General features: G+C 46.5%; 101 protein-coding genes and 1 tRNA gene (2 of these 102 only partly in view). 47 read left to right on the plus strand and 55 right to left on the minus strand.

What is annotated here, in order from left to right; translation table 11 throughout:
- From J0M30_05535 to J0M30_05565, 7 genes are all read left to right on the plus strand, one after another.
- Positions 1–180, plus strand: the 3' portion of a protein-coding gene (locus J0M30_05535) for an iron-sulfur cluster assembly accessory protein (protein MBN8666948.1). The gene continues 171 nt to the left of window position 1, outside the view; the window shows 180 of its 351 coding nt (coding positions 172–351); its start codon lies off the left edge, out of view; the stop codon is at positions 178–180.
- A gap of 139 nt (positions 181–319) precedes the next feature.
- Positions 320–1039: a gliding motility-associated ABC transporter permease subunit GldF gene (gene gldF, locus J0M30_05540; GenBank protein ID MBN8666949.1), complete on the plus strand. Its 720-nt coding sequence runs from the start codon at positions 320–322 to the stop codon at positions 1037–1039.
- A gap of 7 nt (positions 1040–1046) precedes the next feature.
- Positions 1047–2783: a gliding motility-associated ABC transporter substrate-binding protein GldG gene (gldG, locus tag J0M30_05545; protein MBN8666950.1), complete on the plus strand. Its 1737-nt coding sequence runs from the start codon at positions 1047–1049 to the stop codon at positions 2781–2783.
- 194 nt (positions 2784–2977) lie between these two features.
- The gene (locus J0M30_05550) at positions 2978–3922 is read left to right on the plus strand and encodes a TerC/Alx family metal homeostasis membrane protein (GenBank protein ID MBN8666951.1); all 945 of its coding nucleotides are present in this window, start codon (positions 2978–2980) and stop codon (positions 3920–3922) included.
- An 83-nt stretch (positions 3923–4005) separates the two neighbouring features.
- Complete coding sequence (gene alr / locus J0M30_05555; GenBank protein MBN8666952.1) at positions 4006–6549, plus strand: alanine racemase; 2544 nt, start codon at positions 4006–4008, stop codon at positions 6547–6549.
- Positions 6550–6686: 137 nt separating this feature from the next.
- Entirely contained in the window at positions 6687–7385 is a 699-nt protein-coding gene (locus J0M30_05560) for a lipoprotein signal peptidase (protein MBN8666953.1), read from the plus strand.
- Positions 7386–7421: 36 nt separating this feature from the next.
- On the plus strand, positions 7422–8795 hold the full coding sequence (locus J0M30_05565; GenBank protein MBN8666954.1) for a hypothetical protein: 1374 nt from the start codon (positions 7422–7424) through the stop codon (positions 8793–8795).
- Positions 8796–8865: 70 nt separating this feature from the next.
- On the opposite strand, the gene J0M30_05570 is transcribed toward J0M30_05565, so the two are convergent.
- The 4 genes from J0M30_05570 to J0M30_05585 all read right to left on the minus strand — a co-directional run bounded on the left by J0M30_05570 (position 8866) and on the right by J0M30_05585 (position 14454).
- Positions 8866–9120 (minus strand): Txe/YoeB family addiction module toxin, encoded by a 255-nt coding sequence (locus J0M30_05570; GenBank protein ID MBN8666955.1) that lies wholly within the window; start codon positions 9118–9120, stop codon positions 8866–8868.
- Positions 9117–9368 (minus strand): type II toxin-antitoxin system prevent-host-death family antitoxin, encoded by a 252-nt coding sequence (locus J0M30_05575; protein MBN8666956.1) that lies wholly within the window; start codon positions 9366–9368, stop codon positions 9117–9119. The genes J0M30_05570 and J0M30_05575 overlap by 4 nt, the downstream gene beginning before the upstream one ends.
- A gap of 115 nt (positions 9369–9483) precedes the next feature.
- Positions 9484–11886: a phosphoenolpyruvate synthase gene (gene ppsA / locus J0M30_05580; protein ID MBN8666957.1), complete on the minus strand. Its 2403-nt coding sequence runs from the start codon at positions 11884–11886 to the stop codon at positions 9484–9486.
- 264 nt (positions 11887–12150) lie between these two features.
- Positions 12151–14454, minus strand: a complete 2304-nt coding sequence (locus J0M30_05585) for a T9SS type A sorting domain-containing protein (GenBank protein MBN8666958.1) — start codon at positions 14452–14454, stop codon at positions 12151–12153.
- A 373-nt stretch (positions 14455–14827) separates the two neighbouring features.
- On the opposite strand from J0M30_05585, the gene J0M30_05590 reads away from it, so the two are divergent.
- Positions 14828–16510, plus strand: a complete 1683-nt coding sequence (locus tag J0M30_05590; GenBank protein ID MBN8666959.1) for a PQQ-dependent sugar dehydrogenase — start codon at positions 14828–14830, stop codon at positions 16508–16510.
- Positions 16511–16729: 219 nt separating this feature from the next.
- Here the strand turns inward: J0M30_05590 and fumC are convergent, their stop codons facing one another.
- Positions 16730–18127, minus strand: a complete 1398-nt coding sequence (fumC, locus tag J0M30_05595; protein ID MBN8666960.1) for a class II fumarate hydratase — start codon at positions 18125–18127, stop codon at positions 16730–16732.
- Positions 18128–18217: 90 nt separating this feature from the next.
- On the opposite strand from fumC, the gene J0M30_05600 reads away from it, so the two are divergent.
- From J0M30_05600 to J0M30_05615, 4 genes are read left to right on the plus strand one after another with little or no spacing between them, the layout of a single operon-like run.
- Complete coding sequence (locus tag J0M30_05600; GenBank protein ID MBN8666961.1) at positions 18218–20947, plus strand: DUF1553 domain-containing protein; 2730 nt, start codon at positions 18218–18220, stop codon at positions 20945–20947.
- A 9-nt stretch (positions 20948–20956) separates the two neighbouring features.
- Entirely contained in the window at positions 20957–22468 is a 1512-nt protein-coding gene (locus J0M30_05605) for a DUF1501 domain-containing protein (GenBank protein MBN8666962.1), read from the plus strand.
- Between the two features lie 16 nt (positions 22469–22484).
- Positions 22485–23897 (plus strand): hypothetical protein, encoded by a 1413-nt coding sequence (locus tag J0M30_05610; protein ID MBN8666963.1) that lies wholly within the window; start codon positions 22485–22487, stop codon positions 23895–23897.
- A 59-nt stretch (positions 23898–23956) separates the two neighbouring features.
- A complete protein-coding gene (locus J0M30_05615) occupies positions 23957–25243 on the plus strand; it encodes an alpha-L-fucosidase (GenBank protein ID MBN8666964.1) in 1287 nt (428 codons plus the stop codon).
- Between the two features lie 44 nt (positions 25244–25287).
- On the opposite strand, the gene J0M30_05620 is transcribed toward J0M30_05615, so the two are convergent.
- The 7 genes from J0M30_05620 to J0M30_05650 all read right to left on the minus strand — a co-directional run bounded on the left by J0M30_05620 (position 25288) and on the right by J0M30_05650 (position 31712).
- Positions 25288–26070 carry an enoyl-CoA hydratase/isomerase family protein gene (locus J0M30_05620; GenBank protein ID MBN8666965.1) on the minus strand — a complete coding sequence of 261 codons (783 nt, stop codon included), beginning with the start codon at positions 26068–26070 and terminating at the stop codon, positions 25288–25290.
- A gap of 59 nt (positions 26071–26129) precedes the next feature.
- Positions 26130–27092 carry a transglutaminase family protein gene (locus J0M30_05625; GenBank protein ID MBN8666966.1) on the minus strand — a complete coding sequence of 321 codons (963 nt, stop codon included), beginning with the start codon at positions 27090–27092 and terminating at the stop codon, positions 26130–26132.
- Positions 27093–27102: 10 nt separating this feature from the next.
- Positions 27103–28035, minus strand: coding sequence for an alpha-E domain-containing protein (locus J0M30_05630; GenBank protein ID MBN8666967.1), 933 nt, complete (start codon positions 28033–28035; stop codon positions 27103–27105).
- A gap of 24 nt (positions 28036–28059) precedes the next feature.
- Entirely contained in the window at positions 28060–28422 is a 363-nt protein-coding gene (locus J0M30_05635; GenBank protein MBN8666968.1) for a four helix bundle protein, read from the minus strand.
- A gap of 66 nt (positions 28423–28488) precedes the next feature.
- Complete coding sequence (locus J0M30_05640; GenBank protein MBN8666969.1) at positions 28489–29937, minus strand: circularly permuted type 2 ATP-grasp protein; 1449 nt, start codon at positions 29935–29937, stop codon at positions 28489–28491.
- Positions 29938–30013: 76 nt separating this feature from the next.
- Complete coding sequence (locus tag J0M30_05645; protein MBN8666970.1) at positions 30014–30430, minus strand: cobalamin B12-binding domain-containing protein; 417 nt, start codon at positions 30428–30430, stop codon at positions 30014–30016.
- A gap of 88 nt (positions 30431–30518) precedes the next feature.
- Complete coding sequence (locus tag J0M30_05650; GenBank protein MBN8666971.1) at positions 30519–31712, minus strand: ATP-binding protein; 1194 nt, start codon at positions 31710–31712, stop codon at positions 30519–30521.
- Between the two features lie 138 nt (positions 31713–31850).
- Between J0M30_05650 and J0M30_05655 the strand changes: the two genes are divergently transcribed.
- Together J0M30_05655 and J0M30_05660 are read left to right on the plus strand one after the other, a co-directional pair.
- Entirely contained in the window at positions 31851–32978 is a 1128-nt protein-coding gene (locus tag J0M30_05655; protein MBN8666972.1) for an ABC transporter ATP-binding protein, read from the plus strand.
- Positions 32979–32994: 16 nt separating this feature from the next.
- Positions 32995–34509 (plus strand): hypothetical protein, encoded by a 1515-nt coding sequence (locus J0M30_05660; GenBank protein ID MBN8666973.1) that lies wholly within the window; start codon positions 32995–32997, stop codon positions 34507–34509.
- Between the two features lie 55 nt (positions 34510–34564).
- On the opposite strand, the gene J0M30_05665 is transcribed toward J0M30_05660, so the two are convergent.
- Both J0M30_05665 and J0M30_05670 read right to left on the minus strand, forming a co-directional pair.
- A complete protein-coding gene (locus J0M30_05665; protein MBN8666974.1) occupies positions 34565–36085 on the minus strand; it encodes a glutamate--tRNA ligase in 1521 nt (506 codons plus the stop codon).
- Between the two features lie 138 nt (positions 36086–36223).
- Positions 36224–37069: a hypothetical protein gene (locus J0M30_05670; GenBank protein ID MBN8666975.1), complete on the minus strand. Its 846-nt coding sequence runs from the start codon at positions 37067–37069 to the stop codon at positions 36224–36226.
- 73 nt (positions 37070–37142) lie between these two features.
- Between J0M30_05670 and J0M30_05675 the strand changes: the two genes are divergently transcribed.
- Positions 37143–37769, plus strand: coding sequence for a polysaccharide deacetylase family protein (locus J0M30_05675; GenBank protein ID MBN8666976.1), 627 nt, complete (start codon positions 37143–37145; stop codon positions 37767–37769).
- Positions 37770–37902: 133 nt separating this feature from the next.
- On the opposite strand, the gene J0M30_05680 is transcribed toward J0M30_05675, so the two are convergent.
- The gene (locus J0M30_05680) at positions 37903–38853 is read right to left on the minus strand and encodes a hypothetical protein (GenBank protein ID MBN8666977.1); all 951 of its coding nucleotides are present in this window, start codon (positions 38851–38853) and stop codon (positions 37903–37905) included.
- Positions 38854–38953: 100 nt separating this feature from the next.
- Between J0M30_05680 and J0M30_05685 the strand changes: the two genes are divergently transcribed.
- A complete protein-coding gene (locus tag J0M30_05685) occupies positions 38954–39745 on the plus strand; it encodes a TatD family hydrolase (protein ID MBN8666978.1) in 792 nt (263 codons plus the stop codon).
- A 40-nt stretch (positions 39746–39785) separates the two neighbouring features.
- Positions 39786–39873, plus strand: a tRNA-Ser gene (locus J0M30_05690).
- Positions 39874–40022: 149 nt separating this feature from the next.
- Here the strand turns inward: J0M30_05690 and J0M30_05695 are convergent.
- On the minus strand, positions 40023–40391 hold the full coding sequence (locus J0M30_05695; protein ID MBN8666979.1) for a cupin domain-containing protein: 369 nt from the start codon (positions 40389–40391) through the stop codon (positions 40023–40025).
- Between the two features lie 94 nt (positions 40392–40485).
- Here J0M30_05695 and J0M30_05700 point away from each other — a divergent pair, with 94 nt between their 5' ends.
- Both J0M30_05700 and J0M30_05705 read left to right on the plus strand, forming a co-directional pair.
- Positions 40486–41415: a helix-turn-helix transcriptional regulator gene (locus J0M30_05700; protein ID MBN8666980.1), complete on the plus strand. Its 930-nt coding sequence runs from the start codon at positions 40486–40488 to the stop codon at positions 41413–41415.
- Positions 41416–41504: 89 nt separating this feature from the next.
- Positions 41505–42272 carry an SDR family oxidoreductase gene (locus J0M30_05705; GenBank protein MBN8666981.1) on the plus strand — a complete coding sequence of 256 codons (768 nt, stop codon included), beginning with the start codon at positions 41505–41507 and terminating at the stop codon, positions 42270–42272.
- Between the two features lie 17 nt (positions 42273–42289).
- Here J0M30_05705 and J0M30_05710 read toward each other — a convergent pair whose 3' ends face one another.
- Positions 42290–43204, minus strand: coding sequence for a hypothetical protein (locus J0M30_05710; GenBank protein MBN8666982.1), 915 nt, complete (start codon positions 43202–43204; stop codon positions 42290–42292).
- A gap of 37 nt (positions 43205–43241) precedes the next feature.
- Positions 43242–43670: a DM13 domain-containing protein gene (locus tag J0M30_05715; GenBank protein ID MBN8666983.1), complete on the minus strand. Its 429-nt coding sequence runs from the start codon at positions 43668–43670 to the stop codon at positions 43242–43244.
- 343 nt (positions 43671–44013) lie between these two features.
- Here J0M30_05715 and J0M30_05720 point away from each other — a divergent pair, with 343 nt between their 5' ends.
- From J0M30_05720 to J0M30_05750, 7 genes are read left to right on the plus strand one after another with little or no spacing between them, the layout of a single operon-like run.
- The gene (locus J0M30_05720; GenBank protein ID MBN8666984.1) at positions 44014–44805 is read left to right on the plus strand and encodes an SDR family oxidoreductase; all 792 of its coding nucleotides are present in this window, start codon (positions 44014–44016) and stop codon (positions 44803–44805) included.
- Positions 44806–44854: 49 nt separating this feature from the next.
- The gene (locus J0M30_05725) at positions 44855–45700 is read left to right on the plus strand and encodes a fumarylacetoacetate hydrolase family protein (protein MBN8666985.1); all 846 of its coding nucleotides are present in this window, start codon (positions 44855–44857) and stop codon (positions 45698–45700) included.
- A 3-nt stretch (positions 45701–45703) separates the two neighbouring features.
- Positions 45704–46960, plus strand: a complete 1257-nt coding sequence (gene fucP, locus J0M30_05730) for an L-fucose:H+ symporter permease (protein MBN8666986.1) — start codon at positions 45704–45706, stop codon at positions 46958–46960.
- 30 nt (positions 46961–46990) lie between these two features.
- Entirely contained in the window at positions 46991–48004 is a 1014-nt protein-coding gene (locus J0M30_05735) for a zinc-binding alcohol dehydrogenase family protein (GenBank protein MBN8666987.1), read from the plus strand.
- A gap of 23 nt (positions 48005–48027) precedes the next feature.
- Positions 48028–48363: an L-rhamnose mutarotase gene (locus J0M30_05740; GenBank protein MBN8666988.1), complete on the plus strand. Its 336-nt coding sequence runs from the start codon at positions 48028–48030 to the stop codon at positions 48361–48363.
- A gap of 7 nt (positions 48364–48370) precedes the next feature.
- A complete protein-coding gene (locus tag J0M30_05745) occupies positions 48371–49204 on the plus strand; it encodes an amidohydrolase family protein (protein MBN8666989.1) in 834 nt (277 codons plus the stop codon).
- Positions 49205–49216: 12 nt separating this feature from the next.
- Positions 49217–50005, plus strand: a complete 789-nt coding sequence (locus J0M30_05750; protein ID MBN8666990.1) for an SDR family oxidoreductase — start codon at positions 49217–49219, stop codon at positions 50003–50005.
- Between the two features lie 6 nt (positions 50006–50011).
- Here J0M30_05750 and J0M30_05755 read toward each other — a convergent pair whose 3' ends face one another.
- A complete protein-coding gene (locus J0M30_05755; GenBank protein ID MBN8666991.1) occupies positions 50012–50422 on the minus strand; it encodes a DUF983 domain-containing protein in 411 nt (136 codons plus the stop codon).
- A gap of 12 nt (positions 50423–50434) precedes the next feature.
- Positions 50435–50752, minus strand: a complete 318-nt coding sequence (trxA, locus tag J0M30_05760; GenBank protein ID MBN8666992.1) for a thioredoxin — start codon at positions 50750–50752, stop codon at positions 50435–50437.
- On the opposite strand from trxA (J0M30_05760), the gene J0M30_05765 reads away from it, so the two are divergent.
- Positions 50751–50933, plus strand: a complete 183-nt coding sequence (locus J0M30_05765; protein MBN8666993.1) for a hypothetical protein — start codon at positions 50751–50753, stop codon at positions 50931–50933. The genes trxA (J0M30_05760) and J0M30_05765 overlap by 2 nt on opposite strands.
- On the opposite strand, the gene J0M30_05770 is transcribed toward J0M30_05765, so the two are convergent.
- The 4 genes from J0M30_05770 to J0M30_05785 all read right to left on the minus strand — a co-directional run bounded on the left by J0M30_05770 (position 50926) and on the right by J0M30_05785 (position 53327).
- Positions 50926–51183: a hypothetical protein gene (locus J0M30_05770; GenBank protein ID MBN8666994.1), complete on the minus strand. Its 258-nt coding sequence runs from the start codon at positions 51181–51183 to the stop codon at positions 50926–50928. The two genes, J0M30_05765 and J0M30_05770, sit on opposite strands and share 8 nt — an antisense overlap.
- Before the next feature lie 4 nt (positions 51184–51187).
- Positions 51188–51469 carry a rhodanese-like domain-containing protein gene (locus J0M30_05775; protein ID MBN8666995.1) on the minus strand — a complete coding sequence of 94 codons (282 nt, stop codon included), beginning with the start codon at positions 51467–51469 and terminating at the stop codon, positions 51188–51190.
- A 112-nt stretch (positions 51470–51581) separates the two neighbouring features.
- Complete coding sequence (locus tag J0M30_05780) at positions 51582–51992, minus strand: DsrE family protein (GenBank protein MBN8666996.1); 411 nt, start codon at positions 51990–51992, stop codon at positions 51582–51584.
- A 138-nt stretch (positions 51993–52130) separates the two neighbouring features.
- Positions 52131–53327 (minus strand): NAD(P)/FAD-dependent oxidoreductase, encoded by a 1197-nt coding sequence (locus J0M30_05785; GenBank protein MBN8666997.1) that lies wholly within the window; start codon positions 53325–53327, stop codon positions 52131–52133.
- A 371-nt stretch (positions 53328–53698) separates the two neighbouring features.
- Here J0M30_05785 and J0M30_05790 point away from each other — a divergent pair, with 371 nt between their 5' ends.
- Together J0M30_05790 and trxA (J0M30_05795) are read left to right on the plus strand one after the other, a co-directional pair.
- Entirely contained in the window at positions 53699–55120 is a 1422-nt protein-coding gene (locus J0M30_05790) for an MBL fold metallo-hydrolase (protein MBN8666998.1), read from the plus strand.
- Between the two features lie 106 nt (positions 55121–55226).
- Positions 55227–55613, plus strand: a complete 387-nt coding sequence (gene trxA, locus J0M30_05795; protein ID MBN8666999.1) for a thioredoxin — start codon at positions 55227–55229, stop codon at positions 55611–55613.
- 65 nt (positions 55614–55678) lie between these two features.
- Here the strand turns inward: trxA (J0M30_05795) and J0M30_05800 are convergent, their stop codons facing one another.
- From J0M30_05800 to J0M30_05815, 4 genes are all read right to left on the minus strand, one after another.
- On the minus strand, positions 55679–56299 hold the full coding sequence (locus tag J0M30_05800; GenBank protein ID MBN8667000.1) for a Crp/Fnr family transcriptional regulator: 621 nt from the start codon (positions 56297–56299) through the stop codon (positions 55679–55681).
- A gap of 63 nt (positions 56300–56362) precedes the next feature.
- Entirely contained in the window at positions 56363–59437 is a 3075-nt protein-coding gene (locus J0M30_05805; GenBank protein MBN8667001.1) for a choice-of-anchor L domain-containing protein, read from the minus strand.
- A gap of 71 nt (positions 59438–59508) precedes the next feature.
- Complete coding sequence (gene murF / locus J0M30_05810; GenBank protein MBN8667002.1) at positions 59509–60786, minus strand: UDP-N-acetylmuramoyl-tripeptide--D-alanyl-D-alanine ligase; 1278 nt, start codon at positions 60784–60786, stop codon at positions 59509–59511.
- A 71-nt stretch (positions 60787–60857) separates the two neighbouring features.
- On the minus strand, positions 60858–62423 hold the full coding sequence (locus J0M30_05815) for an SUMF1/EgtB/PvdO family nonheme iron enzyme (GenBank protein ID MBN8667003.1): 1566 nt from the start codon (positions 62421–62423) through the stop codon (positions 60858–60860).
- A 201-nt stretch (positions 62424–62624) separates the two neighbouring features.
- Here J0M30_05815 and porU point away from each other — a divergent pair, with 201 nt between their 5' ends.
- The 6 genes from porU to J0M30_05845 all read left to right on the plus strand — a co-directional run bounded on the left by porU (position 62625) and on the right by J0M30_05845 (position 70746).
- The gene (porU, locus tag J0M30_05820; protein MBN8667004.1) at positions 62625–66008 is read left to right on the plus strand and encodes a type IX secretion system sortase PorU; all 3384 of its coding nucleotides are present in this window, start codon (positions 62625–62627) and stop codon (positions 66006–66008) included.
- A gap of 83 nt (positions 66009–66091) precedes the next feature.
- Entirely contained in the window at positions 66092–67240 is a 1149-nt protein-coding gene (porV, locus tag J0M30_05825; GenBank protein MBN8667005.1) for a type IX secretion system outer membrane channel protein PorV, read from the plus strand.
- A 173-nt stretch (positions 67241–67413) separates the two neighbouring features.
- Positions 67414–67893, plus strand: coding sequence for a 2-C-methyl-D-erythritol 2,4-cyclodiphosphate synthase (locus J0M30_05830; protein ID MBN8667006.1), 480 nt, complete (start codon positions 67414–67416; stop codon positions 67891–67893).
- 126 nt (positions 67894–68019) lie between these two features.
- Positions 68020–68454 carry a dUTP diphosphatase gene (dut, locus tag J0M30_05835; GenBank protein ID MBN8667007.1) on the plus strand — a complete coding sequence of 145 codons (435 nt, stop codon included), beginning with the start codon at positions 68020–68022 and terminating at the stop codon, positions 68452–68454.
- Between the two features lie 99 nt (positions 68455–68553).
- Positions 68554–69378, plus strand: a complete 825-nt coding sequence (locus J0M30_05840) for a DUF4292 domain-containing protein (protein MBN8667008.1) — start codon at positions 68554–68556, stop codon at positions 69376–69378.
- Positions 69379–69438: 60 nt separating this feature from the next.
- A complete protein-coding gene (locus J0M30_05845; GenBank protein ID MBN8667009.1) occupies positions 69439–70746 on the plus strand; it encodes a peptidoglycan DD-metalloendopeptidase family protein in 1308 nt (435 codons plus the stop codon).
- A 4-nt stretch (positions 70747–70750) separates the two neighbouring features.
- Here J0M30_05845 and bshA read toward each other — a convergent pair whose 3' ends face one another.
- Positions 70751–71869: an N-acetyl-alpha-D-glucosaminyl L-malate synthase BshA gene (gene bshA / locus J0M30_05850; GenBank protein ID MBN8667010.1), complete on the minus strand. Its 1119-nt coding sequence runs from the start codon at positions 71867–71869 to the stop codon at positions 70751–70753.
- A gap of 124 nt (positions 71870–71993) precedes the next feature.
- Between bshA and J0M30_05855 the strand changes: the two genes are divergently transcribed.
- Entirely contained in the window at positions 71994–73355 is a 1362-nt protein-coding gene (locus J0M30_05855; protein ID MBN8667011.1) for a M20/M25/M40 family metallo-hydrolase, read from the plus strand.
- A gap of 77 nt (positions 73356–73432) precedes the next feature.
- Here J0M30_05855 and argH read toward each other — a convergent pair whose 3' ends face one another.
- The 8 genes from argH to J0M30_05895 form a co-directional block, all read right to left on the minus strand.
- Positions 73433–74770: an argininosuccinate lyase gene (argH, locus tag J0M30_05860; GenBank protein ID MBN8667012.1), complete on the minus strand. Its 1338-nt coding sequence runs from the start codon at positions 74768–74770 to the stop codon at positions 73433–73435.
- A 100-nt stretch (positions 74771–74870) separates the two neighbouring features.
- Positions 74871–75944: a M20 family metallo-hydrolase gene (locus J0M30_05865; protein MBN8667013.1), complete on the minus strand. Its 1074-nt coding sequence runs from the start codon at positions 75942–75944 to the stop codon at positions 74871–74873.
- Positions 75937–76722, minus strand: coding sequence for an acetylglutamate kinase (gene argB / locus J0M30_05870; protein ID MBN8667014.1), 786 nt, complete (start codon positions 76720–76722; stop codon positions 75937–75939). The genes J0M30_05865 and argB overlap by 8 nt, the downstream gene beginning before the upstream one ends.
- A complete protein-coding gene (locus J0M30_05875; protein ID MBN8667015.1) occupies positions 76722–77687 on the minus strand; it encodes an acetylornithine carbamoyltransferase in 966 nt (321 codons plus the stop codon). The genes argB and J0M30_05875 overlap by 1 nt, the downstream gene beginning before the upstream one ends.
- Positions 77688–77728: 41 nt before the next feature.
- Positions 77729–78874, minus strand: coding sequence for an aspartate aminotransferase family protein (locus J0M30_05880; protein ID MBN8667016.1), 1146 nt, complete (start codon positions 78872–78874; stop codon positions 77729–77731).
- Positions 78875–78925: 51 nt separating this feature from the next.
- On the minus strand, positions 78926–79903 hold the full coding sequence (locus J0M30_05885) for an N-acetyl-gamma-glutamyl-phosphate reductase (GenBank protein ID MBN8667017.1): 978 nt from the start codon (positions 79901–79903) through the stop codon (positions 78926–78928).
- Positions 79896–81095, minus strand: a complete 1200-nt coding sequence (gene argG / locus J0M30_05890; protein ID MBN8667018.1) for an argininosuccinate synthase — start codon at positions 81093–81095, stop codon at positions 79896–79898. The genes J0M30_05885 and argG overlap by 8 nt, the downstream gene beginning before the upstream one ends.
- Positions 81096–81106: 11 nt before the next feature.
- Entirely contained in the window at positions 81107–81820 is a 714-nt protein-coding gene (locus tag J0M30_05895; protein ID MBN8667019.1) for a GNAT family N-acetyltransferase, read from the minus strand.
- A 265-nt stretch (positions 81821–82085) separates the two neighbouring features.
- Between J0M30_05895 and J0M30_05900 the strand changes: the two genes are divergently transcribed.
- Positions 82086–82505 carry a hypothetical protein gene (locus tag J0M30_05900; protein ID MBN8667020.1) on the plus strand — a complete coding sequence of 140 codons (420 nt, stop codon included), beginning with the start codon at positions 82086–82088 and terminating at the stop codon, positions 82503–82505.
- Between the two features lie 35 nt (positions 82506–82540).
- Here J0M30_05900 and J0M30_05905 read toward each other — a convergent pair whose 3' ends face one another.
- Complete coding sequence (locus J0M30_05905; GenBank protein MBN8667021.1) at positions 82541–83263, minus strand: SAM-dependent methyltransferase; 723 nt, start codon at positions 83261–83263, stop codon at positions 82541–82543.
- Positions 83260–84006, minus strand: a complete 747-nt coding sequence (locus J0M30_05910; protein ID MBN8667022.1) for an EI24 domain-containing protein — start codon at positions 84004–84006, stop codon at positions 83260–83262. Before J0M30_05910 ends, J0M30_05905 begins: the two co-directional genes overlap by 4 nt.
- 46 nt (positions 84007–84052) lie before the next feature.
- On the opposite strand from J0M30_05910, the gene J0M30_05915 reads away from it, so the two are divergent.
- On the plus strand, positions 84053–85471 hold the full coding sequence (locus tag J0M30_05915; GenBank protein ID MBN8667023.1) for a DASS family sodium-coupled anion symporter: 1419 nt from the start codon (positions 84053–84055) through the stop codon (positions 85469–85471).
- On the opposite strand, the gene J0M30_05920 is transcribed toward J0M30_05915, so the two are convergent.
- Positions 85468–86481 (minus strand): PorP/SprF family type IX secretion system membrane protein, encoded by a 1014-nt coding sequence (locus tag J0M30_05920; protein ID MBN8667024.1) that lies wholly within the window; start codon positions 86479–86481, stop codon positions 85468–85470. The genes J0M30_05915 and J0M30_05920 overlap by 4 nt on opposite strands.
- Positions 86482–86546: 65 nt before the next feature.
- A complete protein-coding gene (gene upp, locus J0M30_05925; protein ID MBN8667025.1) occupies positions 86547–87197 on the minus strand; it encodes a uracil phosphoribosyltransferase in 651 nt (216 codons plus the stop codon).
- A 66-nt stretch (positions 87198–87263) separates the two neighbouring features.
- Here upp and J0M30_05930 point away from each other — a divergent pair, with 66 nt between their 5' ends.
- Positions 87264–88355 (plus strand): anhydro-N-acetylmuramic acid kinase, encoded by a 1092-nt coding sequence (locus tag J0M30_05930; protein MBN8667026.1) that lies wholly within the window; start codon positions 87264–87266, stop codon positions 88353–88355.
- 118 nt (positions 88356–88473) lie between these two features.
- Here J0M30_05930 and J0M30_05935 read toward each other — a convergent pair whose 3' ends face one another.
- Entirely contained in the window at positions 88474–89298 is an 825-nt protein-coding gene (locus J0M30_05935; GenBank protein MBN8667027.1) for an FkbM family methyltransferase, read from the minus strand.
- A 70-nt stretch (positions 89299–89368) separates the two neighbouring features.
- On the opposite strand from J0M30_05935, the gene J0M30_05940 reads away from it, so the two are divergent.
- Positions 89369–90928: a hypothetical protein gene (locus J0M30_05940; GenBank protein MBN8667028.1), complete on the plus strand. Its 1560-nt coding sequence runs from the start codon at positions 89369–89371 to the stop codon at positions 90926–90928.
- A 24-nt stretch (positions 90929–90952) separates the two neighbouring features.
- Here the strand turns inward: J0M30_05940 and ade are convergent, their stop codons facing one another.
- On the minus strand, positions 90953–92617 hold the full coding sequence (gene ade, locus J0M30_05945) for an adenine deaminase (GenBank protein MBN8667029.1): 1665 nt from the start codon (positions 92615–92617) through the stop codon (positions 90953–90955).
- Between the two features lie 122 nt (positions 92618–92739).
- Here ade and J0M30_05950 point away from each other — a divergent pair, with 122 nt between their 5' ends.
- From J0M30_05950 to J0M30_05960, 3 genes are all read left to right on the plus strand, one after another.
- On the plus strand, positions 92740–93456 hold the full coding sequence (locus tag J0M30_05950; GenBank protein ID MBN8667030.1) for a hypothetical protein: 717 nt from the start codon (positions 92740–92742) through the stop codon (positions 93454–93456).
- 65 nt (positions 93457–93521) lie between these two features.
- On the plus strand, positions 93522–96584 hold the full coding sequence (locus J0M30_05955; GenBank protein MBN8667031.1) for a hypothetical protein: 3063 nt from the start codon (positions 93522–93524) through the stop codon (positions 96582–96584).
- A gap of 218 nt (positions 96585–96802) precedes the next feature.
- Positions 96803–99922, plus strand: coding sequence for a hypothetical protein (locus J0M30_05960; GenBank protein MBN8667032.1), 3120 nt, complete (start codon positions 96803–96805; stop codon positions 99920–99922).
- A 71-nt stretch (positions 99923–99993) separates the two neighbouring features.
- Here J0M30_05960 and J0M30_05965 read toward each other — a convergent pair whose 3' ends face one another.
- The 9 genes from J0M30_05965 to J0M30_06005 form a co-directional block, all read right to left on the minus strand.
- The gene (locus J0M30_05965) at positions 99994–101412 is read right to left on the minus strand and encodes a Gfo/Idh/MocA family oxidoreductase (protein MBN8667033.1); all 1419 of its coding nucleotides are present in this window, start codon (positions 101410–101412) and stop codon (positions 99994–99996) included.
- Between the two features lie 275 nt (positions 101413–101687).
- On the minus strand, positions 101688–102365 hold the full coding sequence (trmD, locus tag J0M30_05970; GenBank protein MBN8667034.1) for a tRNA (guanosine(37)-N1)-methyltransferase TrmD: 678 nt from the start codon (positions 102363–102365) through the stop codon (positions 101688–101690).
- Positions 102366–102530: 165 nt separating this feature from the next.
- Complete coding sequence (gene ric / locus J0M30_05975; protein ID MBN8667035.1) at positions 102531–103268, minus strand: iron-sulfur cluster repair di-iron protein; 738 nt, start codon at positions 103266–103268, stop codon at positions 102531–102533.
- 17 nt (positions 103269–103285) lie between these two features.
- Positions 103286–104053, minus strand: a complete 768-nt coding sequence (locus J0M30_05980) for an ABC transporter permease subunit (GenBank protein ID MBN8667036.1) — start codon at positions 104051–104053, stop codon at positions 103286–103288.
- Positions 104047–104787 carry an ABC transporter ATP-binding protein gene (locus J0M30_05985; GenBank protein MBN8667037.1) on the minus strand — a complete coding sequence of 247 codons (741 nt, stop codon included), beginning with the start codon at positions 104785–104787 and terminating at the stop codon, positions 104047–104049. Before J0M30_05985 ends, J0M30_05980 begins: the two co-directional genes overlap by 7 nt.
- A gap of 1 nt (position 104788) precedes the next feature.
- Positions 104789–106018 (minus strand): nitrous oxide reductase family maturation protein NosD, encoded by a 1230-nt coding sequence (locus J0M30_05990; protein ID MBN8667038.1) that lies wholly within the window; start codon positions 106016–106018, stop codon positions 104789–104791.
- Entirely contained in the window at positions 106015–107040 is a 1026-nt protein-coding gene (locus J0M30_05995) for a nitrous oxide reductase accessory protein NosL (GenBank protein MBN8667039.1), read from the minus strand. Before J0M30_05995 ends, J0M30_05990 begins: the two co-directional genes overlap by 4 nt.
- Before the next feature lie 6 nt (positions 107041–107046).
- Positions 107047–109011, minus strand: coding sequence for a Sec-dependent nitrous-oxide reductase (gene nosZ / locus J0M30_06000; protein MBN8667040.1), 1965 nt, complete (start codon positions 109009–109011; stop codon positions 107047–107049).
- A gap of 52 nt (positions 109012–109063) precedes the next feature.
- Complete coding sequence (locus J0M30_06005) at positions 109064–109540, minus strand: cytochrome c (GenBank protein MBN8667041.1); 477 nt, start codon at positions 109538–109540, stop codon at positions 109064–109066.
- A 161-nt stretch (positions 109541–109701) separates the two neighbouring features.
- Here J0M30_06005 and J0M30_06010 point away from each other — a divergent pair, with 161 nt between their 5' ends.
- The 4 genes from J0M30_06010 to J0M30_06025 all read left to right on the plus strand — a co-directional run bounded on the left by J0M30_06010 (position 109702) and on the right by J0M30_06025 (position 113686).
- Positions 109702–110148 carry an Rrf2 family transcriptional regulator gene (locus J0M30_06010; protein ID MBN8667042.1) on the plus strand — a complete coding sequence of 149 codons (447 nt, stop codon included), beginning with the start codon at positions 109702–109704 and terminating at the stop codon, positions 110146–110148.
- Positions 110149–110235: 87 nt separating this feature from the next.
- A complete protein-coding gene (locus J0M30_06015) occupies positions 110236–110994 on the plus strand; it encodes a DUF542 domain-containing protein (protein MBN8667043.1) in 759 nt (252 codons plus the stop codon).
- 379 nt (positions 110995–111373) lie between these two features.
- Complete coding sequence (locus J0M30_06020) at positions 111374–112594, plus strand: PAS domain-containing sensor histidine kinase (protein ID MBN8667044.1); 1221 nt, start codon at positions 111374–111376, stop codon at positions 112592–112594.
- Between the two features lie 36 nt (positions 112595–112630).
- On the plus strand, positions 112631–113686 hold the full coding sequence (locus J0M30_06025; GenBank protein MBN8667045.1) for a response regulator: 1056 nt from the start codon (positions 112631–112633) through the stop codon (positions 113684–113686).
- 65 nt (positions 113687–113751) lie between these two features.
- Here the strand turns inward: J0M30_06025 and J0M30_06030 are convergent, their stop codons facing one another.
- From J0M30_06030 to J0M30_06040, 3 genes are all read right to left on the minus strand, one after another.
- Positions 113752–114204, minus strand: coding sequence for an Hsp20/alpha crystallin family protein (locus J0M30_06030; GenBank protein MBN8667046.1), 453 nt, complete (start codon positions 114202–114204; stop codon positions 113752–113754).
- Positions 114205–114335: 131 nt separating this feature from the next.
- On the minus strand, positions 114336–114722 hold the full coding sequence (locus J0M30_06035) for an RNA-binding S4 domain-containing protein (protein MBN8667047.1): 387 nt from the start codon (positions 114720–114722) through the stop codon (positions 114336–114338).
- 95 nt (positions 114723–114817) lie between these two features.
- On the minus strand, positions 114818–115343 hold the 3' portion of the coding sequence (locus J0M30_06040; GenBank protein MBN8667048.1) for a dipeptidase. The gene runs 839 nt beyond the window's last position; the window shows 526 of its 1365 coding nt (coding positions 840–1365); its start codon lies off the right edge, out of view — the gene reads right to left on this strand; its stop codon occupies positions 114818–114820.

Consider the following 115343-nt stretch of genomic DNA (forward strand, 5'->3'; position numbering starts at 1 on the left):
AAACCCATGGACCAGGTGTTTGAGGATAATGGGGTGAAAGTGGTTACCGACCTCAAAAGCTTCCTTTACCTCGTAAATACTACCCTGGATTTTTCCGATGGGCTTAATGGGAAAGGATTTTACTTTACCAACCCCAATGCAAGCCGTACCTGCGGCTGTGGGGAAAGCTTCGCGGTATAAAATTTGGTCGGAGGTCCGAAGTCGAAGAACCGATTAAAGGTCTTGGTATTAATGTCGGTCTTCCGACTTCGGACATCGGTCCTGATTCCCACGATTTCCAGCGAATACATATCACCATTTTCCTGTAAATTGCCCCCTTATGTGGGCCGTTTGCAAAAAAGAACTTCGTCAATTTTTCAGCAGTCTTACCGGCTATATCGCCATTATTGTTTTTCTACTGGTAAATGGCCTTGTCCTCTTTGTTTTTAATAACAATATTCTGGATACGGGATATGCCACCCTGGAACGTTTTTTCCAACTGGCTCCCTGGGTATTGCTTTTGCTGATACCCGCCATCACCATGCGCAGTTTCTCCGATGAGTTCAAATCGGGTACCTGGGAACTGCTCCAAACCCGACCGCTCCGTCATCGCGACATCATTTTGGGAAAATACCTTGGCAGCCTCGTAGTTGTCTTAGTGGCCTTAGTACCAACCTTTGTCTACTTTGTGACCATCCAACAACTTTCCGGTCAGGAAGGACTTGATACGGGCGCCACTGCGGGTTCCTATATCGGACTGATTCTGCTTTCTGCTGTATTTACCGCTATCGGCATTTTTACCAGCAGTCTTACCACCAACTCAGTAGTGGCCTTTATCCTCAGCCTGATCGGATGTGCATTGCTCTACTATGGCTTTAACGCCATTAGTGCCCTGCCGGTCTTTTCCGGCAATGCCGATTATTATGTGGAAATGGCCGGTATCGACTTTCATTACCGCAGCATAAGCCGGGGAGTGGTGGATACCCGCGATCTGGTCTATTTCCTCAGTGTGGTCCTGCTCTTCCTGCTATTTACCAGCCGAAACCTGCTAAAACGATAAGCGAAACATGAAAGATCAAAAGACAAATTCCGGACGCTCCCGTTTTGGTTGGTGGATTTTCCTGCTGGCTTTAGTGGCCATTAATATCATAGCTGTATTTTTTCATCAGCGCATAGACCTTACCAGTGAGAAACGATATACTCTGAGCCAGCCTACCAAGAACCTGTTATTGTCCCTGGATGCTCCTACCCGGATCGATGTGTTTCTGAAAGGGGAATTTCCGGCGGGTTTTAAGAAACTTGCCAACAGCGTACAGGAATTTCTTCAGGAATGTCAGGAGTATGCCGGAGGTAATCTGGAGATCCGTTACCTGGAACCTTTCAAAGGACTGGATGATTCGGCGGCAGCCTATCTGGCCGATTCTCTCCAGTATTTTTATGGCCTTCAGGCTTCCACCCTTCAGGCTCCCGGAAAGGTAGGGGATGCCATCAGTTTCAAACAAGTGATACCCGGGGCACTCATCCATTACAAGGATACCACTGTTGGGGTCAACCTGCTCAAAGGAGTTCGTTCCTATGGAACGGAACCCGAACAACTGGCCGCACTTTACAATGATGTGGAAGCCACGCTTGAATACAAATTTGCTTCCGCTCTTCAAAAGGCCACTGCAGAAAAAAGACCGCTGGTCGGATATGTGGTGGGGAATGGTGAAAGCTGGGGGTATAATGTTGACGATGCCCTGCGTACCCTGATAAGGGAATACCGGTTTGATACGATCAACCTCCAAACCGATCGTTTCATTCCGTCTGTATTTGATGCGTTGGTGATGGTGAAACCAACCATCCCTTTTACCGAAGATCAAAAGCTAAAACTCGATCAATACCTCATGCGGGGCGGAAAGCTCTTTTGCATGATCGATAACCTGTACGATGGATTTGATAGCCTCTATAATAAAGATGGTTTTATAGCCTACGATCGCGGTCTGAATATTGAAGACATGCTGTTTCGCTATGGAGTGCGCATCAACCAGGCCCTGTTGCAGGATATGCAAAGTGATAAGCTTCCTCAGGTAAGCGGACAAGCCGGACAGCAACAGCAAACCCGCCTTGTGGATTGGCCCATCTTCCCGGTATTGAATGGGACAAAGCATCCCATCTCAAAGAATATTGACGGAGTGAGAATGATGTTCCCCTCCACCGTGGATACGGTAACTGCCGAAGGGGTGGACAAAACCATCCTGCTGCAATCCTCTGCCAATGCCAGAGTGATCCCTACGCCTGAAAGAGTGAGTTTTGATTTCTTCCAGATCGCGCCGGATATCAAAGAGTTTAATAAACAGTATGTACCCATGGCCGTACTGTTGGAGGGGAAATTTCGTTCCCTCTTTGCCAATCGTTTGCCCCGGGCCATGGCTGATACTTTGGCACGATTATACAATACTCCTTTCCGTGCGGAAGCTGAACCTGGCGCCAAACTGATTGTGGTGGGCGACGGGGACCTTCCCATGAGTCAGGTAAGTCAAACCGATGGCCCTCTTCCCATGGGAATGAACCTGTTTACCAGGGTGCCCTATGCCAACAAGGATTTTTATGAAAATGCATTGGACTATCTGGTTAACCCATCCGGTATTCTGGAAACAAGAGCCAAAGACTATACCCTTCGTCTGTTAGACCCTAAAAAAGTAGAAGCGAAAAAAGGCATGTGGCAAGCCATCAATGTCGCTATTCCGGTTTTATTGGTATTGGCTTTTGCCTTTATTTACCAGCGGGTAAGGAAGGGGAAGTATGGGAAGCGTGAGGCGTGAGAGGTGAGGCGTGAGACGTGAGAGGTGAGACGTGAGACGTGAGACGTGAGAGGTGTATGGTGAGTAGTGAATAGTGAATGGTGAATTTTCTGATTATAGATGACTCACGATTCACCTCTCACGACTCACGACTCACGATTCACGACTCACGACTGACGTCTCACGACAAAACAAATAACTTTAGTAATATAAATATGACCCACGAACAAATAACCTATCTCGTATTCGCCATCGTGCTTGTTGTAGCCGTGGTGCTCGATCTGGGTTTGCTGAGTAAGAAGAATGCGGTGATCAGCATTCAGCGCGCCTTATGGCAGACCCTGTTCTGGGTAGGTCTGGCGGTGGCCTTCTTTGGCTTTATGTGGGTGGAAAATGGGCAGAATAGTGCCGTGTTATACCTCAGTGCCTATCTCACCGAATGGAGCCTGAGTATCGATAATATTTTTGTCTTTATCCTCATTTTTGGATTTTTCAAGATCAAACCACAATATGTTTCCCGGGGGCTAATGATCGGTATCCTGCTGGCCATTGTATTGCGTATCGCCTTTATTGCGATCGGGGTAGAGCTGGTGGAAAAGGCCGGATGGATACTGTACATTTTTGGTGCCTTTCTGCTTTATACCGGGATCAAGATTTTTACGGTGAAGGAAGAAGATGAGTTTGACCCTGCCAATAATCCGGTCTACCGGTTTATGAACAAAGTTTTACCGATTGTGCCGGAGGACGGGAACGGAAAATTTGTGATCGTACGGGAAGGCCGGAAATATTATACCAATATGTTTGTGGTGATCGTATTGCTGGCTACCACCGATATCATTTTTGCCGTGGATAGTATTCCGGCTGTATTTGCCATTGTGCAGGATTCACCGGATAAAGAGTTGATCATTTATACCAGTAATATTTTTGCGGTGTTGGGTTTGCGTTCCTTGTATTTTTTGCTCAAAGGCGCAGCCAACAAATTCGCTTACCTGCAGCAGGGAATCGCCATTGTGCTGATTTTTATTGGGGTAAAAATGTTGATCTCTTATTTCCATATTCATATACCGGCCTACATTTCATTGATCGTGATCGCGGTGTGTATCTTTGGTTCGATCGGGTATTCGATGCAGGTCGCCTCTGAGAACAAGGAAAAAAAATAAACTGCAGCGACAGAGCGTATTATTGATTTTTAATAATCAATAATTCCCGGCATCTATGTAGTTTGAAATTTTAGTGCCTTATTATGAATTATACCCCGATAGAAATAGGCTCGCTGCTTAACGGCCAATGGCTTCGGAACCCTCCGGAGTTATCGATCGGGTATCTTACGTTTGACAGTCGAAAAGTTTTCTTTCCTTCTTCTTCGGTCTTCTTTGCCCTTACGGGTGAGCGGCGTAATGGGCAGCGCTATCTCCCTGAGTTATATCAAAAAGGGGTTCGGTTTTTTGTGGTGAGTGAGCCTGTGGATATATCCCTTTATCCCGAAGCAGGGATACTGCAGGTGACAGATACACTCACTGCCTTGCAACAACTCGCGGCCTGGCACCGTTCCCGGTTTGATATTCCAGTGATCGGTATTGCCGGAAGCAATGGCAAGACCATTGTAAAGGAATGGCTCTTTCATTTATTGAATGATCAGTTAAGGATCGCAAGAAGCCCGCGTAGTTATAATTCCCAGATCGGAGTACCTCTCAGCCTTTGGTCGCTGACTCCCGAACACCAACTCGGGATCTTTGAGGCTGGTATTTCCCAGCCCGGGGAGATGGAGAAGCTAGCCCGCATGATACGTCCCACCATTGGCCTGTTGACCAATATCGGTGATGCTCATGATGCCGGTTTTTCTAGCCGGGCAAGTAAACTGACAGAGAAGTGCAAACTTTTTGCCGATTGCAAAACAGTGATCTTTGAATATGACCTGCCCGCGCGGCATGGCCTGACTTTGGAAGATCTGTTTCCCGGTAACCCCCAACTATTCACCTGGAGCCGGGTATACCAGGAGGCCACACTCTTTGTTTCCTCGGTCGAAAAAACATCAAATGATACCGAGATCAGTTTCCAATACCAGGACAATCACTTTTCGCTTCGTATTCCTTTTACGGATCAGGCGGCCATAGAGAATGCAATTCATTGCACCGCGGTCATGTTGCATTTGGGATATTCAGCGGAAAAGATCAGGCAGGGTTTGGCAAAATTGACGCCGGTCAATATGCGGTTGGAAAGGAAGAAGGGGATCAATCATTGTACCATCATCAATGACAGTTATAGTGCCGACCTGCATTCCCTCCATATTGCCCTTCAATTTTTACAACAGCAGCATGGTCAGCAACCAGGTACCGTGATACTGTCAGATTTTTTACAAACGGGTATCGACAGCAAGGAGCTCTATGCACAAGTGGGGCGTGAGTTGGTACAGGCGCAGGTATCCAGGGTCATTGCCATTGGAGCGGAAATTTCCACTACACTTACCTTGCCCGAGTCCATCCGGCTGGAGATATACCCCGATACCGGGTCTTTTATGCGGGGATTTCGCTTTGCCCATTTTCACGAAGAGACCATATTGATAAAAGGCGCACGCGCTTTTGCCTTTGAACAGATCGTGCAACTGCTTGAAGCCAAGTCACATGAAACCGTGCTTGAGATCGATCTGAATGCGCTGGTCCACAATCTCAAAACCTACCAGAAATTATTAAAACCCAATGTGCGCACCATGGCCATGGTGAAAGCTCTGGCCTATGGGAGTGGCGGGGCTGAAGTAGCCAGCCTGCTTCAGTTTCATAAAGTGGATTATTTGGGAGTGGCCTATGTGGATGAAGGGGTAGAGCTTCGGGCAGCCGGAGTATCACTCCCCGTTATGGTACTCAATACGGAGGAAAGCAGTTATGAGGCCCTGACCTTGCATGGGCTGGAACCTGTATTGTATTCACCAGCATCGATGCTTTCTTTTGATCAGTACCTGAAAGACCAGGGTATCACGAATTACCCGGTTCACATTGAGCTCGAAACAGGAATGAACCGACTGGGTTTTTCAGAAGATGAATTGAGTACCTTACTTGGATTGGTTGAACAAGGCGCATCTTTTGCAATACAAACCGTATTCTCTCACCTGGCAGGAAGTGAAGACCCGGGATTGGATGATTTTACGATTCAACAAGCTGGTCGTTTTGATAAATTGTATGATATTATTGCTCGAAGTATAAGTTCTCGCAATGCTGATGATTCGGGACGCAAAGACCCTGGTGTCCCCAGGTCTCGGGAACAGGAAAAACAGACCTTGCTTAAACATCTCGCGAATTCCGCAGCCATTGTACGCCATCCAGATCTTCAGTATGACATGGTCAGGTTGGGCATTGGTCTTTACGGGGTTGCAGGAAAAGCGGAAGCAGACCTCGGCCTGCAGCCGGTGGCCACCCTTCGTTCGACGATCGCCCAATTAAAGCGCCTGCATCCTGGTGAAACGGTCAGCTATAACCGGCGTGGCGAGGTAAAACGTGAATCCCTGATCGCTACCGTGCGCATTGGCTATGCCGATGGATATTCCCGTAAGTTGGGACATGGTGCAGGGAAGATGTTGGTCAAAGGGCAACTGGTCCCCACCATCGGTACCATTTGTATGGATATGACGATGATCGATGTAACCGATATTCCGGGTATTGCCGAAGGCGATGAGGTGATCATATTTGGGAAAGAATTACCGATCCAGCAGGTGGCTGCCTGGGCGGGTACCATTCCCTACGAAGTGATGACCGGTATCTCAGGAAGGGTGAGGAGGGTGTATTTTGAGGAGTAGTCGGTCGGATGTTGGATGTTGGATGTTAGATGTTGGTAGTCTTCCGACTCCGGACTCCCGACATCAGCCTCCAACAACCAACATCTAACATCCAACATCCAACATCCTTATATTTGTATCTATAAATCAACCCAAAATTGAAGCTCCGTAACGTCATATTCTTTATCCTTCTCATTCTCCTGGCCGATCAGGGTTTGAAAATATGGATCAAGACCAGTTATCCCACCGGGGAAGTGACCCAGGTATTGGGAATGAATTGGTTTCAACTTTATTATATCGAAAACCCCGGGATGGCATGGGGTTGGAAACTGGGAAATGAAACTGGGAAAGTGGTGTTGACCTTGTTCCGTCTGGTGGCCGTATTGTTTGGTACCTGGTACCTGGGCCGGATCGTACGGCAGCGTCTTCATAAGGGGTTCATTATATGTGCCTCCCTGATCTATGCCGGTGCATTGGGCAATCTCATTGATTCCATGTTCTATGGGATGATCTTTGATAAAGGCCTGCATTTTGACCCGGCTATAAAGGATTACGTCACCTACCAGGGCGTGGCCAGTTTTTCGTCTACAGGTTATTCATCGTTCCTTCATGGGAGTGTGGTCGATATGTTATATTTCCCGTTGTTTGATTCCAAATTTCCTGAATGGTTTCCCTTTGTGGGGGGAGAAGATTTTACTTTTTTCAGCCCCATTTTCAATATAGCCGATGCATCTATCTCTATCGGAGTTATTACATTATTACTTTTTCAAAAGCGTTTTTTCAAGAAGAAAAAGGAAGAGGCGCCAGTTGCCCATGAGACCAATGCAGCGGTTAATGATGAGTTTCAGGTTTCTTAAAAAACCTTAAATTACACCCTCAACACGCACCACTTTATGAAAATGAGAACGGCTCTTTCTGCATTAACCCTGATCCTCATGATCCTGGTCTCCTGCCAACGAGAGGTCAGTTTTGAAAACAGTAACACCCCCTCTGATGGTGCGCTACAGGCGGATATTTCGGGCAATTGCCAGGGTATCGTTGTCACTGGCTCTTATAAGAAAGATACCACACTCAACACCACCAATTATGTAGATGTAACGGTTACCGTCGCCACCCCGGGCGCCTATAGAATTTATTCAGATACGGTCAATGGCTACCATTTTAATGCCACCGGTACGTTTACCGCAGCTGGTTCCTCTACCGTTCGCCTTCAGGCATCCGGTAAACCATTAACAGCAGGCACCAATAATTTTACCCTGAACTACGATAGTACCCAGTGTTTTTTCACGGTCACTGTTACCGAAGCCGGGTCAAGCTCAGGAACCTCCGTTTTTACATTTGACGGAAGCCCCAACGGATGTACCAATGCCGCTGTTCAGGGATCCTATACACAAAATGTGGCCCTTACTTCAGCCAATAAGGTGGTGATCTCTGTAAATGTAACCACCATAGGAAGTTATTCCATCACTACCTCTACCGCTAATGGCTTTGCCTTTATCGGCCTGGGTAACTTTACCACTACTGGTCCGCAAACCGTTGAGCTCACCGCCAGTGGATTACCCCTCCAGGCGGGCACATTTACTTTCAACCTTACCAATGGTTCAACCACCTGCACCTTCCCGGTGACCTGTGATGCACCACCCGCCCCAATTGACTATTTCCCACGTACAGCAAACAGCAATTGGAGTTATGAGTTTGATGATGTGGCTGCCGATTCATTGCTTATCCGGGCATTGGCGAATACGATTACAGCAGGGGGCAACACCTATACAATTTTCATGGGAACAGAGGATGCTTCCTTAGGCTTTGACAGTTCCGGCTACTATAGAAAAAATGCTGGTACTTATTATGAGTGGAGGGATATGGGTGGTTATTTTGGATTGGATAACCCACTCTGGATGGAGTTCATTTTCCTGAAAGATGATCAGGCTGTTGGACATAGCTGGACTACCTCCAATATTTCAGGAACGGTGACCGACATGAACAATAATGTCATTCCAGTAACCTTACGAATGAAATATGAGATCCTGCAAAAGGATGTGTCGCTTTCTGTCACAAGTTCCACAGGCACCGTCAACCATGCCAATGTGATCGTTGTGGAAGAAGACTACGAAATATTCAATGGAACTGCCTGGGTCCATATTACCGATTTTGGCACCGCAAAATATTATTATGCCCGTGGAAAGGGAATGATCAAAGTTGAATTCTTTGATGATGCCGGCACGTTGGATTTGCAGGCAGAGATACGGCGGTCGGTAGTGCTTTAGTGGGATACACTTCACCTGGCGAAAAGGAAAATGTGGATTCACATCATCCTGGCCCCAAGTACTCTACTTTCTAATAGTGATACCTGCACTGGAGAATGTAAAGAGCGTTTCCTTCTACTTTATAAACTAGTCTGTGTTCAAGGTTAATTCGTCGTGACCAAAATCCAGTGAGATTTTCTTTCAATGGCTCTGGCTTTCCAATACCTTCAAATGGTGTTCGTGTAATTTCTTTAATGAGCTGATTTACTTTTTTCAACATGGCTTTGTCGATCTGTTGCCAATGTAAGTAATCCTCCCAGGCCTCATCCATGAAAACGATCTTCATGGCTCTAGCAATTGATGTTCTTCTCCTTCGCCAGCTTTATACTGATCTAATGCGCTTATTAAACGTTCGGCGTTTTTAGGTGACTTAAGCAAATAGAAGGTTTCCATCAGACTTTCATAATCTGATTCGGATAGAACAACGAAATTTTCACCTTTGCTACGAGTAATGTGCAAGGGTGTATGGCTCGAAAAAACCATATCCAAATAGCTTTTTAGTTTTTGCCTGAAATCTGAATAGGTTGTTATCATGGCATAAAGATATATAATGTTTTTTGACTTGTACAATCTTTTGTACATATGAATTATATTATACATAATCAATAGGTTATGATTAAATTACTGCAGTATAGATAGCTCACTTTCTTTATTTTCCATTCAACACCCCAATCGTCTTCTTCACAGCATCCGGGGTTACTGAAATACTGTCTATTCCTTCGTCGACCAGGAATTGGGCAAAATCCGGAAAATCACTGGGCCCTTGTCCGCAAATACCAACTTTGACACCGGCCTCTTTGGCGGTTTGGATTAGGCTTCGGATCAACGACCTGACTGCTTCATTCCGCTCATCATACAAATGAGCGACCAACGATGAATCGCGGTCAAGGCCAAGTGTTAGCTGGGTCAGGTCATTGGATCCAATCGAAAATCCATCAATATGCCGGGCAAATTCTTTGGCGAGGATCACATTACTTGGCAATTCCGCCATCAGGTACACCTGAAGACCGTCCTTTCCTCTGGGTATATCAAATTCCTTCATGACCTCGTAAACACGATGCAACTCTTCTACTGTTCGGCAAAACGGGATCATGACCGCCACATTTTTTAACCCCCATTCCTCCCGCACTTTTCGGATGGCCTGACACTCCAGGCCAAAGGCCTCTTTGTATTGCGGGGAGTAATAGCGCGAAGCACCACGCCACCCGATCATGGGGTTTTCTTCAAGAGGTTCAAAGTATTTACCACCGATCAAATTACTGTATTCATTGCTTTTGAAATCAGAGAAACGTACGATCACCGTTTCAGGGTAGAATGCGGCCGCGATGCGGGCAATACCAAAGGCGAGTTTATGGATAAAAAAGTTGGCTTCAGATTCAAACCCACGAATGCGATCATTGATCAACTGACTTAAAGCAGGGTCATTCAGTTGCCGGTGGTTGAGCAGGGCCATCGGATGTATGCCAATATAATTGTTGATGATAAATTCCTCCCTGGCCAAACCCACACCCCGGTGGGGGAGATGACTATACGTAAAGGCGAGATCCGGACTGCCAATATTCAGCATCAGCCGGGTGGGTAGGTCGGGCAGTTTTTCTAGTTGCGTCTCTATCTTTTCAAAGGGCAGTTCACCCTCAAATACCAAACCTGTTTCTCCTTGCGAGCAACAGGCGGTTACCAACTGGTCATCTTTTAATCGTTCCGTAGCATGACCACATCCTACAATGGCCGGTACACCAAGTTCGCGGGCTACAATAGCGGCATGACAGGTACGCCCGCCTTTATTCGTAATGATCGCAGCCGCCATTTTCATGATAGGCTCCCAATCAGGATCGGTCATATCTGTTACGAGAATATCACCTGGCATGAACTCCCTTCCATCACCTACCCGTTTATCAAGGGAATGAAGGATACATATTTTTCCACTGGCCACTTTATCCCCCACAGCGATTCCTTTCAGTATCGCCTCTAATCCTTCTGTTTCCATTCGGTATTCGGTAAAAACCCCGGGGTCACGACGGGAATGGATCGTTTCAGGTCGCGCCTGTACAATGAACAATTGACCTGTCAATCCATCCAATGCCCATTCCACATCCATTGGGCACCAATGCCCTTTTAATTGCGTATAATAGGATTCGATCTGTACCACCCACCGGCTTAATTGTAAGACCTGTTCATCATTCAAACAGAACCTTGATTGAGTGGCCTTATCGGTAGAAATAACTTTTACTCTTTCATCCGGATTGTCACCATACACCATCATTTGCTCCTTGCTGCCCCGCTTTTTTTCAATGATAGCCGGAAAGCCTTGTTCCAATGTGGGTTTGAATACAAGAAATTCATCGGGTGATACAGCTCCTTGTACCAGTAATTCGCCCAGGCCATAAGACCCATTGATCAATACCACATCGCGAAAACCCGATTCGGTATCAAGCGAGAAGGCGACCCCTGCGGCCCCCAGGTCACTCCGTACCATTTTTTGAATACCCACCGATAACCCGATGGCAAAGGCATCAAACTGAAATGTATGCCGGTAACTGATGGCCCGGTCGGTAAATAAAGAAGCAAAACAATTGCGAACCGCATCGATCAATTCCGCCGGACCGCGAACATTCAGGTAGGTCTCCTGCTGACCGGCAAAACTGGCATCCGGAAGGTCCTCCGCTGTGGCACTGGAGCGTACCGCTACATCGGTCTGCGATTGGTCGTATTGAGAGGATAAGGCTGAATAGGCTTGTATAATGGCCTCTGCCAGATCCTTCGGAAAATGGGCATTACGGATCAGGGTACGGATCTGCAGGCCTGCCCTGCGCAACGTCTCCACCTTTTCATGATCCACGGTCTCCAGACATTCCCGGATCCTGGACTGTAATCCGGCCGACTCCAAAAAATATTCATACCCCGCTACCGTGATCACAAACCCGTCCGGGATATTTACCCCCAGGGGGGCCAAATGACGGAGCATTTCGCCCAGGGAAGCGTTTTTGCCGCCCACACGTGACAGATCGGCCAGGCCAACCCCGGATAAGGGTAGGATAAAGTCTTGTTGCATAATGTTTTGGATTATGCCACGCAAGGTAGTTTTGATGGGAAGGGGAAATTCAGAAAATACATGGATGAGCCCGGAGGGTACACCGAAATGGTTGATAGACCATTTTTGGGTAAGTAAAAACACTGAACAGATTCAGTTAAAAAACGGGGTCGGGGCGATTATTTTTTAATGCATCTTGAGACCGCCTTAATTGAACCGTTAACCCTTAACCTATCCCGGTGAATTTTCGTCAGCAGCCTGTGAGTTGAAAAGCTCACGGGCTTTTTAATTCCCTGCCTTTACAACTTTTCTGGATAAACTTTGCTCGTTGGTGATTACCTGGATAGTGTAAATGCCTTTGGGTAATGATTGGGTAATGGGAAGGTCAATTGAATTTCTTCCTGCGGTAAGGACTGTCTGCGTTTTAACCAGGATTCGACCGAGGGGATCGACTAATAGAATTTTCGCAATATTGTTTTCGGAACTATTGAGCTCCACCCGGAGGTTACCCGTAAAAGGATTAGGCATAGGTCCGAAGGATAGACCCGATGAAACGTTGTTGAACACTAATACTTTGCTGTATTTATGCCCGCCTGCTGTCTCCAGGCGTAAACGATAGTAGGCCGTGCCAGACAATGGCTGTGGGTCTGTAAAATTATACTCGTTGTTGCCGGATGTTTTCTGATGTCCGGGCTGAATATTAATGGATGTAAACCGGTTGCCATCCGTACTTCTTTCCACGGTATAGGTTACAGGTTCTTCTTCTGGTGTAGTGACCCAGTTCAGGGTAACTAATCCTTGTGCCAATTTTCCTGTAAAGCTGAGCAGCTCGATCGGAAGGATCATACAATCCTCCACGGTCAGTGTGATCACTACCGGATCGGAGAAGGCACAATCGTCATCCGACAGGTTGGAAGAAGTAGTTGCAATAACCAGGCGGTATTGATCTCCGCTATCAGATATGGCCCCTACAAAACTGGGGTAATTGACCGTGTATTCCCAGTTCGATCCATTCCATACCGGTGTTTCCGGACCGCCAGATATTCCTGTCTCCGCCCAGGAAGCACCATTATCCGTGCTCTTCTGCCATTTGTAATAGGTATAGTTGTTAAAGAAGCTATATACGGTCGCGCCGATATCTACCAGGTTATCCTGACAAATAAATGGGTTTGGAGAGGGGTTCAGCTGCAATTCGGGTGAACAGGTGGCTACGGTGATATCATCCAAAGCCCAGTCATTACCTCCTCCACCCGGGGCATTGTTGAAGAACTTCAGGTTGATACTTGTTTCTGACGGACCCGTGAGATAAGTAAACCCTTTTTTCACCCACTGACCTGAATAGGACAGGTTTCCGGTGGTATAATAATCCAGGCCGTTTACTTCAAACGTTATATTGGGGGCAACTCCTGAAGAGTCACCGGTTCCCGTAGGAATATAGAATACAGGCCCGGCCGAATTCGAAGCACCCTTCCCATTTGAGTCACAACCACACTTGGAACAAATATTACGCATCCAGCAGGAGATCTCGTAATAGGTATTTGGACAAAGTCCGGATATGGTTTGTTGAAAGGCCGAGTCGATGCGATAGGCAGCGTTCACGATCAGCATGTATCCTCCATTATTGTCGGCCACCGTATCAGTCGGGTTGTTGCCCAGGAAAGGATCGGCTGCACCCGTATGGTCACCAATAATATCCCATACCGAGAATACCCGATGGGTTGTCAATGGCCCGGCACCATCCGGATCAGGGTCGGGTTTATTCCAGGTATTGACCGTGGTATAACCAAATTCAGTAGAGGTATTATTAGCAATACCGTAGCTATAGTCGTTCGGGCTATTGGTTGTAAAGATGCGATAGGTATATCCAGGAGGAACATTTCCAGAGGTCCCTCGATTGCGTGTTGGACCAGAACCAAAAGATCCATTGAATTCTGTCCCTATCGCATTTACCCCAATTGCATTGGAGCAAACCCCATAGTTTGTATAGATAGCAAGGGTATTGGAAGGAAAGGTATAGGAAGTGAGAAGCCCCGGATTTGCCCGATAGGTAATCGTACCCCCTCCCGTACTGATTGTACCACCCAGACCAGCTGTTACTTGAACCTGATAGGAGGCGATCATGATACATGTATTTGAAAAAAAGGAGGGCTTATGGGTGTTGCGGATTCGGCCCCTCCGAAAGGCAGTGGCCGGAACATCCGTTGGATTATATCCCATATTGATGGTGATATTCGACCCTACGATCTGACCGGGATCATCCAAAGCACCATCGGTAAATTGCTTGTAAACCTTTCCCTCATTGGTCAGTACCCGTATAGTACCCGGTAAATAAACCGTGCCGGCGGGGATCACATCTGTAAAACGCATACTGTCGTAAGCACCAGAACGGACCACCACCGATGCCCTTATTTCAAGGGTATCACCGGGTTCAATGGTTCCTCCGTTCAATCCCTTTGTAACATTGATATAACTTTTACCAAAATCTATGTTCTGTGCAAACAAGGAACCCGCCTGCAGGGAGAAGATCCCTGCAAAAAGGATGGCCAGGTAGCCAAACCGTATGGATTCAATTCGTACAGTTTTCGTCATAGATACGGATTTCTTCAATTTTACTTTCAGTTGTTAGTTGTGAATCGTGAGACGTGAATCGTGAGTCATCTATACTCAGAAAATTCACTATTCACCTCTCACGCCTCACCTCTCACGCCTCACGTCTTACGCCTCACGCCTCACGCCTCACTTCTTACGCCTCACGTCTCACGCCTCACCTCTCACGCCTCACGCCTCACGCCTCTCTTCCTCCATTTCGAACGAAAAGGTATTAAATAGTTTAATCCCCCCTTAATGATAACTACTTAGGAAAAACGTGGGTTTTTTTCAGGTAGTCATATCAGGAAAAGCACTATTTCAGGAAACTAACTTTATGAGTAACTTAGAGTTAGCTACCTTAAAATTTTAATCCATGAGAATCATCCGAACCTGTCTGCCCATTTTACTTTTTCTAAGTGCCACAATTAAGGGTTTTCCCCAATCGGAACCCTTTTCTAAGAGAGTGGTAGCCAGTGCATTCAACTCCGCGTGGGAAGTTGTTTACGGACCCAATGATTCCCTATGGGTAACGGAAAATCGTACCTGGAAAGTATATCGGGTTGATATTGCTACGGGAACAAAAACCACTGTATTGGATCTGCGTTCGGGGCCTGGTGCTGATGCGACCATCAATTTTCCCACCGGATCAGGCACACAACCTCAGGGCGGCATGATGGGACTGGCACTTCACCCGAATTTATATTCCTCCGATCCGGCAGTTCGGGAAGCCAAACCCTGGGTCTATATGGCCTATGTTTATGAAAGAAATGCGTGCCCGGGTACAAATACATCCTGCGTTTTCACCACAAAGATTGTTCGGTATGATTATTTGTCAAATACATTAACCAACCCGGTTATTGTCCTGGATGATATTCCCGGTAGTAGCGATCATAATTCGGGTCGACTGGTGATTGGACCTACTATCGAAGCTGGTGCGGACGCCGCCCATACCCAGTATCGGCTTTATTATACCGTTGGAGATATGGGTGCAGGACAGTTTTTAAATACTACACGCACCAACAATGCCCTTGCGGTGGATGTGATGGAGGGTAAAGTCCTTCGCATCAACACCGAATCGGATGGGGATGCCGGACTTGATGCATGGGTGCCCAATGACAACCAGTTTTTTAATGCGTCTATAATTACTGCTCAGGATTATGTGTACAGCTATGGACATCGGAATGCCCAGGGGCTGGTATGGGGAAATGTGGGGGGTACAGATCGACTCTACAGCAACGAACAAATGGACCGTACAGATGATGAGGTAAATATCATTGAAAAAGGAAAGAGTTATGGCTGGGATGATGTGTCGGGATATTGTGATGATAATGTGAACGGGTATAAGATCGGACAAACACCGAGTGCGGATGAAAATGCCTATTGCAGTATAACCCCCGATCACCGTGAGCCCATCTTCACTTTGTTTACTACGAACGCTGCCGGGATGCCTGCCCTGATGGCACAATCAAATAACCAACTCTGGCCTACGGTAGCCCTGTCCAGTATCGACTTCTATGGGTACAATGTAATTCCCGGATGGAATGCCTCGCTGGTTATGACACCATTGAAAAAAGATTTTGTTTACCGGATAAAACTGAATGCTACCGGTGATGCGGTTACCGGTGATACGATCACCTATTTTCGGGGAGATGGAAACCGGATACGCCGTGTTACCGTCGCCCCGGATGGATTACGTTTTTATGTAGCCCGCGATGCAAGTGCCACCAGCAATGGGGGTACCATCATGGAGTATACCTATACCGGTACAACCCTGGCTTTACACGACGGCCCACGAAATGGACCACGTATTGTACGCGACCTGGTAAAGGTTTATCCCAACCCGGTTGCAGATATTGTATTTATTCGTGGATTGCGCGAAATGAAGAAACCCGTTCGTGCAGAGATCTATGATATTATGGGGCAATTGCGGATTACGCAGGTGTCGTCACGAAATGACTTTTCACTAGATCTTTCTTCTTTGAAAAAGGGAATTTATTTATTAAAGCTTTATAACGGGAATGAACAAGAGGTGCAGGTTGAAAAGCTGATTCGATAGCCTTTAAAGGATAGGCTTGGAAAAGCGGGGTTGATTTCACGGATTGTTTCATGTTACAAGGCTTTTTTACAGGATATGATAACGTTAAATTAGAGCGTTTCTTTTTGAAATCATAGAATTTTAACAAAAATAAACCACAGAGACACAGAGACCCGGAGGATATGAATTGATTATCAGCAATATATTCTCTGTTTCGCCGTGTCTCTGTGGTACGAAAACTCAAATTTTCCCTACCATCTTCGCCGGCACCACCCACTCATCAAACTCCGCCGGGGTCAGGTATCCGAGGCTCACGGCCATTTCCTTCAATGTTGTTCCCTGCTTGTGTGCTTTCTGCGCGATCTCCGCAGCTTTGTAATACCCGATCTTGGTATTTAAGGCAGTAACCAGCATCAATGAATTATCTACATGTTTTTTGATATTGGCAGCAATCGGCTCTATACCCACTGCACAACGATCATTAAAGCTTACACAACCATCACCGATCAACCGGGCACTGTGCAGGAAATTATAGATCATCACCGGTTTGAATACATTCAATTCAAAATGCCCCGTAGCTCCACCGATATTGATGGCTACATCATTTCCCATGACCTGAGCCGCGATCATCGTCAAAGCCTCACACTGGGTAGGGTTTACTTTTCCCGGCATGATGGAAGAACCGGGTTCGTTGTCGGGAATAAAGATCTCGCCGATCCCACTCCTGGGACCGCTTGACAACATCCGGATATCGTTGGCGATCTTCATCAGACTTACAGCCACCGTTTTCAATGCGCCATGTGCTTCCACTATGGCATCATGTGCCGCAAGGGCCTCAAATTTATTCTTGGCTGTGATAAAGGGTATTTTGGTCAAACGCGCAATGTGTTTGGCTACATTCACATCATAGTTGGGTGGTGTATTGATCCCTGTTCCCACCGCAGTACCCCCCAGGGCGAGTTCACTCAGGTGGGCCAATGAATTTTTAATGGCCTTCAATCCATGATCCAATTGAGATACGTACCCGCTAAATTCCTGTCCAAGCGTCAATGGTGTGGCATCCATAAAATGGGTACGACCGATCTTCACCACCTTCTTGAACTTCTTTGCTTTTTTGTCCAGGGTATTTCGCAGTTTTTCTATTCCCGGGATCGTGGTCTCCATTAAGATCTTATAGGCCGCAATATGCATGGCTGTCGGAAACGTATCATTCGATGACTGGGATTTATTTACATCATCATTCGGGTGCAGGTATTTGGTTTTATCATCCAGTTTTCCACCATTGAGTACATGCCCACGATAGGCCACCACTTCATTTACATTCATATTACTCTGGGTACCAGAGCCGGTTTGCCATACCACCAATGGGAAATAATCATCGAGTTTCCCTTCCAGGATCTCTTTGCACACTTTGCCGATCAGGTCTGCTTTTTTCTTGGGCAACACACCGGCTTCATAGTTGGTGATAGCAGCGGCATGTTTCAGGTAAGCAAATGCCCGAATGATCTCCTTGGGCATCCGGTTGATGTCCTGGGCAATTTTGAAATTATCAATGCTGCGTTGAGTTTGCGCGCCATAGTAGGCGTCCACGGGTACTTTCACTTCCCCCATGGTGTCTTTTTCTATACGGTATTCCATAAACGTAAGTTGAAATGTTGAGTAAGCGGGGCAAAGTTAACCAGGATTTTTGGGAGTTCAAGGTTAACCAAAAAGTTCTTAAATTACAAAATGCCTCTTGCCAGGAAGCCTCTAATTCTGCTTTTGCTTGTCGTACTAGTCACCGGGATGTCCTGTCTTCTGACCAGTTCGCCTAAGGTGGATTTCAATGCGGATATCCGTCCGATCTTCAATAAAAAATGCATCAGTTGCCATGGTGGGGTAAAGCAAAAAGGAGGTTTTAGTGTTTTATTCCGGGAAGAAGCCCTGGCAAATACCGAATCTGGCAAGCCCGCCATCATTCCAGGCAAGCCGGATGAAAGTGAGCTGATACGACGCCTGACGATTGATGACCCGGAAGAGCGGATGCCTTACAAACACGATGCACTCGCTAAAGAAGAAATCAAACTCCTTCGCCGCTGGATACAGCAAGGAGCGAAATGGGGTACCCATTGGGCCTATTTGCCCGTGGAGAAACAGCGGCTTCCTGCCGTGGAAGATAAATGGATCCGCAACGATATTGATGCCTATATACTGCACCGGTTACACCAGGAACACCTGAATCCTTCTGCTGAAGCGGATAAAGCCACGCTTCTTCGCAGGGCCAGTCTTGACCTCACCGGTCTTCCCCCTTCGGAGGCCATTGCCAACGCCTTTTTATCCGACAATTCTCCCTCTGCCTATGATAAACTCCTTGATCAATTACTTGCCTCGCCGGCCTATGGAGAAAAATGGGCTTCGCTCTGGCTCGACCTGGCCCGTTATGCCGATACCCGGGGTTATGAGGCTGATCGGGGACGCACCATTTGGCGCTACCGCGATTGGGTGATCAAAGCCTTTAACGAGGATAAACCGTATGACCGTTTTTTATTGGAACAATTCGCCGGCGACCTGTTACCCAATGCCGGAGAAGCGGAATATATCGCCACCGCTTTTCACCGGAATACCCTAACGAATGATGAAGGGGGTACAGAGAATGAGGAATTCCGTACCGCCGCCGTGATCGACCGGGTGAACACCAGTTGGAGTGCGGTGCTCGGAACCAGCTTTAATTGTGTTCAATGTCATGCCCATCCCTATGACCCTTTCCGCCATGATGATTATTATAAATTCCTGGCTTTTTTCAATAACACCCGCGATGAGGATACGGAATCGGAATATCCCCTATGGCGGCATTATAATTCTGCCGATAGCCAACGATTGGAGAAAGTAGTAAAATGGGTCAGGGAAAATGAATCGGAAAAAAAGGCGGCAGAACTTCGCCATTTTTTAAATACCTGGCAGCCCGCCATCAATTCCTTACAATGTGATGAGTATGTGGATGCGGCATTGGTGAGTAGCTGGCATGCCGGGTTGAGGAATAATGGGACCTGCCGGTTGCCCAATGTTCCATTGGAAGGCGCTACCGAACTTCTCTTTCGGTATGGCACCATGCGTCCTGGAGGGAAATGGACCGTGACACTCGATAGTTTAAAAGGACCTGTGGTAGCTAGCTATATTCTTCCCAATTCCAAAGGACAATGGAACCTGGGACGATTAAAGATTCCGGCCATCCCGGGCCGCCATCATTTGTATTTTCATTATTACCATCCCGGGATCAACAATAAAGAAGAAACCGGAGTATTGTTTGAATGGTTCCGGTTCACGGATCCTTTTCCCGGTAAAGGGAAACCCGGTTATGAAGAAAACCTGGCCTCTTTTATCGCACTCATGGAGGCAAAAGTTGAAACCACTCCGGTGATGGTCGAAAACCCGCCCTCACTCTTTCGTCGATCCTTTGTGTTTGAAAGAGGGAACTGGTTGGTCCCGGCCAATGAAGTTGAACCGGATGTGCCTTCTGTATTGAATCCTCTGCCCAAGGGAAGAAAAGACCGCCTGGGCCTTGCCGAATGGTTGATCGATAAGAAGAACCCGCTGACTTCCCGCACCCTGGTGAACAGGGTATGGGAGCAATTGTTTGGTACGGGTCTCGCTGAAACACTCGAAGACCTCGGCTCACAGGGATTGCCCCCTTCCCATCCTGAACTGCTCGATCACCTGGCCTATACGCTGATGAATGATCATCAATGGTCACTCAAGCGATTTTTAAAAACATTGATGAGTTCTGCTACCTATCGCCAGTCTTCGATTGTATTGGAAGAAGGCTTGCGTCGTGATCCACTAAATCGGTTTTATGCCCGCGGTCCACGTATTCGGTTAACCGCCGAACAATTGCGCGACCAGGCCCTGGCTGCCTCAGGTTTGCTGAGTTCAAAAATGTATGGCCCTTCCGTCATGCCTTATCAGCCGGAAGGAATCTGGCTCTCTCCCTATAATGGAGACAAATGGGTGATGAGTGAAGGTGAAGACCAATACCGCAGGAGCTTATATACCTATTGGAAACGCACCGCCCCTTATCCTTCCATGGTCACTTTTGATGCGGGCTCCAGAGAGGTTTGCCTGCCCCGACGCATTCGTACCAATACCCCGCTGCAGGCCCTTACAACGCTGAATGATTCGGCCTGGGTAGTGATGGCCCGGTCATTGGCTGCAAACATGAGTAAAAAGGGTGGTGCATCAATCGATGATAAATTAAAGTGGGGATACGAACACCTGATGTTTCGGAAACTGGATAAAGCCAGGGAAGAGGCCTTACAAATACTTTACAACGAAGCCTTACAACGTTTCCGGAAAGACCCGAGAGCAGGGCGGGAAATACTCGGGATAAAAGAAATTAACGGTAAAGAACAACCGGAGTTGGCGGCCCTGACGGTGGTGGCCAATGCCTTATTGAATCTGGATGAATGGCTGACTAAAAATTAAAGCGAACGCATGAAACCAAAGCACTGGGCCAATAAGCCCCTTAGCCGGGAAGCCGGACATCGGGTCTTACAGCATTTTACCCGGAGACATTTTATCCGGGAGAGTGCCATGGGGCTTGGTGCCCTTGCATTGGGAAGTATATTGCCTGGTTGTTTGGGAAAAAAGGAGGGTAGTTCCCTGGGTTTGGATTTTGACCCTGCACATCCCATGTTGCCGCGGGCCCCGCATTTCCCGGGTCGTGCCCGTTCGGTCATCTTTATTCATATGGCAGGCGCGCCTTCGCAGTTGGAACTTTTTTCTTACAAACCTGAACTCGCCAAACTTGATGGGCAGGATTGCCCGCCTTCCTTGTTGGAAGGAAAAAAGTTCGCCTTTATCCGCGGGGTACCCAAAATGCTGGGCCCTCAGGCAAAATTCTCGCAACATGGTGAAAGTGGATTATGGTTATCGGAGAACCTGCCGCATCTGTCTACGGTGGTAGATGATATGGCCTTGCTCAATGCGGTCACTACGGATCAATTTAATCATGCCCCTGCGCAATTGTTGATGCAGACGGGTACACCCCGACAAGGCCGGCCGAGTATCGGCGCCTGGGTGACGTATGGTTTGGGTACCGAGAATCAGAACCTTCCGGGTTTTGTGGTGCTCACTTCAGGAGGGAATAATCCCGATGCAGGTAAAAGTGTATGGGGCAGCGGCTTTCTTCCCAGTGTATACCAGGGGGTACAATGCCGCAGTGCGGGTGACCCGGTCTTGTTTATTAAAGATCCACAGGGAATGGACCGTGACCTCCGTCGCGCATCCATTGATGCCATCAATAAGATCAATCAGCAGGAATACGAAGAGTATAAAGATCCGGAGATATTATCCCGCATCGCGCAATATGAAATGGCCTATAAGATGCAGATATCCGTACCTGGCGTAATGGATATCGCCGATGAGCCGGCTTATATCCACGAAATGTATGGAACAGAGCCCGGCCAATCCAGTTTTGCCAATAATGTACTCCTTGCCCGAAAATTAGTGGAGAAGGGTGTTCGGTTTATTCAGTTATTTGACTGGGGCTGGGACACCCATGGCGATTCAGCTGGAAATGCGGTGGATGTGGGATTGATCAATAAATGCCGCAAGGTGGATAAACCCATAACGGCCTTGCTGCTCGATCTGAAACAGCGGGGATTACTTGATGAAACCCTGGTGGTATGGGGTTCAGAATTTGGCCGTACACCAATGCAGGAAAACCGCGAAGGTAAACAGATGCCCTTTAAAGGACGAGACCACCATGCCGAGGCCTTTAGCATCTGGATGGCAGGGGGAGGTATTAAAGGCGGTGTGACCTATGGAGAAACAGACGAGATCGGGTATAGCATTACCAGTGGTAAAACAGAAGTGTACGATATTCAGGCGACCATTCTGAACCGCCTGGGTTTCGATCATGAAAAACTAACCTATCCCTCCCAGGGCCGCGAATTCCGCCTGACGGACCTGAGTGGAAAAGTCATTCACCCTATACTTGCCTGATCACTAACCAAGACCCATGTTTCATTTTTTTACCCAAACCCTCGGCCGGCTACACCCACTATTGGTGCATTTGCCGATAGGCATACTGATACTGGCCATCCTTTTTTATTTCCTGTCCAGACGCGAAAGGTTTCATTCCCTTCAGCCGGCCGTCTCTGTATCCTTACTGATCGGATTTTTTGCTGCCCTGCTCTCCGTAATTACCGGTTATGGATTATCGTTAGGTGGCGACTATGCTGCCGCAGCCGTGGTCAAACACCAATGGGCAGGTATTGTAACGGTTATTCTGACGGGTGCCACCTGGTATTTGCACCATAAAAAGCATACATTGGAATTGGGAGGATGGGTGGCCATGCTCATCGGGTTGGTCCTGACAGGTCATTGGGGTGGATCGCTTACCCATGGTGAAGGATACCTGGCAGGCATGTTTTCCCCAGCCTCCGACAGCGACAAAGTGTATACCCCAAAACCTATTCCCGATATTGAAGAAGCCGTTGTATATACCGATATCATTCAACCTATACTGGAAGCCCGTTGTTATTCCTGTCATTCCTCCATTAAACAAAAAGGCAAACTCCGCCTCGATCAACCTGAGTTTATATTAAAAGGCGGGGAAGAAGGAAAGGTGCTCTCTCCCGGAAACCCTGAACAGAGTTCGCTTATTGAGCGATTGTTTCTTCAGGATAAAGATGAGGATCATATGCCCCCGATTGAGAAACCGCAACCGGGGCCTCAGGAATTAGCGCTGCTGCATTGGTGGGTTAAGACCGGTGGGTCTTTTACGATGAAAGTCAAAGAAGGACAAAAGGATGATAAAGTAATTCCTGCCCTGGCATTTTTAAAAGAAGGAAAAACAGGCCCGGAAAAAATGGAAGAGTCCTGGCTTCCCACACGAAACCCTTCATCGGCCGATTCCAAACTCATCCAATCACTTATCGCTAAAGGCTGGGCCATTGTTCCGCTGGCACAAGGTATGAATCATCTGTCGGCCAATGCCATTGGGGTGGATAGTCTTGATAAACAAAGTTGGGATTTGCTTGAAAAACTGGCACCACAGTTAGTTGAACTTCGCCTCGGGCAATGTGCAGTGGGCGATGCAGACATGCCACAGGTAGCAAAACTCAAAAACCTTCACCGGTTATTCCTGGAGAATACTAAGGTTACCGACAAGGGGTTAGCCTTGTTACAACCGCTGGAACATATACGCTACCTCAACCTGTCCCGAACACAGGTAACTCCGGCAGGGATAAAATCGTTGAAGCCGTTTAAAGAACTTCGGTATTTGTATCTTTATCGGGAAGGGGTGAATGGGAAAGCATGGCTGGAGAATGCGGGAAATATTCCCTTGTCAGCGATCGATACTGGTGGATATAAAGTGCCCACGCTTGCATCTGACACTATTGAGTTGACGGAACCAATAAAGAACTAAATCCTCTGTATCTCTGTGGTAGATCAACCACAGAGACACAGAGACGCAGAGAAGATATTATGAGAATACTGTTATTGATATTTGCCTTAAGTGTACAATCCGTTTTCGCTCAGCCTAAGCCAAGCCCATGGCAACTCAAGTGGCATGAACAGGAATTCTACCTCTTCACCCATTTTGGCCCCAATACGTTTACGGATAAGGAGTGGGGACATGGAGACGAACCCGAAGATATTTTCAATCCCACCGATTTTGATGCCGGACAATGGTGTCGTACAGCGAAGATTGCCGGTGCGAAAGGAATTATCATTACGGCCAAGCATCACGATGGTTTTTGCCTGTGGCCCAGCAAATACTCCACCCATACCATACGGGAAAGCAAGTGGAAGAATGGGAAAGGCGATGTATTACGTGAGCTTTCTGATTCCTGTAAAAAGTATGGATTGAAATTCGGGGTCTATATCTCTCCCTGGGACCGAAACCATCCGGATTATGGTACGCCCCAATACAATGATGTTTTTGTAAAAATGATGGAGGAATTGTTTGTCAACTATGGCCCCATTTGGGAATTGTGGTGGGATGGCGCCAATGGTGAAGGCCCCAATGGAAAAAAACAGGTATATGATTGGAGACGGTTTGAAAATGCCGTTCGCCGGTGGTCTCCACAAACTGTCATTTTCAGCGATATTGGCCCGGATATTCGGTGGGTGGGGAATGAACAGGGATTTATTGGGAAAACAAATTGGAACTACCTCGATACGGCCGGGTTCAAAAGAGGGGAGGGTAGTCCGGCCATGGATACACTCAATCAGGGAAATGCTTACGGGGCAAATTGGATACCGGGCGAATGTGATGTGAGCATCCGGCCAGGTTGGTTCTATCATGCCCATGAAGATGAGAAGGTGAAAAAACCGGAGGATATCTTTCAGCTCTATTTAAAAAGCGTGGGACGTGGGGCAAATCTCCTGCTCAATGTTCCTCCCGATCGTAGAGGTCGTATCCATCCGATTGATTCCGCAGCTTTGGAAGGATTTGCACAGATTCGCGAAAAGGCCTTTTCGCGGGAACTTAAATTAGGCATGGGTATTCCAACCGAGATCAACACAGTCGTGTTGCAGGAAGATATTTCCAAAGGGCAACGTGTGGAGTCGTTTGTTATTGAAGTTGTAGATGAAAAAGGGCAACTGCATAAAATTTCGGGTACCACCATTGGCCGGAAAAGGATTATGACCTTTCCAGTCATAAAAGCGAGGGCAGTGAAAGTCGTTGTGCTCTTCTCACGGGGAAAAGCAAACTTAAAGCCACATAGGATCTATAGGATGGATGATGGATTGTTGCTCAAAGAATAAGTTTCTCGCAGCGCTTCTTTGCGAGCGCTGCGAGAAAGTAATTATTATTTCCCCGTAAAGTTGGGTTTTCTTTTTTCCAGAAAAGCAGAGGTGCCTTCTTTCACATCACTTGATTCAAATAATTCCCCAAAAGCAATTATTTCTTTTTTCAATCCTTCTTCGTCCCCCCGAGCCGCGATATTAGTGAGGGAAATGACCTGGCTGACAGCCAACGGGGCCTTGGTCATAATGGTTTTGAGTATTTCTTTTGTTTTTGCGATCAACTCTTCTGTGCTGGTCACATGATTTACCAATCCCAATTGAAGGGCTTCCTTGGCGTCAATCATTTGACCGGTCATCATCAATTCCATGGCCTTTCCTTTACCAACCAATTGGGTTAGCCGTTGTGTACCGCCATAACCGGGTATCAATCCCAGGTTGACCTCGGGTTGCCCGAATTTTGCATTTTCACTGGCCAGCCGGAAATGACTGGCCATGGCCAGCTCACATCCACCACCAAGGGCAAAACCATTTACCGCCGCCACGATAGGCTTGGATGCATTTTCTATTTTATCAAAAACTTCTGATTGTCCTTTTTGCGCCAATAGTTTTCCCAATTGGGCATCCAAATTTGAAAATTCACTGATATCCGCACCGGCTACAAAGGCTTTTGGTCCTGCTCCTGTGATCAGGGCAGCTTTGATCTCAGGGTTATGGTAAATTTCTTCGATGGCTTGCGATAGTTCTTCAATGACCGTTTTATTAAGGGCATTGAGCTTATCGGGGCGGTTGATGGTGATGGTGAGTATACCTTCTTCGAGGGTTGTAAGAATAGTTTGATATGACATGCAATGATCTTTTGGCAAAGGTAGGGATTCACCGCGTTCCCATGTTCTCTGCACTGAGATCACTGCTGCTGTTGTTGCATCTCCAAAAAGCGCCGGTAGGAATTACTTGTATCTCCCGGGTTTTTGCTGGTATACGAAAATACCGGTTGGGCTTCAGGTAAAACACTTTCTACATTTTTTCCATTGCCAATGCTTACAGAAACTTCAAGGGTATGCTCGGATGATCCTTTGTAGGTTCCTTTTACAGGGGTGCAATCCGAGAAATTTCGGCCAACGGCAAGCCGTACATGGCGATCGCTTACGATACAGTTATTGGTGGGGTCGAGCCCCAGCCAACCATAAAAAGGAATAAAGGCCTCTACCCAGGCATGGGTAGCACCTTCGCCGCGGAGTTCATGGTTCTTGGGACAAATATATCCGCTTACATAGCGGGCAGGAATTTCAATGTTGCGCAGCATGACCAGTAGTACATGCGCGAAATCCTGACAAACCCCGGCACGAAGTTTCAGGATATCATCCACTTTTGTCTCAACACTCGTCACGCCTTTTTTATATTCAAAGTTTTCAAAAATAAACTGCGACAAAGCCAGGGCATTCACAAAAGGGGTCTTCTGATTATCTACGCTGGTCGTTTTGATCTCTTCCAACTCTTTTTTCAGGTCAACATGTTCCTTTTGCAGAAATTCCATGTTGGGGTAGATATCATCGGTGCGGCGAAGTTCCAGCCATTGCTCTTCGGCGGAAGCACTATCAGGCGGCACTTCTACGGGGAAGGTGGTTACCCGTATCTCGGATTCGATCACCAGTTCCTGATGCGGTTTGATCAGCGAGAACATACCGATCTTATTGCCAAAATAGTCGGTAAAGGTCTCAATCACCGGGTTTCCGGTGATCCGCAATTCATGTTCTTTCACTTCCTGCAAGGCGTCGTTGATCGGATAAAGCATCAACTGGTTGGTGCAATCGATCACGGTAGAGGCGTAAGAGTAACGGGTTATATGATGGATGTGATAATCGGGCATGGGGTCAAAGCTAGGTATTTCCAAAATAGATCTTGTTCAATTGTGAGGCGATCTCGAACAGTTCATTTTTGGTTTGGGGTAAAAATGTTTTGAGTTTTTCGCTATCGGCACCTATATCGCTGTACCGGATATTATTGTAACAACGTCCGATCAGGAATTCAAGCTGAGAATGATTTTCCGGTGGGATCTCTGTTTTAAGCCGCTCAAAGTACCGATTTAGGCGTGTCATTGAATACAAGAGCGAATGCGGGAAATCCGTATTGTACAATACATGTCTTATCACTGGGTCGGCATGGAGTACACCCCGGTTAGTTTTCAGGTAGAGTTCATAGCCCGACAGGGAATACAGCAGAAAGCGCCAGCTCGGGTCTTCCGCATGTTTGGTGAGATCATAGTCGTATTCGCGTAATTTGATCGAAAGTAAATCGATCGAGATAACCGCGCGTGAAATAAACCGGCCGATATTAAGAAAGTTATATCCTTCTCCACGCGCCATCGTAATATCCACGGTTCCGTTGTACAACATGCCATGCCGTATCAGCGAATCCAGGGCTGTGACCGGGTCACCTTTGGTGATATTGAATTCAATATTCGGTTCGCGGATCAGGTGGTAATATTCATTCAGGCATTGCCATACTTCTTTCGTGATATGGTCCTGTACGGAACGGGCATTTTCGCGGGCACGCGTAATATTATTGAAAACCGAATTCGGGTTCTCCCGGTCAATGACGAGGTGCTCCAAAACTTTTGAAGATTTCTTATTTATTTTTTTAACTTCTTTTTCGTTTAGCGAACCATAGGTCAATAACACTGAATTCCAGTCAAAATCCACCACTTCATCTTGCGAGGAAATGTATTTGGTGTGCAACATCCTTAGCATGCGGTTTGTTCTTTCCATATACCGCGCCATCCAAAATATTGATTCAGCAACTCGACTAAGCATAAAGCAGCTTTTAGCTATTGGCTTTTAGCCATTAGCTTTTTTAATTTTAGTAATTAATGACCCTATCATCTTCTGTTCTTCATTTAGTAACGCTAAGTTTCCTTCAATGCGTTTCTTGTCGCCCATATTTACTTTCTGAGCAATAATGTACTGTGTTTCTAATTCATAACATGAACCCAACGCGATCTCAAGAAAGCGACAATAGTCTTTCTCACTCGAACGACTTGCTCCCTCAGCTATATTGGAGGGTATCGAAATCGCAGCTCTTGTTATTTGTTTTGATAATGAGTATTTTTCCTCTTTAGGGAAGAATGAAATCATATCAAAACTGTTAACGGCAATTTCCATCCCCTTTTTCCAAATCATTAATTCTTTATAATTCCGCATGCTCCTAAAGCTAATGGCTAATCGCTAATGGCTAATAGCTTCTTCTATGCTTTTTACCTCTCGCATTTACCCCCCCAGCACCCAAGTGTCTTTACTGCCACCGCCTTGGGAGGAATTCACAACGAGTGACCCTTCACGTAAGGCTACACGTGTCAGACCGCCAGGCACTATTTCCACGCCTTCCGGTCCATACAGCGCAAAAGGCCGCAAATCCACCCTTCGCGGCTGCAATTCCCCATTGATATAACAAGGTGCTGAGGACAAATTAATGATCGGCTGCGCGATAAAGCTGCGTGGATCCGCCTCCACCGCTTTGCGAAAATCAGCCATCTGTTCTTCCGTAGCCGAATTGCCAATCAACATACCATATCCACCCGATTCATTTGTTTTCTTGATCACCATTTTTTGCATGTTTGCAAAAACCATGGCGCGTTTTTCGGGATCGGCCATTTGGTAAGTGGGGACATTCTTTAATATGGGTTCTTCATTCAAATAGTATCGGATCATATCCGGAACATAGGAATAAACGGCCTTATCATCTGCCACACCGTTACCCATTGCGTTTACGATCGCCACATTCCCTTTGCGGTAAGCCCAATAGATACCGGGAACCCCCAGCATACTATCCGGGCGGAAGGCCAACGGATCAATGAATTCATCATCCACCCGGCGATAGATCACATCCACTTTTTGCAGGCCACGCGTGGTTTTCATGTATACCATATGGTTATCCACTACCAGGTCACGTCCTTCCACCAATTCAATACCCATCAACCGGGCCAGGGTAGTATGTTCAAAATAGGCGGAATTGTACATGCCGGGTGTAAGCAATACCACGGTGGGGTTGCTATTCTGGCGGTTGGACAACAGCAACAGGTTACGTAGCAACCGGTCGGGGTAATCCTTTACCGGTAATACATTGTTCTTTGGAATCAGGTCGGGGAAGATCCGGTAGGTCATGCTTCTGTTCTCCAGCATATAGGATACACCGGAGGGCGTGCGAAGATTGTCTTCCAATACATAAAATTGCCCGTCGTTGTCGCGGATCAGGTCCACACCCGATATATGGGTGTAAATATCAAAGGGCACATCCACATTCACCATTTCCCGGAGGAAATTGGGGCAGGAATAGATCAGTTTGGCAGGGATGATCCCATCCTTGATGATAAATTGCTGATGATAAATATCCGTCAAAAAAATATTCAGGGCCTTCAGCCTTTGCTGAATACCTTCCTGGATATGTAGCCATTCAGGCGCAGTGATGATACGGGGAACTACATCAAAGGGAAATATCTTTTCGATTCCTTCACCGGAGCTGTACACGGTAAAAGTGATGCCCTGTGACATGAACAGTTTCTTTGCCTGGTCATCTTTACGGGTCATCTCCTCCGGCGGCAATCCATTGATGGCTTCAACAAAAGCCTGGTATTGTGTGCGGATGGTTTCATTGCTACACATCTCATCCCATACATCCGGATGCAGATGGTAGTTGTTTAATAAAGTGTGGTCTGCCATTCTCATGAAAAATACGAATAATTCAGTGACAATGGGCAGGCGCGTTGGATGGCTATTAGCTAATAGCTGTTAGCGTTTAGCTTTTAGCAAAATCTCTGTTTTCTGATACCCACTCGCGAATATAGTCGGCGATCTCGTGGGTATTTGTTCCAGGGTGAAAAAGTTTCCCCACCCCTTGTTGGGTCAGGGCGTCGATATCTTCATCGGGGATGATGCCGCCTCCGGTGAGAAGCACATCATTCATCCCTTTTTCTTTCATCAGATTGATCACTTTGGGGAATACAGTATTGTGGGCACCCGACAGGATGCTGATACCGATGGCGTCCACGTCTTCCTGAAGGGCAGCATTCACTACCATCTCCGGGGTTTGGCGAAGCCCGGTATAAATTACTTCCATACCGGCATCCCGAAGGGCGGTGGCGATCACTTTGGCACCACGATCGTGGCCATCCAAACCAACCTTGGCTACCAGTACGCGTATGGGTCTGTTCATGGTATAACGGTCTAGTTAAACAAATTTAGGGATTGGTCGGATGTAGATGCATGATTTAATATAGTTTAATCACTGATTTTGGACTTGCTTAATAAAGGAAGCCAAATAACCAGATTGGGACTTTCTGACCTATGCCAGTTTCGATATCATCTGACAATACCAGGTGGTTGGTGACCATTTTTACCTGGCTTGCGGTTTTTGAAGCCCCGCCCACCTCTAAATACAGGTCTTCGGCCCAAAAGTCACCTTTATCCGGACTCAAGACCTCTAATCCACTATTTAGCAATTGATTGAGTACAAAGGTCTCCCGCAAATTGCCCGTATTCGGATGGGTGTTGAAAACATAGGCCAGGTTGGTGTTCTCCAGAAATATTTTTTCCGGTTTCTGAAGTTGGGAAATACCCTGACCCTTGGCGTGAAGCAGGTTAATAAGCCGAGCGTCCCGAAGTTGTTGAATGGACTCGTAGATCAGTTCCCGGCTCACATCCAGTTTCCGCGAAAGATTTGAAATATTCGGTTTAAAGGGAACTGATTCAGCGATTACACCCAATATCTTTTTTACTTTGGCCGAGGTTCCGGAATTGTAGGAAGCAATAAAGGCGAGATCCGTATCGAGAATCGTGTTAATGACCTGCTCGAGTTTTGTAAAATATCCTGATTCGCCCTCTGCTATAATCGGCAGATAGCCATACTTCAAGTAGGTTTTAAACACTGGTATAAAAGGGCCTTTTTCTAAAAAGGAATGGGCGATTTCCACATGGTCCTTAACCAGCGTCTTAAATGGAATCGCTTCCCATTTTCCGTAACCGGTAAAAGCCAGGTATTCCCGAAAGGAAAGACCAGGCAATTCATAGCTAATTACCCGTCTGCTCAAGTCTGCCTCTCCACGATATATATCCAGTGCCGAAGAGGAAGAAAAGACAATTTTTAGGTTTGGAAAACCATCGTAGATATTTTTCAACTCGCGAGACCACCTCGCATACTTATGGACTTCATCAATAAAAAGATAACGTCCCCCGCGCTGATACCAAAGCATGGCTGTTTCCAACAATGTATTATTATAAAACCAGGTATGGTCTGCAGTGATGTAGAGGGCCTTTTTAAAATCATCTCCCAGGTCATACTTCAAGTGTTGAAGTAATAAGGTCGTTTTTCCTGAACCCCTTGGTCCTTTTACCCCGATCATTCGGTCTTTCCAATCGATCTTCTCATGTAGAAAGCGGCGATAGTCATTTGTTATCCCCTGTAGAACCTGATCATGATATTGAAGGAGAATTTCCATTTTGTTGATTCTAAAAGACAAAAATAGTCAAAATTGTATTTTCAAACCAACAATTTTTGTAAATATATCAAAATCAATGCTTTTGAAGGGTATTTTTTGTGAAATTTCCGGTATATTGAATCAAATAGAACAAGAAATATGACCAAAAACCTTAGTCCCGTACAGGAAATCGACTCTTATTTGGCCCATGGAGACCAGGATCTGGCCAATCGCCGCCTCCTCGATCTTTGCCTGGATACGGATGACCCGGACCATGTTCGTGAAGCCATTCATATCAGCCAGAAATTCCGCAATGGTGAAATAGAAAAAGCCCGGGAATCGGCAAATGGACTCCTGAAAAAATTGGAAACCTTCCAGATCAAGGTGCACAAAAAAAATGATTGGATTAAAGCCGAATCGATCACCAAAACTTATACCAATGGTAATTTTTCCCTGAAACCAAGTTCGCTCCATATTGGCTCCGGAGATATTCTGGGCGTAGTAGGGGAAAATGGTAATGGCAAAACGACTTTGTTGCGTTGCCTGGCGGGGCAATTAGCTATCGATGGTGGATCGATACGCTATGCAGATTTAAAGGGAAGTGACCCATTTGCAATCCGCCAAAAAGTAGCGTTTATACCCCAACGTATTCCCCGCTGGTATGGATTTTTAAAAGATAATCTGCATTTCAGCGCTTCCATCGCTGGTATCCATGGAGAGAAGAATGAATGGATGGTTGACTTTATGCTGGAAAGACTAGGATTAGCCCGATACGCGGAACTGACCTGGAGCCAGATCAGCTCGGGTTATCGTACCCGGTTTGAAATTGCAAGGGTTTTATTGCAACGCCCTCATTTGCTGATCCTTGATGAACCCTTGGCTAACCTGGATATAAATGCCCAGCAAACCATTTTAACCGATCTCCGCTTTATGTCTCGCTCACTCCGCCATCCCATGGGTGTCGTCCTTAGTTCACAGCAATTACACGAAGTAGAGAAAGTAGCTGATCATATCCTCTTTATCCGTAATGGCGAATGTTTGTACCAGGCCCGGACCGGAGAAAAGACCGGAGATGAATTTGTACTTGAAATGGAAACACCGGCTGACCGCGAAACCCTGCTTGGTTTGTTTGGGGAAGGGATTAGTGTACGATATAACGGAGGTTTCTATACACTCGTTTCAAATCAACTGGATGCACAAACCATGTTGAAAACCCTGGTGATGGCAGGTGTGCCTATAACGTATGCCCGCGATATTACCCATTCCACCAAACGTTTCTTTAACTAATACCAGCCACTTTTCTATGGATAGGAAACCTTATATTTTCAGGCACCTGATGGAGTCGCTCGACCGGCGTTTTTTATTGACAAAACCAGTCTTTTGGTCAACCCGGCTCCTGCGGGTCTTGCTTATTGCACCAGTCGTCTATTTAATTTTAGCGGTATTGTCCTATTTCGGAGCGCTTGATCCCCGGAGTGGTTCCAATGTGCTTACTTTTTCAGGTTTTTATATCGTCATATCGCTACTATTTTTTGTATGGTGGATGATCTATCTCCTTCGTTTTAATGTATTCAAACGCTTTGGTCAATGGAATCCAATCGATAGCCTGATTCATTTTCTGGCTTATTTTCTGACCATAGAGTTAATGGTTTTTCTGCCTGTCCTTCCAGTAATTTCAGAAAGTTTCAGGGCCAACCGCGCCTACACTACTCAAGAACTAATTGATGATGCCAATGCAATTAATCGGGGAGTTTGTTTGCTGGAACGCGATTCCATCAACCTGAAATTTAAATATGATACCATTCATTGGTCCAGAAGCATCCCAGGTGCATTACTTCGGAATGGCGATGTAAGGGTAGATGTAGATGGGGAATATGGGGTCAACTACTATGTGGTGGATTCTAATATCTTTTTTCAAAGACTTCAGGGGAGCGATTCCAATAAGGTGCTGAATGATTCAATCTTTATTGACTATAATTACCCCGATTACGTCTTTGTGAGTCTTTACAATCGATCCGCTGATTTTGGTACTAAAACCTGGGATTCAAGGGAATTGTTTAAACGATTTCTGGCAAACCCTCCATCTTTTGACCGCAATAAAGAACGCGAAACATTATTCAGGCTATTAAAAAAGTATGATCCTGAACATCCCGGTATTGGAGTGGTTCCGGATGATCTTAACAGGTATGCTCAAAAAGAATGGCAGGATCGGATCAGTCAACGTCTTTCCCTTTATGATCCCGGGTATGCCATGAATCAGGTAATGGATAAGAAATGGCAATTAAGTACTGGTTTTTGGGAAACAGTACTTTATATCTGTTACTATTTCACGTTGGGCATTTCATTACTTGTATTTTTTTATCGACACAACACGCGTAATTCATTTTTTCTGTCTATCCTGGCAGCGTTGGTGCTTGCCATTTTAACGGGATTATTTATGGCCAGCACCCGGGGCGATGTTGAATCATTTATAACCACGCTCTTTGTTTACTTCGTCATTTTTTCTCTCCTTGCCTTTCTGGGTATTTATTCGGGTAAGCGGAAAACCATTTCTGCCATCGGACTCAATCTGGCAGTTACCCTTCTCCCATTGATCCCTTTAATGATCACGACATTATATTATCGAAGTAAACACGAGTGGTTTGATCAAAATAAAATGGGGTTTGAGGAAAATAGCGAACTGTATCATCAAATGTTTGGGAATGAATCCTTGCACATGATGATGGCACAAATCGGGGGATTTGTTTTGCTCGTAATACTTATCCCGCTTTTGATCGGCGGATTGTATCGAAAGTGGTATGCTTTGCCTGAGGATTGATTTTTTCCGAGCATTCTGCGTCCCGAAACCTCGGGGCACAGAATGCTCGGAAATTCTAAGCCAGCAATTTCAAAACATTTTTAATCCGCAGGATGGTTTCTTCCTTTCCGATCAACTCTGCGATCTCAAATACACCCGGTCCGAATTTTCCGCCAACCAGCATCACACGCAACGGCAATAGTACATCTCCTGGTTTCAGTTTATGTTCGGCGGCCTTTTGCTTAAAATAGGTCTCCAGATCCACCGCCTTCCAATCCTGCACATCCCTAAATTCTTTGCCGATCAATTCAAAAAAATTACGCTTATCCTGGTCCCACTTTGCCTTTATGGGAGTAAGATCAATATCCTTCGGCGTTTCAAAAAAGAACTTCGATTGTTCATAAAAATCCGGTAATAAAGTACACCGTTCCTTTACCAGACCGATCACTTTATCGAGTAATGCGCTATCGGATACCTTGATGTTTTTACCATCCAACACACAGTCCACTTCAGACCGGAGTGTTTCCACACTGGCGGCCTTTATCCATTCGTGGTTGAACCATTTAGCCTTCTCATAATCAAATTTGGCTCCGCCGCTATGTACCCGCTCCATTGAAAAGGCCTCTGTCAATTCTTCCATGGAAAAAAGTTCTTTTTCCGACCCATCATTCCATCCCAACAGCGCGAGTAGATTGATAAATGCTTCGGGCAGGAATCCTTTTTCCCGAAACCCTTCGGTGAGTTCACCCGTTTTGGGATCGGTCCAGTTCATCGCAAAAACAGGGAAGCCATATTTTGCACCGTCCCTTTTACTCAGCTTCCCATTGGGGCCAAGTATGAGTGGAAGGTGTGCCCACTGGGGCATTTTCTCCAATCCAAATAAATATTTCCAAAGAAGGACATGTACAGGGGCAGAAGGCAACCACTCTTCCCCGCGAAATGCATGTGTGATCTTCATGAGGTGGTCGTCCACCACCACAGCCAGGTGATAGGTAGGCATCCCGTCTGCTTTAAGCAATACTTTATCATCCACCAGGGCGGTATCAAAATGTACCTCCCCACGTATCATATCTACAAAACCTACGGATTCATTTTCGGGCATTTTGATCCGGATCACATGGGGCATGTCCTCACTCAGGAACCGGGTTACTTCTTCTTCGCTCAGGGTCAGTGAATTCTTCATCCGCATCCGGATGCTGCGATCGTATTGTGGGGAAGGGTTGGCATCCGACTTGAATTTTTCCCGCATCTCGGTCAATTCTTCCGGGGTATCAAACGCGTAATAGGCATGCCCTTTCTCCACCAGTTTTTCGGCATAGGCGCGATACATCTCTTTCCTTTCGCTCTGGCGATAGGGCCCGTATTCGCCGCCATGCAGCGGGCTTTCATCCGGCACCAGGCCGCACCACTGCAGACAGTCAAAAATGTATTTCTCTGCCCCATCTACAAACCGGGATTGATCCGTGTCTTCAATACGAAGGACAAAATCACCGCCGTGTTTTTTGGCAAAAAGGTAATTGTATAAAACCGTCCTTACACCCCCCAGGTGAAGGCCGCCGGTGGGGCTGGGGGCAAAACGTACGCGAACTTTCTTCATGCTGCAAATTTCTGTGCATTCCTTGTATTCTGTGAGAAAATTTTTAGTCCTCACAGGTCCGAAGCCCCAGGGCACGGAACAGACAGAAAAAAAAGTCCCGCCAGTTGGCAGGACTCTCTTTCAGGGTATCAATATCGGTTAGGGTAAAAGAATGTTTCTGGGTGCATTTCCATCAATGGAGATGGTAGCTACACGGTCGCAGGTACCATCGCCATAATCGAGGATGGCAAAATGGTTAGGCCCCTGGATCTTGATCTTGCCTTTGCTTACATTGGCACAGATCACTTTCTTTTCAAGGGCTTCTGTGATTGTCGCGGTACGGCTTCTTCCGGCCGGGTTGGTGACGGTATGATCACCAGTGATGGAATATACATCATCCAGCAGGTTGAGCGGAGTGGTAACACCAGCTGTCTGCTGAACGGTTTTGGAACCAACATGGAGCCAGTAGTAGTTACCAGCCGGGTTGGTGATCTTTCCATTTTCGATGCTGCGGGTCCAGCTTACGCCATTCGGTGTAGTGGTATTGACCCAGGTAATGGTTCCTTCCACTTTAAAGCCGGAGACTTTATAGTTGTCAAAACTCATGACGGCGGTAGCGTTGAATTTATGCACGCTGTCCGAAAGGGTGATGATGATCTTTCCGGAACGGGTTACATTATCGATGCTGGTACATCCGGCACCAAAGTCAAGGGTGATCGTTTTGGGAAAACTATTGGCGGGTTCTACAGTAACAGTAGCACAACTGGTAGCGCCGGAAGATTCGAGGGTACCAGCGGTACGACCCGACATCAGGCCTTCACTTGCGGAGGCCTCAAAGAAAAGTACATTTGCATCATCGGCGATCGCTTCACCGGTGGCCTGGTTTTCACTCAGGGTAAAAGTGGCTTCCACTTCTTCATCTACAGCTTCTTTTTCTTTCTGACAGGAAAAGAGCAGGGTAGCAGAAGCAAAGGATAAGAGATAAAGGAATTTAGGTTGTTTCATTTTGTACGTTTTAGGATATTTCAGACACAACAAGAAACAAAACGTTTAACAGCGGCGAAAATTATACCGGCAAATGTTTTACTTCGTAAAAACACCAGGGTGGCTCAAGAAGATTTACCGTTCGTATGAATGGAGCAGGGAAGGAGAGGGGAAAACGGTCTACCTCACTTTTGATGATGGACCACATCCGGAGGTGACCCCCTTTGTGCTGAAGCAACTCCGTACGCATGATGCCCTTGCCACCTTTTTTTGTATCGGGAAGAATGTGGAGGCCTACCCCGAGATCTACAAACAGATCCAGGATGGAGGACATGCCATAGGAAATCATACCTATAGCCATCTAAATGCCTGGAAAACAGGCGCGAATAAATATCTTGCCGATGTCGCCAGGGCTTCCGACCTGATTGATTCCAATCTGTTTCGTCCTCCTTATGGCAGGATTACACCATTTATATCCAAAAACCTGGCACCGGCCATGAAAGGTCAAAAACCACGCGTGATCATGTGGGATGTGTTAAGCGCCGATTTTGATACAAAAATTACTCCGCAACGATGTCTGGAAAATGTGATCTGGAATATCAGACCCGGATCGATCATTACATTTCACGACAGTGCCAAGGCGTTTCCACGGCTGGAATACTCACTACCACGAACACTTGTTTATCTCCGGGAACAGGGGTTTGAATGTAGGTCTTTGTAAGGGTTTTGGGGGACCCTGAAATTTTCATAAAACGTTGATTATCAATAAAATAAATTGGGCCTGGGTAGAAACCCTGGCCCGTTTTTAATCCGTACCCTATGAAAACTGGTTTAAAGGTATAATAATTTTTTTATTATGGCAAAGTTATTTCTGTGGAAATTCCGTTGATGGTGAGAATCGCTTTGTTGTCACAATCACCGTTGCCATAATTCAGTCGGGCCACCCATGGAGAGTTGGTACTCAGGTTCAAACGAGCGGTCCGTACGATACCTTTTACGATCCAGCGACAGTTAAAGCGCTTGATCAGGGGTTCAACAGTTTCGGTATTCCAGGCAACGATCACGTCACCTCTTTTTACTTTACCATTGCCCGCAGATTCCAGTTTGTACACGTCATCCAATGGGAAGAATTGGGTACCCATTCCATCGATCTGGGTAACGGTACGTACTGCATTCCAGTTTACATAGTTGCCATTCGGCTTAGTGAGTTTAGCATTTTCCACCACGATCTTGAATGAAGGGATCAGGGAGGTGCTGGTATTGGTCACCTCGTGGGTTCCTTCCACGTGGATGCTGTCAAAATAGAAGTTTTCAAATGTTGTGGTGGCCTTTTTACCTGGGGCTACCAAACGTCCGGTATAGGTAGTAATGATCTTACCAGAACGGATATGTCCATCGCGGCCCTGGCAACCGGCACCAAAGTCAACAATGATTTTGACCGGGAAAATATCAGGCGCGGACAGACGGATAATGCTTACGGTAAAGCAGCGGTTAGGCGGGTTCAGTGAATCACCACGGGCAAAGGGATCATAGGAAGAAGAACCTGAGCTTGTACCACTTTCGCGGCCAAACACACCGGTACCTTCCATGCCCACTTCATTATTCACCCCCATTACATTGTCAAATACATCATTGAACACCACATCTGCTTCGGCATTGGCCTCCATGGAATAGGTTGAAGCCTGGGCTTCTTCCGTATCCGTAAGGTTATTATTCTCACTTTTCTCCTTGGTACAACCAATGATCAAAAGCGAAGCGAGGGTTAAAATAGTCGTCAGTCGGGTAAGACTTTTTATCTGTTTCATAAAGCAATTTTAATTTACCTAAGTCGGTTAACGGACATGAGACGGGAAATAGTGCGGCAAGTTTAACGGATATTTGATTTTTTTTAACAGTTTTGCCCGCATGCCCCCCATTCTGATCGATACCCACAGCCATATTTACCTCCCCGAGTTGGCCGAAGACCTGCCTGGGATCATCCAGCGTGCTGAAAATGAGGGGGTTAAAAAAATATTACTCCCGGCCATTGATTCAGAGACCCATTCGATGGTCATAGCCACCGCCAGGAAGTACCCGGGGCAATGCTTGCCCATGATGGGGGTGCACCCCTGTTCTGTGAAGGAGGATTATGAAAAGGAGCTGGCGATAGCCCGGCAGCATATTTTAGCCATGTTGCAGACGAAAGGAGAGGCGCCGGTTGCGGTTGGGGAGTGCGGATTGGATTATTATTGGGATAAGACCCATATCACGCAGCAGAAACTGGCATTTGAAGAACAGATTCGATGGGCACTGGAATTTGACCTGCCAGTAGTGATCCATAGCAGGGATTCCACCGATGACTGTGCCGATATTATTGAAAAGTTTCAGCAGGGAAATTTGCGCGGAGTCTTTCATTGTTTTTCCGGAACAGCGGAACAGGCCAGGCGGATAACCGGACTGGGTTTTTATTTGGGAATTGGTGGGGTGATCACCTACAAAAAATCTGGCCTGGACCAGGCCATAAAAGATATACCACTCGAATGGTTGGTCATTGAAACAGATGCGCCTTATCTCTCTCCCGTTCCTTTTCGCGGCAAGCGCAATGAACCATCTTATATAATACATACGCTGCAGAAGCTGGCCGATACGATGGAGATCAGTCGCGAAAAAGCAGCGGAAGCCACGAGCAATAACGCCCGGGTTTTATTCCGTATTTAGCCCGGAAAACCCTAATTTTGCCCTCCCTTAACCGGGAAATGGAGACTTGTCCGAGTGGTTGAAGGAGCACGCCTGGAAAGTGTGTATACCTCTAAAGGGTATCGAGGGTTCGAATCCCTCAGTCTCCGCCTTCGCCCACCAAAGCTTTAGCCAGGTGGATTCATCGTCGCGTAGCGACGATATAATGTGTTAAATTCTGGGTGATTGAAACGGGTTGAAAAATAATCATTATTAGTCGCTGCCTTGCGCCAATGATTATGCGGAGCAGAGAATGATATCAAATCCAGGTCAATTCCTTTACCGTTAATTCACTCTCGACCTCACCCGTGTGTTGGGTGTCCTTGGGTTCAAAGAGAAGATTAAATACAATTTCACCATTGGTATGCGGTCGGTGTTCGACACCCTTTGGAACGATCAGAATTTCTCCTTCCTTTACTTCCACTGTTGTTCCATCCCTGAAATCCATGAGCAGGGTGCCTTTAAATACCATAAAAAGCTCATCTTCCTTTTCGTGGCTATGCCACACAAAATCACCCTGCAGTTTGCAAAGCTTTACATATTGCCCATTAAGTTCCCCAATGATATGAGGCGTCCATAATTTGTCGAACAGGGAGAATTTTTGGTGGATGGAAATTGCTTGTGGCATGCTCACTCTTTTAATTACTTAATGAATTCACCTTTGTTGAAAACCTAATATCGGCATTTTTTAGTAGTTTCAGCATTATTTGAATTTTGCAATCATGGAAAAGGTAACGATCGATTCATTTTACCGCGAGTTGTTTGGAGATGCAGCCACCCAACTGGATGATTTTTTTGAACAGCAAAGTGCCAAAAACATTGGTCATTTTAACGTATTTAACATAGAGAAACTGTTTGGAAATGGTACCAAAAAGGGCGTAATGCCCTATAACCGAAGACTGTATTATAAGATTAGTTTAATAAAGGGACGTAACCTGGTGGAATACGCTGATAAGACCGTGGAAATTGAAAAACAAGGGATTTTATTTGCCACACCCAAGATTCCCTACCGGTATTTGCCCCTGGAGAAAGAACAGTCCGGGTATTTTTGTCTATTTACCAAAGAGTTTCTCTCCAAGTCGAATACAGGCGTATTGATCGATGATTTCCCGATCTATAAACCCAGTAGCGATTTTGTATATCAGTTAAATGATGAACAATTCCACTCGTTAAACGCCATTTTTGAGAAAATGGATACGGAGCTTTCCGCGGATTATCAATTCAAATATGACCTGCTTCGGAACTATGTATTGGAACTGATCCATATGGGGCAAAAGCTTAAACCCATAGCCAGTTCGATAAACACCACCAATGCAGCGAACCGGATAACGGCTTTGTTTATCGAATTGCTGGAACGACAGTTCCCTATCGAGAATGATGCCCAGGTGATTCAACTTAAAGCGCCTAATGATTTTGCCCTTTCACTCGGCATCCATATCAACCATCTCAATAAGGTGCTCAAGGAAACGACCGGAAAAAGTACGCGGGAGATCATCAATGGCCGGCTTGTGGAAGAAGCAAAGATCCTGCTCCAGAAAACAAAATGGAATGTATCGGAGATCGCTTTCGCTTTGGGGTTTGAGGAAGTAGCCCACTTTTCCAATTTTTTCAAGAAACATACCTCCCTGTCTCCCCTGAAATTCAGAAATTGATTGAATTTTACAAATAGTCGATTGGATTCTGCAAGACCAGGTTTTGCTATTTAATGGATTTTTGTGACTCAAATTAAATAGTAATAACAATGTCAAACAATGCAGGAAAAATAGCCCTGGTAACAGGCGGTAGTCGCGGATTAGGTAAAAGTATGGCCCTCCAATTGGCCAAAAAAGGATTTGATCTTATTATAACCTATCACAGTAAGGAAGCTGAAGCCAATGAAGTGGTAAAAGCTATTCAAACAGCAGGAAAAAAAGCCATTGCCCTTCAACTGGATGTTTCGAAATCAAGAAGTTTTGATGCTTTTACTGATCTGGTTAAATCAAAATTGAACACGGAGTTCGGTGCCAGTCATATTCAGGCATTGGTAAATAATGCCGGAGTAGGGGCTTACACCCCCATTGAAACCACCACTGAGGAGCAGTTTGATGAAATGGTTAATATCCATTTGAAAGCCACATTTTTCCTTACGCAGAAATTACTTCCGGTCCTCGCAGATGGTGGAAGTATTGTAAACCTTTCTTCCGGACTTGCCCGGTTTAGCTATCCCAACTATGCCGTTTATGCCATCATGAAGGCAGGTATTGAAAGTTTATCAAGATATCAGGCCATTGAGTTTGGAAGCAGAAAAATCAGGGTGAACACGGTGGCACCAGGGGCTATAGAAACAGATTTTGGAGGAGGGGCCGTCAGAGATAATAAAGACCTGAATGCTTATATCGCCGGGTCTACGGCACTGGGCCGGGTAGGTTTACCGGATGATGTGGGTACAGTCGTGGCTTTCCTATGCAGCGAAGACGCGAAATGGGTCAACGCCCAGCGCATCGAAGTGGCAGGTGGTGTACATATTTAGCGGATAAATGATATCGGTTAAAAGGAAATCTTGTATTCCAGCGATGCCGTGAAACTCCGGGTCAACCCATCGGGACGAATTTCCCTAACGATAAACGGAGTGGCCAGGGACAGGTCCAGGCTACTTCGTTTATTCAATTTGGCCGTAGCTATGATGTTTGCATTCAGGGTCAACCCTCTTGAATCGATAATGGACTGCCGGTTCCCAAAAATATCTTCATAGGTATCATTCGCTGTATGATAGATAGCGAGCAAATTAGGTTTTAAAGACAGCCAGGAGTTGACCTGAGGCAGAGTATAGGCGGCCCGTAAGAGTGCATCTGATTTTCGGCCAAATTTATTGGTGGTCAGAAATTCATCGGTCACGGCATATTCCTTAAAGAAACTGTTCTTGTTGGTCTTGGAAAGGGGTATTTGCCAGGCATGCGTGAACTCCCAATTATTTTTTCTATAAAGCACACCTAACAACAAATCGAATGTCCCCAGGGAGGATTGATAAGCCATTGGAAGGGGCAGACCGCCGGCTTTATCGTTCGACCCGGTGAGGGGAATCTTTACTCCTCCCAGCGCCTGCCAGGAAGATTTTTTTGTTTTATTCTCATTGAGCACCCAACTTACACTGGTGGTGATATCGCCAATATTGAAATTATTGGCCAGGTATCCGCTTGCAAAATTGCTGCTAAGCTTTATATCGGCAAATGTCCGTTTACTGAGTTGACGGGAATACCCGATCCAGTTCCCATTTATAAATGTGTTACCGTCTGCAATACCAATGATGTTGCCTGCGGTAACGCTATTTTTATGTGATTTGCCTGCTTCTTCCTTTGATCCATGATACTTGAGGGAGCAAAATCCCGCATCACTGCAACCTTGTGAATAGGAAGTGGAGGAAAAGAAAGCAAACACCAGAAGGAAAAACAGGCTGAATTTCATTTTTTGATTTTTAAGTTTTGAATGTCAACTTCACCAGTTAGGGTAATAGTCGGGCTATCGCAAACAGATGATTGTATTGCTGACAATGGATCAATACATGCGTATAAACCGTGAAATCGATATTTTCCATTAACGGATAAGTAAGCTCCGTGGTTTGGTTGCGAAGGGCACCGAGATTGATAAAATCCTGCGGACTTGCACTTTTGGATAAATAAACTTTCAGGTCGGGGCCTCCACTGACATAAAAACTATCCAGCACCAGGTTTAGCTTTTGGTTGCTGGAAATGATCTTGGCATACCCATGGGCCACAATTCCGCTGGTAGGGGTAAACATACCCTGGTATTTGATATTTGCTGAGGATGTGTCAATAACCTCGGGTGGAGAAATGATGTCGGCCGTTTTGTCTTTGGAGCAGGCGGCCATAAATAGCACTCCGGATAAAAGGATCAGATTTAGTTTTCGCATATGGGTTTTTGATAGTTTTAAAACTTTGTTAAAATGCCAGAACGCTAAACTGCGAGGTACTGTATTCTGTGCACAGGTGTAGACGATAGGAAAACTGACTCCTTACAGGAAGTGAAGAGATTTTCTGAAAAGGCAGAGGTATTTATGGATAGTTAAGAATCGCTGATTCCTAAGATATGCATTCAGGCAGTATTATCCGGAGAGAATATGGGATTAAAGCCTGATTGGATGTATAGGAACAGTGCAACAAATGTGCAATCACCACCGTCTATATTTCCAACCTCTGCAATTCTTGATATGCGCTATTTTTTCAATACTTTAGGCGGAAACTTCGTTTTCCTCCATGAGTACTGCTACTCCATTTAGTCTTGTCGGTAAAACAGCTATTATTACAGGCGCAGGAAGTGGCATCGGTCGTGCGATAGCGGTTCTTTTTGCCCGACAAGGAGCCCAGATAGCCTTGTTTGACCTGGACGATCAGGCGTGTAAGACTACAGCTGCCGAGATTCTTGCCCATGGCGGAAAGGCGAGTCCCTATGCGTTGGATATTTCCAGGCAAGAGGAGGTACATGAATCTGTCAAGATGGTCATCGAGCAGTATGGCCGTATAGATATATTGGTCAACAATGCCGGAGTGGCCCATGTGGGCAGAGCAGATACCACGTCTGAGGAAGACTTTGTCCGGCTTTTCCAGATCAATGTAAAAGGTGTATATAATGGTTTACACGCTATATTACCCTTTATGATGGAGCAGAAGAAAGGCGTGATCCTGAATATGTGTTCCATTGCTGCTACAATAGGAATCACCGACCGTTTTGCCTACAGCATGAGCAAGGGGGCGGTCTTAGGCATGACCCTCTCTACTGCGCGTGATTTTCTGGAGCATAATATCCGGTGTAATGCCATTTCCCCGGCGAGAATTCATACCCCCTTCGTCGATGGATTCCTGGCGAAGAATTTCCCGTTTAAGGAAATGGAAATGTTTGAGGCCCTGTCTAAAAGCCAACCGATCGGGAGAATGGGCACCCCGGAAGAGGTAGCTTACCTGGCCCTTTATCTCTGTAGTGATGAAGCCGGGTTTGTGACGGGTTGCGACTATCCGCTGGATGGCGGGTTTATAAAATTGAATAATTGAGGATTTAGCACTTTTCCCGGTAAGGGAAATCAAAAGACAATAACTGCTTATGAAATTGATTCGATTTGGCGAACCAGGAAAAGAGAAGCCCGGCATTTTTGCACAGGATACTTATTTTGATGCCTCTGATTTCTTTCCCGACTACAATGAATCATTTTTTGCCAACAACGGCGTGGAAAAATTACAAACACTTTTACAGGAAAGGAAACTATCGGAAGTATCTGTTAGTCGTCTGGGTTGCCCGGTTCATCGGCCTTCAAAGATCGTATGCATCGGACTCAATTATTCAGATCATGCCAAAGAGACTGGCGCTACACCCCCTAACGAACCAGTTATTTTTTTAAAATCCACTACAGCGATCACTGGTCCCAATGACCCGGTAATGATTCCGCGTGATTCAGTAAAGACCGATTGGGAAGTGGAACTGGCCCTGGTGATCGGGAAAAAGGCAAGTTATGTAAGTGAGAGCGAGGCCATGGAATATGTGGCAGGCTACGTGTTGCACAATGATATTAGTGAGCGTGAATTTCAGTTGGAGCGTGGAGGAACCTGGGATAAAGGAAAGGGCTGTGATACGTTTGCGCCGATCGGCCCCTGGTTGGTGACTAAAGAAGAGATCGCTGATGTACATAATCTGCCACTCTGGTTATCGGTAAATGGACAGCAGGTTCAGCATGGCACAACGGCCAACCTGATATTTGGTGTGCCCTTTCTGGTCGCTTACGTTAGCCAATTCATGACCTTGTTACCGGGAGATATTATCTCTACGGGTACGCCTGCCGGTGTAGGCTTAGGCATGAAGCCACCACAGTACCTGAAACCGGGGGATGTGATGGAACTCGGGATAGATGGATTGGGCAGTTCCAAACAGACCGTTATTGCTTTTTCAAAATAGCTTATGCAACCAACCAACAAATACCTGATCCCGTTCATCCTGGTCACCTGCCTCTTCTTTTTGTGGGGCTTTGTACACAATCTCGATCCCATTTTAATCCCACACCTGAAGCGTTCGTTCACGTTGACCACCACGCAATCCACCTTGATCGATTCAGCCGTTTTCATCGCTTATTTTGTCATGGCTTTACCAGCCGGGTTTATCATGAAGCGGTTTGGATATAAAACCGGGATCATTGCAGGGCTTGGACTTTTTGCGGCAGGTTCTTTTATGTTCCTCCCGGCGGCAGATCAGCAATCCTATACTTATTTTCTCGTTGCCTTATTTATCATTGCCTGTGGGCTTACCATTCTTGAAACAGCTGCCAATCCCTATGCCGCGGCCCTGGGTGATCCTAAAACCTCCACACAACGCCTCAATTTTGCTCAATCCTTCAATGGCCTGGCTGCAGCCCTGGCACCGGTGATTGGTGCACGGATCATTTTAACCAAAGGCCATACAGATGTCGAGCTAAATGCGATGACTGAAACAGCGCGAGAAATGGCGCTGGCTTCTGAGGCGGCATCTGTAAAAATGCCCTATCTGATATTAGGACTGGTATTGGTATTGGTGGCGATCCTGTTTGCATTTGTTCATTTACCAAAACTGAATACTGGTGCAGGCCATGCCTCAAGCAAAAGTATCTTTCATGCGCTTAAACACAAACACCTTGCCTGGGCCGTAGCCGCGCAGTTCTTTTATGTGGGGGCACAGGTTTCTGTTTTCAGTTTGTTTATTTTATATGCAGAAAAATCAGCTTCCTTAGACCAGGTAACTGCTGCCGACTACCTGGGGGCTTGTGGAATAGCCTTTCTGATCGGACGCTTTCTGGGCACTTTTCTTATGCGGTATATCTCCCCTCCCACCTTGCTTGCGGTATATGCAGCGGCCAGCATGGCTTTGAGTTTGGTGGCCATTTGGGCAACGGGTATGATCACCGTATATGCCGTCATAGGGATATGCTTTTTCATGTCGATCATGTTTCCTACGATCTTTTCATTGGGGATCAAAAACCTGAAGGCCGATACCGAATTTGGAAGCAGCCTGATCATCATGGCTATTGTGGGTGGTGCGGTGATGCCACGGTTCTTTGGTCAGATAAGTGACTACACCGGAAATATTCAGTTGGGATATATTATACCCTTTATCTGTTTTTTGGTGGTGCTGATATTTGGCTGGAAGGGGTATCGGGCTGGAACTCACTCTGCTGATTTGGGATAATCAATCGAGAAAAATATTAGTATTTGCCTTATGAACATTTTGATTTGCACGGAGCCTGGTGAATTCAGGTATATGGAAATGGAAGAGCCATCGGCTATGCCAGGGCATGCGATTGTCAAAGTAAACCGGATAGGCGTTTGTGGCACAGACCTTCATGCTTTTGAAGGCACCCAACCATACTTTACCTATCCCCGGGTATTGGGGCATGAATTATCAGGCGTGGTGGCTTCGGTAGAGCCGGGAATAGGAGTGAAGTCGGGTGATCCTGTTTGCCTGATCCCCTATTTTCACTGTGGTAAATGTGCTGCGTGCAAAAAAGGGTTAACCAATTGTTGCCAATCCATCCGTGTTTTTGGCGTACATATAGATGGAGGAATGAAACCTTATATTTCGGTGCCCATTGAGAATCTCATTGTTGAACCCGAATTGGATTTTGATACATTGGCGCTTGTAGAACCATTGGCCATTGGAGCGCACGCCGTAAGGAGGTCAGGTTTGCAAAAGGGAGATTTTGCGCTGGTAATTGGTGCAGGCCCAATTGGGATCGGGGTCATGGAATTTGCCCGCAGGGCCGGGGCCCGGGTGATTGCGGCGGATGTGAATGAAGACCGATTGAATTACTGTCGTAATGAAATCGGCGTGGAATTTACCGTTAACCCAATCAGGCAGGATATGAATGCCTATCTGGATGAGATCACCGAAACCGCCATGCCGGATGTGGTCTTTGATGCCAGCGGAAATCGAAAGGCCATCAATGGAGCTTTTCCTTACATGGGTCATGGCGGCAGGTTTGTACTGGTAGGATTGCAGAAGGAAGAAATCATATTCAGTCATCCCGAGTTTCATAAACGGGAAGCCACGTTGATGAGTAGCCGAAATGCTACGCGGGAGGATTTCGAAGAGGTGCTGAGGTTTCTGAAAGAAAAAAAGTTCAGGACAAAAGCCTATATCACCCACAGAGCGAAGTTTGAGGAAGTTGGAACTTGTTTTGGTGATTGGCTGAATCCGGCCAATGGAGTGATAAAAGCGATGATCGAATTGTAGCTGTATAAAAATTACCTTCTTTTATGAAACGATATTGTTTGGCCCTGGATCTTAAAAATGACCCGGCATTGATTGCTGAATACGAAGCCTGGCATGCTGCGGTATGGCCAGAAATACTTGCTTCCATCCGGGATGCGGGTATCATGGGTATGGAAATATACCGATGGGGTAATCGTCTATTCATGATCATGGAAACAACTGATGATTTTTCTTTCGAAAGAAAATCGGCCATGGACAAAGCCAATGAAAAAGTAAATGAATGGGAAGAATTAATGTGGAAGTATCAACAAGCCCTGCCGGGTTCTGCCCCGGGGGAGAAATGGATATTGATGGATAAAATATTTGATCTCAACACTTAAAAGAATGATGATCGTCGATGCCCATCAGCATTTTTGGAAATATGACCCTGTCAGGCATGACTGGATCGGAGAGGATATGAAGGTGATCCGTAGGGATTTTCAACCAAAGGATTTAGAAGAAGTATATGCGAAGAATGGGGTCCACGCTTGTGTAGCCGTTCAGGCTGATCAGTCAGAAGCTGAAACTGATATGTTATTGGCTTTTGCAAAAACGCATGACTTCATAAAGGGTGTAGTTGGATGGGTGGATCTTCGCGGGGAAGAGTTGGATGACAGGTTGAGTTACTATTCCTCTTTTCCCAAACTCAAAGGCTTTCGGCATGTGTTGCAAAACGAAGAACCTTCCTTTATGCTTGACCCGGCTTTTCTGCGGGGGATTGGTTTATTACAGAAATTTGATTTAGCGTATGACCTACTGATTTTTCCTCACCACCTGGACGCTGCCATAGAAATGGTCGGTCATTTCCCGGAACAACGATTTGTAGTGGATCACCTCGCAAAACCATTGATCAAAAAAGGGGAGATCAGGGAATGGAAGGAGAAAATGAAGGAACTCAGCAAGCATCCACATATTTACTGCAAAATAAGCGGGATGGTGACGGAAGCTGATTGGGAAAACTGGAAGAGCGAGGACCTGATTCCTTATATGGAAGCGGTGACTGAAATTTTTGGTCCCGACAGGCTGATGTTTGGCAGTGATTGGCCGGTATGCCTGGTAGCCTCGTCTTATGATAAATGGCTGGGTTTTGTAAAAACATTCTACAGCTCCCTTTCGCCTGAAGATCAGGCAAAAATATTGGGAGGTAATGTGAACTCATTTTATCGGTTGAATTGTTTATAAAAATCTCACGACATGGACTTGCAAATAAAGGATAAGATCATTTTAGTTTCCGGCGGAGCCAAAGGAATCGGAAAGGGTATTGTTCTCGCCTTGGCGAAGGAAGGGGCGTTTCCGGTGATCATAGGAAGAAATGAGGCAGACAATCGCCTCGTGCTGCAGGAGTTGGAATTGCTGGGAATGAAAGGGAGTGCTGTGACTGCTGAACTATCAGATCCCATGCAATGTGAATCAGTTATTGCAGATATATTGAAGCACCATCGGCACATCGACGGATTAGTGAACAATGCCGGAGTAAATGATGGGGTTGGGCTGGAGCATGGGGACTATCCCCGGTTTATGGAAAGCCTGCATAAGAACCTGGTGCATTATTACCTGTTGGCGCATTTCGCCCTTCCTGCATTGAAGAAATCAAAAGGCAGTATTGTCAACATCAGTTCGAAAACAGCCGAAACCGGACAAGGGGGTACTTCTGCCTATGCCGCGGCCAATGGTGGCCGCAATGCTCTTACGCGTGAATGGGCGGTTGAATTGGCGAAGTATTCCATTCGTGTCAATGCAGTTATCGTGGCCGAATGTTATACTCCTCTCTATGATAAATGGATCAAGGGTCTTCCTGACGGAGAAGAGAAACTAAAAAAGATTGTTGATAAGATACCTTTCGAAAAACGATTTACAACCGCTGAGGAAATAGCGAATATGACTGTCTTTTTGCTATCACCATTATCCAGTCATACTACCGGGCAATTGATCCATGTGGATGGAGGATACGTCCATTTAGACCGGGCAATGGGGAATTTATAATTTTCATTATCTGTTAGCCTGCCATAAAGGATCATACTTTACAAACCAGGAGATCCAGATGCTTCGCGATAATCGCATGATCCAGGGCTGGAGAAGGATGAGGAAAACGGCATTAAAACCCATCCAGGCAAAGAATCGCTTATCCTGCGCTGATAGTCCAATGATGACCCACCAGGCCACGAGGGTGGAAACGCTCAAGGCAACAGTAAGCGCATAACTGACGTAGGCGGTGCCATAGTAGAATCCGGTTTCTATTTCAGTGAGTTGTCCGCATACAGGGCAATGTTCATTCATTTCGAGATTGCCTTTCCATTTCAGCTTAAGGGGATGCTTAAAAAGTTTTCCTTCGCGACAGCGGGGGCAACGACAAGTAAGGGTAGAAGCGAGGTAGCCTCTGGAGGACTGTGAATTCGACATGTCAGTTTCGTTTCAGAGATGGGCCACTGCCCGAATGGTGCGTTCCAGGGGACCTGTCTGCACCACGCCGGACTGGCGCCAAAGTTGATTTCCGTTCTTAAATAAGATCAGGGTTGGTACACTTTGTACCTGAAAAGCCATGGCTGCATTTTGATTGCGATCAATATCCACTTTGATGATGCGAATGGCATCACCCATGCGGTCATGTAATTCCTCCAAAATGGGCTTCATCATTTTGCATGGGCCACACCAGGCCGCCGTAAAATCGACCAACACAGGGATATCTCCCTGGATGAGATCATTAAAGCTCTCCTTTTTTTGCGTCTCCATGCTTTTCCTCTTTTTTGAAAATACTGAACAGCAAGCCACCCATCACCGCGCCATAGACGGTACTATTCTGCCATTTGGACGTGATGAGGCAGGTACCACTATTACAACCTACCTGTTGCCAGTAAAAATACCCGCCTATCGCGCCTACTGCAATACCAGCGATAAGAAGTTTATTATTTAGAAGCCAGTTCTTCATATTCGATCAATTCAGTGTCTTGTTTTGCGTTTTTCGGATCGGCAGCCGGTGCGCTATAACAACTCCCTCCCACACAACAGGTTCCGGGTGATACAACGGCCAGCAGTGTGAAAAGGGAGCCCAGGAAGATATTTCCCGCGCTACCGGCCTCGATTCCGGAGAACAAAATTAATAAACCCAGACCTACCCGCACGAATTTTAACAAGGTCCACCCGGACGTGATGTATTTCAGCATGGGTTTAATTAAGGTGGTTGACCATGTCAAAGTACCCGCCGCCATTGTGCATTTCGGTCTTGATACCAGCCGATTGCACCATCATCAGCGCCATGCCACTACGGCTGCCACTGCGGCAATAAAAAACCAGGGGTCCCTGCATCTTCTTGATCTCGTCGATTCGATAGGGGATCTCGGAAACAGGAATATTGACGGAACCGGGGATAAAACCTTCAGCCAGTTCACCAGGACTGCGGACATCAATGATAGTGCCCGATTTCTTTTGAACGATCTCTTTAATACTCATTTTCTTTAATTATTTCCACAAAGATCAATCATTGAAAAGGCCCCGCCAGTGATAACAATCACGCTTCTTTCCTTTATCCATCCGGGAATACCTTAGATCTTAAAAATCAAGGTCAATGCCCGGCCTTAATATAGCTCCACCCATCCATCTGCCTTTCCGCCAGTTCAAGAATCGCCACCGGGACGATATCGGCCAACGGAAGTAATTGGGATGCCTCCACCTTCATACGACGCATGGAGTTGGCGCAGGCTTTGAAACTCACTTTGCCCCGCAAACGCAGCGATTCCATGCCATCGGCAACATTGCTTTTGTCCTTTATGAGCATATTCAGTGCAGGTCCGTGGCAAACGACTTCCAGTTCCGCCTCAGGGGAAACTTTCAGGATATTATTGAACTGCCTGACCACAGCACTATAATCTGCTGTATCGGCACTAACAAGGTCATAAACAATGCGGTGCTTCTTTTCCTGAGCGAATAGAGAGATGGAAATAAGAAGTAACAGCAGAAAGGGAAGTCTTTTCATATCGTTTAATTGTGAGGGGAAGGTAGGGAATTTTGGGATTGGAGGATGGGTGTAGGATGTTGGAGGACAGATGACAGATGACAGCCGACCTCCGTCATCTGTCATCTGTCATCTGTTCTCCAACATCCCTCACCCTCCTCACGCCTTTCCCGCCAGTATCTTATTCCAATACAACCATGGCAGCACCTTTTTCTTCAAAAAATACATGCTCCAACGTTCCTTGCTCTGATCAAAGGGGAAGGTTTCCATAGGATTATTATCATAATCAAATTCAGCCAATACCAATTTGCCATAACCTGTTACCAACGGACAACTGGTATAACCCGTGTACCTGGCTGTGGGTTCCTGGCCCTGAATCGCGGCGAGCAGGTTTTCGACCAATACAGGTGCCTGTTTGCGTATGGCGGCTCCTGTTTTACTAATGGGCAAGCCGGCCACATCCCCCAGTGAGTAGATGGCCGGGAAGCGGTTATGTTGCAATGTATTTTTATCTACATCCACCCAGCCTGTTTCATTTACCAATGGACTGTTCCGTACAAAATCGGGGGCGCTTTGCGGAGGTGTTACATGGATCATGTCAAATTCAACCCAATATTCTTTATCCTTATTATCTTCTCCTATACCCACAAATTTTGCTTTTTTACCAGGACCATCGATCTCCACCAGCTTGACCATGAAGTTCAATTTTATATTGGCTCTTTCACAAACCTTCAGTAAGGTGGCTTCGTATTTAGGTACGGCAAAGAGTTTGGCAGCGCCGCTCCAGTATTGTATATCGGCCTTTGCCAATACGCCATGCCTTCTGAAATAATCAGCCGCCAGGTACATGATTTTATGTGGAGCCCCTCCGCATTTTACCGGGGTCTGCGGGTTATGGAAAATGGCTTTTCCTCCTTTAAACTGTTTTAAGGTTTCAAATGTATAAGGAGCGTGTTCAAAACTATAATTAGAACATACATTGTTCCTGCCCAATGTTTCCTTCAATCCTTTTATCTCATCCCAGTTAAGCTGGATACCGGGAGCCACCACCAGAAAATCATATTTTATGGGACGCCCATTGGCCAGCGTAATCGCGTTTTCTCCAGGCTGAAAACTTTCTACTTTTTCTTTGATCCAGGTTACTCCCTTGGGCATGACCTCTGCTTCCGTTCGGCGTGTTTTCAGAATATTAAAGGCACCCCCACCAACTAAGGTCCAGGCAGGTTGGTAATAATGATACTCTGCCGGATCAATGATGGCGATATCCAGTTTTTTGTTCTTGCGAAGCAATTGAGAGGCTACAGAAATGCCTGCATTTCCGCCTCCGACGATAACTACCTGGTGATAAGCTGACATATGGCATTCGTTTAGGATGCACAGGTACGATTTAATAAAAGACCTGGTCGTGATATTTATCACATAGGTCGAAAAACTGATCCAGGTCATGTCGGGAGCTGACGAATGTCAGTCAATTCTGTAACCCGAGGCACAGAATTGCGGAGGTCGAGGGGGGAAATTTACGTCAGACGTGAGGCGTGAGAAGTGAGGCGTGAGACGTCAGTTGTGAGAGTGAATAGTGAATAGTGAATAGAAAATAGTAAATAAAAACATGGTCTCACAATTCACTATTGACCATTCACTATTCACTATTCACTTCTCACTTCTCACTTCTCACGCCTCACGAAGAAAACGCGCTTGCATTTTTAAAACAAAAAACATCCCTTGTTATGAAAGTTGAACAGATTTACACTGGTTGCCTGGCCGAAGCTGCCTATTATATTGAAAGCAAAGGCGAAGCCGCTATCATTGATCCCCTGCGCGAATCAAAGCCCTATATCGAAAGGGCGGAGAAAAATGGTGCAAAGATCAAATACGTGCTGGAAACCCATTTCCACGCCGATTTTGTATCCGGTCATATTGACCTGGCAAGGAAGACAGGTGCCCAGATTGTTTTTGGGCCTACCGCAAAACCTGCTTATGAAGCACATATTGCGGAAGATGGGGAAATGCTAAAATTAGGAGATGTATATATCAAAGTATTACATACACCCGGGCATACCATGGAATCAACTACCTATCTGCTTGTGGATGAAAACGGAAAGGATCATGCGATCTTCACGGGTGATACATTGTTTATTGGAGATGTGGGACGTCCTGACCTGGTACAAAAAGTAAAGGCGGAGATCACACCGCAAATTTTGGGAGGTCATTTGTATGATTCTCTTCGGAACAAGATCATGCCCCTCGCTGATGAAGTGATTGTTTACCCCGGTCATGGTGCCGGCAGTGCCTGCGGAAAAAGCATGAGCAAGGAGACCGTGGATACTCTGGGACATCAGAAATTATTCAATTATGCCCTTCGGGCTGATATGACAAAGGAAGAGTTTATCAAAGCGGTAACTGATGGTCTGGTGGAACCACCACAGTATTTTCCTCAGAATGTGATCATGAATATCACCGGATACCAACCCGTAGATGAGGTGATCGCGCATGGTAACCGCCCTTTGAATGTGAAGGAATTTCAAACCGTTTGGGAAAGTCTGGAGGCACTGGTATTGGATACACGGAACAAGGATGCATTTTCACGCGGTCATATTCCCGGATCGATCTTTATTGGCCTTGATGATATGTTTGCCCCCTGGGCCGGCACGTTGATCACCGATCTGAAACAACCGATCTTACTGATCACCGATGAAGGAAAAGAAGAAGAAGCCGTTATCCGTCTCTCCCGTGTTGGATACGACAATACCCAGGGTTACCTGAAAGGGGGTGTGGAAGCCTGGAAAGAAGCCGGCGAAGAAACCGATATCATCGTAGAGATATCACCGGAAGATTTCGCAAAAAAATACGCTTCCGAAAAGGAACATATTCATCTGCTGGATGTGCGCCGCAAAAGTGAGTATGATACGGAGCACCTGGTAGGCGCGGAAAACTTCCCCCTCGATTTTATCAATCACCACATGGCTGAGCTGGATAAAGAAAAGAAATACTATATCCATTGCGCCGGGGGCTATCGTTCCGTGATTGCTACCTCCATATTGAAAGCACGTGGCTTCCATAACCTGGTAAATATCAAAGGTGGGTACAAGGAGTTGAGTAAGACCGGTTTGGAAAGGACCCAGTTTGTGAAACAGAATACGGAGCTTTAGATTTTTTTACTGTGTTCTCCTGTTCTCTGCGGTAAATCTCTCAGGTGACCTATATCACCGACCCGGGTGTCCGGCTTTTCGTAAATTTGTTGTTCAAACATTCAATATGGCTACAGTAAGGCTCACAACCCAGGATTTTAAAGACAAAGTATTTGACTATACCACGGAACAGGAATGGAAATACAAAGGGGATAAACCCGCGATCATTGACTTCTATGCCGACTGGTGCGGTCCCTGCAAAATGGTAGCTCCGGTATTAGAGGAATTGAGCGACGAATATGAAGGTGATCTGGTTATTTATAAAGTAGATACAGAAGCGGAGATGGAACTCTCTGCAGTATTTGGTATTCAGAGCATTCCTACTTTTCTTTTTATTCCTGTAGATGGGCAACCCATGATGCAGCCTGGCGCTTTCCCCAAGAAAGTGTTCAAACAGGTCATAGATGAGCGGTTGATCAGTAAGGAAGAAAAGGAACCTTCAACCAAGGAGTAGATAATACTCCTTATTTAAATACGCTGAATACAACCATTCTAATTTTTCCTTTTCCCTGCGGTGCTTTAACTCAGGTATTCGACCATATTTCTATGCAGCTTAACTAAATTTCGTTGTTCCATCTTCTTCAGTAACCGTGAAATAACCTCTCTGGAGGTATGCAGGTCATCTGCTATCTGTTGGTGAGAGAGTTCGACAATTTTCTTTCCGGTCTCATTAACATGACGTTTGATATAGAACTCCAGGCGTTCATCCATATTTCGAAAGGCGATATTGTCAATCACGGTCAATAATTCATCAAACCGTGAGCGGTAGGTCTGCACCACGAACTGATACCAGCTTTTGTACTTATTCATCAGATCGTCCATCAATTGGATGGGGATCATCATTACTTCGGTTTCTTCCTCGGTACGGGCCGTAACTTCGCTGGTACGTGATTGGATGGCACAGGTCATGGATACAGCGCAAGCCTCCCCTGGTCCGAGGTAATACATTAAAAATTCACCACCATCTTCATTTTCGCGGTAAACTTTGATCCTCCCGGTGATAACCAGGATGGTTGATTTTATATATTGACCTGTACGCATGATGGTTTCACCCGCTGCAAATGTCTTATCAACAGCCTGCTTGTCGATGATATCGAGTAGTTCAGGTTCAAATTGGGGGAAGTATTTCTTGAGGTCCATAATAAGGTAGTGATGAATCACAAAATTAAGAAAGGTCTGACGGACTTTGATACGAATATTCGTCTAGCGAATAAGTACAACCGTCCCTTTGCGCAGCATTCGCTGTCCCAGGTAATCGATACCTTCTGCTACCCAAACAAAGGTACCGGTAGGAGGTATCTGCCCATTGATCTTTCCATCCCATCCGATCCGGTGATCCTGGGTTTGAAATACCAATTGCCCCCATCGGTTATAAACCCTGAAATAGAGGAATTGCTGAACGCCTGCCGGGAGAGCACGCAGGATATCATTCTTGCCATCGCCATTCGGGGTGAAGGCACTCGGAACATAGATCTCAGGCCCTTTGAATGCCCTTATTTTGACGGTATCAGTATCGGTACAACCAGCAGCATTGGTCACCCGGAGGGAATAGATGATATCCTGGGTGATCGTTGCCAACGGCTCTGCGAGGGTAGGATCAGAAAGGCCCGTGGCAGGTGTCCATAGAAATTGATCACCCGGATCGCTACCTCGTCCTCTTAATTGTATGGTCTGGCCAATGGCCGCAATGGTATCCGGTCCGGCACTGACAGTAAGAGGTGGGAGAACGGTGATCGTTACAGAGTCAGGACGCACTGAACGGCATCCGAGTTCATTCACCGCCTGAAGCCAATAAGTAGTGGTTTGGGCGGGCTTTACCAGTTGGGTAGGTTGTGCGGGGTTTGCAAACAGATATTCAGGTTGCCAGGTCAACAAACCATTACCTGTACCACTGATGGTTGTTTCTCCTTCGTTACAGATCACCTGGTCGGGACCGGCTTGTGTCACTGGTGCCCGTATAAATGTGATGGTCAACGCATCCTGTATCTGGCAAAGTCCGCTTTCTGCCGTGAGGGTATAAGTAGTTGTACTCAACGGAGAGGCGGAAGGATTTAAAATAAACGGGTTGTCTAATCCTGTTGGCGGATCCCATTGAAAACTGGTGGCATTGGTAACTGCGCGCATGCGAACGGATGTGCCTTCACAAACCAATGTGTCAGCCCCCGGATCAAGAAATAAATTATTAATAAGTGGGACAGTAACGTTCAACGAATTTCTACAACCCCGGTTATCCTCTACCGTTATATTATGTTGTCCTGCCACAGCGGGAAACAGGGAAGAACTTTGGGGTGTGCCTCCATCGATAGTATAACTGAATTGTCCGGTTCCGCCGGAGGCGCTGAGTAAGATCGTTCCGTCAGCTTGACCACGACAGGAATCAGGTGTTATCGCTGCATTTACTACCAGCGGTGGATCTGTTGGAATGGTGATGGCCAAACTGGATATACAATTCAAAGCATCTCGGACATAAGCAGTCTGCGCGCCACCGGTAATGGTAAAAATGGAACTGGCAATAAAGTTTACTCCATCAATTGAATAAAGATAAGGAGCCTGCCCACCACTTCCACTGATTTTGATCTCCCCATCTTCTCCAAGACAGGAAGCCGATCGATTAATATCTGCGGTAATTTGCAACGCGGGTAATTGCACAAGCGTGATGTCTTTTTGTGCAATACATCCTGTGGCATCACGTACATCAATGATATAATGTCCGGGAGCAAGTCCGGTAAATTGATTACCTGGTGAAAAGGGCGATCCGTTTATGGAGAATTCCGGGTTGACCCAGGCACTGCTGGCGAGTACCGTGATGGTTCCGCTGTTTGGTATACAACCGATATCTGTTTTAGCAAGGGAGAGGGAAGCAGCACTTTTTATATCTACAAATACAGAACCCTGGGCACGACAACCGGGTGAGAATTCTCCGGTAACTGTATAGGTGATGGTATCCAGTGGTGTACAAAGGGGGTTTGAAATGGTGAACCCACTGAGATAATCGCGCGGTGACCAATTAAAATTGGATAACCCGGGTTGATTGGCGGTTAATTGAATGGAATTGCCTTCACAAACTACCGGGTTGGGTGGGTTGATGGTCAGTTCCAGAAATTCACGGATATCGATCTCAATACTGTCTGTGTCGAAACCATTGCCACAGATCATCGGGGCTACTTTGATCACAAGTTTCTCTATTCCTTCCGGGAGGTTATCCTGAATGGCTGATAAGGGAAGACTGATGATCGAATCATTGGCCGCAAAGGTTTGAAATTCCCATAATGGCGGATTCACATCCATTTCCGGATCAGCAGTGCTACCAAAAAAACTCAGGCGAACCGCTGTGGGAGCAGGTACTTTGGAGGAATACAGGATCTTAAGCAGTGAGCCATTATCACAACCTTCCACGAGATAGGGTCTGTTGTTGGCGTCGCGGTTCCCATTGTATTCAAATCGGGCAAAGGTTGAGTTAAAACTATTCGCCTGAATAAAGACACCCGAATCCATGATATCGTCTGAAAGATCAGCAATGGCGAGTTTGAGGTGATAGGTGACGCAAGGCGTGACCTTTATACCGGCATTCAAGGTGACGGTCATACCATTGTACGTAATGTTCGCATTGCTATTGTCAACATATAGATTTCGGAATGGTGAACCCGGTCCAAGCATTTGGCAGAAACTTAATTGTCCACTGGGGCCAGGTGTTCCATTATTGATACTATTAATTGCTACCGGAACCTGGGTACCGGGCACGAGGGCCAGATTTTGTCCACGGGGAAAACCCGGACCGGTGATCACAAATGCAAACAGATCACTAAAAGGAGTGCAGTTATAATCCGGGTATTCTTCAGAAGCAAAAACGAATTTGAAACTGACCGAATCACCTGCCGGGATAAAATCAAATTCCAGTACACAGGCATCGTTGGTTTCGGCTACATTGTTGATCAGGTCTTCGAGCATCGCATCGCCGGCTAATCCTAATCCATTCGAAGCGATCTGGTTGGAGAATCCGTCGGCTCCTGTCTGCAAACCTTGCGATCGGGCTACGCCATTGGTGAGAATGATTCCACTATCCAGCGCCAGGTTATTATTGCTGTTTTGAAAACTACCTGCTGAAAATTTTCCTCCGGTGAATTGCGCATTAAATACCTGTACGCCATATCCGGTCATGATCCGGGCCAGCGAAATGGGGTCTGTATTGGGGTTTACGGTTAGCTGCGCCGCCAGGGGTTGAAACAAACATAATCCCAGGGCAAAAAACAGGAGCGTTTTAAGGAGACGGGCAGTCAAAAGGTGTTTTTCGTTTTTGGAGCTTTAAAGGTATTGAATATTTCTTACCGTAATAGCAGCAAAAATCCTATTCAGATCGCCTCTTCCATTCTCATGGACCGGCTGCCCTTCACCAGTAAATGAGCATCTTCCACCGGATTTTCCTTTAACCATTCCCCGACTTCTTTCGCATTTGCAAATTGGAGATAGGGGTGAGGCAGTTTGGCAAAATCACCACCCACTAAGACCACGTTCTCCCATGCATACTTTTTTATCAGGTCAATGATGGCCTGGTGTTCCTGCAGACTTTCATCACCTAATTCTGCCATGGCGCCCAGTAGTAGAATCTTTTTGCCGGTGTAGGAACGGGCAAAATTCTCTATAGCCAGTTTCATGCTACTCGGGTTGGCATTGTATGCATCCAGGATGATCGAATTAGAACCTTTTTTCACCAATTGTGATCGGCTATTGGATGGGGTATAATTTTCAATGGCCTGTTTTATCTTTTCATCAGCAACCTGAAAATATTTTCCCACTGCAACCGCGGCCAGAATATTTGGAAGGTTATAATCACCTACCAATTGTGTTTGAATCAGTCCCGTATTTGCCCCCTTGGTAATCAACACTTCGGCAAAGGGTTCACTCTTCACAATTTCACCAGTCAGGTCACCTTGGTGAGTGCCATAGTGAAACACTTCTTTTATTCCCTGGCTCATCGTGTGCAGATAATCATAATCTTCCATGATAAACGCTGTACCATCATGGGCGCGTAAATGGTCAAAGAGTTCGCCTTTACCTTTTCGCACACCTTCCACACCTCCAAAACCCTCAAGGTGGGCCTTGCCGCAATTTGTGATCAACCCATGAGTGGGCAAAGCATAGGTGCAATAGCCGGCAATTTCTTTTTGGTGATTGGCGCCCATTTCAATGATAACCATCTCGGCATTGGTACGAACCTTCAGCAGCGTGAGTGGTACACCGATATGATTATTCAGGTTGCCTTCGGTTGTATAGGTTTTGAAGGTGGTGGAAAGAACGGCATGGATCAATTCCTTGGTCGTTGTCTTACCATTGCTGCCAGTAATGGCCAAAAATGGAATGGTTGGAAATTGAAGGCGGTGATGCCTGGCCAGTTCTTGTAACGTCGTCAATACATCCTGCACAAGGACCGTCCTGCCCGGGATCTCAAATTCTTTTTCATCGATCACGGCATAGGCCGCGCCGCTATCAATTGCCAGTTTGGCAAAAGCATTGCCATTGAAACTGGGTCCTTTTAATGCAAAGAAGATATCACCCGGTTGAAGTTTGCGGGTATCGGTTTGCACGGAGGGGTGTGCGAGAAAAAGTTGATACAATTCCGGAATGGTCATGGTACAAAGTAAAGTATAAAAAAAGCCCCGGAAAAATCCGGGGCTTCGTTTATCATTGACGTGAAAGCTTATTAGCGTTTTTGTTTGCGGCTTTTCCACCACTGTCCGGTCTTGCGACCATTTCCTTCGGTGCTACCCATGCGGTCCATGGCGCAACGGAAACCTACAGTAGAGCTGGCTTGATCTTCTTCCATGAAGCGACGGGCGCCGGGGCTCAGCCAGTAGGCCATGTCATTCCAGCTACCACCTTTGAACACTCTTGATTTATCGCTGATCAGGGTTGTTTGACCATAACCATAAGATGCTTGTGAGAGGGAGTCACCATCCAGGAAGTTGATCACATTACCACGCTGGTAGTTACGGCGGCTACGGCTCTCGGCATCGGTTACAAATGATTTCTTCACACGACCCAGGCTATCCAGTTCATACCGGGTAGTAGGATCAGACGAAGTAGAATCGGCGATATAGAGTTTATCAAATTTGTTACCACGGAAGGAGGCTACATCATCATAGTCCCAGGTTACAGGACGATAAACGTCCATTACCCACTCGCTCACGTTACCGGCCATGTTATACAGGCCAAAATTATTCGGGAAGAAGGCTTTGACCGGGGCGGTATAGATGGCATCGTCGTTCAGACCACCAGCTACACCAGCGTAGTCACCATTTCCTCTTTTGAAGTTGGCGAGGAAAGCACCTTGCCAGGAACCACGGCGTGTATCACGCAATCCGTTTACATTTTGGCTCCAGGGGTAAATTTGTTTGTTCATGATCAACTCCTCACCACGCTTTCCTTCTTTCGGGCTGGGGCGGGGGTTCTGGCCAACATATCCGTAGGCTGCATATTCCCACTCTGCCTCGAAGGGCAGGCGATAGTCGGGGAGAAGAATACCATCTTCAAAACTCACCGTAGTACGGGGTGTACCCATGGGAGACTGAAGTTTATCTTTTTTCGCCACCTTACCCGGCTGTACGTTGGTGTACAATCCAAGCAGGTAGGATTTGGTCGTAAAGTTATCCTGACCTTGTTGGGCCTGGATGGTCTGGCTGTTGAGGTAGCCCTTGTTCATCAGGACACCTTCATTCACCCGGTCACTACGCCAGAGACAGAAATCATAGGCTTGTCTCCAGGTTACACCCACTACAGGGTATTCATTAAAGGAGGGGTGACGGAAATAATATTCCACCAGGGGTTCATTATAGCTCAACTCCGAGCGCCATACCAGGGTATCCGGCAGGGCAGCATCCACGATCTGCTGGTAAGCAGGATCAGCCTGGGGGTCGAACACGCGGTTCAACCAATGGATGTACTCGCGGTAGTGTACGTTGGCTACTTCGGTGCGGTCGATGTAGAAGGAGGTCACGGTTACACGACGGGGTACGTTGTTGTAATCGGACATCACATCTTCCTCGGTTTGTCCCATGGTGAAGGTTCCACCAGGCACGAATACGAGGCCGGGCCCTAATCCCTGTTCACGGGATTTTGCGACCTGGTAACCACCCATTTTCTTGTCATTGTAGTTCCAGCCTGTTACTTCCGACTTTTCGTACTTCTTTTTTCCAAAAAGTCCCTTTCCCTTACAGGAAACCAGCAAAACGGCTGAGGATAATAGGATTAATAAGCTTTTCACTTTCATGTGATCAATATTTGTTTTTCACCAAAACCCAGGTTTTGGAACAGATTTAACGGCCAGCGAGACTAAAATATTGTATTACAATACAAATATTATGCTGGACAGGGTTTGCGAATTTAGCTACTTTCGATAAACGAGAAAAAGCAGAATTACTTTTTTTGTATGTGGATTATACCCTCCCCGAAATCCCGCTTATTGATAGCTATGGTCTTGATCCTGACCAGTTTCGCCGCCAGGGGCCAGCGCACCTATCGGGACCACTCTCTGCTTTCCACCGGTAACTGGTACCGGATCGCGGTCACCAATGCCGGGGTATACCGGATGGACCCCGCTTTTCTGAACTCCCTGGGGCTTCCTGCCAATCTGGCCTCAGGCTCCCTGCGCTTGTATGGGTATGGCGGGGGAATGCTCCCGGAATCCAACGCGGTTATTCCCCCCGATGACCTGGTAGAAAATGCGATTCTGGTGGAGGATGGGGGAGATGGAGTCATCAACGGAAATGACCAGGTACTTTTTTACAGCCCGGGCCCTGACGCCTGGCGACCTGACCCGGTGATCAATGCCTTCCGGCATCAAAAAAACCTTTATTCAGACACCGTATATTATTTTCTGACGGTCGGAGGAACCGGAGCCAGGATACCTTTAACCAATGCTACCGGATCGCCGAGTGTTATTACCAACGAATACCTCTATCGGTATGTCCATGAATTGGATACGGTGAACCTGCTTTCCAGTGGTAAGGAATGGTATGGTGAAGAGTTCACCGATGCTCCCGGCAAAACCCTTACCCGATCCTTCTCTATACCTGGTAGCTTTTTACCTGGCAATCCGGTCACGGTCCGGAGCCGGCTCATCGCCCGAAGTATTGGTACGGCCGGGCGTTTTGATCTGAAACTTAATGATCCGATCATCGCTCAGATCACGATTCCTGCAACAAGTTCCGGAGCCTATGACCTTTTTGCCCGGGAGGAGGAATCGGTGATCACCACCACGGCCCCAACCACCGCGCTCACGCTAAGCTATTCATATGTGCCCGGTAGTTTTAATTCCCAGGGCTGGCTGAATTGGTTTGAAATTTTTCATCGCAAGCCACTCAATCTGACAGGTAGTACACAATTGGATTTCCGCGACCCCGGTCTGGTGGGGCAATCACTGGTAGAATTTGTTTTACCCGGGGCGAATGCCTCTGTTCAGGTATGGGAGGTGACAAATCCATTATCGCCCATACGAAAGATGGGAACTTTAAGCGGAAATGAATTTCGGTTTCGCGATGAGGCCCCAGACCTGAGAGAGTACATTGCCTTCCAGGGATATTTAACACCCATTGCCCAGGGCCGTATCGCCAACCAGGATATTCATGGGCTTGCAGTTCCTGATTATATTCTTGTTACACCCCCCTTTCTCTTAACCCAGGCTAACCGCCTTGCTCAGTATCACCGGCAAAGAAACCAGTTGGAAGTGGCGGTATTGACCACCACCGAGATCTATCAGGAATTTTCCTCCGGACAGCCTGATCCATCCGCCATTCGCAATTGCCTGAAGATGTTTTACGACAGGGCCAGGACAGCCGGTGGATCCACACCACGTTTTCTGGCACTCTTTGGCGATGCTTCATTTGATTACAAAAACAGGCTGCAGGGAAATACCAATCTTGTACCGGGTTATCAGCACAGCGCCTCCCTGGATCCACTCAGCACTTATACCAGTGATGATTTTTTTGGTTACCTCGATGATCAGGAAGATATCAATTCGCAGGCGATCATCAACCTGCTGGATATTGGAATCGGGCGTATCCCGGCCAATCAGTTATCACAGGCTTCAGCCTATGTGGATAAGGTCATAGCCTATCATGACCGGGCAAGTCTTGGCCCGTGGCGAAACAAAATGACTTTTATTGCAGATGACGAAGACCAGAACCTCCATATCGAAGATGCCGAGATCATCACAGCCACTGCCGCCCAGGCAAATCCATTATTGGATGCCGAAAAAATTTACCTGGATGCCTTTACGCAGGAAACGGTTTCAGGAGCAGAAAGATACCCCGTGGTGAATGACCTCGTCAGAAACCGGGTCATCAATGGCACATTGATCTGGAACTACAGTGGGCATGGTAGTTTTCGCCGTTTGGCAGAGGAGGTGGTACTGGACCAGGATCAGGTAAATTCCTGGAACAATCCCAATCGACTGCCTTTGTTCATCACCGCTACCTGTGATTTCGCTCCATTTGATAATCCAATCGCGCCGTCCATTGGGGAAGACCTGTTGTTACGTGAAAAAACCGGTGCCATTGCGTTGATGACCACTACACGGTTGGTCTTTGCCTTTAGTAACCGGGTGATGAACAATAATTACCTCGCCATTGCCCTGGCTCCAAAATCAGACGGCAGCTATCGAAGTCTTGGCGAAGCGGTTAAAGAGGCCAAGAATTTCACCTATCAAAATTCCACGGATATCGTCAATAACCGGAAGTTTACCCTGCTTGGAGATCCGGCCCTTACCCTTGGATTTCCTGCTTTGTCGATTCGGGCGGAACGGATCAATGGGGTTCCGGTAGGACAGTCAGATACCCTGAGTGCCATGGAAAAAGTGAAGATCGAAGGGGTGGTGACCGATCCACAGGGCAATATCCAAACCGGTTTTCAGGGGAATGCGTATACAACGGTTTTTGATAAGGAAAGAACCACCAGTACCCTGGGGAATGATCCCGGCAGCCCGGTCAGGGATTTTCAGGTGAGGGATATTGTCATTTTTCGGGGGCGGTCAACAGTCAGGAATGGCCGGTTTGAGCTGGAATTCAAGGTTCCCCGTGATCTTAACCCGGCATTTGGGAATGGGAAAATGAGTTTTTATGCGGAAGATGGAGCTCGGGAGGCCGGCGGATATTTCACCCAGTTTGTATCCGGAGGAAACACCGGAATCGTGGATAACGACAATGAAGGCCCCGGAATACGTGCCTGGTTGAATGATGAAAAATTCGTGAATGGGGGTATTTCCAATGCAAGGCCGGTGCTGGTTCTCCGGTTCAATGATTCCTCCGGGATCAATACCATACAATCCGGGATTGGGCACGATATTGTGGTGACCGTTGATGATGATAATGATAACTACTTCATTTTAAATGACTTTTACGAAGCAGACCCGGATAATTACAAAGCGGGGAGCCTTCGTTTTCAGCTACCGGTCTTTGAACCTGGCCCCCATCGTTTAAGGATCAAGGCCTGGGATGTAATGAACAATTCATCCGAGATCGAGCTGGCCTTTGAGGTTGTTGATGATGAAGCGTTGATTATCAATCGAGTACTGAATTATCCCAATCCCTTTACCACACACACGAATTTTTGGTTTGAGCATAACCGACCGGGTGAGGACTTAAGGGTTGATATTCAAATATTTACTATCTCCGGAAAAATAATAAAGCGTATTTCCCAGACAATAAACACCCCCGGAAATCGTTCAAGTGAAGTCGAATGGGACGGTCGCGATGATTTTGGTGCCAGGATCGGCCGGGGAGTATACCTATACAAACTCCGGGTCTCCACTTCACAATTGAAATCGAATACCATTATCGAGAAACTTGTAGTTTTTTGATTGTCAGAAGAAAAAATTTCATTTTAGAACTGAAATTTTCATTTTACCATATATTTACACACCAATAATTTAAACTCTTAATGATGAGACCAACTGCTATTAAACTAACTGCTGTAGCATTTATCATGTCTGTATTTGTGCCCATGCTTTCTTCGGCACAAGCGGAGAAATTGAATGTAGTGACCACTGCGGTTCCATTTCTTCGTATCGCCCCGGATGCCCGTGCAGCCGGTATGGGTGATCTGGCCATTGCCACCACTCCGGATGCAAATTCTGGTTTTTGGAACCTGGCAAAAACGCCTTTCAATGAAAAAAAGGGTGCTATTTCTGCTTCCTATACTCCCTGGCTGAAACAGATCCTGAATGATGTTTACCTCGCCGCTGTATCCGGTTATTATAAATTAGATGATGACCAGGCCATCTCTGGTTCACTTCGTTATTTTAACCTGGGTAATATCCAGTTCACCGACAATCAGGGTAATGACCTGAATACTTTCCGTCCCCGTGAGTTCGGATTGGATTTTGGTTACTCCCGCAAATTGTCTCAGCGTTCGGGTATCGGTGTGGGTTTGAAATACATTTATTCTAACCTCGCAGGAGGTGCCGCCGCTGGTAATACCTACAAAGCAGGTAATGCTGTTGCAGGTGATATCTCTTTTTATACCAACGGACATAACGAAGCCGGTCAGGGATGGGCATTTGGTGCGGTATTGAGCAATCTTGGTTCAAAGATCTCTTACACCGACAATGCTGATCAAAAAGATTTCATTCCCGCCAACCTTGGCCTGGGAACTACTTATACCAAAGTATTCAACGAAAGCAACAAGCTGATGTTTGGTGTGGACCTCAACAAACTGTTGGTGCCTACGCCTCCTGAAAGCCCTGCTTCCCAACAACAGATCGACGATTATTACAGCAAAGGTGTGGTAGGAAGCTGGTTTAGCTCCTTTGGCGATGCTCCTGGTGGCTTTGGCGAAGAGATCAAAGAATTCCAGGTATCTGTTGGTGCTGAGTACACCTACAACGACCAATTCTCTCTGCGTGCCGGTTATTTCCACGAAGACAAAACAAAAGGTAACCGCCGTTATTTTGCTACCGGTGTGGGTATCAAATACAGCAGCTTTGGTTTGGATTTCTCTTACCTGCTTCCTTCCGGAAGTGGTGTTGACAGAAACCCTTTGTCAAATACCCTGCGTTTCTCGCTGGTGTTTGATCTGGGTGGAGCCGAGTAATTTAGCAATTAGCGGTTAGCTATTGGCTATTTGCGATTGAATATAACTTGTACTTGATTTTATTATAAAAGGCCTCTCCGGAGGCCTTTTTTATTATTGACCCGAAGTAAATTTTGTTGAAAGCTAAACGCTAATAGCTGGAAGCTAAAAGCATTTAGCCCTACCTTTGCCTCATGTCATTACGTATCGGTTCCGGAGTTGATTTTCACCGCCTCACTGAGGGGCGTGACCTGTGGTTGGGCGGGGTGTTGATCCCGCATACAAAAGGTGCATTAGGGCATAGCGACGCTGATGTTTTACTCCATGCCATATGCGACGCTATTCTTGGCTCTTTGGCACTGGGTGATATTGGTACCCATTTTCCGGATACCTCGGCCGAATTCAAGGATATTGACAGCAAAATTCTTTTGAAACGCACCATGGATCTGCTGCACCAACATGGGTACAGGGTTGTAAATATTGATAGCACCCTTTGTCTCGAAGCCCCTAAGATCAAACCCTATGTTCATGCCATGCAGGAAACCATCGCCCACCTCACCGGATTAACCATCCGGGATGTTTCCATCAAGGCAACTACCACCGAGAAATTGGGCTTTGTAGGCCGGGAAGAAGGGGTGGTGGCGTATGCGACCGTGTTGGTGGAAAAGTTATAGCTATTGGCTTTTAGCTATTAGCTTTTAGTTCAGGGGCTTAAATTGAAGTATAAACAGAGTACAAATATCAAAAAACAGCTAATAGCTAACAGCTATTAACCATCAGCCTTTGGCTACCAGAAAAATATGACCATTCGCATCATTAATCGTTCTGCTAATCCTCTTCCGGCCTATGCCACGCCCGGCTCATCGGGTATGGACCTGCGGGCAGAACTTAGTGAAGCGGTTGTACTTAAACCGCTGGAGCGAACGTTAATACCCACGGGTATATATTTGGAAATTCCCCAAGGGTATGAGGCCCAGGTGCGGCCCCGCAGTGGATTGGCGATCAAACAGGGAATCACCTGCCTGAATACACCGGGTACCATTGACGCAGACTACCGGGGAGAGATCAAGGTCATTCTGGTCAATCTTTCCAGCGAAGATCAAACCATACATCCCGGTGACCGTATTGCGCAAATGGTATTTCAACAGGTGACCCAGATTAAATGGGAGGAAGTGGGCGAATTGGAGAAGTCACAACGGGGAGAAGGGGGATTTGGTCATACCGGAAAACAATAAGTACATAAAAAGGTTATACTGTAAATTCGTGGAAATCCTGTATTTCCCGCATCTTAGAAAAATAAGTTGAGCATTGGCATCATGAATCCCATAATCTAAATGAATAAATCGCTTTTTTTAATTGCTGCATTTTTTTCCACCCTGGCCCTGTTCTCCTGCCGGTCCACCAAGCAGATTCAAACGGCCATAGCCAAAAAAGACTCCTCGGCGGTAGTCGTACTCGTAAATGATGGGAAGGCTGATACGGCAAGATTCATTGACCTGGCTTTTGAGAAATTAAATAATAACCGCATTGAATACAAGACCTTTTCCGCCAAGATCGGGGTGGATTATGTAGGGGGCGACGGAAAGAAGTATGATGTAAATGTATTTGTCCGCCTATTCAAAGACAGTGTGGCCTGGTTCTCTGTCAACGGCGCGTTGGGTATTGAAGGCATGCGGGTATTGGTCACAAAAGACAGCATTTTCATCCTGAATAAACTCGATAAGGAATACCAGGCCCGCTCCATGGAATATCTTCAGGAGATCGTCTCCCTGCCTTTTGACCTCGGATCGATTCAGGATCTGATCATTGGTAACCCTGTATTCCTGGATACCAATTTTGTTTCCTATTCAACCTCTGCGAATATGATCTCCATGCTGAGCTATGGCGAATGGTTTAAACACCTGATCACCTTCAATGACAATGATCACCTGGTATTGAACAGCAAACTGGATGATGTGGATGTGCTCCGGAACCGTACAGCCTATTTGAATTATGCGGAATATGAAAATAAGAAAGGGGTTCCTTTTTCCACCAATCGAATAATTACTGTTACGGAGAAGACAAAATTGGATATAAAGCTTAATTTTAAGCAGTATGAGTTTAATGAAACGTTAACATTTCCCTTTACAATTCCTAAAAATTATACAAGGATCAATTAAGGGATAATTAAGCAACCAATTGACCGTTATATCTTTTTTACCGAAAACACACCAATACCCATGCAAAAGAAAATCTTTATCGGAGTCTGGATGTTATTGTTGACTGTGTCCGCTGTGGCCCAGGTGGAAAAAGAGAAGATCGAGAAGGAGAAACAGGAAATTCAGAACGAGATCAAAGAGATCGAAGGGATGTACAACAAGGTACAGGGTCAAACCCGGCAATCCATCAACCAGTTGGGGTTGATCAAACGCAAGCTCGACCTCCAGAACCGGGTATTGGGTACGATCAGCCGGGAGATCAAGTTTATCAACGACGACCTATATCTGAGCAATATTGAAATCTATCGGCTGCAGAAGCAGCTTGATACCCTAAAAGAACAATATGCCAAGAGTATCGTGTACACCTATAAGAACCGCGGTACCTTTAATTTTCTCAATTTCATTTTCTCCGCCAATGGTTTTGCCGATGCCTTGAAGCGTATCGCCTATCTGCGCAGCTACCGAACCTATCGGCAGCAACAGGTGGAGAATATCCAGGAAACTCAACGGAAGATCGAGCAACGCAAGGAGGAAATGATCGGTAAGAAAAACGAGAAGAACAAAGTACTGGATGCACAGGCCGATGAGGCCAAAAAGCTGGAAGGCACCAAACGGGAACAAAGTCTGGTGGTGAACCAACTGAAATCCAAACAAAAGGATATCGAGAAGGAACTCACGGCCAAACGCAAAAGGTTCCGTGATCTCCAGAACCAGATTGATGCGATCGTGCGAAGGGCCAAGGATGAAGCGATACGGGAAGCCAAACGAAAGGCTGCGGAAGAAGCAGCCAATAAACCCGCTGACAAGCCTAAGACTGGGAACGCGGATGTGGGGGCCGTCAACAATAAACCGACCACCGCTCCGGCGAAAACAAACTACCTGGACCTGACCGAAGCGGATGTTGCCCTGAATGATAACTTTGAACTGAATAAGGGTAAACTACCCTGGCCGGTTGTGGGGGATGTAAAACTCAAATTTGGCCGCTATGAATATTACCTCTCCGAGAAAAGCAAACCACTGATCGACGATAATCCCGGCGTTACTTTCTCCACCAATCCTGGGACTCCGGTAAAAGCGGTATTCAAAGGAGAAGTAGCGGGTGTGAGCCGTTTGGCCGATGAAGTGATCGTGGTGATCCGTCATGGAAAATATTTTACCACCTATAGCAACCTTACCGGGGTAACCGTTAAGAAAGGGGACCAGGTAAGCCAGGGACAGGTACTTGGCCGTGCAGGAAATGACGATGAAGGGAATGGCGGAAAAATCGACTTTATCCTGATGGATGAGAGTAAAAATGTGAACCCGGAAATCTGGCTCAGAAGAAAATAGTAAATTAAAGAAACCGCTCGTAAAGTTTCTCGTACACCGGAATGATATGATGTATATCAAACTGTCTGGCATGTTCTGCCGCCCGGGTCTTAAATCCTTTTAAGGTGGCATCGTCTCTCAGTATGCTCAGGGCTTGTTTGCTCATGGTTTCCACATCACCTACATCGCCCATATATCCCGTTACGCCATCTATATTGATTTCTTTTAATCCACCTGCATTGGTGGAAACAACAGGTACACCAGCTGCCATGGCTTCAAGGGCCGCCAATCCAAAGCTTTCGTATTCAGAAGTAAGGAGGAAGAGATCCGCAATAGCGAGAATATCTTCCATTTGTTCCTGTTTACCTACGAATTGGATATGATCACAAAGGTGCAGGCTGCGGCACAGTTCCTCCGCTGTCATCCGTTCAGGGCCATCACCCACAAAGAGCAATTTGGATGGGATCTCTTTTTGCACGCCGGCAAAAATCTTTACTACATCCTGTACCCTTTTTAATTTTCGGAAGTTGGAGGCATGGAGGAGAATACGTTCTCCATTGGGCGCGATCACTTTGCGGAAGGCGTCAAATGGTTTTTTCTGAAAACGGCTAACATCTACGAAGTTGTAGATAACCTCGATCTCCTTCGTGATCTTAAAATGGCTATAGGTCTCATCCCGCAGGTTATTGGATACTGCGGTAATGGCATCGCTTTCATTGATGGAAAAAGTAACCACCGGTTCATAGGTCTTATCGCGGCCTACCAAGGTAATATCGGTACCATGAAGGGTAGTGATAACCGGGATTTCCATTCCTTCTTTTGCGAGTATCTGTTTGGCCATATAGGCCGCCGCAGCGTGGGGAATGGCATAATGTACATGCAACAGGTCGAGCTGGTGATTCTTGATCACATCCACCAGGGTACTGGCCAGGGCCGTTTCGTAAGGTGGGTAATCAAATAAGGGGTAGGTAGGAACCTGGACCTCATGATACATAATGTTGGGAGTAAAAGCAGCCAGGCGTACGGGCTGTTGATAGGTGATAAAGTGCACCTGGTGGCCTTTATCGGCCAGGGCCTTGCCCAATTCTGTGGCCAAAACTCCGGAACCGCCAAACGTTGGATAACAAACAATACCGATCTTCATTTCAGGCGTAATATTAAGATAATTTGTGCAAGTTAAACAGGAATAAACGTGAATGGTTCCACCAGTCATCAAATATTTGTTACAAAAACAGCGATTCTTTAGCTTTAAGCCAAAACCAACTGCAATGAGAAAACCAGCCCTTTTGTTTGGATTTTCTGTGATATTTATTTCTCTCTTTGGCCAAAACCCCGATTCTGTGGCCATTCGGCAGATTGCCAATGAGATACTTCAACATGGCAAAGCCTATTCCAATCTACATTTTCTATGTAAAAAAGTCGGTCCCCGGTTGAGTGGATCACCCAAGGCCGAAAAAGCGGTACAGGAAACAGCACGTATGTTACGCGAAGCAGGGGCCGATACAGTTTGGCTTCAACCCTGTATGGTTCCGCGATGGGAACGAGGCGCCAAAGAAAAGGGGATCGTGTATTGGGGTGGTTCGAAAAAGGAGCTTTCTGTCTGCGCCTTAGGCATGAGTATAGGAACACCCGCAGCCGGTTTAAAGGCCGAGGTAGTGGAGGTCGCAAATTTTGACGAATTAAAGGCCCTGGGGGCAGAAAAAGTAAAAGGGAAGATCGTTTTCTTTAATTATCCCATGCGCCCGGAATTGGTGCAAGGGGGGTATGGAGATGCGGTAAGGTACAGGAGCAATGGTCCCGTAGAGGCTGCTAAACTTGGCGCTGTGGCAGTCATGATCCGCAGTGTGACCCATGCGCTTGATAATAACCCGCATACCGGGGCAACACGATATCAATTGGGAGTGGATTCCATCCCCGCCCTGGCGTGCAGCACACTGGATGCGGAATGGCTGCACAACCTGCTGGCCAAAACAAAGAAGGTAGAATTATTTGTAAAAATGAATTGCCGCCATTATCCGGATGTGCCAAGCTTTAATGTGATCGGAGAAATAAGGGGAAGCGAAAGACCCGAGGAGATACTGACAGTAGGAGGTCACCTGGACAGTTGGGACCTGGGTGAAGGGGCACATGATGATGGAACCGGCTGTGTTCAAAGCATTGAAGTGATCCGTGCCATTAAGGCGCTGGGTTGGAAACCGAAACGCACCATCCGCGCTGTAATGTTTATGAATGAAGAGAATGGGTTGAGAGGCGGTCAGGCCTATGCTGATTTTGCCGAAAAAAATAAAGAAATGCACCTTTTTGCTGCCGAAAGCGATGCCGGAGGATTTGGGGTAGAGACATTGGGATTAAGCGGTAAGCCCGAACAGGTGGCAAAGATCCGGACCTGGTTACCCCTCTTCAGGCCCTATGGTGTGTATGATATGCCTGATGGTGGTGGTGGCGCAGATATTGGCCCCCTGCGCAGACTTGGCACGGTGATGTGCGGTGTTAATCCCAATAGCCAACGTTATTTTGACCACCACCATGCACCCAATGATGTATTTGAAGCAGTAAATAAAAGAGAACTGGAATTGGGAGCGATTGCGATGACAGCGATTGTTTGGCTGGTCAGCGAGAACGGGCTGTAGGAAATAAGAAATAAGGAATATAAAATAAGGAATAAGGAAGTAGGACAACCCCTTCCTTATTCCTTATTTTATATTCCTTATTTGTTCTTTACCAACAATTCTTCGGCACGATTAATTTCTCCAAACGGAAATTTATTGAAAACGGTATCCCACTGTTTCCTGATTTCAGGATTACACAGATTACCGATCGAGCCTTCGTGTGTGTGTTGAATATGGGTATCATAAGTAAAATGGCCATTTTCAATATCCAGTCCTACTTTTTTGTAGGCATCCCGAAAAGGCATTCCCTGGTTGACCAGTTTATTTACTTCCTCTACGCTAAACAGGTATTTGAATTTTTCATCCATCAGCAAATCCTTTTTAACCTCCATATGCTGGAACATCAGCCCTGCCATTTGAAGACAGTCACGCAAGGTAGAGAAAGCCGGAAATAAATGTTCTTTTAGCAATTGAAGATCGCGATGATAACCTGAAGGCAGATTGGTTGTCATCATCATGATCTCGTTGGGAAGCGCTTTGATCCGATTGCAATGACTTCGGATAAGTTCGAACACATCCGGGTTTTTTTTATGCGGCATGATGCTGCTGCCTGTGGTAAGTTCGGCGGGGAATGAAATAAACCCAAAGTGCTGATTCAGGAAAATGCAGGCATCCATACTCATTTTCGACAAGGTATCTGCCAGGTTGGCCAGCGCCTGTGCAACAATTCGTTCTGTTTTACCCCGGCTCATTTGAGCATAGACCACATTGTAATTCAGATCGGAGAAACCAAGTAAACGGGTGGTCAGGCTTCGGTTGATCGGGAAGGAAGAACCATATCCGGCAGCGGAACCCAGGGGATTTTTATTCACCACCTCATAAGCGGATTGAAGGGTGATGAGGTCATCAACCAGGCTCTCCGCATAAGCACCAAACCATAATCCAAAGGAAGAAGGCATGGCCAATTGCAGATGGGTGTAACCAGGTAACAGGTCGTCTTTATGTGCTTCGCTTTTTGTTTGCAGTAATTCAAAAAAGGGGGCGATGGTATGGACCAGGGATTCCAGTTCGTGACGCAGGTATAGCTTGATATCTACAAGCACCTGGTCATTGCGACTGCGAGCGCTGTGTATTTTCTTACCGGTATCCCCCAATTTCCTGGTCAAAATGAGTTCGACCTGGGAATGGATATCCTCTACACTTTCGTCCAATTGAAAATTCCCCTCGTCAATGTCCTGATAAATGGATCGAAGGGCAGACACCAATTCCTCCATTTCATCTTTTTGTAACAATCCCACCTTCTCCAGCATTATCACATGGGCAATTGAACCCAGCACGTCAAATGGTGCGAGTTGCAGGTCAAATTCCTTATCCCGGCCGACGGTGAACTTTTCGACCTGGGCGAGAGAGGCTTGGTTTTTTTGCCAGAGTTTCATGAGACACTAATTACACGAATAATACAAATTACACGGAAAACACGAATTACACGGATTTCAAGGAATAAACAAATTAAATGGATTTCATGGGTTATGCGGATTATAGGGAAATGGTATTGATCAGTTTGATATAGGTATCAATACCTTCTTTTATTTCAGCAAGGTAAATAAATTCGTCAGCGGTATGGCTGCGGGCACTGTCACCAGGGCCCATCTTGAGGGTAGGGAAGGGCATCAGGGCTTTATCAGAGGTCGTGGGTGAGCCATAATGATTCTTTCCCAGGGAAAGGCCTGCTTTTACCAGAGGATGATCGAGTGCAATGCTGGATGATTTCATCCGGGTGCTCCTTGGTTGGAAGCTGCTTTTCAGGTTCTGTTCGAGGATGGCGAGGACCTCCTCAAAACGGTAACATTCATTGACACGGACATCGATCACAAATTTGCACACCGGGGGTACCACATTGTGTTGCTGGTTCTCTGTTTGAATTATGGTAACCGTCATTCGCGTCGGGCCAAGAAGATCACTTTCCCGCTCAAATCGATAGGAACGGATCCATTGAATATCATCCAAAGCTTTATAAAGCGCGTTCTCTCCTTCGTTTCGTGCCGCATGACCGGCTTTTCCTTCTGCTGTGCAGTCAATGACCAATAAGCCCCGCTCGGCTACCGCCAGGTCTAATTTTGTAGGTTCACCAACTATACCAAAATCAATTGACCCCAGGTGGGGCAGGGCCATTTCGATTCCCTGTGTACCACTGATCTCCTCTTCGGCTGTTGCTGCCAACACCACATTGAATGCCAGATCCTGCCGTTCATGAAAATAGAGAAAGGCAGCGATCAATGATACCAGGCAACCACCGGCGTCATTGCTCCCCAAACCGTATAAGCGGCCATCTTTTTCAATGGGTTGAAAGGGGTCGAGGGTATATCCTTTATTTGGTTTTACCGTATCGTGATGGGAATTGAGTAAGAGCGTGGGTTTGGAATCGGAGTAGTATTTATTTTTTGCAAACACATTATTCCCTACCCTTGAATGAACAATATCCTTTTTGCCCAGATACCGGCAAAGAATACCGGCAGTCTCCGCTTCCTCTTTGCTAAAGGAAGGGGTGGCGATCAGTTCCTTTAATAACTGGACCGCTTCTGCGTATAATGTATCAATGTGTTTACTCATCCTGTATGGTTGTACCGGAACTGCCTTTGATCAGTTCGCTTAATTTTTCCGCTTTGCCGATGATTACTTTTTGCACCCCGCTTTTCAGGGCGGAGAAGGCATTGTCCAGTTTGGGGATCATGCCGGCAAATATTTTTTCTTCGGACTTTAATTGCTGATAAAAAGACGGGTTGATCACGGGGATCACCGTTTCATCATCATTGGCGTCGAGCAATACCCCGCTTTTCTCAAAGGAATAGACCAGGTGAACCGCATAGTCGCTGCTCATGGCGCGGGCGAGCTCCTGGGCGATGGTATCGGCATTTGTGTTTAATAATTGTCCCTCCTGATCGTGGGTAATGGGTGCAAATACGATCACCAGGTTTTGGCGCAGCAATCCATCAATGAGTTGGCGGTTGACCACATCCACATCCCCTACATAGCCAAAGTCAATCACCGGATGTTTACGTTTATGCGCGAGAATGGAATCACCATCAGCCCCGCAAAGCCCGATGGCATTGCATTGAAGGGATTGTAATTCGGCCACGATCGTCTTATTGACCAGACCGGCATAAACCATGGTGACGATCTGCAAGGTTTCTTTATCGGTGATACGTCGTCCATCGATCATTTTCTGGGATACACCCAATTTCTCCGCCAACCGCGTAGCGAGCTTGCCTCCTCCATGAACAAGAATCTTATGTCCATCGAGTGCCGCAAACTCCCGCAGGAAAGGGGTCAGTTTTTGTTCATCATCGATGATATTCCCCCCGATCTTGACGATGTATAGCGTTTCCATTATTTCGCGCTTTTCAGGATCTCAGCCAATACGGCTTGTGCAGCCCATACCCTGTTCGAGGCCTCTCTGGTCACCAGACTATGTGGCCCGTCGAGTATTTCATCGCTCAATTCTACATTTCTTCTGACCGGCAGACAGTGCATCACTTTTCCCTGATTGGTAAGTGCCAGTTTTTTATTGGTGAGCATCCATTTTGGGTCGCTTTCATAAATGCGCCCATAATCAGTATAGGTACTCCAGTTCTTTACATACACAAAATCGGCATTCTTAAGCGCTTTGTCCTGTTGGTACGTGATCTCAGCCTCTCCGGAGAATTGGGTATCGAGTTCATAATCCTTTGGATGGGTGATCACAAAATCAGCCTTACCCCAGGCATTGACCCACTGCGCAAAGCTATTGGCCACGCATTGGGGAAGCGGTTTGATATGGGGAGCCCAGGTCATTACGATCTTTGGTTTTCTTTTTTTCTTCCATTTCGCCATTTCTTCGGTCATCGTAATGATATCGGTCAGGCTTTGGAGAGGATGTAATGTCGCGCTTTCCAGGCTTACCACGGGTATCCCGGCGTATTTAATGAACTGCTGGATATATAGTTCGCTATAGTCTTCTTCTTTGTTTTTGAGTGTAGGAAAGGTACGAATGGCCAGGATATCAAAATAATGCCCAAAGATTGGCGCGGCATCTTTAACATGCTCCACGGTGGTACCACTCATGATGGCCTCTTCTTCAAATTCCAATTGCCAGCCTTCATTGCCGACATTAAATATGATCGGCTCCATTCCCAGGTTTTGCGCAGCGATCTGGGTGCTTAAACGTGTACGCATACTCGGATTGAGAAAAAGACAACCGATCCGCTTACCCGCACCGAGTTTTTTATCGGCAAAAGGGGCCTTCTTATAGGCCAGTGCCTTTTTAACCAATGCATCGATGTTGGTGACATCGTTTACAGAAATGAAGTGTTTCATTTAGTATAGTTATAAAACGAAAAGTTAATAGCTTTTGGCTATTAGCTATTAGCTGTTAGGGTCAGTTCTTCTTTCACGGCTTCAATAAAGTCTTCCGCATCGCGCTTTTTGAGGGCGAGAGAGGGAAGGAGCCGGATGACATTGGGTTTGGCTTCACCGGTAAAAATCTTTTGTTTCCAAAGAAGATTCTTCCGCAGGTCCTTGTTGTCCTCAGTCACGTCAAAACCGATAATGAGACCACGGCCACGGACATTGACTATCCCGGGAAGTTCTTCCAACTGTTCACGCAGGTATTTTCCAACCATCACGGCATTGCCGAGTAATTTCTCTTCTTCTATTACTTCCAACACGGCCAGAGCGGCAGCGCAGGCCAGGTGGTTACCTCCAAAGGTGGTGCCCAGCATGCCATGTTTGGATTTGAATTTCGGAGCGATCAGGATCCCACCAATGGGAAACCCATTTCCCATACCCTTGGCCATGGAATAAATATCTGCCTGAACACCGGCAAAATCATGACTAAAGAATTTCCCGCTGCGGCCATAACCACATTGTATGCTATCGGCGATATAAACGGCACCGTACTGATCGCATAGGGAACGGATCGATTTAAGGAATTTATCATCGGCAACATGGATTCCGCCCACCCCTTGTATGCCTTCGACAATTACAGAGGAGATCTCATTGCCCATTTCCTGGAAACAATCTTCCAATGCCTGGATATCGTTGAAGGGAAGAAAAACCACATTTGCGGTTTCATTTACCGGGGCAATAATGGCTTTGTTATCCGTAGCCGCTACCGCCAGGGAAGTGCGTCCGTGAAAAGACCGGGAAAAAGCGATGACCTTTTTTCGGCCAGTATGAAAGGAGGCGAGCTTCAACGCATTTTCATTTGCTTCAGCGCCACTGTTACAAAGGAACAGGTTGAAATCTTCTTTGCCGGACACTTTTCCCAGTTTATCAGCCAGTTGTTTTTGTAAGGGAATACGGACAGAATTAGAATAAAATGCCACTTTTTCTAACTGCTCCTCGATTCTCTTTACCCAATGGGGGTGAGTATGTCCAATGCTGATCACAGCATGACCACCATAAAGATCCAGGTACTGTTCTCCTTTTTCATCCCAAACATAAGATCCTTTGGCTTTTACGATGGTGATGTCGTTGATCGGGTAAACGTCGAATAAGTTCATCTACTTTGGTTTTTGGCTTTTAGCCTTTATCAGTTAGCAATAAATTTCAGGTTAAAAATATCCGGCTTTCAGATCCAATCCTTCTTCTTCATTCAAGCCTGACATTATATTCATGTTCTGTACGGCCTGACCACTGGCGCCCTTAATAAGGTTGTCAATTACCGAATGTACCACCAATATATCACCTTGTTTTTCGAGCTGGATGATGCACTTATTGGTATTCACTACCTGTTTCAAAAAGACGGGTTCGGTAGTGAGATGGGTAAAGGGATGTTGCTGATAGAAATTACGGTAAATATCCTCCAGTTCCGTCAGCGATTTGATACAGCGTACCTGGGAACTGATGAATATCCCTCTGGTAAAATCACCCCGCCAGGGTACAAAATGAATATTTGGTTCTGCAGCCCCTGCTTTATGCAGCGACTCTGTTATTTCGCCCAGGTGTTGGTGGGTTAGTGTTTTATATGCCTGGATATTATTGGCTCGCCAACTAAAGTGGGAGGTAGCCGATAAAGATTGCCCGGCACCGGTAGACCCGGTGATTCCTGTTGTGAAAACTTCTCCAAGTAATCCGTGGGCGGCCAGGGGAAGCAACCCGAGCTGGATGGCCGTGGCAAAGCAACCGGGATTGGCAATATGATTGGCCTTCCGGATGGATTCGCGGTTCAGTTCCGGCAGCCCATACACAAAAAGGCGGTCATCTCTTTGCGCGTCTTTCGCCAGCCGGAAATCATTGGCCAGGTCAATGATGCGTATCGATGCAGGTATTTTATTTTCGGCAAGGAAACGGGTGGATTCTCCATGACCGAGACAAAGAAAGAGCACATCAATATCAAAGTTCAGGTCAGCGGCAAACACGAGATCTGAATCCCCCAACAGATCAGGGTGAATGCTGTACAGGGGTTTGCCGGCATTGCTGCGGCTATGGATAAATGTGAGTTCAACCGACGGGTGACGTAGTAGTATACGAATTAATTCACCTCCGGTATAGCCCGCACCTCCGATGATACCAACTTTTATGCTATTCATCGGCGGTTGTTTTAACTGAATAATAGATTGAGGTCTGGTTGCCAAAGATCTTGCTAAAACCACGGACATCATCACCGGTAAATCCGGTATTCATTTCTCCGTATTTGCCAAACTTGCTGCTCATCAGGTCATAGGCACTTTCGATGCCGGTTACCTGAAAGCGGTAGGGGAGTAATTGGACAAAAACATCACCGGTCACCTGTTGCTGGCTGTTTTCCAGAAAGGCCTCTATATCCCGCATAACAGGATCCAGTATCTGTCCTTCATGAAGCCAGTTCCCATAAAATTGGGCGAGCTGGTCCTTCCACTGCAATTGCCATTTGGTCAATACATGTTTTTCGAGAGCATGGTGGGCTTTGAGAATGATCATCGGAGCTGCGGCTTCAAATCCTACGCGGCCTTTAATGCCAATGATGGTATCACCCACATGGATATCACGTCCGATCGCAAACGGGCCTGCAATGGATTGAAGATATTGAATGGCCTCTACGGGATGGGGGAAGCTCTTGTCGTTTACTTTTATTAACTGTCCTTTTTCAAAACCCAGTTTTACCTGCTCACTATCCTGCCGGGTGCAAGGTGTAGGCCAGGCTTCCTCGGGGAGCATGCCTTTGGAGGAAAGGGTCTCTTTTCCGCCTACACTCGTTCCCCACAGACCTTTATTGATGGAATAGACCGCCTTGTCAAAATTCATGTGTACGCCTTTTGCCTTGAGGTAGGCGATCTCTTCTTCGCGGCTCAGTTTCAGGTCGCGGATCGGGGTAATGATCTCTACCCCGGGAATCGTGATATGAAAGATCATGTCAAACCGAACCTGGTCATTCCCCGCGCCGGTACTTCCATGGGCCACTGCATCGGCTCCCACTTTTTTTACATGCTCGGCAATATGCAGGGCCTGGCTCAACCTTTCGGCACTTACACTCAGGGGATAGGTATTGTTCTTAAGCACGTTACCAAATACCAGGTATTTGATGATCCGGTCGTAGTAGGTGTGTACTGCATCCACCGTAGTATGGGATTTAACCCCCAGGGCATAGGCATGGGCCTCGATGCGTTTGAGTTCATCGGCATCAAATCCTCCTGTATTGACAATGATGCTATGTACGGCATAGCCTTTCTCTTCGCTCAGGTATTTCACGCAGTATGAGGTATCTAATCCTCCGCTGAATCCTAAAACGATCTTTTTGCTCATGGTTCCTTTATTTACAGGTGAAACAGATAGTGGAAGAATGACTTTGGTTTGCTTTGGCCATTCCCTCCACCGTTTTCCTTTTTCAGGAAGGGTTTGAGGAACCGCCATTTTTTGATCCGTATCAGCCGTTCAAAGAGATTCTTATTTTCAGCAAAGAATTTGCTGGTCTCCTCCGGCTCATAGTGGTCTTTGGGATCATACAGCATACCGGTACAGAAACAGTTCTTTCTTTCCTTGCTCATCAGGATCTCGTAGTTGACACAGCTTTTACAACCGGCCCAAAAAGCCTCGTCCTGGGTCAGTTCGGAATAGGTGACCGGTTCATAACCGAGGTCGCTATTGATTTTCATAACTGCCAGCCCCGTGGTCAGACCAAAGATCTTGGCTTCGGGGTAGAGTTGGCGGCTGAGGTCAAATATTTTCTTTTTGATGCCTTTGGCAACACCTGTCTTGCGAAAGGCAGGGGCTACAATCAACCCGGAGTTGGCCACATACTCACCATGGCTCCAGGTCTCGATATAGCAAAAACCCACCCATTCTCCCTTGTCGGTAAAGGCGATCACGGCCTTGCCTTCTTCCATTTTCTGGGCGATATAGTCAGGCGACCGTTTTGCAATACCGGTCCCCCTGGCTTTGGCGCTTTCGGCCATTTCGGTGGTGATGGTTTCAGCAAAATGCTGATCACCAGTATTGGCAACACGAATAAGTATCTTATGATTTTCCACTTTGGAAACGCTATTGTTCAGTGAGGGATGACCAATCCGAAAAATAGTTTGGGGAATTTTCCACTGACAGGGGCCGTGGTGAGGTGCTCGTCCTGTCAGATAACAGGTCGGCGTCGCGGTAAAGAAACAACCCTACGAGCCACTCCATTGGAGGTGCCTGGTTGGATATGTATAAAAGGTTTCTTCACTTCTTTTATTATTGAGGGAACAAATGTATACAATAATTTACCTTTAGCTAAAAATATTTTGTTATAAAATTCAATAAATGGACCCCCTGACAGCTTCAACACCAAAAAAGACTTCCGGATTTCGGAAATTCTTGCGAACACTCGTTATCGTGATGGTCCTCTTCCTTGTGGGGTTCATCTATTGGAAATACTACTATCCGTTTACCAGCGATGGGGTAAAATCGGGATACCTAAACTATGCGGTAAAGAAAGGACAGATCTTCAAAACCTATGAAGGCAAGCTCATTCAGGAAGGGATCAGAAGCCGTACAGTTGGCGCCATCCAGTCGAATGAGTTTGAGTTCTCGATCAAAAGCAAAGAGGTATTTGAAGTATTGAAGTTAAATGCAGGTAAGATATTCGATCTCCATTACAAAGAATACAATGGTGTATTACCCTGGCGTGGAAACTCGCGGTATATTGTGGATAGCATTATCTCGATGCGCGACCCCGAATAAACCTGGGGCTTTGTGGTGAATTTACCTCCGGGACGCTAAAGGGCGCCATAGGCATACAACAAGAAAATAGCAGGTTTCTTGTGCAGGTCAGGTTTCTCTTTTTTCCAGTCCTTTACCTTTTTTGTGCGCACCCACTCTTCCTTATCGGTCAGCGAGACAGCCACACCAATTTTTGTTTCCGGGTTACAATGCTGCAGGAGCGTATCCAGCATTTGATTATTTCTGTAGGGCGTTTCTATAAATAGTTCGGTGCAATTTTCCCTGGCCGATCGGGTCTCGATCTGTCGGATCACTTTTATCTTTTCCTGGGCCTCGATGGGCAAATACCCATGAAAATGGAATTGCTGTCCATTCATTCCACTCGCCATCAGGGCCAGAAGGATGGAGCTTGGTCCCACCAGAGGTTTGATGGTAACCCCCATTTCCTGAGCTTCCGCGATCAATAATTGACCCGGGTCAGCTACACCCGGACAACCTGCATCGCTGACGATACCAATGATCTTACCTTCTTTCAGCCTTTGCCTGAATGAAGGCAGGGCTTCTTCTTCCCGACCATGGATGGCATGCCATTCATAGTCATCGATCACCATTTCTTTCCAGAGTTTTTTAAAATACCGGCGCGCGTCCTTTTCATTTTCGGTAAAGAATACCTGGCATTGGGCAATGGCCTCCTTTATTTCCGGGGAGATTCCGGCAATGCCTTCATCCGTCAGTGGGGCTGGGATCAGATAGACCGTTCCCGTGGAAGAATTTTTCATGCCGGTTTTACTTTATGAACACTCAGGGTTGCCGCGATGATGGCGTAGGCCGGGGCAAAGATGATGACAATATGCATCAGGTAAAAAATGATCCCGTTTCCAATGGCCAGGCCCTTATGTTCCTTGATAAAGGCGGCGCTTTTTTCAGGGGCTACTTTTTCCCGGTCAAGGCTATAGCTGATCATGGAATAGCCATAGTAATAGCACTCTACAAAGAGGGCGATAACCGGGGCGATCATACCAACCAGGGGGACCATGGAAAATAGCATGAGCAGGAATAAATAACCGGTTTGCCAGGCACAATTACGCAGGGCCACTTTTACACCGGGAGATACATCCCGAAAGAATTGCCGCCTGTTGAAGGTGAATTCTTTTTTCTCCAGGATGGCTTGCGTCCTTTCACTCAGATAGGTAAAGATGGGCGAACCAATGATGAGCCAGGCATATTTGAACAGCGAGAAGTAAAATAACAATAGAAGTAACCAGAGCATCATGCCAGCCAGGGCAAAGAGAAAACCCACCCAACTGTTTTCCAGGCGTTGTATCCATTCGCTCACGTGCGAAACCCGGGTGAGGTATTCGATCACACTTGTGGCCGAGCCAATAAAAAAATACATGCCGATAAGGAATAGCAGGGTGTAGATAAGCCCGGGTAAAAGGATCCATTTCCATAACCGGTTTTCCCGGATGAACTGGCGGGCTTCATTATAGGATTGGATCGCTATGATGATCTCTTTAAGCAATACCGAAATTTGGGTAAATATAAGCTACTGGAGTATATTGTATGCCATGAATCGAGTTCGAATTTTATCCCTGATCGCCGGTCTGGTGCTTTCCATAGGGCTATATCTGCTTAATCCCTTTCATTTAGCAGAAAAGGCCTCATTAACGCTTGCCGTTGGCTCGCTGATGGTGGTGTGGTGGATTTCCGAGGCCATTCCCTTGCCCGTAACTGCTCTGATACCACTGGTATTGTTTCCCTTATTGGGTATCGCCACGCTCTCGAATACAGCCTCTCCTTATGCCAATCCGATCATCTTTCTGTTCATGGGTGGATTTATGATCGGCCTCGCCATTGAAAAATGGAACCTGCACAAGCGTATCGCTTTAAATATTGTTCGCATGACCGGAACCTCCGGCAACCGGATCATTCTTGGGTTTATTATTGCTACCGGACTTCTCAGTATGTGGCTGAGCAATACGGCCACCACGATGATGATGTTTCCAATCGCCCTTTCAGTGATCAATGTAATGAAGGATAAGCATCGCGGGGACGGGCACCTGGGGCATTTTTCACTCTCACTGATGTTGGTGATCGCTTACGCTTCCAATCTGGGCGGGATCGCCACCATCATTGGCACACCACCCAATGTCGCTTTTGCAGGATTTGTCGAAAAAAAATATGGAGAGCCGATCGGTTTTTTTAACTGGATGAAAATTGGAGGCCCACTGGCCATCCTGCTCCTCATTTGCCTGTATGTGGTATTAACAAAAGTGTTATTCCCCAATAAAATTAAAGCCAGTAGCGAAACACATGACCTGATCAAAGAAGAAATTTCCCGCCTGGGTCCTATGAGTATTGAGGAAAAAAGGGTGCTGGGGATCTTTGCGGTAACTGCTTTTTTCTGGATCACCAAGGATATCATCAATGGATTTGGTGGAATCCGGTTGGATGACTCCATCATTGCCATGGCAGGGGCCATTGCCCTTTTTATCTTTCCCAGCTCAAAGAACAATACAGTCTCCCCCACCTTACTCGCCTGGGAAGATACCAGCAAAATGGCCTGGGGAATTCTGATCCTTTTTGGTGGAGGCATCTCATTGGCCTCCGCACTTGAGAATGCCGGGTTGATCCAATCGATGGGTACCTGGATGGCCCGGTTTGCGGGAGGGGGATTCCTCCTGATATTGGTGGTTACAATAGTTTCCCTGTTTCTTGGGGAACTGATGAGCAATATTGCGCAGGTCATCGTTTTTGCACCCGTTGTTTGTGGACTGGCCGATGCACTGGGGATTTCTCCGCTGGCCGTGGGAATTCCTATGACCCTGGCCGCCAGTTGTGGTAGCATGTTACCGATGGCTACCCCACCCAATGCGATCGTCTTTAGCAGTGGACATATACCATTGAAGAAAATGGTGAAAGCAGGATTTGTGATGAACCTGATCGCGATAGTGCTGATTTCAATAGTCTGTTACTACTTCCTTTAAAATTTAGGACAATTCAACTTCTTCAAATTCCTGTCAACAGGCTGTTTGATATAGATGAGTGAGATCTCGGCACCACCTCGCACATTCGATGCGGGTTTAAGTCCGGAAGTATTGACATCGTAGGTAAAACCTAAGTGAAAGTCATTGAATTCAAGTCCGACATACGGAATGATGGCATCTCCAAACCGGAACCAGGAACCTAAATACACATTGGTTGGATTGTCTTCCATACCATTCAGGTTCAGGGCATAGGCCCCACCGATCACGGTATTGCGGGCATTGGCCTGGGTGCTATGGTTGGCGCTGAAATGAAAGGCATTGAACTGGCCTACCGGTAAACGACCACCTGCCTGCAGGGTCAGTCGTGAACTGAGGTAATATTGACCACCCTGAAAGGTTTCCTTAGGGCGGTTCAGATGGTACATGGATGCACCGAGATAGAAATTATTGTATCCGTTTGTGGTCCCATTGTACATGACCCCGGCATTGAGGTCAAAGTAGTTCACATTCAGGTTTTGCTGATTGAAAACTTCGGAGGTAACACCGGTAAAACCAAGGGCAGTCAATTGATCCTCAAATACCACCTTGGTCACATCCAGTCTTTTATTGGCATAAGTACCCTGGAAGCCCACCCCGATCTGATGGTATCCGTTTTCATCCAATCCTTTATGAAAGGCAGTGGATAGGGCGATAAAATTATTTTGCAAAGCGCCATTCCCGTTTTTGTCGGTAAAACCCAAAATACCAACACCCCAGCGGTCTATATCCTGAAGGCGGTTTTTGAGAACATGAAAATCCACCGAAGCGGTGGCCGTAGTAAAGGCGTTATTGATGGTAGGCCATTGGTTTCTGTAATTCCCGGCCACCCGTACAATCCCGTCAAACTTACCCGTCAGGGCAGGGTTGAGGGTCAGGGGGGAGGCAAAAAATTGGGAAAAATTGGGGTCCTGAGCCCCGGTCTCAGTCACCACAGCCCACAAAAGGGTCAAGATTAGAATTGTTTTCTTCATTATCAACACTAAGGATGTGTAAAATACAAAAAATTGACAGACCGGGGGAATAAAAATAACGCTGCTTACATCTGTACTTTGGCACCGTAGGCCAGGTCACCGGCATCGCCCAGACCGGGTACGATATAACCCTTCGCAGTGAGTTCATCGTCAATGTCTCCGCACCAAATCTTGACCCCCGGCGACTCACGTCGAACATATTCTATGCCAACTGTGCAGGCTATGGCACAAACGATATGTATTTCTTTCGGGTTGCCTTCTTCCTTCATTAAATGTATGGTTTTTACCAAGGAAGAACCCGTGGCGAGCATGGGGTCAGAAATGATCAGGATACGGTTCTCCAGGTCGGGGCTGGACAGATATTCCAGGCTGATCTCAAAAGAACCGTCCTTTTGATGTTTGCGGTAGGCGGCAATAAAGGCATTGTCCGCCCTGTCGAAGAAATGGAGCAATCCATTATGCAGGGGTAGCCCGGCACGGAGGATCGTGGCCAGGACAGGTTGCTCTTTCAATATTTTAGAAGGGGAAGAACCAAGGGGGGTCTGTACCTCTTTTTCGATCCAGGGCAGTGTCTTGCTGATCTCATAAGCGGCGACCTCACCGATCCTTTCCAGGTTTTGCCGAAAACGAAGCCGATCACCTTGAATCTCCACGTCGCGCAATTCCGCGACCCAATTACTGATGAGAGAGTGCTGTTCGCTGAGGTTGACTACCATTGCCCAAAATTGAAGTTGTACTTTTGCAAATCTAATCGCTGAATACTGAAAACGGAAATATAAATCATGGTCTACAGGGCAATCGGATTAATGAGCGGAAGCAGCCTCGATGGCTTGGATATCGTCTTTGCAGAATTTCAGGAAAGTGCAGGGAAATGGACCTATCAGATCCAAAAAGCGGCCTGTCTTCCCTATGAAAAGGAATGGATGGAAAGACTTGCCTCCGCGCCCGCTCTTTCCGCCCGTGATTACCTGCGGCTTGATGCAGATTATGGTCATTACCTGGGGCAATTGGTCAATCAGTTCATTGAGGACAATGGCCTCCAATTTCAGGTAGCGGTGGTGGCTTCCCATGGACATACCAGTTTTCACCAACCCCCGCATTATACCGCCCAATTGGGTGAAGGGGCGGCGATTGCCGCAGAAACCGGATTGCCGGTAGTATCCGACCTCCGCGCATTGGATGTGGCCCTTGGCGGACAGGGAGCCCCCATTGTCCCAATAGGCGAACGTTTACTCTTACCCCAACATTCACTCTTATTGAATATTGGGGGTATCGCCAATATCTCCGTCCATACCCAGGAGAATACACTTGCTTTTGATATATGCCCGGCGAACCGGGTACTTAATCATTTCGCCGCGAGGCTTGGAATGGAATTCGATAAGGATGGTCAGGCTGCCAGACAGGGACAAGTACAGAAAGAGCTACTGCAAACCTTGAACGCCTTTGATTTTTACCAGCAACCACCACCCAAATCGCTGGCCAATGAGTTTGGAACAGAAACACTGGTGCCCTTGCTTGAAAAATCTGAACTATCAACAAACGACATACTCTGCACCTATGTGGAGCATATTGCAGTGCAGGTAAAAAAATCCATCATGGATCATGCCACCTGGCCAACAACCGGTGGTTCTTTACTGGTCACCGGTGGAGGGGCATTTAATCAATTTCTCATAGCCCGATTAACAGATCATCTTCAGCCACTGGGCATCACTGTTACAGTCCCCGAGGCCAACCTGGTAAAATACAAAGAAGCTCTCATCATGGCCCTGCTGGGAGTTTTGCGCTGGCGCGATGAATACAGTACGATCCCTTCTGCTACCGGTGCAAAAAGAGGAAGTATTGGCGGGGCATTGTGGAACGGGCAGGAGGAGTAGTAATGGGGAGGGTTCACCGCAGAGAACAAGAGAAAGCAGAGTTGCGCAGAGAATTTTACCGTTAACGCCAAGGGCTAAAAGCTATTAGCTAACAACTCCCTCCTGGGTGTATCTGCTGTTATTTCTGCACCGCGTAAATATCAAAATGCTTCCAATTCATCATCTCTTCCTTTGTTTGAATGGGGATGACCTCGGCATCTATGGTAAAGCTGGAGAAATAGTATAGGGAGTATCCCAGGTCATGTAGCAGGTTGAACTGTTCGTAGCGGGCTTCGGCTTTATTTTTTGAGAAACATTCGGTGATGACCGCCGGTTTGTATTTTTCCAACAGGCCACGAATGGATTTGATGATCTCTTTATCATATCCTTCGGTATCGATTTTCACCAGTTTTAACCGGCTCAGTTTCGAGGCATATTTTTCTTGTAAAAAATCTTCCAGCTTCACGCCTTTGATCTTGGTATCGAGGGTGTACTTGCCATGCCGGCTGTTCTTCTCTTTGGATATACCCCCATTGCTAAAAGAGGCTTCGGAGGAAGAGTAATAAAATTCTTCTTCTTTATCCGTGATGGCAAAATTGTGTGGTTCTATATGGGTCAACTCTTTATTGAGTTCGGCATTCTTTGTCAGAATCTTGAACACAACCGGATTGGGATCAAAGGAAAGAACCAGGCCATCCTTGCCGGTGACCACACCCATGCAGATGGACATGTGCCCTACATTGGCGCCGATATCAATGGCCATATCTCCCTGGGAAAGGAACTTTTTAAAAAACCAGCAATGACTGAGTTGGAGTTCGGTGGGGTTGACCAGCGGATTATGCCAAATAGTATATTGAATATCACCATATTCCGGAGTGGAAAGTGATTTTATCGAGACAGGATATTCTCTTTTTACCCGTCTGGCGATCTTCCGACGGATCGAATTGATAAGGTAATTAAGCATATTAGGGCGCAAGTTAGTTAATTGATTATTATCAGGCTTTTTTGGGGGGAAAAAGGATAGTTTTAAGACAATGACGCTTCCCCCCATGGTTGCACCGGCTAATAATAAAACAGAAGAAGCCCTGGCTGCTGAAAAAAAGATATTTCGGCAATTGCAGGAGCATTTTGCCGGCGCCTATGAAACGTTTTATCCCAATCGGCTTGCGCCTAAAACCATTGTAGTTATCCCCAGTTTGACCCTTGACCAGGAAATCCTTTGCAAAATAGACGGGATCGTATTGTATGAGGAAAGACTACTTTGCCTCCTCCTTTTGTTGAGAATGCCACGTACGCATATTGTGTATGTCACCAGTACCCCCATCGACCCGGTCATCATTGATTATTACCTGCACCTTCTTCCCGGTATCACGGGTCACCATGCCCGTGAAAGGCTCCACCTGCTGAGTTGTTATGATGGATCACCCATTTCCCTGACACAAAAAATACTGGCCCGCCCCAGACTTGTACGCCGGATCAAACAGGCCATTCCTGAAGGACATATCGCGCATCTGTCCTGTTTCAATGTCACAGCCTATGAACGAAAATTGGCGGTAGCATTACAGATCCCAATTTATGGTTGTGACCCCGATCTGTTTTTCTGGGGAACCAAATCGGGTAGCCGCGAAATTTTCCGGGAATGTGGAATGGATATGCCTCCCGGTTATGAAAATCTGAAAAACGAAGAGGAGGTAATTCAAGCCCTGGTGAAATTGAAACTGGAACATCCGGAGTTGAACAAGGCCGTTGTGAAAATGAACGATGGGTTTAGCGGGGAAGGGAATGCCGTTTTTTCCTATGACGGACTTACATCGGACGGATTGGAGCAAATCATCCCGAAACAAATTTCTTCCCGGATGGAAGTGGTGGCCAGAGATCTTTCCTATCCCTTGTTCATGAAGAAATTTGAACAGATGGGAGGCATAGTCGAAGCATTTCTGGAAGCCGAGGAAACAGCCTCGCCTTCCGTTCAATGCCGGATCAATCCGTCGGGTAAGATCGATGTCATTTCTACTCATGACCAGTTGATCGGTGGAAAATATGGACAGGTATTCCTTGGGGCAACATTCCCGGCCAGTAAAGACTACAATCGGGAGATTGGACGATTGGGTGGGCTTGTAGCCGCTGCCTTAAAAGAAAAGGGTGTACTGGGACGGTTTGGCGTAGATTTTATTTCAGTACTTAAACAAGGGCAATGGACGCATAATGCCATTGAGATCAATTTACGCAAAGGCGGCACCACTCACCCCTATATCATGTTGCAATTCCTGACAGACGGTGACTATGATGCCCAAAAAGGTTCCTACCTGACGGCAGCCGGAGAGGAAAGGTATTACCTGGCTTCTGATAACCTTCAGGATGAACATTTCAGGGGTTTGACTCCACAGGATCTGATGGAGATCGTCATCCTGCATGGCCTCCATTTCTCAGGTACAAAAGAAGAAGGGGTGATGTTTCATCTCATAGGCGCACTCTCCCAATATGGAAAACTTGGGCTTGTCTGTATCGGCGACTCCCACGAACGCGCCAGATTTTTTTATGATGAAACAGTGAAGGTGCTGAAAGGTGAAACTGAATTTCAGACTAATGGCTAACAGCTAATAGCTTTTAGCTATTTGTTATACCAATCCCCATTTCCCCGCATCAAACAAACCTTTATCACTTAACTTAAGTTCGGGTATGACGAGCAAGGCCATAAAGGAAAGTGTCATATACGGTGATCGAAGCGTGGCCCCGAGTACTTCTTTACTCATTCGGTCAAGTTGGGTATAGGCTTCAGCCACCTCATATCCATCGCCTGTACTCATTAGTCCGGCTACAGGCAAGGGCAAAACCGATCCTTCCTGTCCATTTTTACCAGGGAAGGATAAGGACAATCCACCCCGACACTGGATAACCCGGTTCACGGCATCGCAAAGACTTTCATCATCCACTCCCACAGCAACAATATTATGACTGTCATGCGCAACCGAAGAAGAAAGGGCGCCCTTTTTTAAACCAAAATTCCTGATAAAGGATTTGGCAATCGGCATGGGTTGATAACGGTTTACCACTACGATCTTCAACAGGTCTTTTTCCACATTGCTGTGAAGCAGGTCATCCTTGCCTGCCACATCGGTAATGGGGTGAATGCGTTTATGCGTGATCAGTTGTCCATCCAGGGCCTCGATTACATAAACCTGTTCAAAATTCTCCTCCTCTCCAAATTTGAGAAGCGGGTAGGCAAATTCAGCCAATGATTTTTCTCCGATCGTGAACCGGTTGATCGCAGGTTGGGGTTTGGGATCAATGAGAGATACGCCATTCCTGGCCACACAAGCTCCGTTGATATAGGTTTCTCTGACGGTAAAATGTTCCAGGTCTTCCACAATGATCAGATCGGCCGGGTCTTCGATCTGCAACAGCCCCACCCCGAGGCCATAATGCCTGATCGGATTGATGCAAGCGGCCTGTAAAACCTTGAATACATCGATGCCTTTGGCAACTGCACGGGCACAGAGTTGGTTGATATGCCCTACCACCAGACTGTCGGGATGTTTATCATCGCTGCAAAACATGATCTGGTCGGGATAATCATGGAGAAGATCGATCAGTGCCTCGAAATTTCGGGCTGCACTACCTTCCCGGATAAGGATCTTCATCCCGAGCTGAAGTTTATCCAGGGCTTCTTCTTTTGTAAAACATTCATGATCGGTACTGATACCTGCCGCAGCATATTGGCGGGCGGTATCTCCCCTTAACCCCGGAGCGTGGCCATCAACCGGTTTCCCGTATTTTTTGGCAGCAGCGATCTTGTCCATTACCTCAGGATCCTTGCTCAGGACACCGGGAAAATTCATCATCTCACTCAGGTATTTGATCTCCGGACGGCTCAGTAATTGATCAACGGCCGTGGCATCCAGATGGGCGCCGGCCGTTTCAAACACCGTGGCCGGGACACAACTGGGCGCCCCAAAATTGAATTTAAAGGGGACAGTCTTACCGTTTTCGATCATATAATCCACCCCTTCAAGACCACATACATTGGCGATCTCATGCGGATCGGAGACGGTGGCCACCGTTCCATGAACCACAGCCAGTCGGGCAAACTCCGCCGGCAGGAGCAGGGAACTTTCAATGTGGACATGGCTATCCGTAAAGCCGGGAAGTATAAAAGGAAGGCCTTCCTCTTTGACTGCCAGCCGTTCAATAGCCGATATCCGCCCATTTTTCAGGGTGATTTCTGCCGGGTAAAAGATTTTTTGGGTAAAATCAGCAACCCTTCCTGTAATTTTCTGCGTCATACTGCGACTAATTTGGTCCAACGGGTAAATTTTACACCAATGGAGAATAACGGTATCTTTCCGGTCATAAATTTGCCAAACCAAAAACTCATTATCCAAACAAACATCTAAATTAAAATCAAATGAAATTGCGCCCTATTTATTTTTTGATCACCCTGTTTCTTGGTCTTTCCTCCCTCACGTTTGCCCAAACGGCCGATGAGGTCATCAACAAGCATGTGGAAGCGATCGGTGGTGCGGATGCCTGGAGAAAGGTAACCTCCCTGCGTCAGGAAGGTTCCATGACTGTTCAGGGAACAGATGTACAACTGGTTTTGACCGTTGTAAAAGACAAAGGAAGCCGTCAGGATATCAGCATCACGGCCATGGGCATGTCCGGTTATCAGATCATTACCCCTACAGAAGGTTGGAACTATATGCCTTTTAATGGCATGATGGCCCCCGAAGCCATGACTGCTGATGAGTTGACCAAGTCACAGGATGACCTCGATCCCGCTGGTCCCTTGCTGGACTACCAGGCCAAAGGCCACAAAGTAGAGTTGCTGGGTAAAGAAGATGTAGAAGGCGTAGAGTGTTTCAAAATAAAAGTAGATACCAAAAATGGTAGCACACAAACCTTTTATCTTGATCCCTCCACTTACTATATCATCCGTGTAGTATCCAAACAGGATGTAAACGGTCAGGAAGTAGAAGTGCCCACCGGTTTTGCGAATTATGAAAAACTTCCCGAAGGTATTGTTATCGCCAAAAGCATTACCCTTCCCTTTGGTGAAATGACCATTACCAATGTGGATGTGAACAAGCCCATTGAAGATTCCGTCTTCAAAAAGCCTTCCTAACTTCAAAAATTTTTTCTATCCAACCCCGATGTCAACTATCGGGGTTTTTTATAAACCTATTGCTTATGCGAAAATTCTTAACACTGGCTGTATTGGGGATAAGCTCCATAACCCTGCAGGGACAGATCAACTCCGCCACTTTTGGAGTAATGGAAGCCCGTCATCTTGGGCCCGGTACCATGAGTGGTCGTATTACCTCCATCCAGGGGGTGAACAAAGAGCCTTCAACGATTTATGTGGGTACCGCCGGAGGTGGAATATGGAAGACCACGAATGCCGGGGCCTCTTTCAAACCCATTTTTGATAAATATTGTCAAAGCATTGGTGCCATTGCCATTGATCAAAAGAACCCGAAAACCATTTATGCCGGTACCGGGGAAAGCAATATGCGCAATTCCGTTTCCATTGGGGATGGCTTATATAAAAGCACCGATGGAGGCGATAACTGGAAAAAGATCGGACTCGACAGTACTGAACATATTGCGGGTATCGCGATTGATCCCGTCAATTCCAATACGATCTATGTTGCCGCACCGGGACCTTTATGGAGTGACAGTAAACACCGCGGGTTGTACAAGAGTACCGATGGTGGAAATACCTGGAACCTGGTTTTGTATATCAATGAAAAAACAGGTTGCGCAGATATTGAGATCGATCCAACCCAACCAGAAACGATCTATGCCAGTACCTGGGAATTTCGCCGTAAGCCCTATGCCTTTAATTCAGGAGGCAATGGATCGGGTATCTTTAAATCGACAGATGGGGGCAAAACCTGGAAGGAATTATCCAAAGGATTACCTGTAAAGCCGTTTGGTCGTACCGCGCTGGCACTGGCTGCATCCGCTCCACAGAATCTGGTAGCGATCGTGGAAGCCAAAGAAACCAGACTTTACCTTTCCACAGATGGCGGAGAAAACTGGAAACAACAAAGTGCTACACTTAATGTGGTCTCCCGACCCTTTTACTTTTCAACCCTGGAGATCGATCCCAAAGACCCCAAGCGTGTATATCGCCCGGCACTGGGATTCTCCTATTCTACCGATGGGGGATTCTCTTTTGCCGATGCAAGTGATGTTGGCGGATGGGTGCATAGTGATCACCATGCGCTTTGGATCAATCCCAATAACACCAGTGAACTTTACCTCGGTACAGATGGAGGTGTATATAGCAGCTTAGATAAGGGCGCTACCTGGCGGTTTTTTGGTAACCTGCCGGTAGGACAATTCTATCATGTTTCCGTGGACAATGAAACACCCTATAATGTTTATGGTGGTTTGCAAGACAATGGAAGCTGGAAAGGCCCCTCGCAATCTTTTGGAGGAGTGGGCAATCAAGACTGGCGTGACCTTTTCTTTGGAGATGGGTTCTGGGCCCAGGCCGATCCATTTGATCCGGAAATTGCCTATGCGGAATATCAGGGTGGCAACGCCGCACGTATCACCATTCGTACGGGCAAGTCGGTTAAAATCCAACCACAACCTTCCGCAGATGATGAACCCCTTCGCTGGAACTGGAATACGCCTCTGCTTACCGGTGCCGCCAACGGCCATAACTTATACATGGGCGCACAGTACCTCTTTAAATCTACCGATCAGGGTAGGAACTGGACACGCATCTCTCCAGATCTGACCACTAATGACAAAAAGAAACAGCAACAGGAACAAAGTGGAGGGTTAAGTGCAGATAATACATCAGCTGAGAACCACTGTACGATATTTACCGTCGCTGAATCACCGCTCGATGAAAATTTGATCTGGGTAGGTACGGATGATGGCAATCTTCAATACACCCTGAATGGTGGAAAATCCTGGACGAACGTGTCTGCCAACTACGCACAGGCTGGTATCCCTGCCCAAACCTGGGTTAGCAGCGTTGAGCCATCACCCATTGATAAGAATATCATTTTTGCCACATTTGATAACCATATGTATGGTGATCACAAAACCTACCTGGGCAAATCGATCGATATGGGTAAGACCTGGACCCTGATGCAGAGCCAGGAATTTTCTGGTTTTGCACATAAGATCAGACAGGATAAAGTAAATCCGGATCTGCTTTTTCTTGGCACTGAAATGGGAATGTTTGCCACTGTAAATGGTGGTGCCGAATGGTTCAGGATGAAGAACAATATTCCCTGGTATGCATTGGTTAGGGATATTCAGATCCATCCCCGCACCAATGACCTGGTGATAGGCACCCACGGGCGTGGTATCATGGTGATCGATGATATCACCCCCATCCGCGAAATGACGCCCGCCATTGCTGACAAGGATGCGGTGCAGTTTAAATCGCCTGTAATGAAACTTACCTCCGGAGGTATGCAGGATGGTGGTTCACCTTCCAACTTTGGTTGGGTGGCCCCTAATCCGACTCCCATTCCGCCTATACAGTATTATTTCAAAGACCGGGTAACCAAGGGGCAGGTTAAAGTGGAGATCTTCACCGAGAAAGGGGAATTGATCCAGAACCTGCCAGCGTCAAAACGGAAAGGATTGAACCAGGTGTATTGGAATCAACGACTCACCCCTCCACGCGTGGGTAAATCCACCAAGATGGATCAGTCTGTACTCCTTGCCCCTCAGGTATTGCCGGGCAATTACCTCGTGAAATTAACGGTAGGTGACCACGTTTATCAGGATACGATCAAGGTGGTACATGATGATAATGATAAGAATTACACCTTGAAAGACCGCGAAGCCAATTACAAAGCGGCTACGGAACTCTTCCGTATGCACGAAGACCTGGCCAATCTGGTGGATGTGATGGAGAAAAAGCAGGCGGTGCTTACGGACAGGATTCAAAAAGTGAAGAACGCTAAAACAAAAGCCCTGCTTCAACAATACTACGATAAACTGGAAGTGGAAAAAGGCAAACTGGTACCCACAGGTAAAGTATCCGTATTCGCTGATATCAAACGCCTGCGGGAAAATATCAGCAACGTGTACATCAGTCTTTGTACACAGGATGCACCACCCAGCAACCTCGAATTACAGCGGATCGTGAACCTGAAAAAGGACCTCGATAAAGCCAAAACGGATCATGCTGCCGTAGAAACAGCCATGGAGAAAAAAGCTGAACAGGCTTTGCAGAAGGAAGGTTTGTCGCTGGCAACAGGGAAGGCGTTTTAGGGAGGACGGAGGACAGATGACAGATGACAGATGACAGATGACGGAGGACAGATGACGGATGACGGATGACAGATGACGGATGTTGGATGTTGGATGTTGGATGACGGAGGACAGATGACAGTTGACGGAGGTTGGCTGTCATCTGTCATCCAACATCCGTCATCTGTCCTCCAAATCCCCCCTCTTTCGTATATTCACTCCTCCAAAACTAACTACCTATGCCACGTTTACTTGCTACGCTTGTAGCCTGCTTATTCTCGCTTCTTGTATTTTCCCAAAAGAAAAAAACGCCAGTTAAAACACCTGTTGCTAGTACAACCGAGCCGGCCTATGCCTCGTTGAAATACCGCCTGATCGGACCCTGGCGCGGGGGAAGGAGTGGGGCTGTTACTGGGAGCTATAGTCAGAAAAATACATTTTACATGGGAGCCACCGGTGGGGGAGTTTGGAAAACCACCGATGGAGGCAGCAATTGGAAGAATGTATCGGATAAATTTTTTGGGAGTACCATTGGTGCAGTGGCCGTGGCCCCATCGGATGAGAATATTGTATATGTGGGCGAGGGCGAGAATACCATGCGTGGCAATGTGAGCGAAGGATTAGGTGGAATATGGCGTAGTGACGATGCAGGTCGCACCTGGAAGAATATTGGATTAAAAGATGGACGACATATCATTCGTATTGTGATCCATCCCCGCGATCCCAATACTTTGTGGGTAGCAGTCATGGGCCATTTATTCGGGCCCAATAAGGAAAGAGGGGTATTTAAATCCACCAATGGTGGCCAAACCTGGAAACAGGTATTATTTGTAAATGACCAGACAGGTGCCAGTGACCTGGTGATGGAGCCCGGAAATCCTTCCGTTTTTTATGCGGGTACCTGGCGTGTGATACGTACACCGCATAGCCTTGAAAGCGGTGGAGAGGGAAGTGGTTTGTGGAAGAGCACCGATGGTGGGGAAACATGGAGCTCCCTGCGCGAGAAAAATGGATTACCCAAAGGAGTCTGGGGCATTGTTGGTGTGGCGATCGCCCCATCCAATCCCGAAAAAATTTATACCCTGGTAGAAAATGCACAAGGAGGACTCTTTGCCAGTGAAGATGGCGGCGAAAGCTGGTCATTACGCAGCAATGATAACAATATTCGTCAGCGGGCCTGGTACTACACCAAGGTATTCGTAGATCCCCAGAATGAGAATAAGGTCTATTGCCCCAATGTCGGTTTTATGGTCAGCAGTGATGGTGGGCGTAGTTTCCGTTCCTTGCGGACACCCCATGGTGATCACCATGACCTGTGGATCGATCCGGCAAATGGGCAACGTATGATCGTAGCAGACGATGGCGGTGGTCAGGTGAGTTTCAATGCCGGCGAAACATGGAGTACCTATAATAATCAACCTACCGCGCAGATCTATCGGGTATCAACCGATAATTCATTTCCGTATCGCATTCTTGGTGCGCAACAGGATAATTCCACCATCCGCATTAAACACCGAACCTATGGTTCGGCCATTACCGATGATGATTGGGAATCCACGGCAGGAAGTGAAAGTGGATATGTGGTGGCCGACCCCCTTAACCCGGATATTGTTTACGGAGGAAATTATGGAGGATACCTCTCCCGCCTCGATCACAGCACCGGAGAAAACAGGGCCATTTCTGTTTGGCCCGATAACCCCATGGGTGCCGGGGCCGATGTATTGAAGTACCGCTTTCAATGGAATTTCCCCATTTTCTTTTCACCTCATAACCCCAAGCGGCTTTATACCGCCGGAAACCATTTGTTTGTTACAGAAAACGAGGGACAAAGTTGGGAAATGATTTCTCCTGATCTTACCACGAACGATAAAAGCCGTCAAGGTTCGAGTGGTGGCCCCATCACCAAGGATAATACCTCGGTTGAATACTATTGCACCATCTTTACCGCTGCAGAGAGCGTGCTGGAGAAAGATCTGTTGTGGACCGGCAGCGATGATGGTCTGATCCATGTAAGTCGCGATGGCGGAAAGAACTGGGACAATGTAACACCCAAAGATGCTCCACAATGGATCATGTGGAATTGTATCGAAACAGATCCCTTTGAAAAAGGAACGGCCTATTTTGCCGGAACAAGGTATAAGCTGGATGATTTCAGTCCCTATATCTACAAGACCACCGATTATGGAAAAACCTGGCAGAAGATCACGCAGGGGATCGATGCGCTGCATTTTACCCGCGCCATCCGTTCGGATAAAAAAAGAAAAGGACTGCTCTATGCAGGTACTGAATATGGAATGTATATCTCCTTTGATGATGGAAACAACTGGAAACCTTTTCAACTGAATTTGCCCATAGTTCCCATCACGGATCTTACCATCAAAGACAATGACCTGGTAGTGGCTACACAAGGGCGTGCTTTCTGGGTTTTGGATGATCTGGGGGTAGTACAACAATATGAAGAGAAAGCAACCGAAAAGAATATTCATCTTTTTGAATCCGAACCCACGTGGCGGATCGCCGGCGGACGTTTCCGGGGCAATTTTGGTGCGCCAACCCAGGCCGGGGCCAACCCACCATCCGGAGCCGTCATTTCTTATTTTATTAAAGAAACAAATGATACAGTCAAAGCAAGTTTGACCATTTTTGATAAGGACCATCAACCAATCAAAACGTATTCTTCTTCTGATAAAGAGAATAAAGTGGAGATCAAAAAGGGATTGAACCAATTTGTGTGGGATCTCTTTTACCCCGGCGCCGACCGGGCCGATGGCATGGTGCTCTGGAATGGTACACCCGGAAATATCCTGGCTCCTCCAGGTACTTATTATGCCCGCTTGAAAATGGGTAACGATTCATCGGAGATCTCCTTTAATGTATTGGCTGATCCAAATTACAAATGCTCCCAGGAGGAGTACGAAGCACAATTCAAATTCCTGACCCAGGTGAAAGATAAATTCAATGATGTACAAAAAGGTATCAAGGATATTCGCACCCTGCGTCAGCAAATGAATGAACTGACTGGCCGTTGGGGAAAATCAACACCCAAAGAGGTAAAACAAATGGCAGACAGTCTCAACAAACAGATGACCGCCATTGAAGAAAGCCTGTATCAAACCAAAGCCAAGAGCAGCCAGGATGTATTGAACTACCCGATCCGGCTGAATGATAAATTGAGCGGGGTGTTTGATGCGGCAAGCAGTGGCAATTTTGCACCTTCCAAACAGGTGAAAGAAGTGTATGCCGATCTGGCGCGCCAATGTGATGAGCAGTTGAATAAACTGAAAGATATCAAGGAGAAAGGCCTACCCGCATTGAATAAACTCATTCGCGAGAAGGAGTTGCCGGTGATCGGGTTATAAGGTTCTCCCATAAAACACAGAATGCACAGAAACTAATTTCTGTGCATTCTGTGTTTTATGGGAGAAACAGGTTATTTTCTGACCCCGGTATTTCCACCACCCTCCAGTGTCAGGCTTACCGGCTTATTGGATTTCCAATTACCCCGGGTAAAATCGGGTACATCCACAGAGGAGGAACGTTTTGATAATGATTTTTGGCTCAGTGGCAGGATACAACTCCAGGTGGCTGCATCATATACATCCTGATCCAGCGGAAGGCCATTGCGTAAACAATCAATCAACCGCCAATCCATAATAAAGTCCATACCACCATGTCCCCCCACTTCCTTGGCGATCTTGCCAATATGATTCACAATAGGAGGGGAATATTTTTTATAGAGACCTTCCAGTTCTTCTTTTTTTAACCAGCTATGTCCAAAGGCGATCCTTTCCGGTGAGGGCCATTTGCTGGCAATACCTTTTGTACCACTCACCACATGGATACGCGAATAAGGTCTTGGGGTGGACACGTCATGCTGGATCATCAGCGATTTTCCTTTGTCGGTACGGACCAGCGTGGTATTCATATTCCCTCTGAAATTATCGCCCTGATAAGGGACAAAGAAGGGATCCTTTGCCGCCATTTCTCGCGATAAGGAGGCAAGGGTAAAATCATTGGTACTCATTGAAACCAGGTGGTTCATCTTATCCCCGCGGTTGATATCCATACACTGGGCTATAGGTCCCAATCCATGTGTGGGGTAGAGGTTTCCATTCTTACCCGTATTCTCTTTTAATCGCCACATATCCGCATAGGCATTTTTATTAAAAAGCCAGTCACGGCTCAGGTCGTGAATATAAGCTCCTTCGGCATGTACGATCTCTCCAAACAGACCCTGGCGGGCCATATTCAGGGTGAGTAATTCAAAGAAATCATAGCAACAGTTTTCCAGCATCATACAATGCTTGCGTGTCTTTTCCGAAGTTTCTACCAGGGCCCAACATTCATCAATGGTTTTGGCAGCAGGTACTTCGATGGCTGCATGTTTACCATTCTTCATCGCATACAAAGCAATCGGGGTATGCATGTGCCAGGGTGTGGGAGAGTAGACCAGGTCCACCTCATTGCTTTCGCATAAAGCTTTATATCCTTCTTCGCCTGAATAGGATTTTGCTTTTGGACGTCCTCTTTTTAATAGTGTTTGCTGGGCGGCTTCCACCCGGTCGGGGTATTTATCACAGAGGGCAGTTATCTCTACGCCATCGATATAGGTCAATCTTTCCACGGCATCACTTCCCCGCATCCCCAATCCTATTACACCGATGCGAACCACATCCAGTTTGGGGGCGGCATAACCCGACATATTAAATACGGCTTTTTTTCCTCCATCCGATTCGTCAGAATAAGGAGATTCACGGTCGGTCGGGCTGGCCTGAAGGGATTTTCCAGCTACCAGGGCAGTACCGCCCAAGGTGATGTTTCGCAGGAATTTACGTCGGTTGGAAGTCATGGGAGTCGTTTTTGGGTCAACGAATATCCCTAAATTTCATTGAATAAAATGAACTGATTTTCGGTAAGGCTTCTTGGTAAATTTAGTACCGGGGTGGGTAATATTACATAGGCAAAGGAAAAGATTTGGCACTGTTTTCCGGGTTATTTTAGTACCAATTGTTCCTTATGAAAAAGACCATTCTGCTAAATCTTGTTTTCGTATTGATCAGTTTTCTGTTGATCCTCGTTATGGCTTAATGCCAGGCGGGCAATAGGGAATAGGAGCCTGACCTGTCACTCATCCAGCAGGTCGGGTCTTCTTTCCCGGGTACGTTGCAGCGATTGTTCCAATCGCCATTCTTCAATGTGTTTATGGTTACCGCCCAATAACACATCCGGCACTTTCCATCCCCTGAAATCTTCCGGCCGGGTGTAGACCGGTGGCGCTAATAAGTTATCCTGGAAGGAATCGAACAGGGCGGAGGTTTCATCATTTAATACACCTGGGATCAAGCGGCCGATTGTATCCACTAATACGGCAGCGGCCAGTTCACCCCCACTCAATACATAATCACCAATGGAAATATCCATGGTCACAAAATGCTCGCGGATCCTTTCGTCAATGCCTTTATAATGCCCGCAGATGATGATGAGGTTGCCTTTAAGAGAGAGTTGGTTCGAGGTTTTCTGGTCAAGGGTCTTCCCATCCGGGGTCATATAGATCACTTCATCATAGGACCGCTCCGCCTTCAGCGATTCAATGGCCCGGGCCAGGGGTTCGCACATCATTACCATACCAGCACCACCGCCATATTGGTAATCATCCACCTGCCCATATTCATTGACCGCCCACTGGCGCAAGGCATGGGTATGAACCTCCAGAAGGCCTTTGTCCTGTGCCCGCTTTAAAATACTGTGATTCAATGGGCTTTCGAGGAGTTCGGGAAGAACGGTGAGGATGTCGATGCGCATGGAGCAAAAATAGAGGAATGGGGGATAAGAAATGTAAAATCCCCTGGGGAACCAGGGGATTTTCAATTGAAACGAAAACCAACGATTGCCCATCTTTCGATGGGTAGAGTTTTTATTGTCTGGAGCAAATGTAGAGGCCGGGTTTTGGCCACAAAATGATATTTGTCAACCTTTCAAGTGAGAACTATCACCCGCGAATAGCCGGAGGGCTTTGGGAAACAGGATGTTGTTTTCCAGGTGTACATGCTGGTGAAGATCAGCTTCAAATGCCTGTAAACCGGCAAAGCTGAGCCGGTATGTGGTACAGGCATCCGGGGGAGGGGTGTAATCGTTTGTGAGTTGCCGAATGGATGCCATTAAGGCTCCGGCCTGGTCGTGTTCCAGTTCCATCATGGCAATGGGAGATTGTATGGAAACATGACCGGGCATTTCAGCTGGTTGGTGATTTTCACCACTCATTTTTTCAATTTCCTTTATCCTTGGGAATAATATATTCTCTTCCTTCTTTATGTGCAGGTCCATTTCCTCGGCCAATTGGAAGAGGTTTTCAAAAACAGGAAGTATCTCCGGATGTCTTTCTCCATGTTTGGAAGCCACTTTTTGAACATAACCCAATAGTTCAGGTAATTCCTTTTTTACATAGGCATGATGGGTTTTAACTATATGGTCAATCAGGTCGGAAAGGGAATATTGGTTGAAATCAGCAATTGGCAAGGGTACTTTTAATGATTCTTCCAATTGGTCCACCAGTGCTTCTGGCTCGATTCCTTTTTCTGCGCATGCTGTAGATAGGGACCTTTTGCCTTTACAGCAGAAATCAAGTCCGTTACGTTCAAATACTGCGGCAGCCCGGTGGTCAGCGGTCACTATTTCTGCCAGGCTTTTTGTTAATATTTCATTCATGTTCTATTTTTTTATGATTAAAGATCTTTTTTTCGAAAGGAGCGAAGGGCGAATGCCAGCGGAACAAATACCCAGAGTAGTAAAATACCTGTTGTGTATAGGATACCAGGCCCTGAGCCAAAGAAGTCTTTGTAAAGGGCGCCTGTATAGCCCATGAGCGCACTGATATCCATCTTTAGCATGATCGAAATCCGGCCCAGGTCAATCGGATTAAGGGCTGCCAGCACCAAGGTGAATTTTTCCATAGGATAGTCACTGAAACTAAAAAGGATGATCAGCACCAATCCATCATAAAGCAGGGAGAAATAGAACCAGGTAAGCAGGGTGAGGCCGATCCCCCTCGCCTTGTCGCGTGACCTGACTGAGGTGAGAAAGGCGATACTGGTAAACACGAGGGTGAGCGCCGAACCCGTCAATAAAAAGGCAAGACCGGTGGCATCGGCAGAAAACAACAGCAGCGGGATACCTGCGCCTATCCACCAGGCGATCAACAGGGAAAGGGCCACTCCCAGGTATTCACTCCACAGGAGTGTACTTCGGTCAAGGGGTTGGGAAAGCATCAATTCGATGAATTCATAGGAATTGTAGTAATGTATAGTGGTGAACACCAAAGCTATCAGGGGTAGAACGATCAAAATAATATTCAACAGGCTGAGTAATGCTCGACTGCCATTGTCCTCCAACCGAAAGAGCCCAAAGGTGAGCAGAAATAGAAAGCCGGCATAACCAAGTACGATCCTGCTCCGCAGAATATCCGTAAGTATATATCGGGTCAATTTTAGCATGATGCAATGGTTGATGGGCTAAGGGATGTCGATTCAATCATTTGTTTCGCGATGGCGCGACTAAGTTTCTTCTCCCCGGTACGGGAAAGCAGGTCATTCAAACTTTCAAAAAACTGCATCTTCCCTTCCGTGAGGTAAAGCACATGGGTAGTGAGCTCCTCGAGATCACTCAATACATGTGAGGTGATCAATACCAGTTTCCCCAACTCCCTTTGTTGTTGTACTTTTTCTTTGAAAATTTCTGCCGCCAGTGGATCAAGACCTGCCGTAGGCTCATCCAGGATCAAACAGTCGGGATTGAAAAGAAAAGCTAGTGCCGCGCTTACTTTCTGCCTCATTCCCCCACTCAGTGTTCTCATTTTCTTATCATACAGATCAGGAACCTTCAATCGCAAAAGAAGATCCATATCCAAATTTTCTTCATTGATATTTCTCATTTCACTGACCATATCAAACAGCTGCTTTACACGCATATTATCCGGGAAACGGCCAATTTGGGGCATATAGCCAATGCCAGATCGATAGGAGGGGTCTTTGCCGATGGCTGTTCCATTTACTTCAATTGTCCCTTCATCTGGGCGAACCATACCAAGTATGGATTTTATAAGGGTCGTTTTTCCCGATCCATTGGGTCCAAGTAAAGAAATGACTTGTCCCTTTTCAAAACTGCAGGTTATACCCTGAAGCACTTGTAACCGGCGAAAACGTTTAGAAAGCTTCGTGATGCGGATCATGTCATTGTATTTTCATCATAGGTGTCTTATCCACCAGGTCGGCCGGAGTCAGGCCAGGTATGGCTTTTTCTGACCGGTCAAGGAGTGAGGTAAGAAAACTTCGAAACAGGATCAGGGTGGAGGGATTTTGTTCGATGATCATGGAGTACATACTAACCGGGTGGAAAGGGATATCCCCGATACCATCCTTGTTTAAATCATACCCTTCATATTTGTCCCAATAATTATCGGAGAATTCATTTAACATCATCGTGCCATTCGTACCCACATCAAAACTGTTGCCGATGAAGTTGTTTTTGGTAAAACGGTTATCATCACAACTGGCCTGTACTTTTATGGCCCAGCCATTGTTCTTAAATTGATTATGGGTAATGCCAATCCGGCTGCTACCTTCCATATGAATTCCTACGGTGTTGGTGAGGAATGCATTTTCTGAAATGTCACTGTCTGTTATGTCTTTTAAAAGAAGGCCATAAGCTGAAGGCCCCCAGTTTTCTTCAAACTGGTTCCTTATCATGATCACCCTTTTCGAGTACATCACGGCAACACCAGCCCCGTTTCCACGAAAGATATTTCCCTCATAGCGGTCATCATTGGAGAACATAAAATGCAAACCATAGCGAATATTCTTCTCGCTGGTATTGCCAGTGATCGTGGATTGGGATACAAATTCAAAATAAATCCCATCCCGGTGCCCTGTTATCTGATTATTCAAAATTTGCGCCCTGGTTGATTTCCATAAGTGAATTCCATTTCCCGTTAGTTGTTCAGAAACCGGGCTTCCCTGAATACGATTGCCTGAAATCGTTGTATGGGTACTATTCGATACATGAATAGCGAAGTACGCATCTATAATGATATTTCCTATCAATGAAATTCGATCTGCGTTGACGACTTTGATCGAAGCAAAATCATTCATTGCAGAATATCCTGAATTTTGAAAGGTAATCCCCTTTACCAGAATATTTTTTCCACTGATCAAGAGTATCTCATGCTTCTTCTCTCCATCCAATACAGGGCTTCCATGGCCGATAAGCTTGATTGATTTTGTTATGGTTAATGCGCCTTCCCGATATATCCCTTTTGTTAAGAGAATGGTATCCCCATCATTTGCCATTTGTATCGCTTGGCGCAAGGTTCGGATTTTGGCTTGAGGACTGACTATTAATGTTCTGGCCAATCCTGAAAGAAAGGCCAGAACAAAGAATAGTATGATAAACAGTTTTTTCATTTTTCCCAGGCCGTAGACAGGTCTTTCCAATTAAGTATACGAATACCTTCTCCGGTTCCTTTTTTGGCTGCGGCTGTTTGGTTGGCATAACCGGCTACATGGCTACCCATTGGGCTGTTTACATCGGGTCCCATTCTGAACCAGGCCTTATCTATTTCAACAAAGGAACCCGTTTGATCATAATCAACTACCACCTTAAGTGAAATATCGGTTGGATTGATGATTCCACTTCTGGAGAATCGGTAGAGGCAGATCATATCATCAAAGACGTAGGTTTTGCCCTTATTAGTAACTATTTCCGCCCCAAATTTTGGATCCATGATCGTCATGCGGCAGAGATCACAATTGTCTTTTCCTACCTGGATGGGCCGGGGTTTTACCTGACAGGAAACGGCGAAGAAGGCAAAAAGGCAGGCAACCAGGGGGAGGGATGCCCTTTTTTTCCCAAACCTGGGGTAAGTCCATTCAACAAAGCCCACCAGGAAGGCCAGGGCCGATGCCCCGATAACAACCCAGCCCCCAATATCCGGGAAGGAATAGGCATCAAAGTTCAATAACCTTTTATGACCGATAAGTGGTGGCTGGTAAGAAAGACCTGGCACCCGGATCGCCGCATTGGGATCAAGTTCATGACCATAGGAATATCCCCATTGGTAGAAATCGTACATGGCCAGTAGGCCACCCAGGACAATGAGTCCCAGATAGGCCACCAACCATTTTTTACTTCCTGTAAATACGATTATCATTCCAATAAGCAGGTAGAAAAACACGACATAGGGGAGATAGCTGAACTCGGGAAACATTTCCTCCGAGATATGCTTCATGCCGATATAGTGGTTCAACCCATTGATGATATCTACCTGTCCGGAAAGGCCATTGATCCAGATCCGCATGGTCAACCCTTCCGGGTATTGCGGGGCAAAGAGATCGATCCTCCAGGCGGGGAGAAAGAACACACAAAGTAAGGCCCCACTGGCAAAAGCGATAGCGATCCGCGATATGAATGATAATTTGGTTTTCATACAAAATTATTTTCCGGGTTCTGTCGGCAGGTTTGTACCGGTACTAAACGTCAGCGGTACGTTCGAACCGGCAGGGCTTACGCGGATATATCCTTGCATTTCCTGGTGCAGTGCAGAACAGAAATCGGTACAATACATGGGGTAAACCCCGACTTTTTCTGGTTTCCAAACTAAAGTCTGTGTTTCACCGGGCATAATAAGTAATTCCGCATTGCTTGCTCCTTTTACAGCGAAGCCATGGGGCACATCCCAATCCTGCTCCAAATTCGTAACATGGAAGAATACAATATCACCCAATTTTACGCCTTCAATATTATCTGGGGTAAAATGCGAACGTATCGAAGACATGTAGACATGGATCTCATTTCCTTTACGCTCCACCTTGGCCTGTCCTTCGCCTTTTGCAGCATAAGGGTGTCCATTCTCTTCAATGGCATAGATCTTCTTACTGTTGTTCATGATCAAGGAGGAAGGAATAGCTTCCGCATAATGGGGCTCGCCTATGGTTGGGAAGTCAAGGATCAACTTCATCTTTTCCCCGCTGATATCATAGAGCTGAGCGCTTTGCGCCAATTCGGGTCCGGTAGGCAGATAGCGGTCTTTGGTGATCTTGTTATAAGCGATTACATATTTTCCATGTGGTTTGGCCGTGGGGCCTCCCGGAACACTCAGGTGACCGATCGAATAATAAGTCGGTACCCGATCCACCACTTGCAGGTCACTGACCCTCCATTTTACGATCTCCGAGGATACAAAAAAGGAGGTATAGGCATAGCCATTCGCGTCAAATTCAGTGTGTAAAGGTCCCAGACCGGGTTTTTGTACTTCCCCATGTAATACGGCCTCATATTTTAAAACCGGAATGCCATCAAAATCTCCGTCATAATTTTTCGCAGCAATGGCCGCTTGAATTTTTGTAAAGGAGAATACGGGAATAACCGCAGCCAGTTTACCACTTCCCACTATGTATTCACCAGACGGATCGGTATCACAACCATGGGGCGATTTGGGGCAGGGCATAAAGTACACCATGTCAGGACAGTCCTTCGGATCAAGTACCAAAACCTCATTCATGATCGTGGATTTGGCGCTATGTGTTTTCTCATCATATACATTATGCGCATACCTAACGGGTTTCTTCTGGCCTTTTCCGGCTTTGGCATACTCTTCTGCCTTTTTCCAGTTTACGGCCATAATGAAATCCTTGTCCTTTTGTGATGCATTTACTTCCAGCAGAGTATTGGCTTTTTCAGAGTTATAACAACTAAAAAAGAACCAATCGCCCGATTTACCCTTTCCTGCACGAGCCAGATCAAAGTTGATGCCTGGTGTCAGGATCTGAAATGCCACGTTCATCGTTCCTTCTTTGGGATCAACGCCAATAAAACTTACAGTTCCTTTAAAATTGTCCTTATACGTATTGATAGGCACATCCTGATTATCACCAATAGGCACGGAGAACCTTGTTCCGGCTACAACATATTCTGAATTCTGGGTAATAAAAGGGGAGGAGTGGTTACCAGCGCTATTGGGAATCTCAATGATCTCGGCAGTTCTAAAGGTTTTTAGGTCAATGCGCGCTATACGCGGGGTATTATTGGCGTTGCCAAATGCCCATCGCCCGTCGTGTTCACTTTTTGTGACCGACAGGGCAATATGGTGCAGGTCATCCCAGGGAACAAAACCATGAGAGGTATTAAGCATGGGTTTGCTTTCTTCACTATACCCATATCCTTTTTCGGGGTCAACGGAAAAAACGGGGATTACCCGGAAAAGCCGGCCAGAAGGCAGGCCATATACAGACATTTGTCCGCTGAACCCTCCCGAAACGAAATTGTAAAATTCATCATACTTACCTGGCGCTACATATACTTTAGTTGCGGCATCACCACTCACAGCGGATTGCGTTCCTTTTGGCTTGCACGAAAATAGTGTGAGGGCAAAGAAGGTAAGGAGCAGGCTGGCCTGCATCCATTTCTGATAATTGGCAGTCATGTTGGATAATTTTAAATATTAAGCATTCCTATTTTTCTCCGTCATTCTGTCGCATGAATTCGATCACCTGACGGGCCTCATCCGTAGTAATATTCTGGTTGGGCATTCGAACCAAACATTGCTCGAGAAGTTTTTGAGCTTCCGGATCTTTTTCCAGCATCATGTCCACATTGGTGATCATGTTCATGATCCATACTGGCTCACGTTTTTTGGTCACATCCTTCCAGCCTGGGCCCACTAGTTTATCTGTGGTTAATTTGTGACAGGCCTGGCATTTCAATTCATAAATGCCTTTTCCTGACAATACCCATTCCGCATTAAGCGGGTTTTCAAATTTGATGTCACCTGCCTTTATCTCACTGCCATGCACCTCAGGCTGTTTTTCAGCCACCTTTTCAATGTCAACAGGGGGATCAGATTCTTTTACCCCTTGTTCACCACAAGAGATGAACCAAATGACAGATCCCGTTAGTAGTGCCAGGATCCATGTTTTTTCCAGCTTCATAATTGTGTGTTTTGATTTTTTGATTTTAAAAAAGACTTTAAAGTCCTTTTTGCAAAAATATCAGACGTTAAAGTCTATTTTGTTGACAGGAGTCAAAGCAGCTAATGATTATCATCACCAACGGGCAAAAAGGACACCTGTATTTTTGAAAAAACCATTTTATGTTTCTATCAAAATCATTCGGGTACGCAATAAGAGGCATATTATATATCTCCATGGTACAAGAGGAGGGCCGGAAAATTCAAGTGGAAGAAATAGCCGAGAAGTTAGCAGCTCCAAAACACTTCCTGGGGAAGATTCTTCAGGAATTGGTAAAAACCGGGTTGCTAAAATCTACCAAAGGACCTTATGGGGGATTTGAATTGATGCCTGATACATTGAATAAGCCTATTCTGGAGATTTTCAAGACCACAGACGATATTGACCAACTAGGTCATTGTGAACTGCGCTTTAATAAATGCGATATCGATCACCCATGTCCTTTGCACCACAATGTACTCAAGATTCGTCAGGATTTTGTTGAATTATTGACCAATACAACTGTAAAGGACCTGATTTCTGGAGAAACAGCCTTGACAATTGATCGTATTTCAATCAATAACCTGTAAAAAATAAGGGTTTCACCTGATTTTTGTCATGTTTCAGGAGAGGTGTTTCTTCTATTTTGCCGGGGGATTATTTTTCTAAAATTTTAGATGGTTTTAGCCGACTATAAGATCGATGGGGCTTCGTACGTCAACGAAATAGTGGCGCACGATTACCGCACAGCTGATGTCTTTCGCAAGTACGACATCGATTTTTGCTGTGGGGGTAAGTGGTCGTTGGAAGCCACCAGCAAAATGAAAGGGCTCGACCTCGAAACCCTGCTTCGGGAACTGAAATCGGCTACCCGTACGATCCAGATCTCCAATGCCTTACCTTTTGATGAATGGAAACTCGATTTCCTGTCGGATTATATCATTAATGTCCACCACCGCTACCTGAAAAAAGCCCTCCCCGAGATCAGGGAGTACGTGGACAAATTCATCGAAGGTCATCTCAAAAAGTATCCTGAACTGGAGGAAATGCAGGTCCTGATCCAACGTATGGAGAAACACATGATCCCCCATATGCAACAGGAAGAGGAGATCATTTTCCCCTATATCAAACAGATCGCCTACGCCTATTATAATAAGGAAAGCTATGCCGGTTTGCTGGTACGTACCCTGCGCAAACCCGTGGAGGACATGATGAAGAATGAACATGATGTAACCAACGGGCAATTAAGACGGCTACGGGCGATTACCCATAATTTTCAGCTTCCGGAGAAACCCTGCAATATGCACCGGGTAACCTTCTATAAGCTCCGCGAATTCGATAACGACCTGGTCCAACACCTTCATTTGGAGAACAATATCCTCTTCCCCAAGGCCATTCAAATGGAAAAGGAACTTTTGCAGAATGATCTCCATTGAGTTAACTTCACACCCGTCTTAACTCTTATCTAACTGCATGATCAAACTGAGCAGCCGGCAGGCCCAATTCTGGGCTGTGGTCATATTGATGATAATCGTTCCCCTGGGCTTCTTCTTTCCTGATTACCCAATTGCTGAAAGTGGTCTGCCCCTGGTGATCTTTTTAACCGTATTCATTCCCGGATTACGGGTCACCTGGTTCACCGGTATTGTGGCCGCATTGCTCGTGACCATTGATACCCTTCGCCACGACACCAACCTTTTTTCCCCCGATAACCTGACACTTCGGTCCTTTTCCCTGATCCTTATTCTCTTTACAACCCTGCTGGCACTGCATTTTAAAAAACAACAAAGCCAGCTTGAACTGGAAAAGCAGCACATGACCTCCCTGTTTGAAAATGCTACGGAAGGAATTGTGTTGGCCGACGGACAAGGAAAGATCGTTTTGCTCAACCCGGCTGCCGAACGGATTTTTGGCTATTCCTCACTCGAACTGATCGGTAACCGGGTAGAGATCCTGGTACCCGACAGCGTAAAAGGGCAACACTATTCCCACCGAAAAGGCTATTACCAACACCCCGGAAACCGGACCATGGGCTCAGGCCGTGACCTATTTGCCCGGCGAAAAGACGGCTCCGAATTTCCGGTGGAAGTGAGTTTAAGTCACTATCGTCAAAAGAATAATATGTATGTGATTGCCTTTATTGTGGATATCACCTACCGCAAAAAGGCAGAGGAAGGCATGATCCGACAGAAAAAGCAATTGGAAAAGATCACCAATGATATTCGTAAACTCAATACGGAGTTGGAGATCAAGGTGGAAGAACGAACCCAGATACTTAAGGAAGCGCTGACCAAACTGGAACAATCTCAGAACGAATTGCGCGATGCACTGGATAAAGAACGACAATTGAATGAGATCAAGAGCCGCTTTGTATCCATGGCCTCGCATGAGTTCAGAACCCCTTTGAGCAGCGTCCTCTCCTCGGCCTCCCTGCTTGCTAAATATACCCAGACGGAGGAACAGGAAAAACGTAATAAACACATCAACCGGATCAAGGATAGTGTCAAGCACCTCAATGAGATATTGGAAGATTTTCTATCGCTTGGCCGACTGGATGAAAACAAAGTGATGGTGAGCCATTCCACCTTTGACCTGGAAGAACTCCTGCGCGAAACCGCAGAAGAATTAAAACCAGTTCTTAAAAAGGAGCAACAGGTAGTGATCGAACATTCCGGAGAAAAGATGGTCCATACCGATAAACGATTGGTCAAAAACATCCTGATCAACCTGTCGAGCAATGCTGCCAAGTTTTCCGGTGAAGGGAAACCCATTAGGATACAATCCCTTGTTGTAGACCATTTTCTGACGATCGATGTGATCGATAAGGGGATCGGTATTCCGGAGGAAGACCAGCATCACCTTTTCAGCAGCTTTTTCAGGGGATCAAATGCCATCAATATACAGGGTACCGGGCTGGGTTTGCATATTGTAAAACGGTATGCCGACTTATTGCATGGAACTGTACATTTGCAAAGCAAACTGGATGAGGGGACTACGATCACTATCCAGGTCCCCCTTGATCACCATAACCTTTAAAAAGGATAACCAGCTCTTAAAACAAAACATGAAAGAATGAAATCAGTCCTGGTAATTGATGACAACCACGAGATCCGCGACAATACGGCCGAAATATTGGATTTGGCCGGTTACAAAACCTACACCGCCGAAAATGGGAAAGTAGGCGTGGAGATCGCCCTGAAGGAAAAGCCTTCCGTCATTGTATGTGATATCATGATGCCCGAACTGGATGGATATGGCGTATTGCACCTGCTTCGCAAAAATGAAGAAACACAGAACATCCCGTTCATTTTCCTGACCGCCAAAACAGAAAGAAGCGATTTTCGGAAAGGCATGGAAATGGGCGCCGATGACTATATCACCAAACCTTTTGAAGATATTGAGCTGCTCAATGCCATCGAGGTGCGGTTAAAGAAAAATGATATCATGGAGAACCGGTATGCACCTACCCAACAGGGGGTGTCCCAGTTCATCCGTGATGTGAAGGATACCGGGCTGATGAAACACCTGGCCGATCAGTACGATGTCGAGTTTTACAGCAAAAAGCAAACCCTTTATCAGGAAGGCAAACGCCCCCGCTATCTTTATTGTCTGCTCAAAGGAAAGGTCAAATGTTTCAAGATCCACGAGGACGGCAAAGAATACATCACCGATCTGTTCAGTGACGGAGACTTTATCGGGTACTCCGCGTTGATCGAGGATAAGAACTATGACGATTCCGCCGTCATTCTTGAAGATGCGGAGATCATGCAGATCCCCCGCGAAGATTTTCTGAATATGATCAATGGCGATATCAATATCGCCGCAAAGTTCATCCGCATCATTACACAGAATGTGAAGGAAAAGGAAGAGCGTTTGCTCAACCTGGCTTATAGTTCACTGCGTAAGCGGGTAGCCAAAGCCCTGGTGGATATTCAGGCCAAGTTCAACAATGCGGAAGGGGCACACCCCATCGAAATCTCCCGCGAAGACATTGCGCACTATGTAGGAACAGCCACCGAGTCGCTGATCCGTACACTCAGTGATTTCAAAAGCGAGAAACTCATTGAAGTACGGGAAGGAAAGATTCTCGTATCCAACCTCGACAAACTCAAGAACCTGCTTTATTAAGGAATCAATAAAAAGCCCATACCCTTTCAGCTACTGGGTATGGGCTGCCTTCCGGCACATCCTGTTTAGTTCACAGAAATGTTTTTGATCTTACGTGAAACTTTGACCTCGGATTTAGGGATCAGGATCTTCAACTCGCCATGTTCATACTTCGCATCGATCTTGTCGGGCATGCACCCTTCCGGTAGTGTGAAACTCCGGCTCCAACTGTTGTAGTTGTACTCCCTTCTGTTGAAACGCCCTTCTTTTTCCTCTTTCTCTTCTCTTTCTTTTTCTGCACTGATCGTCAGCATGTCCTCTACAACCTCTACTTTGAAATCGCCTTTGTCCAATCCGGGTGCGGCAATGCAGAGCTTAAACTCTTTTTCAGTCTCCGTTACATTTACAGCCGGTACATTGATGACCTTACCCAGGTTGAAAAACTCGTCCAATGGCGCGTTGAAAAATTTTTCCATCCAACCCCCGTCAAACAAGGTGGGCCAGGAAGTTCTGGTTTTTTCCACAGCTTTGTTTTCCATAAAAGATTTTTTAAGGTGAATGAATGATCTTTCAAATAACGGTTTTAAGAACCGTTCCTTTCTAATTTAACTTTTTAGTAATAGTAAAAACAATGATAGAGGTGAGGAAGGAGGATGATATTCCTCAAGCATCATTCTTCCAGAAAATCATCGAGATCGCGCCGTTCTTTTTTTGTTGGTCTTCCAATTTTACTTCTTCTTTTACCGGTATGAAAAGTGGCGGCCTGGTATTGGAGACGTTGTATTTCTTCAGCAGGGGTTATGTCAAGGTAATGTTTAATGGCTTCTTCATATTTCGCACGGTTGTGAAGCAGACCTGTTACCTGAATTCGCCAGCGTTTGTGCTCTGTCTTTACTTCGTATTCATCACCAATGGCAACCGAACGCGCTGCTTTGGCAGCGGTTCCCTGGTATTTCACCTTGCCCGTGTCGCAGGCAGCCGCAGCCAGGGTACGCGTTTTAAACAAACGAATGGCCCAGAGGTATTTGTCAAGTCTCAGTTTCTCTTTCTCCGGCATATTCTCTTAGTCTCTGCGTAACTCTGCGTTCTCCTGTTCTCCGCGGTAAAATTCACCGCAAAGAACAGGAGAACGCTGAGTTACGCAGAGGATTGTTATTGAGCAAAGTATAAATGGAAATAGGGAATGGTCTCGATCCCTTTATAATAATTTTCGATGTTGTATTTTTCATTCGGGCTGTGCAAGTTATCATTATCCAGCCCAAAGCCCATAAAGATTATCTTGATTCCAAGTTCTCTTTCCAGGATCGAGCAAATGGGAATACTTCCTCCACCCCGCACCGGAATGGGAGCTTTTCCAAATGTGGTTTCCACCGCTTTTGCCGCGGCTTTATATCCTTTGCTGTCAATCGGCGTCATATACGGCTCACCGCCATGATGGAGTTGGGCTTTTACCTCTACAGAAGGTGGGGCGATGGATTTGAAATAATTTAATAATTTCTCGGTGATCTTATCGGATGACTGGTTTGGTACAAGCCGTGCGGAAATTTTTGCAAAGGCTTTCGCAGGCAACACGGTTTTAGCGCCTTCTCCGGTATAACCTCCCCAAATTCCGTTTATTTCAAGCGTAGGCCTGATGCCTGTGCGTTCATACGTTGTATATCCTTTTTCACCCCACAAC

It is taken from the genome of Chitinophagales bacterium (assembly GCA_017303415.1).
Taxonomy (GTDB): Bacteria; Bacteroidota; Bacteroidia; order Chitinophagales; family Chitinophagaceae; genus SpSt-398.

Bases quoted from the DNA above. Each gene is read 5' to 3' on its own strand.
- gldF (MBN8666949.1), top strand. From the start codon at position 320: ATGTGGGCCGTTTGCAAAAAAGAACTTCGTCAATTTTTCAGCAGTCTT.
- gldG (MBN8666950.1), top strand. From the start codon at position 1,047: ATGAAAGATCAAAAGACAAATTCCGGACGCTCCCGTTTTGGTTGGTGG.
- J0M30_05550 (MBN8666951.1), top strand. From the start codon at position 2,978: ATGACCCACGAACAAATAACCTATCTCGTATTCGCCATCGTGCTTGTT.
- alr (MBN8666952.1), top strand. From the start codon at position 4,006: ATGAATTATACCCCGATAGAAATAGGCTCGCTGCTTAACGGCCAATGG.
- J0M30_05565 (MBN8666954.1), top strand. From the start codon at position 7,422: ATGAAAATGAGAACGGCTCTTTCTGCATTAACCCTGATCCTCATGATC.
- J0M30_05570 (MBN8666955.1), bottom strand. From the start codon at position 9,120: ATGAAGATCGTTTTCATGGATGAGGCCTGGGAGGATTACTTACATTGG.
- J0M30_05575 (MBN8666956.1), bottom strand. From the start codon at position 9,368: ATGATAACAACCTATTCAGATTTCAGGCAAAAACTAAAAAGCTATTTG.
- ppsA (MBN8666957.1), bottom strand. From the start codon at position 11,886: ATGCAACAAGACTTTATCCTACCCTTATCCGGGGTTGGCCTGGCCGAT.
- J0M30_05585 (MBN8666958.1), bottom strand. From the start codon at position 14,454: ATGACGAAAACTGTACGAATTGAATCCATACGGTTTGGCTACCTGGCC.
- J0M30_05590 (MBN8666959.1), top strand. From the start codon at position 14,828: ATGAGAATCATCCGAACCTGTCTGCCCATTTTACTTTTTCTAAGTGCC.
- fumC (MBN8666960.1), bottom strand. From the start codon at position 18,127: ATGGAATACCGTATAGAAAAAGACACCATGGGGGAAGTGAAAGTACCC.
- J0M30_05600 (MBN8666961.1), top strand. From the start codon at position 18,218: ATGCCTCTTGCCAGGAAGCCTCTAATTCTGCTTTTGCTTGTCGTACTA.
- J0M30_05605 (MBN8666962.1), top strand. From the start codon at position 20,957: ATGAAACCAAAGCACTGGGCCAATAAGCCCCTTAGCCGGGAAGCCGGA.
- J0M30_05610 (MBN8666963.1), top strand. From the start codon at position 22,485: ATGTTTCATTTTTTTACCCAAACCCTCGGCCGGCTACACCCACTATTG.
- J0M30_05615 (MBN8666964.1), top strand. From the start codon at position 23,957: ATGAGAATACTGTTATTGATATTTGCCTTAAGTGTACAATCCGTTTTC.
- J0M30_05620 (MBN8666965.1), bottom strand. From the start codon at position 26,070: ATGTCATATCAAACTATTCTTACAACCCTCGAAGAAGGTATACTCACC.
- J0M30_05625 (MBN8666966.1), bottom strand. From the start codon at position 27,092: ATGCCCGATTATCACATCCATCATATAACCCGTTACTCTTACGCCTCT.
- J0M30_05630 (MBN8666967.1), bottom strand. From the start codon at position 28,035: ATGCTTAGTCGAGTTGCTGAATCAATATTTTGGATGGCGCGGTATATG.
- J0M30_05635 (MBN8666968.1), bottom strand. From the start codon at position 28,422: ATGCGGAATTATAAAGAATTAATGATTTGGAAAAAGGGGATGGAAATT.
- J0M30_05640 (MBN8666969.1), bottom strand. From the start codon at position 29,937: ATGGCAGACCACACTTTATTAAACAACTACCATCTGCATCCGGATGTA.
- J0M30_05645 (MBN8666970.1), bottom strand. From the start codon at position 30,430: ATGAACAGACCCATACGCGTACTGGTAGCCAAGGTTGGTTTGGATGGC.
- J0M30_05650 (MBN8666971.1), bottom strand. From the start codon at position 31,712: ATGGAAATTCTCCTTCAATATCATGATCAGGTTCTACAGGGGATAACA.
- J0M30_05655 (MBN8666972.1), top strand. From the start codon at position 31,851: ATGACCAAAAACCTTAGTCCCGTACAGGAAATCGACTCTTATTTGGCC.
- J0M30_05660 (MBN8666973.1), top strand. From the start codon at position 32,995: ATGGATAGGAAACCTTATATTTTCAGGCACCTGATGGAGTCGCTCGAC.
- J0M30_05665 (MBN8666974.1), bottom strand. From the start codon at position 36,085: ATGAAGAAAGTTCGCGTACGTTTTGCCCCCAGCCCCACCGGCGGCCTT.
- J0M30_05670 (MBN8666975.1), bottom strand. From the start codon at position 37,069: ATGAAACAACCTAAATTCCTTTATCTCTTATCCTTTGCTTCTGCTACC.
- J0M30_05675 (MBN8666976.1), top strand. From the start codon at position 37,143: ATGTTTTACTTCGTAAAAACACCAGGGTGGCTCAAGAAGATTTACCGT.
- J0M30_05680 (MBN8666977.1), bottom strand. From the start codon at position 38,853: ATGAAACAGATAAAAAGTCTTACCCGACTGACGACTATTTTAACCCTC.
- J0M30_05685 (MBN8666978.1), top strand. From the start codon at position 38,954: ATGCCCCCCATTCTGATCGATACCCACAGCCATATTTACCTCCCCGAG.
- J0M30_05695 (MBN8666979.1), bottom strand. From the start codon at position 40,391: ATGCCACAAGCAATTTCCATCCACCAAAAATTCTCCCTGTTCGACAAA.
- J0M30_05700 (MBN8666980.1), top strand. From the start codon at position 40,486: ATGGAAAAGGTAACGATCGATTCATTTTACCGCGAGTTGTTTGGAGAT.
- J0M30_05705 (MBN8666981.1), top strand. From the start codon at position 41,505: ATGTCAAACAATGCAGGAAAAATAGCCCTGGTAACAGGCGGTAGTCGC.
- J0M30_05710 (MBN8666982.1), bottom strand. From the start codon at position 43,204: ATGAAATTCAGCCTGTTTTTCCTTCTGGTGTTTGCTTTCTTTTCCTCC.
- J0M30_05715 (MBN8666983.1), bottom strand. From the start codon at position 43,670: ATGCGAAAACTAAATCTGATCCTTTTATCCGGAGTGCTATTTATGGCC.
- J0M30_05720 (MBN8666984.1), top strand. From the start codon at position 44,014: ATGAGTACTGCTACTCCATTTAGTCTTGTCGGTAAAACAGCTATTATT.
- J0M30_05725 (MBN8666985.1), top strand. From the start codon at position 44,855: ATGAAATTGATTCGATTTGGCGAACCAGGAAAAGAGAAGCCCGGCATT.
- fucP (MBN8666986.1), top strand. From the start codon at position 45,704: ATGCAACCAACCAACAAATACCTGATCCCGTTCATCCTGGTCACCTGC.
- J0M30_05735 (MBN8666987.1), top strand. From the start codon at position 46,991: ATGAACATTTTGATTTGCACGGAGCCTGGTGAATTCAGGTATATGGAA.
- J0M30_05740 (MBN8666988.1), top strand. From the start codon at position 48,028: ATGAAACGATATTGTTTGGCCCTGGATCTTAAAAATGACCCGGCATTG.
- J0M30_05745 (MBN8666989.1), top strand. From the start codon at position 48,371: ATGATCGTCGATGCCCATCAGCATTTTTGGAAATATGACCCTGTCAGG.
- J0M30_05750 (MBN8666990.1), top strand. From the start codon at position 49,217: ATGGACTTGCAAATAAAGGATAAGATCATTTTAGTTTCCGGCGGAGCC.
- J0M30_05755 (MBN8666991.1), bottom strand. From the start codon at position 50,422: ATGTCGAATTCACAGTCCTCCAGAGGCTACCTCGCTTCTACCCTTACT.
- J0M30_05765 (MBN8666993.1), top strand. From the start codon at position 50,751: ATGCTTTTCCTCTTTTTTGAAAATACTGAACAGCAAGCCACCCATCAC.
- trxA (MBN8666992.1), bottom strand. From the start codon at position 50,752: ATGGAGACGCAAAAAAAGGAGAGCTTTAATGATCTCATCCAGGGAGAT.
- J0M30_05770 (MBN8666994.1), bottom strand. From the start codon at position 51,183: ATGCTGAAATACATCACGTCCGGGTGGACCTTGTTAAAATTCGTGCGG.
- J0M30_05775 (MBN8666995.1), bottom strand. From the start codon at position 51,469: ATGAGTATTAAAGAGATCGTTCAAAAGAAATCGGGCACTATCATTGAT.
- J0M30_05780 (MBN8666996.1), bottom strand. From the start codon at position 51,992: ATGAAAAGACTTCCCTTTCTGCTGTTACTTCTTATTTCCATCTCTCTA.
- J0M30_05785 (MBN8666997.1), bottom strand. From the start codon at position 53,327: ATGTCAGCTTATCACCAGGTAGTTATCGTCGGAGGCGGAAATGCAGGC.
- J0M30_05790 (MBN8666998.1), top strand. From the start codon at position 53,699: ATGAAAGTTGAACAGATTTACACTGGTTGCCTGGCCGAAGCTGCCTAT.
- trxA (MBN8666999.1), top strand. From the start codon at position 55,227: ATGGCTACAGTAAGGCTCACAACCCAGGATTTTAAAGACAAAGTATTT.
- J0M30_05800 (MBN8667000.1), bottom strand. From the start codon at position 56,299: ATGGACCTCAAGAAATACTTCCCCCAATTTGAACCTGAACTACTCGAT.
- murF (MBN8667002.1), bottom strand. From the start codon at position 60,786: ATGACCATTCCGGAATTGTATCAACTTTTTCTCGCACACCCCTCCGTG.
- J0M30_05815 (MBN8667003.1), bottom strand. From the start codon at position 62,423: ATGAAAGTGAAAAGCTTATTAATCCTATTATCCTCAGCCGTTTTGCTG.
- porU (MBN8667004.1), top strand. From the start codon at position 62,625: ATGGTCTTGATCCTGACCAGTTTCGCCGCCAGGGGCCAGCGCACCTAT.
- porV (MBN8667005.1), top strand. From the start codon at position 66,092: ATGAGACCAACTGCTATTAAACTAACTGCTGTAGCATTTATCATGTCT.
- J0M30_05830 (MBN8667006.1), top strand. From the start codon at position 67,414: ATGTCATTACGTATCGGTTCCGGAGTTGATTTTCACCGCCTCACTGAG.
- dut (MBN8667007.1), top strand. From the start codon at position 68,020: ATGACCATTCGCATCATTAATCGTTCTGCTAATCCTCTTCCGGCCTAT.
- J0M30_05840 (MBN8667008.1), top strand. From the start codon at position 68,554: ATGAATAAATCGCTTTTTTTAATTGCTGCATTTTTTTCCACCCTGGCC.
- J0M30_05845 (MBN8667009.1), top strand. From the start codon at position 69,439: ATGCAAAAGAAAATCTTTATCGGAGTCTGGATGTTATTGTTGACTGTG.
- bshA (MBN8667010.1), bottom strand. From the start codon at position 71,869: ATGAAGATCGGTATTGTTTGTTATCCAACGTTTGGCGGTTCCGGAGTT.
- J0M30_05855 (MBN8667011.1), top strand. From the start codon at position 71,994: ATGAGAAAACCAGCCCTTTTGTTTGGATTTTCTGTGATATTTATTTCT.
- argH (MBN8667012.1), bottom strand. From the start codon at position 74,770: ATGAAACTCTGGCAAAAAAACCAAGCCTCTCTCGCCCAGGTCGAAAAG.
- J0M30_05865 (MBN8667013.1), bottom strand. From the start codon at position 75,944: ATGAGTAAACACATTGATACATTATACGCAGAAGCGGTCCAGTTATTA.
- argB (MBN8667014.1), bottom strand. From the start codon at position 76,722: ATGGAAACGCTATACATCGTCAAGATCGGGGGGAATATCATCGATGAT.
- J0M30_05875 (MBN8667015.1), bottom strand. From the start codon at position 77,687: ATGAAACACTTCATTTCTGTAAACGATGTCACCAACATCGATGCATTG.
- J0M30_05880 (MBN8667016.1), bottom strand. From the start codon at position 78,874: ATGAACTTATTCGACGTTTACCCGATCAACGACATCACCATCGTAAAA.
- J0M30_05885 (MBN8667017.1), bottom strand. From the start codon at position 79,903: ATGAATAGCATAAAAGTTGGTATCATCGGAGGTGCGGGCTATACCGGA.
- argG (MBN8667018.1), bottom strand. From the start codon at position 81,095: ATGAGCAAAAAGATCGTTTTAGGATTCAGCGGAGGATTAGATACCTCA.
- J0M30_05900 (MBN8667020.1), top strand. From the start codon at position 82,086: ATGGACCCCCTGACAGCTTCAACACCAAAAAAGACTTCCGGATTTCGG.
- J0M30_05905 (MBN8667021.1), bottom strand. From the start codon at position 83,263: ATGAAAAATTCTTCCACGGGAACGGTCTATCTGATCCCAGCCCCACTG.
- J0M30_05915 (MBN8667023.1), top strand. From the start codon at position 84,053: ATGAATCGAGTTCGAATTTTATCCCTGATCGCCGGTCTGGTGCTTTCC.
- J0M30_05920 (MBN8667024.1), bottom strand. From the start codon at position 86,481: ATGAAGAAAACAATTCTAATCTTGACCCTTTTGTGGGCTGTGGTGACT.
- upp (MBN8667025.1), bottom strand. From the start codon at position 87,197: ATGGTAGTCAACCTCAGCGAACAGCACTCTCTCATCAGTAATTGGGTC.
- J0M30_05930 (MBN8667026.1), top strand. From the start codon at position 87,264: ATGGTCTACAGGGCAATCGGATTAATGAGCGGAAGCAGCCTCGATGGC.
- J0M30_05935 (MBN8667027.1), bottom strand. From the start codon at position 89,298: ATGCTTAATTACCTTATCAATTCGATCCGTCGGAAGATCGCCAGACGG.
- J0M30_05940 (MBN8667028.1), top strand. From the start codon at position 89,369: ATGACGCTTCCCCCCATGGTTGCACCGGCTAATAATAAAACAGAAGAA.
- ade (MBN8667029.1), bottom strand. From the start codon at position 92,617: ATGACGCAGAAAATTACAGGAAGGGTTGCTGATTTTACCCAAAAAATC.
- J0M30_05950 (MBN8667030.1), top strand. From the start codon at position 92,740: ATGAAATTGCGCCCTATTTATTTTTTGATCACCCTGTTTCTTGGTCTT.
- J0M30_05955 (MBN8667031.1), top strand. From the start codon at position 93,522: ATGCGAAAATTCTTAACACTGGCTGTATTGGGGATAAGCTCCATAACC.
- J0M30_05960 (MBN8667032.1), top strand. From the start codon at position 96,803: ATGCCACGTTTACTTGCTACGCTTGTAGCCTGCTTATTCTCGCTTCTT.
- J0M30_05965 (MBN8667033.1), bottom strand. From the start codon at position 101,412: ATGACTTCCAACCGACGTAAATTCCTGCGAAACATCACCTTGGGCGGT.
- trmD (MBN8667034.1), bottom strand. From the start codon at position 102,365: ATGCGCATCGACATCCTCACCGTTCTTCCCGAACTCCTCGAAAGCCCA.
- ric (MBN8667035.1), bottom strand. From the start codon at position 103,268: ATGAATGAAATATTAACAAAAAGCCTGGCAGAAATAGTGACCGCTGAC.
- J0M30_05980 (MBN8667036.1), bottom strand. From the start codon at position 104,053: ATGCTAAAATTGACCCGATATATACTTACGGATATTCTGCGGAGCAGG.
- J0M30_05985 (MBN8667037.1), bottom strand. From the start codon at position 104,787: ATGATCCGCATCACGAAGCTTTCTAAACGTTTTCGCCGGTTACAAGTG.
- J0M30_05990 (MBN8667038.1), bottom strand. From the start codon at position 106,018: ATGAAAAAACTGTTTATCATACTATTCTTTGTTCTGGCCTTTCTTTCA.
- J0M30_05995 (MBN8667039.1), bottom strand. From the start codon at position 107,040: ATGAAAACCAAATTATCATTCATATCGCGGATCGCTATCGCTTTTGCC.
- nosZ (MBN8667040.1), bottom strand. From the start codon at position 109,011: ATGCAGGCCAGCCTGCTCCTTACCTTCTTTGCCCTCACACTATTTTCG.
- J0M30_06005 (MBN8667041.1), bottom strand. From the start codon at position 109,540: ATGAAGCTGGAAAAAACATGGATCCTGGCACTACTAACGGGATCTGTC.
- J0M30_06010 (MBN8667042.1), top strand. From the start codon at position 109,702: ATGTTTCTATCAAAATCATTCGGGTACGCAATAAGAGGCATATTATAT.
- J0M30_06015 (MBN8667043.1), top strand. From the start codon at position 110,236: ATGGTTTTAGCCGACTATAAGATCGATGGGGCTTCGTACGTCAACGAA.
- J0M30_06020 (MBN8667044.1), top strand. From the start codon at position 111,374: ATGACCTCCCTGTTTGAAAATGCTACGGAAGGAATTGTGTTGGCCGAC.
- J0M30_06025 (MBN8667045.1), top strand. From the start codon at position 112,631: ATGAAATCAGTCCTGGTAATTGATGACAACCACGAGATCCGCGACAAT.
- J0M30_06030 (MBN8667046.1), bottom strand. From the start codon at position 114,204: ATGGAAAACAAAGCTGTGGAAAAAACCAGAACTTCCTGGCCCACCTTG.
- J0M30_06035 (MBN8667047.1), bottom strand. From the start codon at position 114,722: ATGCCGGAGAAAGAGAAACTGAGACTTGACAAATACCTCTGGGCCATT.